This window comes from Arenibacter certesii DSM 19833, from assembly GCF_000429545.1.
Lineage (GTDB): Bacteria > Bacteroidota > Bacteroidia > Flavobacteriales > Flavobacteriaceae > Arenibacter > Arenibacter certesii.
On record NZ_AUCB01000012.1, the window covers coordinates 1 to 115,343 of the forward strand.

General features: G+C 37.6%; 107 protein-coding genes and 1 tRNA gene (1 of these 108 running past the window's edge). 63 read left to right on the plus strand and 45 right to left on the minus strand.

Features of this window, described 5'->3' with window-relative positions; all coding sequences use genetic code 11:
* The coding region (locus G466_RS0107260; RefSeq protein WP_026813069.1) for an ATP-binding protein at positions 1-256 on the plus strand (256 nt) is incomplete at its 5' end.
* A gap of 43 nt (positions 257-299) precedes the next feature.
* Here G466_RS0107260 and G466_RS24430 read toward each other — a convergent pair.
* A complete protein-coding gene (locus G466_RS24430) occupies positions 300-455 on the minus strand; it encodes a hypothetical protein (protein ID WP_240488298.1) in 156 nt (51 codons plus the stop codon).
* Between the two features lie 34 nt (positions 456-489).
* Here G466_RS24430 and G466_RS21590 point away from each other — a divergent pair, with 34 nt between their 5' ends.
* Both G466_RS21590 and G466_RS0107275 read left to right on the plus strand, forming a co-directional pair.
* Positions 490-2,520 (plus strand): amidohydrolase family protein, encoded by a 2,031-nt coding sequence (locus G466_RS21590; protein WP_051315558.1) that lies wholly within the window; start codon positions 490-492, stop codon positions 2,518-2,520.
* 290 nt (positions 2,521-2,810) lie between these two features.
* Positions 2,811-3,851 (plus strand): proline iminopeptidase-family hydrolase, encoded by a 1,041-nt coding sequence (locus tag G466_RS0107275; RefSeq protein WP_026813070.1) that lies wholly within the window; start codon positions 2,811-2,813, stop codon positions 3,849-3,851.
* A gap of 119 nt (positions 3,852-3,970) precedes the next feature.
* On the opposite strand, the gene G466_RS0107280 is transcribed toward G466_RS0107275, so the two are convergent.
* Positions 3,971-4,426, minus strand: coding sequence for a DUF4168 domain-containing protein (locus G466_RS0107280; RefSeq protein ID WP_026813071.1), 456 nt, complete (start codon positions 4,424-4,426; stop codon positions 3,971-3,973).
* A 451-nt stretch (positions 4,427-4,877) separates the two neighbouring features.
* On the opposite strand from G466_RS0107280, the gene G466_RS0107285 reads away from it, so the two are divergent.
* Together G466_RS0107285 and G466_RS0107290 are read left to right on the plus strand one after the other, a co-directional pair.
* Entirely contained in the window at positions 4,878-5,435 is a 558-nt protein-coding gene (locus G466_RS0107285; protein ID WP_026813072.1) for a YeeE/YedE family protein, read from the plus strand.
* Positions 5,436-5,579: 144 nt separating this feature from the next.
* The gene (locus G466_RS0107290; protein ID WP_026813073.1) at positions 5,580-5,993 is read left to right on the plus strand and encodes a YeeE/YedE family protein; all 414 of its coding nucleotides are present in this window, start codon (positions 5,580-5,582) and stop codon (positions 5,991-5,993) included.
* 237 nt (positions 5,994-6,230) lie between these two features.
* Here the strand turns inward: G466_RS0107290 and cydB are convergent, their stop codons facing one another.
* Both cydB and G466_RS0107305 read right to left on the minus strand, forming a co-directional pair.
* Positions 6,231-7,307: a cytochrome d ubiquinol oxidase subunit II gene (gene cydB, locus G466_RS0107300; RefSeq protein WP_026813074.1), complete on the minus strand. Its 1,077-nt coding sequence runs from the start codon at positions 7,305-7,307 to the stop codon at positions 6,231-6,233.
* Positions 7,308-7,310: 3 nt separating this feature from the next.
* A complete protein-coding gene (locus G466_RS0107305; protein WP_026813075.1) occupies positions 7,311-8,651 on the minus strand; it encodes a cytochrome ubiquinol oxidase subunit I in 1,341 nt (446 codons plus the stop codon).
* 299 nt (positions 8,652-8,950) lie between these two features.
* Here G466_RS0107305 and G466_RS0107310 point away from each other — a divergent pair, with 299 nt between their 5' ends.
* From G466_RS0107310 to G466_RS0107320, 3 genes are all read left to right on the plus strand, one after another.
* Complete coding sequence (locus tag G466_RS0107310) at positions 8,951-9,757, plus strand: sulfite exporter TauE/SafE family protein (protein WP_026813076.1); 807 nt, start codon at positions 8,951-8,953, stop codon at positions 9,755-9,757.
* A gap of 227 nt (positions 9,758-9,984) precedes the next feature.
* A complete protein-coding gene (locus G466_RS0107315; RefSeq protein WP_026813077.1) occupies positions 9,985-11,376 on the plus strand; it encodes an MBL fold metallo-hydrolase in 1,392 nt (463 codons plus the stop codon).
* 24 nt (positions 11,377-11,400) lie between these two features.
* Complete coding sequence (locus G466_RS0107320) at positions 11,401-11,646, plus strand: hypothetical protein (protein WP_026813078.1); 246 nt, start codon at positions 11,401-11,403, stop codon at positions 11,644-11,646.
* A gap of 223 nt (positions 11,647-11,869) precedes the next feature.
* On the opposite strand, the gene G466_RS0107325 is transcribed toward G466_RS0107320, so the two are convergent.
* Positions 11,870-13,183, minus strand: a complete 1,314-nt coding sequence (locus tag G466_RS0107325) for a serine hydrolase domain-containing protein (RefSeq protein WP_026813079.1) — start codon at positions 13,181-13,183, stop codon at positions 11,870-11,872.
* A 223-nt stretch (positions 13,184-13,406) separates the two neighbouring features.
* Positions 13,407-15,614 (minus strand): S41 family peptidase, encoded by a 2,208-nt coding sequence (locus G466_RS0107330; RefSeq protein ID WP_026813080.1) that lies wholly within the window; start codon positions 15,612-15,614, stop codon positions 13,407-13,409.
* A gap of 365 nt (positions 15,615-15,979) precedes the next feature.
* On the opposite strand from G466_RS0107330, the gene G466_RS0107335 reads away from it, so the two are divergent.
* The 5 genes from G466_RS0107335 (at position 15,980) to G466_RS0107360 (ending at position 20,398) form a co-directional block, all read left to right on the plus strand.
* Positions 15,980-16,501, plus strand: coding sequence for a hypothetical protein (locus G466_RS0107335; RefSeq protein WP_026813081.1), 522 nt, complete (start codon positions 15,980-15,982; stop codon positions 16,499-16,501).
* A gap of 259 nt (positions 16,502-16,760) precedes the next feature.
* A complete protein-coding gene (locus tag G466_RS0107340; RefSeq protein ID WP_157373826.1) occupies positions 16,761-17,168 on the plus strand; it encodes a hypothetical protein in 408 nt (135 codons plus the stop codon).
* 55 nt (positions 17,169-17,223) lie between these two features.
* Positions 17,224-18,243, plus strand: a complete 1,020-nt coding sequence (locus tag G466_RS0107345) for a TQO small subunit DoxD (RefSeq protein WP_026813083.1) — start codon at positions 17,224-17,226, stop codon at positions 18,241-18,243.
* A gap of 230 nt (positions 18,244-18,473) precedes the next feature.
* Positions 18,474-19,382 (plus strand): YihY/virulence factor BrkB family protein, encoded by a 909-nt coding sequence (locus G466_RS0107350; protein ID WP_026813084.1) that lies wholly within the window; start codon positions 18,474-18,476, stop codon positions 19,380-19,382.
* Between the two features lie 404 nt (positions 19,383-19,786).
* Positions 19,787-20,398, plus strand: coding sequence for a nitroreductase family protein (locus tag G466_RS0107360; protein WP_026813085.1), 612 nt, complete (start codon positions 19,787-19,789; stop codon positions 20,396-20,398).
* Positions 20,399-20,487: 89 nt separating this feature from the next.
* On the opposite strand, the gene G466_RS0107365 is transcribed toward G466_RS0107360, so the two are convergent.
* Both G466_RS0107365 and G466_RS0107370 read right to left on the minus strand, forming a co-directional pair.
* Positions 20,488-21,849, minus strand: coding sequence for an NAD-dependent succinate-semialdehyde dehydrogenase (locus G466_RS0107365; RefSeq protein ID WP_026813086.1), 1,362 nt, complete (start codon positions 21,847-21,849; stop codon positions 20,488-20,490).
* A gap of 44 nt (positions 21,850-21,893) precedes the next feature.
* Positions 21,894-23,192, minus strand: coding sequence for a DUF2254 domain-containing protein (locus tag G466_RS0107370; RefSeq protein WP_026813087.1), 1,299 nt, complete (start codon positions 23,190-23,192; stop codon positions 21,894-21,896).
* 521 nt (positions 23,193-23,713) lie between these two features.
* Between G466_RS0107370 and G466_RS0107375 the strand changes: the two genes are divergently transcribed.
* The gene (locus G466_RS0107375; protein WP_026813088.1) at positions 23,714-24,595 is read left to right on the plus strand and encodes a mechanosensitive ion channel family protein; all 882 of its coding nucleotides are present in this window, start codon (positions 23,714-23,716) and stop codon (positions 24,593-24,595) included.
* 29 nt (positions 24,596-24,624) lie between these two features.
* Here G466_RS0107375 and G466_RS0107380 read toward each other — a convergent pair whose 3' ends face one another.
* On the minus strand, positions 24,625-25,887 hold the full coding sequence (locus G466_RS0107380; protein ID WP_026813089.1) for a hypothetical protein: 1,263 nt from the start codon (positions 25,885-25,887) through the stop codon (positions 24,625-24,627).
* Between the two features lie 142 nt (positions 25,888-26,029).
* Between G466_RS0107380 and G466_RS0107385 the strand changes: the two genes are divergently transcribed.
* From G466_RS0107385 to G466_RS0107430, 11 genes are all read left to right on the plus strand, one after another.
* Entirely contained in the window at positions 26,030-26,479 is a 450-nt protein-coding gene (locus tag G466_RS0107385) for a ferritin-like domain-containing protein (protein WP_026813090.1), read from the plus strand.
* A gap of 171 nt (positions 26,480-26,650) precedes the next feature.
* A complete protein-coding gene (locus tag G466_RS0107390; RefSeq protein WP_026813091.1) occupies positions 26,651-27,388 on the plus strand; it encodes an SOS response-associated peptidase family protein in 738 nt (245 codons plus the stop codon).
* A gap of 163 nt (positions 27,389-27,551) precedes the next feature.
* Positions 27,552-27,713 (plus strand): DUF1328 family protein, encoded by a 162-nt coding sequence (locus tag G466_RS23485; RefSeq protein ID WP_026813092.1) that lies wholly within the window; start codon positions 27,552-27,554, stop codon positions 27,711-27,713.
* A 78-nt stretch (positions 27,714-27,791) separates the two neighbouring features.
* Positions 27,792-27,983 carry a hypothetical protein gene (locus G466_RS0107400; RefSeq protein WP_026813093.1) on the plus strand — a complete coding sequence of 64 codons (192 nt, stop codon included), beginning with the start codon at positions 27,792-27,794 and terminating at the stop codon, positions 27,981-27,983.
* Between the two features lie 147 nt (positions 27,984-28,130).
* A complete protein-coding gene (locus G466_RS0107405) occupies positions 28,131-28,433 on the plus strand; it encodes a hypothetical protein (protein ID WP_034234957.1) in 303 nt (100 codons plus the stop codon).
* Positions 28,434-28,687: 254 nt separating this feature from the next.
* The gene (locus tag G466_RS0107410) at positions 28,688-29,248 is read left to right on the plus strand and encodes a helix-turn-helix domain-containing protein (protein WP_026813095.1); all 561 of its coding nucleotides are present in this window, start codon (positions 28,688-28,690) and stop codon (positions 29,246-29,248) included.
* A 12-nt stretch (positions 29,249-29,260) separates the two neighbouring features.
* A complete protein-coding gene (locus tag G466_RS0107415; protein WP_026813096.1) occupies positions 29,261-29,707 on the plus strand; it encodes a response regulator in 447 nt (148 codons plus the stop codon).
* Between the two features lie 11 nt (positions 29,708-29,718).
* The gene (locus G466_RS23065; protein WP_051315559.1) at positions 29,719-32,298 is read left to right on the plus strand and encodes an ATP-binding protein; all 2,580 of its coding nucleotides are present in this window, start codon (positions 29,719-29,721) and stop codon (positions 32,296-32,298) included.
* A gap of 208 nt (positions 32,299-32,506) precedes the next feature.
* A complete protein-coding gene (locus tag G466_RS23795) occupies positions 32,507-32,647 on the plus strand; it encodes a hypothetical protein (RefSeq protein ID WP_157373827.1) in 141 nt (46 codons plus the stop codon).
* Positions 32,648-32,700: 53 nt separating this feature from the next.
* Positions 32,701-32,844 (plus strand): lmo0937 family membrane protein, encoded by a 144-nt coding sequence (locus G466_RS24695; protein WP_157373828.1) that lies wholly within the window; start codon positions 32,701-32,703, stop codon positions 32,842-32,844.
* Between the two features lie 29 nt (positions 32,845-32,873).
* Positions 32,874-33,905, plus strand: coding sequence for a helix-turn-helix domain-containing protein (locus tag G466_RS0107430; RefSeq protein ID WP_026813097.1), 1,032 nt, complete (start codon positions 32,874-32,876; stop codon positions 33,903-33,905).
* Between the two features lie 245 nt (positions 33,906-34,150).
* Here the strand turns inward: G466_RS0107430 and G466_RS0107435 are convergent, their stop codons facing one another.
* The 3 genes from G466_RS0107435 to G466_RS0107445 form a co-directional block, all read right to left on the minus strand.
* Positions 34,151-34,633 (minus strand): Dps family protein, encoded by a 483-nt coding sequence (locus tag G466_RS0107435; RefSeq protein WP_026813098.1) that lies wholly within the window; start codon positions 34,631-34,633, stop codon positions 34,151-34,153.
* 165 nt (positions 34,634-34,798) lie between these two features.
* A complete protein-coding gene (locus tag G466_RS0107440; protein WP_026813099.1) occupies positions 34,799-35,209 on the minus strand; it encodes an arsenate reductase family protein in 411 nt (136 codons plus the stop codon).
* 101 nt (positions 35,210-35,310) lie between these two features.
* Positions 35,311-36,867 (minus strand): hypothetical protein, encoded by a 1,557-nt coding sequence (locus tag G466_RS0107445; RefSeq protein WP_026813100.1) that lies wholly within the window; start codon positions 36,865-36,867, stop codon positions 35,311-35,313.
* A 260-nt stretch (positions 36,868-37,127) separates the two neighbouring features.
* Here G466_RS0107445 and G466_RS0107450 point away from each other — a divergent pair, with 260 nt between their 5' ends.
* Entirely contained in the window at positions 37,128-37,598 is a 471-nt protein-coding gene (locus G466_RS0107450; protein WP_026813101.1) for a hypothetical protein, read from the plus strand.
* A gap of 76 nt (positions 37,599-37,674) precedes the next feature.
* Here G466_RS0107450 and G466_RS0107455 read toward each other — a convergent pair whose 3' ends face one another.
* From G466_RS0107455 to G466_RS0107470, 4 genes are all read right to left on the minus strand, one after another.
* Positions 37,675-38,862 carry a M20 metallopeptidase family protein gene (locus G466_RS0107455; protein WP_026813102.1) on the minus strand — a complete coding sequence of 396 codons (1,188 nt, stop codon included), beginning with the start codon at positions 38,860-38,862 and terminating at the stop codon, positions 37,675-37,677.
* A 230-nt stretch (positions 38,863-39,092) separates the two neighbouring features.
* Positions 39,093-40,097 (minus strand): FAD:protein FMN transferase, encoded by a 1,005-nt coding sequence (locus G466_RS21600; RefSeq protein WP_169720741.1) that lies wholly within the window; start codon positions 40,095-40,097, stop codon positions 39,093-39,095.
* A gap of 166 nt (positions 40,098-40,263) precedes the next feature.
* Entirely contained in the window at positions 40,264-40,800 is a 537-nt protein-coding gene (locus G466_RS0107465; RefSeq protein ID WP_169720742.1) for a YceI family protein, read from the minus strand.
* 35 nt (positions 40,801-40,835) lie between these two features.
* Positions 40,836-41,867 (minus strand): formylglycine-generating enzyme family protein, encoded by a 1,032-nt coding sequence (locus tag G466_RS0107470; RefSeq protein WP_229797185.1) that lies wholly within the window; start codon positions 41,865-41,867, stop codon positions 40,836-40,838.
* 143 nt (positions 41,868-42,010) lie between these two features.
* Here G466_RS0107470 and G466_RS0107475 point away from each other — a divergent pair, with 143 nt between their 5' ends.
* On the plus strand, positions 42,011-44,728 hold the full coding sequence (locus G466_RS0107475) for a M16 family metallopeptidase (RefSeq protein WP_026813105.1): 2,718 nt from the start codon (positions 42,011-42,013) through the stop codon (positions 44,726-44,728).
* 77 nt (positions 44,729-44,805) lie between these two features.
* On the opposite strand, the gene G466_RS0107480 is transcribed toward G466_RS0107475, so the two are convergent.
* The 3 genes from G466_RS0107480 to G466_RS0107490 all read right to left on the minus strand — a co-directional run bounded on the left by G466_RS0107480 (position 44,806) and on the right by G466_RS0107490 (position 48,319).
* Positions 44,806-44,985, minus strand: coding sequence for a CPXCG motif-containing cysteine-rich protein (locus tag G466_RS0107480; protein WP_026813106.1), 180 nt, complete (start codon positions 44,983-44,985; stop codon positions 44,806-44,808).
* 114 nt (positions 44,986-45,099) lie between these two features.
* Entirely contained in the window at positions 45,100-46,005 is a 906-nt protein-coding gene (locus G466_RS0107485) for a leucine-rich repeat domain-containing protein (RefSeq protein WP_026813107.1), read from the minus strand.
* A gap of 397 nt (positions 46,006-46,402) precedes the next feature.
* A complete protein-coding gene (locus G466_RS0107490; RefSeq protein ID WP_026813108.1) occupies positions 46,403-48,319 on the minus strand; it encodes an ABC-F family ATP-binding cassette domain-containing protein in 1,917 nt (638 codons plus the stop codon).
* 64 nt (positions 48,320-48,383) lie between these two features.
* Between G466_RS0107490 and G466_RS0107495 the strand changes: the two genes are divergently transcribed.
* Positions 48,384-48,773: a DUF983 domain-containing protein gene (locus tag G466_RS0107495; RefSeq protein ID WP_026813109.1), complete on the plus strand. Its 390-nt coding sequence runs from the start codon at positions 48,384-48,386 to the stop codon at positions 48,771-48,773.
* Here the strand turns inward: G466_RS0107495 and G466_RS0107500 are convergent.
* The 9 genes from G466_RS0107500 to G466_RS0107540 form a co-directional block, all read right to left on the minus strand.
* Positions 48,770-49,816, minus strand: a complete 1,047-nt coding sequence (locus tag G466_RS0107500) for an NAD(P)/FAD-dependent oxidoreductase (protein WP_026813110.1) — start codon at positions 49,814-49,816, stop codon at positions 48,770-48,772. The two genes, G466_RS0107495 and G466_RS0107500, sit on opposite strands and share 4 nt — an antisense overlap.
* Positions 49,817-49,952: 136 nt before the next feature.
* Positions 49,953-50,855, minus strand: coding sequence for a type IX secretion system ring subunit PorN/GldN (gene porN / locus G466_RS0107505; RefSeq protein WP_026813111.1), 903 nt, complete (start codon positions 50,853-50,855; stop codon positions 49,953-49,955).
* A gap of 111 nt (positions 50,856-50,966) precedes the next feature.
* Positions 50,967-52,535: a type IX secretion system motor protein PorM/GldM gene (gene porM, locus G466_RS0107510; protein ID WP_026813112.1), complete on the minus strand. Its 1,569-nt coding sequence runs from the start codon at positions 52,533-52,535 to the stop codon at positions 50,967-50,969.
* 57 nt (positions 52,536-52,592) lie between these two features.
* Positions 52,593-53,249, minus strand: a complete 657-nt coding sequence (gene porL, locus G466_RS0107515; protein ID WP_026813113.1) for a type IX secretion system motor protein PorL/GldL — start codon at positions 53,247-53,249, stop codon at positions 52,593-52,595.
* Between the two features lie 87 nt (positions 53,250-53,336).
* Positions 53,337-54,695, minus strand: a complete 1,359-nt coding sequence (gene porK, locus G466_RS0107520) for a T9SS ring complex lipoprotein PorK/GldK (protein ID WP_026813114.1) — start codon at positions 54,693-54,695, stop codon at positions 53,337-53,339.
* Between the two features lie 115 nt (positions 54,696-54,810).
* Positions 54,811-55,968 carry a formimidoylglutamase gene (locus tag G466_RS0107525; protein ID WP_026813115.1) on the minus strand — a complete coding sequence of 386 codons (1,158 nt, stop codon included), beginning with the start codon at positions 55,966-55,968 and terminating at the stop codon, positions 54,811-54,813.
* A gap of 1 nt (position 55,969) precedes the next feature.
* Positions 55,970-58,477: a type I DNA topoisomerase gene (gene topA, locus G466_RS0107530; protein WP_026813116.1), complete on the minus strand. Its 2,508-nt coding sequence runs from the start codon at positions 58,475-58,477 to the stop codon at positions 55,970-55,972.
* A 122-nt stretch (positions 58,478-58,599) separates the two neighbouring features.
* Positions 58,600-59,010: a hypothetical protein gene (locus G466_RS23070; RefSeq protein WP_157373830.1), complete on the minus strand. Its 411-nt coding sequence runs from the start codon at positions 59,008-59,010 to the stop codon at positions 58,600-58,602.
* Between the two features lie 6 nt (positions 59,011-59,016).
* Positions 59,017-60,264, minus strand: coding sequence for an LVIVD repeat-containing protein (locus G466_RS0107540; RefSeq protein WP_026813117.1), 1,248 nt, complete (start codon positions 60,262-60,264; stop codon positions 59,017-59,019).
* A 254-nt stretch (positions 60,265-60,518) separates the two neighbouring features.
* Here G466_RS0107540 and miaB point away from each other — a divergent pair, with 254 nt between their 5' ends.
* The 7 genes from miaB (at position 60,519) to groL (ending at position 67,235) form a co-directional block, all read left to right on the plus strand.
* The gene (gene miaB / locus G466_RS0107545) at positions 60,519-61,964 is read left to right on the plus strand and encodes a tRNA (N6-isopentenyl adenosine(37)-C2)-methylthiotransferase MiaB (protein ID WP_026813118.1); all 1,446 of its coding nucleotides are present in this window, start codon (positions 60,519-60,521) and stop codon (positions 61,962-61,964) included.
* A gap of 5 nt (positions 61,965-61,969) precedes the next feature.
* The gene (locus G466_RS0107550) at positions 61,970-63,241 is read left to right on the plus strand and encodes a sigma-54 interaction domain-containing protein (protein ID WP_026813119.1); all 1,272 of its coding nucleotides are present in this window, start codon (positions 61,970-61,972) and stop codon (positions 63,239-63,241) included.
* Between the two features lie 24 nt (positions 63,242-63,265).
* Entirely contained in the window at positions 63,266-63,784 is a 519-nt protein-coding gene (locus tag G466_RS0107555) for an LptE family protein (RefSeq protein ID WP_026813120.1), read from the plus strand.
* Positions 63,785-63,787: 3 nt separating this feature from the next.
* Positions 63,788-64,702, plus strand: coding sequence for a hypothetical protein (locus G466_RS0107560; protein WP_026813121.1), 915 nt, complete (start codon positions 63,788-63,790; stop codon positions 64,700-64,702).
* 4 nt (positions 64,703-64,706) lie between these two features.
* Positions 64,707-65,072 (plus strand): preprotein translocase subunit SecG, encoded by a 366-nt coding sequence (secG, locus tag G466_RS0107565; protein ID WP_026813122.1) that lies wholly within the window; start codon positions 64,707-64,709, stop codon positions 65,070-65,072.
* Between the two features lie 146 nt (positions 65,073-65,218).
* Positions 65,219-65,497, plus strand: a complete 279-nt coding sequence (locus G466_RS0107570) for a co-chaperone GroES (protein ID WP_026813123.1) — start codon at positions 65,219-65,221, stop codon at positions 65,495-65,497.
* A 106-nt stretch (positions 65,498-65,603) separates the two neighbouring features.
* Positions 65,604-67,235 (plus strand): chaperonin GroEL, encoded by a 1,632-nt coding sequence (gene groL, locus G466_RS0107575; protein WP_026813124.1) that lies wholly within the window; start codon positions 65,604-65,606, stop codon positions 67,233-67,235.
* Positions 67,236-67,329: 94 nt separating this feature from the next.
* On the opposite strand, the gene G466_RS0107580 is transcribed toward groL, so the two are convergent.
* The 3 genes from G466_RS0107580 to G466_RS23075 all read right to left on the minus strand — a co-directional run bounded on the left by G466_RS0107580 (position 67,330) and on the right by G466_RS23075 (position 70,475).
* Positions 67,330-67,695 (minus strand): heavy-metal-associated domain-containing protein, encoded by a 366-nt coding sequence (locus G466_RS0107580; protein ID WP_034234964.1) that lies wholly within the window; start codon positions 67,693-67,695, stop codon positions 67,330-67,332.
* A 32-nt stretch (positions 67,696-67,727) separates the two neighbouring features.
* Positions 67,728-69,962, minus strand: a complete 2,235-nt coding sequence (locus G466_RS0107585; RefSeq protein WP_026813126.1) for a TonB-dependent receptor — start codon at positions 69,960-69,962, stop codon at positions 67,728-67,730.
* A gap of 96 nt (positions 69,963-70,058) precedes the next feature.
* Positions 70,059-70,475 (minus strand): HYC_CC_PP family protein, encoded by a 417-nt coding sequence (locus tag G466_RS23075; RefSeq protein ID WP_051315562.1) that lies wholly within the window; start codon positions 70,473-70,475, stop codon positions 70,059-70,061.
* A gap of 202 nt (positions 70,476-70,677) precedes the next feature.
* Between G466_RS23075 and G466_RS0107595 the strand changes: the two genes are divergently transcribed.
* The 7 genes from G466_RS0107595 to rodA all read left to right on the plus strand — a co-directional run bounded on the left by G466_RS0107595 (position 70,678) and on the right by rodA (position 78,407).
* Positions 70,678-71,130 carry a GAF domain-containing protein gene (locus tag G466_RS0107595; RefSeq protein ID WP_034234967.1) on the plus strand — a complete coding sequence of 151 codons (453 nt, stop codon included), beginning with the start codon at positions 70,678-70,680 and terminating at the stop codon, positions 71,128-71,130.
* Positions 71,131-71,221: 91 nt separating this feature from the next.
* Positions 71,222-72,754: a bifunctional phosphoribosylaminoimidazolecarboxamide formyltransferase/IMP cyclohydrolase gene (gene purH / locus G466_RS0107605; RefSeq protein WP_026813128.1), complete on the plus strand. Its 1,533-nt coding sequence runs from the start codon at positions 71,222-71,224 to the stop codon at positions 72,752-72,754.
* Between the two features lie 56 nt (positions 72,755-72,810).
* Entirely contained in the window at positions 72,811-73,839 is a 1,029-nt protein-coding gene (locus G466_RS0107610; protein WP_026813129.1) for a rod shape-determining protein, read from the plus strand.
* A gap of 112 nt (positions 73,840-73,951) precedes the next feature.
* A complete protein-coding gene (gene mreC / locus G466_RS0107615; protein WP_026813130.1) occupies positions 73,952-74,767 on the plus strand; it encodes a rod shape-determining protein MreC in 816 nt (271 codons plus the stop codon).
* Positions 74,760-75,269 carry a hypothetical protein gene (locus tag G466_RS0107620; RefSeq protein WP_026813131.1) on the plus strand — a complete coding sequence of 170 codons (510 nt, stop codon included), beginning with the start codon at positions 74,760-74,762 and terminating at the stop codon, positions 75,267-75,269. Before mreC ends, G466_RS0107620 begins: the two co-directional genes overlap by 8 nt.
* Entirely contained in the window at positions 75,266-77,134 is a 1,869-nt protein-coding gene (locus tag G466_RS0107625) for a peptidoglycan D,D-transpeptidase FtsI family protein (protein ID WP_026813132.1), read from the plus strand. Before G466_RS0107620 ends, G466_RS0107625 begins: the two co-directional genes overlap by 4 nt.
* Positions 77,124-78,407 carry a rod shape-determining protein RodA gene (rodA, locus tag G466_RS0107630; RefSeq protein WP_026813133.1) on the plus strand — a complete coding sequence of 428 codons (1,284 nt, stop codon included), beginning with the start codon at positions 77,124-77,126 and terminating at the stop codon, positions 78,405-78,407. Before G466_RS0107625 ends, rodA begins: the two co-directional genes overlap by 11 nt.
* On the opposite strand, the gene G466_RS0107635 is transcribed toward rodA, so the two are convergent.
* A complete protein-coding gene (locus tag G466_RS0107635) occupies positions 78,404-79,216 on the minus strand; it encodes a DNA/RNA non-specific endonuclease (RefSeq protein WP_026813134.1) in 813 nt (270 codons plus the stop codon). The genes rodA and G466_RS0107635 overlap by 4 nt on opposite strands.
* 175 nt (positions 79,217-79,391) lie before the next feature.
* Here G466_RS0107635 and msrB point away from each other — a divergent pair, with 175 nt between their 5' ends.
* From msrB to G466_RS0107660, 6 genes are all read left to right on the plus strand, one after another.
* Entirely contained in the window at positions 79,392-79,853 is a 462-nt protein-coding gene (gene msrB, locus G466_RS0107640; protein WP_026813135.1) for a peptide-methionine (R)-S-oxide reductase MsrB, read from the plus strand.
* Positions 79,854-79,860: 7 nt separating this feature from the next.
* The gene (gene msrA / locus G466_RS0107645; RefSeq protein ID WP_373296590.1) at positions 79,861-80,397 is read left to right on the plus strand and encodes a peptide-methionine (S)-S-oxide reductase MsrA; all 537 of its coding nucleotides are present in this window, start codon (positions 79,861-79,863) and stop codon (positions 80,395-80,397) included.
* Positions 80,398-80,567: 170 nt separating this feature from the next.
* A complete protein-coding gene (locus G466_RS24435) occupies positions 80,568-80,759 on the plus strand; it encodes a hypothetical protein (protein ID WP_229797184.1) in 192 nt (63 codons plus the stop codon).
* 2 nt (positions 80,760-80,761) lie between these two features.
* Positions 80,762-81,022, plus strand: coding sequence for a hypothetical protein (locus G466_RS24440; RefSeq protein WP_229797183.1), 261 nt, complete (start codon positions 80,762-80,764; stop codon positions 81,020-81,022).
* Between the two features lie 33 nt (positions 81,023-81,055).
* Positions 81,056-81,325 (plus strand): GNAT family N-acetyltransferase, encoded by a 270-nt coding sequence (locus tag G466_RS0107655; protein WP_026813137.1) that lies wholly within the window; start codon positions 81,056-81,058, stop codon positions 81,323-81,325.
* Positions 81,326-81,361: 36 nt separating this feature from the next.
* Positions 81,362-82,927 carry a protein adenylyltransferase SelO gene (locus G466_RS0107660; RefSeq protein WP_026813138.1) on the plus strand — a complete coding sequence of 522 codons (1,566 nt, stop codon included), beginning with the start codon at positions 81,362-81,364 and terminating at the stop codon, positions 82,925-82,927.
* Positions 82,928-82,996: 69 nt separating this feature from the next.
* Here the strand turns inward: G466_RS0107660 and G466_RS0107665 are convergent, their stop codons facing one another.
* On the minus strand, positions 82,997-85,207 hold the full coding sequence (locus tag G466_RS0107665; protein WP_026813139.1) for a carboxy terminal-processing peptidase: 2,211 nt from the start codon (positions 85,205-85,207) through the stop codon (positions 82,997-82,999).
* A 302-nt stretch (positions 85,208-85,509) separates the two neighbouring features.
* Between G466_RS0107665 and surE the strand changes: the two genes are divergently transcribed.
* The 5 genes from surE to G466_RS0107690 all read left to right on the plus strand — a co-directional run bounded on the left by surE (position 85,510) and on the right by G466_RS0107690 (position 90,399).
* Entirely contained in the window at positions 85,510-86,289 is a 780-nt protein-coding gene (surE, locus tag G466_RS0107670; protein WP_026813140.1) for a 5'/3'-nucleotidase SurE, read from the plus strand.
* On the plus strand, positions 86,282-86,563 hold the full coding sequence (locus G466_RS0107675; RefSeq protein ID WP_026813141.1) for a hypothetical protein: 282 nt from the start codon (positions 86,282-86,284) through the stop codon (positions 86,561-86,563). The genes surE and G466_RS0107675 overlap by 8 nt, the downstream gene beginning before the upstream one ends.
* Positions 86,564-86,624: 61 nt before the next feature.
* Entirely contained in the window at positions 86,625-87,752 is a 1,128-nt protein-coding gene (gene lpxB, locus G466_RS0107680; RefSeq protein WP_026813142.1) for a lipid-A-disaccharide synthase, read from the plus strand.
* A gap of 65 nt (positions 87,753-87,817) precedes the next feature.
* On the plus strand, positions 87,818-88,378 hold the full coding sequence (locus G466_RS0107685; protein WP_026813143.1) for a C40 family peptidase: 561 nt from the start codon (positions 87,818-87,820) through the stop codon (positions 88,376-88,378).
* A 59-nt stretch (positions 88,379-88,437) separates the two neighbouring features.
* On the plus strand, positions 88,438-90,399 hold the full coding sequence (locus G466_RS0107690) for a ComEC/Rec2 family competence protein (RefSeq protein WP_240488299.1): 1,962 nt from the start codon (positions 88,438-88,440) through the stop codon (positions 90,397-90,399).
* Between the two features lie 3 nt (positions 90,400-90,402).
* Here the strand turns inward: G466_RS0107690 and G466_RS0107695 are convergent, their stop codons facing one another.
* Genes G466_RS0107695 through G466_RS0107705 form a run of 3 tightly spaced genes read right to left on the minus strand, consistent with a single transcriptional unit; the run spans position 90,403 to position 96,243 of the window.
* A complete protein-coding gene (locus tag G466_RS0107695; RefSeq protein ID WP_026813145.1) occupies positions 90,403-92,187 on the minus strand; it encodes a peptide MFS transporter in 1,785 nt (594 codons plus the stop codon).
* Positions 92,188-92,223: 36 nt separating this feature from the next.
* On the minus strand, positions 92,224-94,059 hold the full coding sequence (locus G466_RS0107700; protein WP_026813146.1) for a peptide MFS transporter: 1,836 nt from the start codon (positions 94,057-94,059) through the stop codon (positions 92,224-92,226).
* A gap of 15 nt (positions 94,060-94,074) precedes the next feature.
* Positions 94,075-96,243 carry a S9 family peptidase gene (locus G466_RS0107705; RefSeq protein ID WP_051315563.1) on the minus strand — a complete coding sequence of 723 codons (2,169 nt, stop codon included), beginning with the start codon at positions 96,241-96,243 and terminating at the stop codon, positions 94,075-94,077.
* A gap of 220 nt (positions 96,244-96,463) precedes the next feature.
* Here G466_RS0107705 and G466_RS0107710 point away from each other — a divergent pair, with 220 nt between their 5' ends.
* Together G466_RS0107710 and G466_RS0107715 are read left to right on the plus strand one after the other, a co-directional pair.
* Entirely contained in the window at positions 96,464-97,786 is a 1,323-nt protein-coding gene (locus tag G466_RS0107710) for a hydroxymethylglutaryl-CoA reductase, degradative (RefSeq protein ID WP_026813148.1), read from the plus strand.
* A complete protein-coding gene (locus tag G466_RS0107715) occupies positions 97,783-98,730 on the plus strand; it encodes a GYDIA family GHMP kinase (RefSeq protein ID WP_034234975.1) in 948 nt (315 codons plus the stop codon). The genes G466_RS0107710 and G466_RS0107715 overlap by 4 nt, the downstream gene beginning before the upstream one ends.
* Positions 98,731-98,855: 125 nt before the next feature.
* Here the strand turns inward: G466_RS0107715 and G466_RS0107720 are convergent, their stop codons facing one another.
* From G466_RS0107720 to G466_RS0107750, 7 genes are all read right to left on the minus strand, one after another.
* Entirely contained in the window at positions 98,856-100,973 is a 2,118-nt protein-coding gene (locus G466_RS0107720) for a peptidylprolyl isomerase (RefSeq protein ID WP_026813150.1), read from the minus strand.
* A gap of 103 nt (positions 100,974-101,076) precedes the next feature.
* Complete coding sequence (locus G466_RS0107725) at positions 101,077-102,306, minus strand: hemolysin family protein (protein ID WP_034234976.1); 1,230 nt, start codon at positions 102,304-102,306, stop codon at positions 101,077-101,079.
* 62 nt (positions 102,307-102,368) lie between these two features.
* Positions 102,369-102,572 carry a hypothetical protein gene (locus G466_RS0107730; protein WP_026813152.1) on the minus strand — a complete coding sequence of 68 codons (204 nt, stop codon included), beginning with the start codon at positions 102,570-102,572 and terminating at the stop codon, positions 102,369-102,371.
* On the minus strand, positions 102,565-103,122 hold the full coding sequence (gene lptC, locus G466_RS0107735; protein ID WP_157373831.1) for an LPS export ABC transporter periplasmic protein LptC: 558 nt from the start codon (positions 103,120-103,122) through the stop codon (positions 102,565-102,567). The genes G466_RS0107730 and lptC overlap by 8 nt, the downstream gene beginning before the upstream one ends.
* Before the next feature lie 52 nt (positions 103,123-103,174).
* A complete protein-coding gene (locus tag G466_RS0107740) occupies positions 103,175-104,545 on the minus strand; it encodes a tetratricopeptide repeat protein (protein ID WP_026813154.1) in 1,371 nt (456 codons plus the stop codon).
* Positions 104,546-104,583: 38 nt separating this feature from the next.
* On the minus strand, positions 104,584-105,858 hold the full coding sequence (locus G466_RS0107745; RefSeq protein ID WP_026813155.1) for a membrane protein: 1,275 nt from the start codon (positions 105,856-105,858) through the stop codon (positions 104,584-104,586).
* Positions 105,859-106,587 carry a type III pantothenate kinase gene (locus G466_RS0107750; protein ID WP_026813156.1) on the minus strand — a complete coding sequence of 243 codons (729 nt, stop codon included), beginning with the start codon at positions 106,585-106,587 and terminating at the stop codon, positions 105,859-105,861.
* A gap of 101 nt (positions 106,588-106,688) precedes the next feature.
* Here G466_RS0107750 and G466_RS0107755 point away from each other — a divergent pair.
* The 7 genes from G466_RS0107755 to G466_RS0107785 all read left to right on the plus strand — a co-directional run bounded on the left by G466_RS0107755 (position 106,689) and on the right by G466_RS0107785 (position 111,653).
* Positions 106,689-106,761 (plus strand) — tRNA-Phe (locus G466_RS0107755).
* Positions 106,762-106,916: 155 nt separating this feature from the next.
* Positions 106,917-107,423 (plus strand): rhodanese-like domain-containing protein, encoded by a 507-nt coding sequence (locus G466_RS21620; protein ID WP_240488300.1) that lies wholly within the window; start codon positions 106,917-106,919, stop codon positions 107,421-107,423.
* Between the two features lie 146 nt (positions 107,424-107,569).
* Complete coding sequence (locus tag G466_RS0107765) at positions 107,570-108,181, plus strand: TIGR04282 family arsenosugar biosynthesis glycosyltransferase (protein ID WP_026813157.1); 612 nt, start codon at positions 107,570-107,572, stop codon at positions 108,179-108,181.
* Positions 108,182-108,189: 8 nt separating this feature from the next.
* Positions 108,190-109,005, plus strand: coding sequence for a purine-nucleoside phosphorylase (locus G466_RS0107770; protein WP_026813158.1), 816 nt, complete (start codon positions 108,190-108,192; stop codon positions 109,003-109,005).
* A gap of 170 nt (positions 109,006-109,175) precedes the next feature.
* Positions 109,176-110,141 carry an arsenosugar biosynthesis arsenite methyltransferase ArsM gene (arsM, locus tag G466_RS0107775; RefSeq protein WP_026813159.1) on the plus strand — a complete coding sequence of 322 codons (966 nt, stop codon included), beginning with the start codon at positions 109,176-109,178 and terminating at the stop codon, positions 110,139-110,141.
* Positions 110,142-110,203: 62 nt separating this feature from the next.
* Positions 110,204-110,959, plus strand: coding sequence for a DUF547 domain-containing protein (locus tag G466_RS0107780; protein WP_026813160.1), 756 nt, complete (start codon positions 110,204-110,206; stop codon positions 110,957-110,959).
* Positions 110,946-111,653: a TIGR04283 family arsenosugar biosynthesis glycosyltransferase gene (locus G466_RS0107785; RefSeq protein ID WP_026813161.1), complete on the plus strand. Its 708-nt coding sequence runs from the start codon at positions 110,946-110,948 to the stop codon at positions 111,651-111,653. The genes G466_RS0107780 and G466_RS0107785 overlap by 14 nt, the downstream gene beginning before the upstream one ends.
* Positions 111,654-111,657: 4 nt before the next feature.
* Here the strand turns inward: G466_RS0107785 and G466_RS0107790 are convergent, their stop codons facing one another.
* Positions 111,658-112,704, minus strand: a complete 1,047-nt coding sequence (locus tag G466_RS0107790; RefSeq protein WP_394331698.1) for an N-acetylmuramoyl-L-alanine amidase family protein — start codon at positions 112,702-112,704, stop codon at positions 111,658-111,660.
* Positions 112,705-112,857: 153 nt separating this feature from the next.
* On the minus strand, positions 112,858-113,865 hold the full coding sequence (locus G466_RS0107795) for a glycoside hydrolase family 113 (RefSeq protein ID WP_026813163.1): 1,008 nt from the start codon (positions 113,863-113,865) through the stop codon (positions 112,858-112,860).
* Positions 113,866-114,046: 181 nt separating this feature from the next.
* Here G466_RS0107795 and G466_RS0107800 point away from each other — a divergent pair, with 181 nt between their 5' ends.
* Positions 114,047-115,343, plus strand: the 5' portion of a protein-coding gene (locus G466_RS0107800) for an NAD(P)/FAD-dependent oxidoreductase (protein ID WP_026813164.1). 50 nt of this gene lie beyond the right edge of the window; the window shows 1,297 of its 1,347 coding nt (coding positions 1-1,297); the start codon lies at positions 114,047-114,049; its stop codon lies beyond the right edge, outside the window.

Sequence of the window (115,343 nt, forward strand, 5' to 3'; positions counted from 1 at the left end):
GTTGGCGAAGGCGAAACTGTTGATCCTGGATGACTTTGGACTGGCTCACTTGGATAGAAAACAGCAAATGGACCTGATGGAGATCATTGAGGACCGGCATGGAAGATCATCTACCATTATTGCAAGTCAACTTCCTGTGGGAAGCTGGTACGATATTATTGGAGAAGCAAGCATCGCTGACGCGATATTGGACCGACTGGTACACACCTCTCACCGGATAGAATTAAAGGGAGAAAGTCTAAGAAAAAAACTGTAATATTGTCATTAACTTATCTTTTTGACCAAAATCCTTAGGGGGGTCAGTATGGCCAGAATAGGGGGTCAACATCACCAGAATATCCAATATTTAATGCTGCTGGGTATTTATGGAAAAAATCACTTCCTAATGGCACAGCAAAACGACTTACCACAGGAACGGATTTAGAATTTGAGCCTTCATTTTCTAAGGATGGCAAACACGTAGTTTATGTTACTTGGAACGATGAAAATATGGGGGCCATACAAAGGTTGGATTTAACTTCTTCCAAAAATAAGCCTGTACAATTAACTACTGAGAGAGCTATTTATAGGGAGCCGTCATTTTCTCCTAAAGACAATAACCTTATTGTATATAGGGAAGAGGGCGGAAATGGAAACCAAGGTTATGTAAATACAAAAGAATCTGGAATTTATCTGCTAGAAGTTAATCACAACAGAAGATCTGGATATAAGTCCACCAAAAGATTGGTGACAAATGAAGGAGAATATCCTACTTTCAACAAGGATGCAAGTAGAATTTACTACCAAACCGGAGGGTATCTATTTGGATCTTTGACCAAAACCCTAAAATCTGTAAATTTAGATGGTAAAGATGCTAGAGAATTAGTAAAATCTAAATATGCGCAAAGAATTATACCAAGTCCAGACGATAACTGGATAGCTTTCTCCAACTTATACAAAGTTTATATTGCCGCACTACCCGTGACTGGTAACACTATTGAATTGGACGGAAGGTCTACCAATGTCCCAGTAGCTCAAGTAGCACGTGATGCTGGAATTAATCTACATTGGTCTGCCCATAGCGACCAGCTTAATTGGACGTTGGGTGATGAATATTTCAGTACGCCTATAAATCAAAAATTCACCTTTTTGGAAGAGGCTCCAGATACCATTTCGAAAATGGATACTGTGGGAATCAAAATTAACCTAAGTCTACCTACCGATAAGCCAAAAGGGATAATAGCTCTTACTGGAGCCAGAATCATTACCATGAATAATGATGAGGTAATAGAAACCGGCACCATTTTAATTAAGGAGAATAAAATAATAGGTGTCGGTCAAAAGGCCTCCGTTAGTATACCTGCCGATGCACATATCATTGATGTTAGTGGCAAAACAATTATGCCGGGATTAATAGACGTACACGCGCATCTAGGACATTTTAGATTTGGCCTTAGCCCACAGAAACATTGGCAGTATTATACCAATTTAGCTTATGGGGTAACCACTACACATGATCCTTCCGCAAATACCGAAATGGTTTTCTCACAATCGGAGATGGTTAAGTCTGGCGCTATGGTGGGGCCTAGAATTTTTTCTACCGGAGCCATTTTATATGGAGCAGATGGAGATTTTAAAGCTACTGTAAACAATTTGGACGATGCAAGGTCGGCCATTCATAGAACAAAGGCATTTGGCGCTTTTTCTGTAAAAAGCTATAACCAGCCAAGAAGGAATCAGAGACAGCAAATTATTAAAGCAGCCCATGACGAAGAGATAGCGGTGGTTCCTGAAGGAGGATCTACTTTCTTCCATAATTTGTCTATGATTTTAGACGGACATACAGGAATAGAACACAACATCCCTGTTGCGGATGTTCATAAGGACGTCATCCAATTGTGGGCTGCTAGCGAAACTGGCTACACCCCTACCCTAATCGTTAATTATGGCGGATTGAATGGGGAATATTTCTGGTACCAGACCACCAACGTTTGGGAAGATGAAAAGCTTTTAAAATACACTCCAAGAGGTATTATAGACTCACGTTCTAGACACCGCACTATGGCACCTATGAAAGAATATGAAAACGGTCATATCCTAGTTTCAAAAAGTACTAAAAAATTAGCCGATGCAGGCGTTAAGATTAATCTGGGAGCACATGGACAGATACAAGGTATTGGTGCCCATTGGGAACTTTGGATGCTGGCACAAGGTGGGATGACCAATATGGAGGCTTTAAAAGCTGCCACCATCAATGGGGCACATTACCTAGGAATGGATGATTATTTAGGCACACTACAACCTGGAATGTTGGCAGATTTGATCGTACTAGACAAGAATCCTCTTGAAAATATTGAGAACTCTAACTCTGTAATCTATACCATGATTAATGGTAGATTGTACGATACGGATACTATGAACGAGATTGGAAACGGGGAAAAATCAAGAGGAGCATTCTATTGGGAAATGAACGACTATGCGCCTGCTTTTGACTGGCATGGAGAAACTACAACAGGTTGCTCTTGTGAAGCAGATCACTAAAAAATAGAGGTATTTAGTTTCAATTTCGAGCTCTCTGTTTTCAAAAGGTAAAGCAAAGCTACCTTAGGTATTGGAGGAACGCTATCTAAACAAGGATTCAAAGAGAAGGTACTAATCATTCTCTTTGAATCCTTTTCTTTTTTAATCAATCTCTTCTTAGGAAGTCTACTACATCCCGAATTAAGAATAGCTTATCTTTTTAGCTATATTTACTAGAAGCCATTTCTAAATTAAAACACTTGTAGAATTTAGGTTAGCACTTATAAAAAAACCAAATAATACATTGAACCATGAGAAACACAATCCTTCTTCTTTCCCTACTTTTAGGACTCTCAAGTTGCAAAAACAACAAGGAATCCAAAACTATTAGTTCGGATTCTAATTCCCTAGAAACTGTAGACAACAGTACAAAAGGGGTGAAAATGATCCCCATTAAGACTCCCGTGGGGGAGTTTAAGGTGTGGACCAAAAAAATGGGAAACAATCCCACCATCAAAGTATTATTATTACATGGTGGTCCTGGTGCCACCCATGAATATTTTAAAATATTTGACGACTACTTTCCAGCAGCTAATATTGAATACTACTATTATGACCAATTGGAATCCGCTTACTCAGATCAGCCCAACAACAAAGAGTTATGGAGCGTGGATAGATATGTTGATGAAGTAGAACAAGTAAGAAAAGCATTGGGATTGAACAAAGATAATTTCTACCTCTTGGGGAGTTCATGGGGCGGCCTATTGTCAATGGAATACGCATTAAAATATCAGGACAATCTAAAAGGTTTGATTATTTCCAATATGATGGCGTCTATCCCAGATTATATCACTTATGCCAATGCGGTACTTGCACCTCAACTAGATCCTAATGTTCTAGCCGAAATTAGAGCGTTGGAGGCCAAAGCCGATTATGCCAATCCTCGATACACAGAATTGATTCACACCCATTATTATCCCAAACATGTACTGAGGATGCCTTTGGATGAATGGCCTGAAGAGGTAAACAAAGCCATGTCCAATATTAATGAAGACCTGTATGTTACTATGCAGGGACCAAGTGAATTTGGAGTGGTGGGCGATGCTAAACTAAAGAATTGGGACATTACTACTGAGCTATCTAAAATCACTATACCCACCCTTACCATTGGGGGAGAATACGATACCATGGATCCCAAGCACATGGCATGGATAGCCACAGAAGTGCAAAATGGACAATACCTTCATTGTCCAAATGGCAGTCATTTCGCAATGCATGACGATGCTGAAAATTATTTTAGTGGGGTAATTAAATTTATTAAAAAAATTGATCAGGAGAGCAAGAAACAATAGAACTGCAATCTTTTGCGTAGGTAATAACATTCCAACAATCGTTTTCAGAACAAAGACGCCCATAAAAAAAGGAGAAGCAAAAATTTGCTTCTCCTTTTTATGTCTAACTATCAATAAGACTACCCCTGACTTTTTACAATAATAGCCTGTAATCTTTTTTGCAATGAAGGATCTTGTTGTATTGCCTTTGCAAGAGATTCAAACTGCTCCATCGTCATTCCAGTAGAAGTTATCTGCTCATTTATCTCCTTCTCCAATTCCGGTTGCATTTTCTCTAATTTGGCAAGCGCTTTCTTATGTAATTCCTTCTCCTTATCTGTAGCATCTATTTCCTTATTTGGATCCATAGAAGCTTGTTGAATTTCACTAAAGCGCTCCACTCCAATTCCCTCATCCTCAATTACTTTCATCATGTTTTGTTGCGTCACTTGATTTTGAATCTGTAATTTTTGATATGCGGTTGCAAAGTTGGTTAATTCCGCATCTGAAATACTGGTTTCTTGAGCAAACAATCCAAATGTTCCCAACAAGGCTACAAATAAAAATACCCTTTTAACTTTTTCTGATTTTAACATACATTATTTTTATAGTTTATAATCGATTGATTTCGCTCGAAATACCTTCAAACCAATTAACCCTTTTTAGATTAATTACAACAATCTTCAAGTATCCAAAATTAACGGCCTTAGAAACCCCATCCAATTAAAACCAACATATTAACGTTAAACTACAGGATATTTAGTGAAGTTTTAACATTATTACCGAAAGATGGGCTCTTTGAGACCTAAAAACTGCCTCCTCCCTATTCAATTTCCTAAAAGGTTATGACTTACATTTAATAACTTTTTTAGGATATTTAACCTATATCCCACGAAATCTAAAATCGTTACGTATTAAGAATTCTAAGAACAATCCTATTAATGTAAAATGCTAATTGTAAATTCAGGAAGCAACTGTGTAACCTATGTAACACAACATCAATTTAAAAAAGATGATATTTGCAGTCCTTAAAAATTATTATTAATTATGGAATGGATTTTAGAACCTTGGCCGTGGTATGTAAGCGGCCCTTTGATTGCTCTTACCATGTTTACCCTATTGTATGTAGGCAGGAATTTTGGAATGTCTTCCAATTTAAGAACCTTATGCGCCATTGGAGGGGCCGGTAAAACTAGTACCTTCTTCCAATTCGATTGGAAAACCCAACGATGGAATTTATTGGTAATGATAGGAGCCATTATAGGTGGATTTGTTGGCTCACAGTATTTATCAGATAACCAGGTTCCAGACCTCAACCCAAAAACAATTGAGCAGCTAAAAGCTTCAGGATTCGAAAGTGCAGGAACAACCTATGTGCCAACTGAGTTATTTGGTGAGGATGCATTTTCTTCTCCTACAACCTTAATCTTATTGTTGATTGGTGGTTTATTAGTTGGATTTGGTTCGCGTTATGCGGGTGGATGTACCTCCGGGCACTCCATATCGGGTATAAGTAATTTACAAATGCCCTCGCTCATAGCTACCATCGGTTTTTTTATAGGGGGATTGATTATGATTCACCTCATTTTCCCATTTATCTTTTAGGTGATATTTCTAACTAGTTACAGTTCTTTTAACCCGCTGTGCGAAACAGATTAAAAACATTGCCTTGTACAGAGGAATAGGAACACCAATAAACTGGCTACAATCAATTTAATCTTAAAATTTAAATTTTAAAGCATATCAATAATGAAAAATATTATTTATCCCATCATAGGAGTATTCTTCGGAATCGTAATGTACAAGTCCGAAGCGGCATCGTGGTTTCGGATTTATGAAATGTTCAACTTTCAGTCGTTCCATATGTATGGCTTAATGGGCTCAGCACTAGTAGTGGGGATTATTATAGTACAATTCATCAAGAGAAATAACGTAAAGGATACACAAGGAAATCCTATTGTAATTGCCGATAAGGACAAGAGTATCTCCCGTTATTTAATAGGCGGAATTCTTTTTGGATTGGGTTGGGCTTTGGCAGGCGCTTGCCCAGGACCTATGTTCGTATTGACAGGAGCAGGATATTTTCCAATTTTAGTAGTAATTCTGGGAGCAATATTAGGCACCTGGATCTACGGCATGTTAAGACATAAATTACCTCATTAATCGGATTTAACTCCCTATTAATTACCAATAGTCAATAGGGGGTCGATAACCATCGGAATTTAAATTTTGAGGCTCTTAAAGGGCATCTATTTCAGCACCTTCCCTCCCCAAGGAAGGTGTTTTTTATTGGCTAACCCGATTTGACTACTCCATCCGCCCATAATTCAAAAAAAAATCAGTACTTCTTCTGCTACTTCAGATATGGAACTTTTTTGCATAATCCTTCTAAATACCAATTTAATGATCCCCATATCCAACATCATCCATTTTTCCTTTAAATACGCTCAATTGGATAACAGTGTACACTACAACTAGAACAGCTGCTATGATAAACCAGTATACCCCTATGGAAAGTCCATACTCGGGTGCAGCCATACTCTGAACGGTCAAGGAAGGGTTAACCCCATTGGTAGAGGGCAATAAGTTTGGGAACATAGAAGCCACTGTTGTTGCAAAACTCCCAAAAATAAACATGGCTGAAAACAAAAATCCAGTCACATCTTTTTTAAATTTTTTTATCCAAAACTGTCCCACCAATCCAATAGCAGCCATAATAGGAAATAACCACAACCAATAATGTGTACGTAAATTTATTAAGGGAAATGGTTTTACAATATGCCACAAACCAGCAGAAAGGAGTACCAAACCTAATAAAACAAAGTTAAGTTTATAGATACTATTTCTTAACCGCCTATTTAAATCTGTTGAAGTTTTAAATATAACCCAATTGGCCCCATGTATGGTAAGCGTTACCACAGCAACAATACCAAGAAGTAGGGTAAACCAATCAATAACTCCTTGTTGTTCTGCAAGCGGATCTAATGTGGGGTTCCAAAGTGCTAGAAAAAAATAGTGTGGCTCCTGCGTAGACACCCCGTTTTCTACCATTCCAAGATTTACGCCGCGCACTACATTTCCCAAAGCGATGCCAAAGAATAATGCCAGTAATAGACTGGCTATTCCAAATGCTTTATCCCATAGCTTCTCCCATAACCTATTGTGTATCTGACCTCTTAATTCCAACCCAATCGCCCGGAAGATTAGCAACCAAAGAACCATTATTAAAGGGAGATAAAAGCCACTGAAGGCAGATGCATATAAGGTAGGAAAAGCAAAGAATAATACGCCTCCAACTGCAATAAGCCATACTTCATTGGCATCCCAAAAAGGTCCAATTGCATTGGTTACGGCTTTCTTCTCTTCTTCTGATTTAGTGAAGAAGAGGTGAACGATTCCAGCACCAAAATCATAGCCATCCAAAATTACGTAAACGGCCAACATGAACATCAATACTATAAACCAAAATATTTCCATAACTTATAGTTTTAAAGCGATTGGAGCTTCTGGTCCTTTTCTGACAATTTTTGCGACCAACAAGAGAAACAACAATCCGAGAAGCATGTAAAGGCCTACAAATCCGAGAAGCGTAAATAAAGTATTCCCAGAGGATACAGTTGGAGAAATACCATCTCTCATCAACATTAAATTATAAACCAACCAAGGTTGCCTCCCCAATTCTGCTGTATACCACCCTGCTGTATTGGCAATGTACGGGAATGGAATCATGAACATCAGCACCCAGAGTAGCCATTTTGTATGGTAGAGTCGATTTTTCCACAATAAAAAAGTGGCCAACAACATAAAACCGATAAAAATAGTCCCTAGGCCCACCATAATATGATACGCGTAATACAAACCTGGAACATTTGTGGGGTGAAGCGATTCATCAAATTCATTTAATCCTTTAATTTCAGCGTCCCATCGCTGATAGGTCAGAAAACTTAAAATATTAGGAACCGCTATTTTGTTATCTATTTTTCTATTGATCATATCGGGTTGCCCTACCAATATAATTTCCGACCCTCCCTTCTCTGTCTCAAATATACCTTCCATTGCTGCAAAGGATACCGGCTGATACTTAACCACATTTTTAGCGGCCAAATCCCCTGTTGGAAATGCGACTAAAATTGAGGAAATCACTCCAAAGATTACTCCGGTCTTTACAAACATTTTTCCGAAACGACTATGTTTATTGCTCAGGAGATAAAAAGCCCCGATGGCGGCCACAAAAAAGGAACTCGTTATCAGTGAACCTGCTTGGTTGTGTAAATAAGATGGCCATAACCAGGGATTACTAAACAAGGCACCAAAATTATTGAGGACAAATTTTCCATTTTCGAGAATTTCATAACCTACGGGATGCTGCATCCAGGAGTGTGTAGCAATAATTAGAAAACCACTTGCCCAAGATCCTATAAAAACTAACAGCCCCGTTAGAAAATGAAGTCGATGCCCTAAGAGTTTTTCTCCAAAAATGAACATTCCTAGAAATGAAGATTCCAAAAAGAAAGAAAACATACCTTCCATTGCCAAGGTTTGCCCAATAATGCTACCGGTAAGCTCAGAGAATTTGGCCCAATTAGTACCAAACTGAAACTCCATTGGAATGCCCGTTACAACACCCATTGCAAAATTTAGTGCAAATATTTTCATCCAGAATTTAGATGCATGATTATAATCCTCATTCTTGGTCCGTAAAAACTTCCATTTGAAATAAACAATCATTAGGGAGAGCCCCATGGTTAGCTGTGGAAACAGGTAGTGAAAGGTTATGGTAAAGGCAAACTGAAGCCGATTGTAAAGAATCATATCCTCCATAGTAGAATCACTTTGGTTATTTGAATGCTAGTCTGCCTTTCAGTTCCATTAACAATTATGGAAATAGTCCTATACAAATATAAAATAAAACAGCCTTGTTAACGATTAAACCCATCTAGATATTGAATATTTAGGTATAGATCTTACTACTAAAAAAACAAATTTAATAAAAGCACGGTTCACAAACCATAAACCGGTTTAGGTAGCCTATGGTAATAAAAACTCTCTGTAACCTATGTTACCGTGCATGGAGGAAAGAACTCCTAATTTCGTTCTTGTAAAAATTAACGTTTTCAACTATGGAGATTTCACAACTTATAGGATATGCTTTAGCGGTTTTGGTAGGCACCTCATTAGGACTTATAGGAAGCGGAGGATCTATTCTTACAGTTCCTATTTTGGTTTATATTATGGCCGTTGAACCCGTATTAGCAACGGCCTACTCCCTTTTCGTGGTAGGTACCACCTCACTTATTGGCGGCATACAAAATGCTATTCAAAAGAAGGTAGATTATATGACAGTGCTTATTTTCGGTATTCCTTCCATTATTTCCGTATATCTTACCAGAGCTTTTTTAGTTCCTATCATTCCGGATGTCTTATTTTCTATTGGAGGATTCCATTTCACCAAATCTATTGCTTTAATGGTACTCTTTGCCATTGTAATGATATTAGCCTCTATCTCCATGATCCGACCCTGCCCGAAGTGTAATAATACGGATTCAGAAAAAATCGTTTATAATTACCCCATAATCTTGTTGGAAGGAACGGTGATAGGAGTTCTTACCGGATTGGTTGGTGCTGGCGGTGGCTTTTTAATTATCCCCGCATTAGTACTATTGGCGAAGATGCCCATGAAATTAGCGGTAGGTACTTCCCTCCTTATTATAGCAGCAAAGTCACTTTTAGGCTTTATAGGAGACCTACAGGGAGATGAAGTGATTGACTGGCTAATGCTATCTACCTTTACCAGCCTATCCGTAGTTGGTATATTTATAGGTATTTTTCTATCCAAGAAGATAGAAGGAAGTAGACTTAAAATGGGATTTGGCTGGTTTGTATTGTTGATGGGTATCTATGTCCTGATCAAAGAATTGTTCTTTTAATGAAAGGATTGAAGCTAATTAACATCTAAAATCCGTTCAATAAGAACTACTATGTAACGTAAGTTACTTTAAAAGTTAAAATGGGGTTGTATTTTTACGGTATTGAGAATTAAAAGAGGTAACAATATTGCCCTGGCAAAAGAATCCTCCATGTGTAGGGCAAGGGTATGTCTGATTTAAAGACAACCACGGAGGTTAGAAGATACTAATTATTAAAAAATTAAAATATGTTTTTTCAACACGTATATGACAAAAGTCTAGCGCAAGCGAGCTATTTTATTGGATGTCAAGCAAAAAATGAAGCCATTGTTATAGATGCACAAAGGGATATTGATGTCTATTTAGAAATTGCCGAAAAGAACAATATGAAAATCACCCACATTGCAGAAACCCATATCCATGCAGATTTCCTAAGTGGATCTAGGGAATTAGCGGCCGTAACTGGAGCCAACCTATACCTTTCTGATGAAGGTGGTGAGGATTGGCAATACCAGTTCCCCCATGAAGGATTAAAACATGGCGACAAAATTACTGTGGGCAATCTAAGTTTAGAGGTTTTACATACTCCAGGACATACACCAGAAAGTATCAGTTTTCTACTTACAGACCACCCTGCAACAGATGAACCTGTAATGGTTTTCACGGGCGACTTTGTTTTTGTAGGGGATGTTGGTCGACCCGATTTGCTGGAAAAAGCAGCCGGACTAAAGGGTACGCAAGAGAAGGGCGCTAAGCAAATGTATGAGTCTATACAGCGATTTGCAGAACTCCCTGCTCACATCCAGGTTTGGCCTGGTCATGGTGCCGGGTCAGCTTGTGGAAAGGCCTTAGGAGCCGTACCAAGTTCTACCGTAGGATACGAGAAAATCCGAAATTGGGCCTTCCAATATGAGGGTGACGAAAAGGGTTTTACAGATTATCTATTGGAAGGACAACCAGAGCCACCAAAGTATTTTGCCATGATGAAGCATCTGAACAAAGTGAATCGTCCTTTGTTGGTAGAAGTTCCGAAGCATCCTAAATTGGATAAAGAGGCGTTTTTAACCGCCTATGAAAATGGACTTAAAATAATAGATGCACGAGACAAAATGGAGTTCGCTAAAGGGTTTATTCCAAAGAGTATCAACATACAAGGGAACAATTCATTCTCTACTTGGGCTGGGTGGTTATTAAATTACCAAGAACAGTTTGTATTGATCGCAGACGACCACCAAATGGAAGATCTTACCAGAAAACTAATGCGTATTGGCTTAGATAATATCTACGGCTACATTTCAGAAGTAGACAATTTAGGCCTAGAACTCCAAATAGCAGATGTGATCGATATAGAATCCTTTAAATCTTACCTAGGGAAAGAGGATGTACAGATTGTAGACGTGCGCGGTGAAAGTGAATACGAAACCGCACACATAAAAGATGCCGACAATGTTTTTGTGGGAACCTTAGAAGACAACCTACATAAAATTAGCAAGGATAAACAAATCATAATTCACTGCCAAAGTGGGGATCGTTCTACCATAGCCTATTCTTTATTGCGAAAGAATGGTTTTAATAAAGTGAAAAACTATTCTGGGGGAATGAAAGAATGGTTGGAGAAAGATAACAAAGTAGTCCAATAAATTCAGGTTTAAGGAAAACAAGAAATGATAGACAATATTCAAAATAATTGGAGCCTATTTCGCTTCATTAGACTGGCAATTGGCCTTTACCTTTTAATAGACGGAGTAAGAACAGAAATGTGGATATTAATTGCCATAGGAATTGCGTTTACTGCAATGCCATTACTGAACATTGGCTGCTGTGCTAGGGGAAACTGTGCAGTTTCGCCTACAAATGAAAATAGTTCTTATGCAGAAGAGGGTACTTATGAAGAGGTAAACTCTAAGTAATTATGATTCTTAATATGGTTTCTTAATACTAATATAGGACAATAAAACCGTATCGATCCTTAGCATCTGGGCAAATGCTTATGAATTTAAAAATGACCTTCCTATTCGATGCTGTAGTAGGAAGGTCTTTTATTAATATTCAAAAATACATGCAGACAACCAATTAGGTTGAAGAGTAATTTTCAGTCCCAATGATCAAATGGAATTTTGTCACATCAGCAATCTATTCTTTGGCAAGTACAAAAACGCCCCCTCCTTGTTTAAGGGTCATTTGATTGTTTTTAGTATCAAATTCCATAACAACCCCAGCTTGGTCAAATTTAAACTTATCCTTCTCCGTAGCATCTAAACTAAACGAAGGCTGACCTGTTGCTTGTGCCACTAGAATAGCACCCGATTTAGTAATGGTTATTTTTAAGGGAAAACTAGGACTGGAATATATCCCTAAATACACCTCTAAATCATCTGAGCTAACTTTATATGTTTCAAAGGATGGCACAGTAAAATCCCTATTAAAAAGAGCGCTTAATAAGGCTATGGCTATATCATTATTATTAAAATTAGTCCCGTTGGAGGTTAGTGCAAAAGCACTTTTTTCTTCTGGAAAATACCCGAACATAGAACTGAACCCATCTATTCCCCCGGTATGCCCGAAACTATATTTTTCATAGAACGGCATTTTAAAAAGCCCCATACCATAGTTGTCCTTTAATGTTTGCATTTGGGTCACACGCTCCTCAGAAACAATTTTGTGATTAAAAAGTGCTTCTGCAAAAAGCAAAATATCGGATGGATCAGATATTATTCCTCCTGCTCCTAAAGGTATGGACATGTCCGTTTCCGTTTGTATTTCCCAGTCCCCCTTATATGAATTAGCTTCATTTTTTTCAATATCGATTTTACCACCGAAATAGGTGTTTTTCAATCCAATTGGATGAACAATCTTTTCTCTTAAAATCTCAGCGAACGACTTATTATATAGTTTTTCAAGAATAAAGGAAAGAAGAACATAATTAGAGTTACTATACTCGGATTTAGTATTAGGCTCAAAAGCGCTTTCGTACTCTGAAATAATGGACAACAATTCCTCCTCACTTTTATGCTCGGTATTATACGACAAATACACTTCATCATTGGTAAAGTTATAGATGCCACTTCTGTGGTTTAATAAATCAGCAATGGTGATTTCACTGCTGTTCCTTACCGATGGAAAATAGTTCTCTATGGTTTGCTCCAATTTTATTCTACCTTCTTCAATTGCTTTAAAAACTAGTGTAGCAGTAAACGTTTTGGAAATAGAGCCAATCCTATATTTTGTATTATCATCTGGCTTTTTCTTTGTTTCTATATCGGAAAAACCAATTTGGTTGGCATAAACGATTTCCCCATCTTTCATTAAAGCAACGCTCCCCATAAACTTATTGTTTACCTCCAAAACGTTGAAATAGGTATCTAATTTTACTTTATCGATAGTTTGGGATATACCTACCTGAACGGTCAGTATAGCAAGGAATAATAAGACTTTTTTTTTCATCATTAGACTGGTTTTTTATAACTAACTACAGTTTCCGAAACTGCTTAGCCCTCGTCAGCATGGCAGTGGCGATTTGGCAGGCGTTCTAGGCAGGGTTTCCTAATAGAGAGTGTCACCCAAATAAATATACGGAAATTAAGCAGTTATTCTGAGACTTCAAGGGATTATTCTCGCTCTTAAATCCGACTTCTATTTATTACCCAAAGGTATTTTTGCCATTCTACTCTTAATCCACCAGTATTAAATCGACAGCCTTATCAATCAGCTCATCCTTACCGTCTCTTATTCCTTGTATAGTAGGTTTCACTTCAATATCGGGTATAATCCCCACCCTTTGGGTTTCTTCCCCGTTGGGATAATAAACACCAATACCAGAGATCATTGTTCTTAATCCGCCAGGTAGATGAATGGCAGAAACATTTCCATCTGCTCCTGCAGTAGCACTACCAATAATAGTAGTATTATCGCCCGCTCTAAATGCCATTGCGGTATATTCTGCCTGACTTTGAGATAGCTCATTCACCAGTACAATAAGCTTGCCTTTATAAGTATCTCCCTCACCAGGAATGGATAATTCTTTGGCAAAAGTGAATTCTCCTGGATGATCTACATTGCCATTGGTGAATTTTACAAAAGGCGTGGGCTTGGATACAAAATATGATCCAAGACTAAAGGGAACAAAAGTGGATGGATAATTCCGTATGTCCATTATTATACCTCTAGTATCCTTAAACTCCTCTTTGATTTTTGGAATATCTTCCTCTTTGATGGAAGCAAGCGTAACATAACCAATATTATTATCTAACATCCTGTAAGACTTGTCATTGCTTTTTCTATACCATCGATAGATATCTAAGTTGCTCGCGGCATATAATTGAAGTGTCATTGTCTGCTTGTTGGAATCTTCTGAAAGATGTTCAATTTCCATTTTGGTGGAATTTGACCGCAGCAGGTCAGCGGAAATATCCCTAAGCCTTGATGGCGAGTTGGACGCAGGATAATATTTGGATACTTTTTCTACAATCTCCTCAACAGGCACCCCATTAATCTTCGTAATTACATCGCCAATTTCCAAACCCACTTTGGGTTTAAGTTCCGGATTGTAATAATCTGTGACGACTAGTTTGTCTTCTATGAATCTTACATGTACTGGTGCATGCATCACCCCTTTCCAATCGTCAATCCTATCTGCTCCTGCCCAAATATTAGCATGTGTATCCTTGATATCGCCAATGATTTGTATTGCAGCAAATTCGTACTCCAATTCGTTTTTAGCATCCAAAAAAACAGGGATATATTCTTTTAGAACCAAGTTCCAATCCTTATCCATTAAATGGGTGTATGGAAAAAAGTAATTTATCATATTCCAATATCGGAACAAGGATAAAAGACGGAATCCATCATCTGGATATGACATATTGGTATATGGATTTTCGTTTTTAAATTCTGGATTCCTAACGTTAGATACCATCCCTATATACTGATGCTTGCCTTGGGAACGATTGTTATAAATATGTAAAAGCTTCTCCTTCAAAATTATACCCTGACTATTAATCCATTCTAATTTAGGCTTAAGAAAGGCTTTTTCATCTACTGGCTTACATGCTGCACAGTCTTTCATATCCCCTAGTTTATCTATCCACTCCACCATAAGCTGGTCTCTTTTCCCAGTATCCTTCACGTTGAGATAAGACGGTAAAAACCGGAACAACTCATAATCCCAATTAACTTCTCCCTTGGCTATATTAGGATGATGATATTTAAGGAATCCCCAAACGCGCCCCAACAATTCTAAGTCGTCCACATTTCTCAAAGACAATCCAGGAATTTCTATGCCTGAACCGTTGTCAAACTCCTTATCAAGCAAGGCGTTGGGCAGCACTCGCTCTACTTCCTTTAGTGCTTGCACATCCTCTCTATCTATGGTCAGGACAAAGTCATCAAACCAAGCCTCGCCCTTCCCTACAAGGATCCCCGCAATAAAAATGTTCTCGGCACCTTCCGGATAATTAAGGGTAATGGTGTATTTTTCCCAATCTTTTGTTCCTGTAATATTTCGGTTTTCCATATTGTCAAAGGCCAGTGAACTGTCATAACCATCAATACGCATTAACAAGCCTGCAAAACCATCTTCTACATTCTTAATTTTCATATAACCTTCCAACATAATCGTTGTCCCTTCATAATTGGCAGGAATTTTATACGCAATGCTACCAAAAGAGCTACCGGCTTCGTCCGCAGTAATCTTTCCAGAACTTTTACCCGAATGGGCCAAAGTATCTACACTAAGATTATAATACCCCCATTTGAACCACCCCTCGGAAAGCGTGCTATTTTCTTTCTGATTTTCAAATCCAAGATTAAATTTCTCTTCGATTTGAGCACGGCCGCCAACTGATGCCAATAGCAGTAGACTTATAAGCAGTTGTTTCATCCCCCAGTTTTTATAAAATAAATAATAGGCGTACGTATTTTCATCGTTATCGTATAATGAAATTTATAGGATACGACCCATCATTTTTAAAAATAGGAAAAATAATTCTTACTATTACTTTAAATATTTTTCCTGCAATTACCTTCTTGATATTATATTAATGGTGTATTCCCTACCAAGCTAGTACACAGCACCGATGTTCTAGCAATTCTCCTATTATCGTTACATTTAAATATAAAGGATTACAACAATGATTATATGGTTCATTTCACAAAATAGTCTCAAACCCCCTCAACCTGAAAGCAACCTTTTCACTCTACCTACATCTTCTATAATATCTAATAAACCCATACCAATAAGCTATAATGAAAATCATATTTTATTCCATCGTATTCGTAATTCTAGGAAGTATCATAACCTCTTGTGATAAGGATGATATTAACCATCAAAACGACTTCGAAAAAAGCGTCAATGCGTGGTTAGATTTTAAAGAGAAATCCAATAATTCCTATGAGTATGTTGTCCAAGGCACTTCATGGACCGGTTTAAGATGGGAAACAACGATTCAGGTTGCAGAAGGCACCACCATACAAAGACATTTTAAGTATACGTCTACCGAAGGCCTAACAGCCGATATTCCAGAGGAAGAATTGGAGTGGACAGAAAATGGAAGTGGTATAAATAGTAGAACCAATACAATCGCAGCCCAAGCTTTAACACTGGATGAAATATATGAGAAGGCCAAAAAGGAATGGTTAATTGACAGAAAAAATACTAAAACCTTCTTTGAAGCTGAAAACGACGGTCTTATCTCTTCATGCGGGTATGTAGAGAATGGCTGTATGGACGACTGTTTTGTTGGTATTTCCCTGAAGAATATCAGATAGTTATGACATATTGAAAACTTTACTTCAAAATTATTGATCAAGTAAATTCTAAAAAGGGATTATGTTAGATGAAAAAGCTGTCTTTCTATTAGAAAATTAGCAAACTATTTTTCAAAAGATTAAACCTATTTAATGAGGTGGAATACAAAGAGTAATAACTATTAACTTAGAATCTCCTTTCATAGTTAATAGCCACTGGTCTTTTAACAAATCTTTAGCTCAAATACCATACCAACCCTACTTATCTAGGCGTTATAATATGAAGATTTATGTACCTTTGCAGGTCACATCTATGAACGGCGCATACTTACATATTAAAAACTTACAGCGAGCACTATTTTTGCTGGCTATTGCGATAGCATTAACCCCCTGTTCTATAAAGGAAACTGTTTTCAGTTCTTTTGATATTGCCTTTGAACGCCCTTTAAATAAAACTAGGACGTTGCAAAGCGCCAACACGGAATGCGAACTTCAAGTGCTTTCACATTCCTATATTAAAGATAACACCCAATCAGCGGCCAATCAAGTTCCAAATGCCGCAAATACTGCTTCAATTATTTTAGCAGGCTGCAAGAAAGTAGCCCTTAAGCAATATGCTAAAAAAAGTACGGGCAATAGCCCTCCTATGTATATATTATATAAGCGACTTAAATTTGATATAGCCTAGAGACTTCTTTTGCTATTCAATTTTTAACACAATCGTTTATATAATATTTTTTTTAATGAATCAGAATAAAAATGATCAGTCACACAGTATGGCTGGTCTCTTCACTTTGGCAATTCGTCTGGTAGTAGGCTGGACTTATTTTTCCGCTTTTTGGCGTAGACTAGTAATAGACAATAAATTAAACCCTGAGGAAGCGGGTTATATAGGAGAAAAATTCAATCATTTCTTACCCAACGCTTTAGGCATTGGCCCCATGATAGAATATTTAGTGAGCAATCCCGATACCCTTTGGTGGGCCATGATGGTGTTTACCATTATAGAAGGATTGGTAGGCCTATTTATTATGCTGGGTCTTTTCACCAGATTAATGAGTATTGGTGTTTTTAAACTGGCAATGGGAATCCTATTAGGCGCTGGTTGGATAGGTACCACCTGTCTGGACGAGTGGCAGATAGGAGTATTAGGTATTGCCACAGGCTTCACCTTATTCCTTACCGGTAGCGGCGCCTACTCTTTAGATCAATATTTTATTGATAAAAACGCAAAATTTACGCGTACAAAATGGTTTACTTGGTTAGGTTCTGGAACCTTGCCCATTAATAACATTAAGCCAGTGGTATTGACAGGGGCATTGGCCATTTTTGCTCTAACCCTATTCACCAATCAGTATTTCCATGGGGGTATCTTTGGAACCCTTCACAACAAATCTGTAAAGCCAAAATTAGAGATCAGTAACACAATCCTCAATGAGGACTACTTACAGTTTGAGGTGTTCCGAGTAGAAGGTGCAGATGTTTATGGTTCTTTTTTAATCGGTATTCAGCTGTTGGACAAAAATGACAATATCCTTTTATATAAAGAGGGGTCTGATCTTGCCATCTTTCCAATAGATGATATTCACAATTATTATGTGGCCAAGATAAAACCCGGAAAACACAGTCTTATTATTCCGTTAGGGGCCAAGGCCGATCTTACTTTGGACCTAGAAAATATCGATTTACAGAAAGGGGAGCAATACACCCTAAAATTGATTGATATTAGTGGTTTGGAATGGGAAATCGAGATGGTTTATTAATCCCAATTATGTATAAAAACTGCCTAAAATTGGGCCTTAAGCTAAAACTTAAGGCTTTTTTTGTTTTTAATTTCTGATCTTAAATTTCCACCTAACAGTCACATACCTGATTAATTATTTGGATCAACAAATAATTCTATAAGGACAAGACAACTATATGCTAACAGCTAACTTATTCTATATGCAGCCAAAAAATATATTATATCTTTATTAATTATTTCTATCACCCTATGAAAGAAGAACGCACAAGGTTTAAACCAAAAGATATCCCATCCTTAATTAAGGACACTTTTAATGCATGGATGGCTAATGATCCTTGGCGCTTAAGTGCCGTTATTGCTTACTACGCTGTGTTATCCCTCCCAGCCCTATTGGTGATCATTATCAATATAGTGGGAAGCATTTGGGGCGTAGAAATAGTACAAGGTCAACTTACAGACGAATTTTCTGCCGCCCTAGGCAGGGAAGCAGCAACCTCCATTGAAAACATAATTTCCGAAACTCAAAATGAGAAAAAAAACCTTATCTCTACCCTTATTGGAATTGGGACTTTGCTCTTTGGTGCTACCGGAGTGTTTTATCAATTAAAAATATCTCTTAACCAAATATGGCAAGTAGAACCAGACCCTAATGCAAAGGTTTGGAAACTCATTACCGATCGTGCGCGCAGTTTTGCCTTTATATTAGTTATAGGTTTTTTATTATTGATCAGTTTTATTTTTACCGCAGCAATTGGTGTTCTTAACAGTTATATTAAACAGATGTTCCCCGATCTAGTCATATATATAGCTTACATAATGGATATGCTTATATCCATAAGTATAATATCTGTATTGTTTGCGTTGATGTTTAAATATTTGCCAGATGCCAAGATTAAATGGAAAACTGTATGGAAAGGCGCTATTCTTACCGCCGTGCTATTTGTCATCGGAAAAACCTTATTAGGGCTCTATTTTGCCGCAGCAGAACCAGGCTCTACCTACGGTGCGGCAGGCACAATAGTTTTAATATTATTATGGGTTTCCTACTCTTGCTTAATTCTATTTTTTGGAGCGCAGTTTACTTATATTTACGCCCAACGCTATGGACAAGGCATTCAACCAAGTAGTATAGCTACAATAAGCAAATCCAAAGGATAATTACTATCTTCTCCCTTTAATAATTGGAACATGGCAATCTATCCTAAATCAATCAAATCCCTAAAACAAAATAAAGTAGGAGCTAATAGCATATTTATTTTTCAGCATTGCAAATGCATCAACATATTAAGCAAAAACGGCAACTAAAAGCGGTGTAGCTTATTAATTTTGTCATAAGAGTTATGCCGGACCAATTTTTAATAAATATGCTTTTGAATTATAAAGAACAGGCTGCCCTAAATGAAGTATGCTACCCTACCCTATATCTTATTCTTATAGTTCCAAGCATCAAAAATTATCCTAGTAATCATATTGGATAGTGAAAAATGGGATTTTTACCTTCTAAGACTTATCCAATTCCATTACTCTTAATTGATATCATTTTTACATAAAACATACAAAACATGACATCCTCTGAACAAATACAACTAGAAAAAATAGCAGATGCAGATTATGAAATATTTGCTTTGTTAAAGCAACGATATAGCCCTAGGGTATTCAAGGACAAGAAAATTTACAAACAGCATTTAAATCAACTTTTTGAAGCAGTGAGATGGTCTGCAAGTTCCAATAACTTACAGCCTTGGCGCTTTTTATATGCTGAAAAAGGTTCGGATACCTATAACAATATTTTAGATTGCTTAAGCGACTTTAATAAAGAATGGGCATCAAATGCTCCCTTATTAATGTTAACTGCCTACAAGGAAAAAACAGACGATGGCAAAGAAAATTTCCATGCGTTGCATGATCTTGGTCTTTGCATGGGTAGCATGACAGTGCAGGCACAATATATGGGCATAGCGCTACATCATATGGCCGGAGTGGATTGGAAGAAGGCCCATGAAAAATTCAACATTCCCGAGGGGTTCCATGTAACTACCGCTGTTGCCATGGGACATTATGGCGGAAATCTTGATGATCTACCCAACAACTTAAAGGAACAAGAAGTAGCAAATAGGAAACGAGTTTCACAATTAGAATTTGCTTTTAAAGATACATGGGGAGACCAAAAGTAATCACCAATTCATAAAATTAAAAAGCCTGAAAAATAAGTTTAATTTTCAGGCTTTTTCTTTTTTCGATTTCAATCACATGAAGACAATGACTATTTCCCGATAAAGACCGTTTTTTTATTTACAAATTCCATTATCCCTTCCAAGGAAAGTTCACGTCCATATCCAGAAGCTTTAGTACCTCCAAAAGGAAGTCTTGGATCAGATTTTACCATCTCGTTTACAAAGAAAGCCCCATCAGGTATTTCTCCTATAGCCTGAAGAGCATTCTCTAAATCTTCGGTAAATAACATAGTACCCAATCCAAATCTAGATTTTGTTGCCAATGCCAAAGCATCACCTCTGTCCTTTGCTTTAATAACCGCTGCCACCGGTCCAAAAAGCTCTTCATCAAAAGCGGGCATTCCAGGTTTAACTCCAGTAAGTATGGTAGGCTCATAATACGCTCCATCTCTTGAATTGCCCAATTCTACTTTCGCTCCCAGTTCAATTGATCTATCTACTTGTTTAGCTAGGTCATTTCCTAAATCTTCCCGGGCCAACACACCAATATCTATTTTACTATCCAAAGGATCTCCAGATTTTAAGGCCTTAATTTTATCCCTAAATTTAGATAGGAATTCCTCATAGATTTCTTCCACTACAATAAATCGTTTCGCAGCAATACAACTTTGACCATTATTTTGCATACGTGCACTGACCATTGTATCCAAATGTTTGTCCAGATCAGCATCTTCCCAAACCACGCAAGCATTGTTCCCTCCTAGCTCCATTACCGATTTTTTAAGGTTTTTACCCGCTAAGGAAGCTATGGCACGTCCCGCCTTTTCACTTCCGGTAAGACTTACTCCTTGTACAATATCGCTCTGCATTACAACTTCTAACTGTTTATGATCTGCCAAGATTACTTGAAAGCAACCTTCTGGAAATCCTGCTGAAAGAAACAATTCCTCTAGTGCCATTGCACAACCTGGAACATTGCTGGCGTGTTTTAAAATAAGGGTATTCCCTGCTGTTAGGGTTGGGGCGGCACAACGTATTACCTGCCAAAAAGGAAAGTTCCAAGGCATTATTGCCAATACACTCCCTATGGGATCGTAACTAATAAAGCTCTCCCCTGCTTCGGTCTCTATGAGATCGTCCGCTAAAAAGTCTACGGCATTCCCCGCATAAAATTCGCACGCCCATGCACATTTTTCAACCTCAGCAACGGCTTGGCTCACGGGCTTTCCCATTTCCCTAGCCATTAACACACTATAACGCTCTTTGTTCTCTAACAATAGATCCGCCAAATTCTGAAGCAGTTCTACCCTTTTTTCTATACTTTCCTTTTTCCATTCCAGAAAAGCTGTCTCGGCCCTATTCAATACCAATGCTATGTCTGTATCGGTAAATGGTTTGTACTTCTCCAACAGTTGGTTGTTATAAGGATTTATTGATTTTATATATTCCATACTTTTAAATTTTTAACGATTTTAAAATTTTATTTAAGAGCCACTTACGTGTTATCCCAATCCTGAAACATTTTTAGTATACGATCCCTATCCAGGTCATTATCAATATTATTTTCAACATCCTTTTTTAACGCCTGTATCTCCAATCTTATCCCCTCTCTATTCTCTGTAGAAATCTGTGTATCCCTTTCTAAAAAACCCAAAGCCCCGATAAGAGTAGCTACGACCGAGTTATCTTTTTTAGCATATAATCGTATGGGTTGTACTAGAATTTGCATAAGTTCAGAAGCTGTGATTTGATTTTTAATAAGGATAATTTTTCCCTCCTCAAGTGAGGCCGAAGTTATTTTAGGCAATCTTAGCGTCCTCTGCAATAAGGGAACGAGTTTTGTTATTGCATCAATAGCCGTACCAGGGTCATTTATCCCAGGTGACATAGCTTTAACGGCAATTTCCATTAGCTTAACCATTCCCCCCACCCCATCATTATGATCGTTTCTGTTCTTAGATAGTTGACAACAAAAATGCAAGGACTCTAAGTCATCCCCTTCTACTTTATCCTTTATCTTCAACATGGGCATTCCTTCCCAAATATGGGCGCCCAAATAAGGAACAACCGCTATCTGATTCCCTTTTTCTACAATTGAATTTGGCAACAAAGAGGCATCAAATCCCCTAAAATATCCTGTTTGAGGAGCATCTATAGTTATAAAATCATCAGTTTGAACCATTTGCAGTTCCATTTGGGAGTCTTTAGCACTCTCAATCTCCCTATCTATCTGCCTATTACTGGAAAGATAAATGCTTTCAATTATATTCTGAATTTGAATGGATGTAGATATACTGTGAATAAAATAAACGAATAAAGCCACACAAGCTACCCCCCACATTGCGGCCAACATGGTAGAAAACCCTAAGGAAGCGGAGTCTATTCCCCTAGCCCCCAAAACAATAAGTAGGATAATACAATATAATAAGGTTCCAATATATACCCCTAAAATAAATTGGTGTTTTTTATTGGAAATCAAACTTGGCAAAAGTCGCGGGGAAAAGTTAGAAGAGGCCTGGCTGAGCACAACCATAACCATCGTAAAACTAAAAACTGTTAATGATAGAACGCCGCTTACTAAAGTAGTTAGAATGGCCCTTGCAGTTTCATAGTCTGAAATAAAAAGATAGGGAAGTTTATCTTTAAGGGATTCTGCAAGCTCCAAACTTTCCAGTTCTAAAATCGCAAATGCAAACAACAAGAATCCCAAAGTAATAATAACGGGATAAAATGCAATACTCTGTATCACCCTTCCATAGACCTCCTTGGTTAATTTTATAATAGATCGGAACATATTAAGCTTTAAATAATTGTCTTAAAGATAGGGATAATAACCTCCCGGGGTATCCTATTCCATGATATTACTAGCACAAAAAAATGAATAACCCTACTTATTACTAGTTACTAGCAACAACATCCAAACTATTCAAAAGAGGCAAGAATAAATTGAATAGCGTTCATAAATAGCGGGGTTTTTATATAATTTTGATTAAACAGATTAAGAAATACTAATCTTTTGTGAATAAATAATGGATTTGGAAGTTCACTTTAGAAGTAGGCATTTTTCATAAATCTACAAGTAAAATAGTTGAGTGAATTTACTTTACTTTTATGTAATCGCTTCAGATTAGCTATTAAATAAGTTACTACAATTTGGTTGGTTGTTGAAAAATGGTTCCGATATTCTTCATTTTCGGAGCCATTTTTATTGTATATTACTACACGAAACTTCAGAAAATTGGTTGAACAATTGCTCCAATTCAGCTTCTGAAGAAACCAAAAATATATACAATAGAACTATTCCTAATAAATAATATGATACTTAGATTAGAAAAAGCGTGGGAAGAAATGGTTAAAAGGTTGGCTTCTTGGTTAGATAGCCTGATCATCAATCTGCCCAACTTCATAATAGCGATGCTCGTTTTTGTAGTAGCTATTTTTCTTTCTAAATATGTTTCAAAACTTACCTTAAGACTGCTAGAAAAAAGCAGCATGCAAAGGTCTATGAAGAGTGTCATAGCCAAAATTGTTTCCATCTTGGTGATTTTTGGCGCTATATTTTTAATCTTGGGCATTCTAGATCTCAGCAAAACCTTTAACACTATATTAGCGGGAGCCGGGGTAGCCGGTTTGGCTGTTGGACTCGCGTTGCAAGGGGCATTGACCAATACCTACTCTGGCATTGTCCTTTCCTATATAAAACAAATAAGATATGGGGATTGGATAGAAAGCAATGACTTTGCAGGGGAGGTGATCAGTATTGATTTGCGTGCAGTAACAATTCGGCAGACAGATAATAACCTTGTTTACCTTCCCAACAAATTGGTCCTCGAAAATCCCATAAAGAATTTTTCCTCCACAGCACAATCACGAGTAATATTCACCTGTGGCGTCGGCTACTCATCAGACTTAGAATTTGTACGTAACTTGGTAAAAAAAACAATCTCTGAAACCTTTGAATCTATAAATTCTGAAGAGGAAGTGATTTTTCTCTATACCGAATTCGGAGATAGTTCCATAAATTTTGAAACTAGATTTTATATAGATTCCACCTCTGCTTTAGAAGTTTTAAAAGCAAAAACGGAAGCTATGATCGCTATTAAAAAGGTGTTTGATGAACATGATATAAACATCCCTTTCCCTATCAGGACCTTGGATTTCCCTAAAGATTTTAGAAAGCCAGCACAAGGTGCTTAATCTATAGCTGTTCACTACGAGAACTTTGCCTAATGCCGTTGTTGGTAGCGGTGCATTATAAAATGTACTGAGATTGCAAGCAACATTACAAATAGGTATTCGTTAAAAAAATTATCCTTGGACGGAAAACTAGGCACGTACAATTTAAACGAAATGAAGTAATTAAGGAGTAGTGCTACAAGAAGATACAATTTATTTCTTAACATACTAAAACATTCCAAATAGTTTTGCGGCTTTTGCATCAGCCTCACTTCACTACTGAAAAGTTGTCCTACCATTGGCCATAAAAAAATTAGTGGTAGGGCGTATAATCGCGCTTCTCGTGCCAATGTAGCTAACATTATTACGGGGGTATTTATGATTACCCCCAAGATAAATGCTTTTATATACCGCTTCTGAATATTCGTAAAACTTTGGGAGTCTTTGGTCACAATCAATAAATAAAGTGCCGGTCCAAGAACAAGTATAAAAGAAAATATGGTTTCTATTGTACTCGCAATAGTTCCAAAATTATCATACACACTTTGAAATCTAGTCGACTCTAGTGCGGTGGTTTCGCTCCATATGCCATTATATCGATAAAATAATATTAGATAAACACCGTAAAGAAGCAATGGCAAAAACAGCAACAACCATTTCCGAATCTCCATAAAAGACCAATTCTTAACAGTAATCAATCCAGATCCTAAACCGATCATGACGATACCTGGAAAAAGAAAGAGACTACTTTCCCGGGATACCAAAGCCAGTACAAATGATATTACGAAATATCCCCATTTATTATGGAGAAGTGCTAATAAAGACAACAATAGGAAACAATATTGTAAAGGCTCGTCATAGGTAAATAATGGTGGAAAAAAAGAAAACACTACGGAAAATGTCAAAAAGAAGCATGTTAAATTCAACAGTCCCTGTCTAGAACTTCCACCAAGTTTCAATGAAGTTGTATATATTAAAAAACCACAACCAAAGAGCAACGAAAAATTCACCAAAACAAAGGCCTCCCCTAAGGTAATTCCAAAAGCCCCAGATGCCCCTTCAATAAGGAGCGAGGTAAGTGGCCTTCTCGCAAATGGAGCAAATTCTTGGTGATATCTAATTTGGGATTTTAAGAATACCTGTGAAAGTTTAGAATTGTTTTCATTCAGCATACTATCCGATATGGGCAACATGTGAAGTACAAAAATGAATAAAACAAACCCCAACCCTATAAAATAATGTAAACGTTCTTTCATATTGCCAAAGCCTATCGTGGGATTAAATGTAGTAAAAACAAAATTGATGATTACCATCCTAATAATTTAAGAGTTGGCAATGGGTCAAAAAATAATTTTATAGCGTTAAAACATTCTTGATTAGGTCTTTAACTTAGCAAAGCAGATGCTAAACGATGGGCATCCATTAAACCATCGACAATTTAAAAAACAGTGAATTATGAAGAGATACTCAGAAGAAGTTGGCGAAAAACTAAATGATCTTTTAGAGAAAACCTATGATGCAGAAAAAGGATATATGAAAGCTGCGGAGAATACAGATCACACCCTATTAAAGGCATATTTTGAAAGAAAAAGTAAGGAAAGAACCAATTTTGCCAATGCGTTAAAAAGTGAGGTCATTAATTTTGGGCAAGACATAGAAGATGGAGGAAGCGTTACCGGTGCTGCTCACAGAGCATGGATGGACGTTAAAGCGTTCTTTTCCTCGGACAGTCCAGAAGCAATGTTGGAAGAAGCCATTAGAGGAGAAAAGTCTGCGGTTGATGAATATAGTGATGTTTTATCTGAAACCACACTCCCCCCCAGTACCTCTACACTATTAACTAAACAAATGAACCAAATACAAGCGGATCTAAATAGGATAAAGCGCTTGGAAGATTTAAGGTAATATACATAATAGTTGAAAGAATGAATTATAAGGGTGCCTTGCACCCTTATTTTCCTAATGCCTAATGCCGATATGGAATAGCGACCTTCACTTAATTCCCATTTTGTTACACTTCTACTTGGTGCCAGCGTTTTGTATGCGATTGCTATACCTCATCTTACTTAAACCTATATGATTTACAAGTTATCTAATACGGCCAGCGATACTACCTTAAAGACCACATTTAACATCCCGCTTAAATATCCATATTTCTATAGAAAGCAAATATTAATGAACGGGTTAGAGGAAGTTACAATTCCTATCATTACTATGGAGGAAAGCAAAGTAATGGTTCCTGCCATCTGGGGAATTTTACCGGAAAATTACAAAGATGATTGGGAAACCTTCCAGGAAGTCTTTAACTCCTTAAATATTTCTATCCAATCCTTGGGACAACTTTCCTGGTGCAATACTGCTTTAATGGAAAGAAGATGCTTTATACCAATCACTGGATATTTCACTTCCTACCTCATTAATGGGGAACTATACCCCTATTATTTTCATCAAGAATCGGGTGGCCCATTTTTCTTAGCAGGCATTTATAATAAAACCCAAGATGGCTTCTTAACCGCTGCAATCCTCACCACCAGTACAAACCAAGAGCTTAAGAGTCTGTGCAATATTAATAAGGCTATCCCAATTATGCTTCCAAATACAGTATATGATGAATGGTTAAATGGAGACCTAGCGGATTTTGAAATCCATCAATTGGTTAAATCAACACCAGATATTAAATTAACAGGCCATCCTATTTCGAAAGAGTTTTTCAAAAACAATATATCATATACCACCATGTTATCACCCGTTAACTATAACGATGCTCCTAGGAAAATTATTCTTTCCGGGAGCACAGAACGCATAGTTCCTTAAATCTCCACACCTTTATATATATAATTAAATTCTATCCGCGCTTTTCTATCTGAGTCAATTATTAAAGCGATGTGATTAATAGAAATGTTAAATTCTACCGAATTTTGTGGTGTAGGGTATGAGAATCAGCCCAGAAGTATAACCATTTTAAAAACCAAACACTATGTTACGTTGGACAGTTACATTTATAATATTGGCCATTATAGCCGCAATTTTTGGATTTGGTGGTATAGCTGCAGGAGCGGCAAGTATCGCTAAAGTTCTTTTCTTTATATTTCTAATTCTTTTTGTTATATCTTTATTTACGGGACGAAAGAAGGTTTAAGCTGGATATTTATTTCCGAAATATAGGATTAGACTATAAATTTAGTAAACTTAAATATTTAACATAAAATAGAATCACATGAAAAAGACATTAATTTACTTCCTATTTGCATTATTTTTTACTGCATCATTAACTACGTTTACTGGATGCCGTGAAGACAAAACTGCTGGAGAAAAAATTGAAGAAGGCATAGACGATATTGGAGATGGTATTGAAGAAGGTGTCGAAGAAGTCGGAGATGAAATTGACGATGCTACAGACGACCTTTAGAATTTCAAAATAATTAATCACAGATTACAACGGGCATTTTCTTTACGGATTCTGCCCGTTGTTTTTAACTTAAAATAGTTGTAATTTTAGTGTTAACCTCATATTCAGAAGAGTTCCTAAGGTTTAAAATCATTTAAATTGAAAGCCATGAAAAACGAAAGTGTAATTATAGAGCGGTACGAAAAAGAAGGGTACACCAGTGTTTATTCAATAATAAATAATCAGTTAATGGATATGGACACCAAAAAAAGTTATACTCCAAATGACATTCAGATCATCGCAGAACATCGATTTGAAGGCATGAGCAACCCATCTGACATGTCTCTTCTTTATGTAGTAGATACCCAAGATAATAGCAAGGGTACTATTTTGGTTAATTACAATCCCTCTGAAAGTTCAAAGATGGCCGATTTCTTTCAACAAGTACCAAAAGAAAATTACAAAAGTTAATTGTTCATTTTAAAAACATAATTCATCAACCTGCAACTTAAATAGCTCTTTCGATTGCATTTGAAGGTAATCGAAATTTTGTCTTATACGTTCTTAGCCTTTCCATATAGGGCTTTAAAAAAAAACAAGCAACTATAAATTATTAACGCATATAAATACTATTAACGGCCCTTACTAAAGAAAAACCACCATCTTTGTAAGAATAGGTGTTATATTTGTTATATTTCCAACTAAAGCACAATTTTTTAACCTATATGAGAGTCTACGTAAAATTCGATTTCAATAAAACTTGCAAAACAGTTTTACGGGAACAATTAGATACCTTGGGTATTGAGTATGTAATTCATGGGGTTGGAGAAGTAGAGTTTGAACGCCCTCCCACGTTATTAGAGATGCAAAAAATGGCCAATAATTTGGACCGTTATGGAATTGAGATCATGGATGATCAACAAATTGCCTTAGTACAACGTATTAAGGATGCGATATCTGAATGGGTGCATGAAGAGGAAAATCCTAAAAAATATAATTTCTCTACCTATCTTTCAGAAAAATTAGATTACTCTTACACCTATTTATCGTCTCTGTTTTCAGAAACTACATACTCTTCCATTGAGAATTTCATTATTTTAAAAAAAATAGATTATGTTAAGAGCTTAATTATTAATTCTGAACATACCCTAACAGAAATAGCCTATAAACTTAATTATAGTAGTGTAGCGCATTTATCCGCCCAATTTAAAAAAACTACCGGCCTTACCCCGTCCTCCTTCCAGAAAATAATTCAAAAAAGGAAGGAAAGGGCTTTAATGCAGTAAATCTATTTAATTATGCCCTTTAAAACATTAAATATTGCTCTCGCCGATGATGATCAGGATGATAGACTTCTGTTTAAAGAAGCCATCGAGGAGATAAAAATTAAAACAAAACTTTCCCTTTTTAAAAATGGGCAGGAGTTAATGGACTATTTAACACTTCCCAATATAATTCTACCTGAAATTGTTTTTTTGGATTTAAATATGCCTATTAAGAATGGAATGCAATGCCTAAGTGAGATAAGAAATCACGATAAGTTAAAAGACTTGCTTGTTGCTATTTACTCCACTTCATCTTCTGAGGAGGATATTGAGGAAACTTTTGTAAACGGAGCCAACATTTACATCAATAAACCAAATAGCTTTGGTAGTTTAAAAAAAGCCATTGAAAAAGCGTTACAGCTCAATTGGCAGTACCACACTTCTTCCCTAAATAGAGATAATTTTTTATTGCGCTTGTAATCAACATCAGTATGGCGGTAAAAAAATTGGTTACTTCACCCAAGGTATATGTAATAATGCTTATTGTAGCGACCGCATTACTGATGTTTATTGGAAGTATTAGTTATAGGCAGATTGTTAGGTTAGGTAAGTCTGCGGAATCCGTTTCCCGGATTATTCAGGTAGACATGCATATTAACCAGTTGTTCACCACTTACAGTCAAATACAAGCTACCGAATTAAGGTATCGTCTATTACAAGATTCCACTAGAATATCTTCCCACCGTGTCCATTTGTCCAAAACAATGGAGTCTATTAAAACGTTGGAAGAACTAACCAAGGGTAGGCCAAAACAGCAAAACATAATTCATGAAATAAGAAACTGGCAAGACAGTCTTTTCATTTCCTTAAATCATTTAAAAAACACTCCGTTTAGCAAGTCTGTAATTTCTGACAAGGAGAAAGAAAAGGTACAAAAAGTATCTTCTACCATGACTCAGTTAAACTTATTGAGAAATCAATTGTACCGGGAAGAACAGTCAGAACTTACAAAACGAAAGGAGGAATATGCCTCACAAATAAACTTCACCCCTTTAACGACCCTTTTTCTGGGCATGTTTGCCCTATTTATTTTTGTGGTATCGTTTATTCAAATTAATTATTTAAGAAGAAAAACCGCTACAGCAGAGAAGTTTTTAAATGGTATTTTAACCGAATCGGATAATATTATCAGTTATTTAAAACCTGTTTATGATAGCGCGGGAGATATTGTAGATTTTAGAATTGCTTTCACAAATGAGAAAATAGAATCCATATTAGGAAAAAGCCCTGGTCAGCTTGCCAATATCAATTTATCTGATGCAGTCTCTATCAACAAGGAAAATAATGTTTTTAAGGAATTGATCCAGGTAGCAAAAGATGGAATCCCCAGGGAATTTAATGCTTATTTTATTCACAATGGAATCAAACGTTGGTTTAAAAATACTGCAACCCTTATGGATAATGGTGTACTGACCACTTCTACGGATACCACGGCAGAGAAGAAGTTCACCAGAAATTTAAAACAACTAAATAAAAAATTAGCAGTCCAAAACAAAGCCCTTATCCAAACCAAGGCCTTTTTAAATAACATATTAGAGAGCGCTAGCAACACGGTTAGCCATCTGGACACAGTAAGGGATACCGACGGGAATATAATTGATTTTAAGTATTTATTTACCACCAAGGAAACGGAAAACCTTACAGGTAGATCATCTACGTCTATTATTGGGAAATCTATCTCGGAAGTATTTCCTTTTGTTCGTGAAAATGGAATTTTCAATCTAATGGTACAGTGTGCTAATGATGATAGCATTAAAACCCATAAGGCGAAATACTATTTTATGGGAGAATGGAAATGGATACACACTACCTTAAACAAACTAAATACCGGAATCACTCTAACCTCCTATGATTGTACTGATATTGTAACATCCAAGCAAGAACTATTGGAGCTCAATGAACAGTTAACTATACAAAATTCCATCTTGAAAGATGCCGAGGCCGTAGCCAAAATAGGCAGCTACCATTGGGACTTAGCAACCGGTAAGGCTCGAATGTCCGATAATTTTTATCGCATATTGGAATGCGAGATGAATGAATTTGAACCCTCTGTAGAGAATTACCGTTATTTTGTACACCCTAAGGATTTTAACTATTTTATTGAAAGTTTAAAATCGACAATTGATAAAAAGCATGATGGCAATTTTAATTATAGGATCGTTACCAAATCTGGAAAAATAAAGCACTTAAAACATTCTGGGCATTTTGTGCAAAATGAATTTGTGGGCGTAATTAAAGATATCACCAAAGAATTAAAAGATGCACAGACCTTAAAAGAGAAAAACTTAGAACTTAAGCGCTCTAATACTGAATTGGAGTCTTTTAATCGGGTGGCTAGTCACGATCTGCAGGAACCCTTAAGGAAGATCCAAATCTTTATTTCTAGGATTACCGAAGAGAGTATTAGGAACTCTCCCGAAAAAGCCCAAGAGTATTTAGTTAAGATAGGTTCTTCCGCAAATAGAATGCAGAATCTTATTAGACACCTCCTGGCCTATTCTCGATTGAATAAAAACCAAAAGGATTTCTCCCTGATTGATTTGAATGAAATATTAGAGAATACCCTTGAAGATTTGGAAACTCCCATTAAAGAAAAAAGAGTCAATATTACAGTAACCAATCTTCCGGAACTTAGAGGTGTCGCATTCCAACTAGAACAGCTATTTAACAACCTTCTTTCCAATGCTATTAAATATTCTAGCGTATTGGAACCTCGCAAAATTGAAATCGACTGCCAAAAGATCAAACGTAAACACATCACTGATGAATTTCAGAAAAAATCTTCACAATACTTTTGTATTACTATAAAAGACAACGGTATAGGATTTGACCAATCAAATGCTAAAAAAATATTTGGACTATTTGAACGTCTCCACCAAAAACAGGATTATTCTGGTACGGGAATAGGATTGGCCATTTGCAAGAAAATAGTTGAAAATCACGGAGGCCATATAATGGCAGATGGTACTTTAAACGAGGGGGCTGTCTTCCGAATTTACCTCCCAGCCTAATTTTTAGTTTTCCCCATTTTATGCGCTGAAGCCATCTTTGGCTTTAAGCATTCTCACCCAATATATTACTGCAACCCCCAATTATTATACACTTTAAGGGACAAAACACTCCTTTTAGCGTAATTATATAACACAATTCAATAATTCTGTAACGCATTCGCCTTCCCTTTTATAGAACTTTGATATCAGTTAATAAAAGACAGCGACCATGAAGAAAACTAAAGAAAATACATCATTAAATTCTAGAGTTGGTAAGAGTTGGGCATTAAACTCAAGAACAGAGGAAAATGAAAATCTACCAGATAATTTTATAATGGGAATGACCAATCAAACGATCGATTCCGATTAGTTGATACCTAATTACAAATACAAAACAAACTTAAATAAAACAACAGTTCCTTAATGTCCAGGATTTTGACAACAGCATCAGGTTTAATGCTTTTCATATGGACAGTTGGCCTATTCATTTTCAATATAGGCATGATAATACATATTTTCCTGTTACTAGCGGTTATAGCAATAGTACTAAGAGTGATGAGAGAATAATTATTTATTAACCTTTAAATTATAAAACTATGAGAACAGTATATATCAACACAAGCAGTATTAAGGATATCTTTAATCAATTACAACAAAACTTGGGCGGGAAATTAAACGCCCGCCCCCAAGAATATAATTTAATCCTGGACAATGAAGTGGCCAGCGGTGTTATAACTGGAGTTTGCTTTAAAAGCCGCATCTGTTTTATGGAATACGATGTAACTTTTAAAGAAGATACCACAATCACAAGCCATACCCCTATTAACAACCCTATACATTTTATGTATTGCGCCAAGGGTAGATTGGCCCATAGTTTTGGAGACGAAGTGGAGAAACACATATTAAACCAGTTTCAGACCGGTATTTTTTCTAGCGATCCAAGTAAAGATACGGTCCTCTTTTTCGAAAAGGACGAACAGGTGAGAATTTCAAACATTATGGTCGACATTAATCAAGAAGGATCTTCAGATGAAAATATTGATCAATTGAGAGATCAGTTATTAAAGACCTTTAGACCACAAAATGGAGCAAATACTTTTGCCTATACAGGTTCCTATAATTTAAAAATTGCCGAACAGATGGAACAATTGGCTGCTATCTCCCAAAAAGGTTTGGTTCGCTACCTATTAATACAAGGAACAGTCCATTTAATGTTGGCTATGGAAATTCAGCAACATAAAGAAGATCGAAAAAATACAAAAAATAATTTTGGATCTCTAACAAAAGATGAAATGGATGATTTACGAGAACTTTCGGCTTTCATTAGAAACTATCCTGAAGTTCAGTATAACCTTAAATACTTAAGCTCTAAATCTGGTTTATCTCCAGCGAAGCTTCAGGAAGGTTTTAAAATACTCCATAACAGAACGGTAACAGATTATATAAGGAATGTACGGGTGGAAACCGCAGAACATATGATTAAAACCACCGATCTTAATATTTCCGAAATTGTGTATAGCGTAGGACTTACTAGTAGAAGTTATTTCTCCAAAATATTTAAGGAGCGATACAACTGTAGTCCAAAGTATTATCAAGATCACCAAAATGCATTAGCTGCAACAGCTTAAACATATATTTCGTGTTGATATACAAACCGGTCTTTAGAGACCGGTTTTTTTTGTGTTTTTTTCTATTGAAATGGGTCGTGTTCAACATATTTCAAGTAAACATGCAACAGTATTAACAGCTTTATTCTGGCAATAGCTGATAGTGAACTTCCCCTTCTTTTTTGATACTTTTCTAGCTATAACAAAAAAATCCGCAAGAATATTTTCTTGCGGATTAATTTTTGGGGGGGGGACTACTTAATATTTTATTTCAGGGAGGCCCTTAACATCCATGACATCTGTTCGTGCACCTGCAGGATTCCAGTAATGAAATCTGCTGTACCTTCATCATTATGCGCTTCCGCATTATCCCCAATACTTTTCCTAATAAACTTTATTATAGTAGTATGATCTTCCAACAATGCTGCCATTAAGGTTGCGCTATCCGTTTTCTCTGGACTTTCATCCTTTAAATGGGTTAGTTTTAAAAATTCACCAAGTGTACCTGGAGAATAGAAACCCAACATCCTTATTCGCTCTGCCACCTCATCCACAATTGTCTCTATCTTGTTATACTCCTCCTCAAAAAACACATGCTTAGTATGAAAGTCAATTCCCTCCACATTCCAATGAGCATTTCTCAGTTTAGTGTACATTAAGTATTCATCTGCTAAGAGTTTCCGTAGCATCTCTACTACTGCTTTCCTATTCTCTTTATTAATTCCTATAGCTGTTTGTGTAGCATCCATTTTTAGTTATTTCTCTTTTAATTATTTGCTCCAAGATAAACAGGGTTTAGTAGGTAAATTGATCGTATCAATTTTATCATTATTCCAAATCCAATTTTGGTTACTGGGAAGTGGCGTTAAAACTGTTACCTACTACCCCAGCTTACGGGAGCCATTAACACCAGATTATAAATCTTTCCTTTCAATGGCGGCACTATCTGCTCCTAAATAACTTACAAATTCAGATGGTGTTTTAATCATTCTCCAAGTATTACCATTAATAACAATAGGATAGGCTAGTACAATTGGGGTTTTATCAAGGATTTTTAGACAACCCTCATAATCTAGATCAATCTTATCCTCCCCGTAATTCGCAATAAAATCTGGATGTTCTTTATTGATAAGGTCACATATTTTAATTCCCAAATTTTCTGCAATTTCCGCCCATTGCGTTCCGGTAACTTTTGTTTTTGAAATATCAATGGCCAAAAGCTTTTTCTCTGACGTGCTCACATAAGCATAGGTCTGCTTCCCAAGGGTTGTACCCGAATGATAATAGAGCGTTATTTTTCTTTCGTCCTTCTCAATTACTCCCATCTTTTCTTTATTTTATTGTTACTGAAAAGGTAAGCTAATCGCTTATTTCTAATAGGCGATTTCCAGTTTAATATTAACTCAATTAAAACGATATTAATAGCTCACTCTTTTTTTCCATTTCCTGTAAGTGTGCTTAACACACCTTCTTTAATATTTAGCCATAAATAATTGAAGAAGGACTTACTGGTATCCCGTTCTGCATATATAGTTCCATATCTATATCCTTGTGGGTCCGCTCGCGAGCCATCACTGGTAAATATATTGCCAAAAGCTGTCAATAACTTATTCACTCCTCTCCTGTTTTTCTGCAGTACTACAAAACCAAAATCCTGATATTTCATCTTTATTTCCCCACTTGAACTTACCGCATCTCCACTAAAAGTAAAAAAAAGTTCATTTACCATCCCGTTTGCTTCTGCTCTCAAATTAGATTTTAAAAAAGGATTGATGCTTTCAGAATTAAAATCCTGTAACTTTCCAGTAACCAAAAAAGCATCATTCTCCTTTTGCACATCAAAACTCCAATCTAAGTGAAGAGGAGCACTATCCATAAACAAGGTGCTAATCACAATACTTGTTCCCCCACCTTTTTCGTTTGTATTTGTAATTTCCTTTATATCTGCATTTAAATCCGTAAATACAATCTCTCCTGGCTTCACATCCTCCGCTACCTGCTCTGCATATGAAATATAACCATCCTTAATCTGTAAGGACGCTAAATCCAAGTTAAACGGTAATTCCCTTAGCATTCGGCTATATAATTTCTTATGATCTAAATCATCGTTAACTAGCTTATCCCGATATATTTTCAAATTTGGGCCACTAACTGCCCCTTGGCTAATTTGTAGAAAGAACTGAGCACTATTAAATCCAAACTTCAAATCAGAAAATAATATTTCGGGAATTTTAAGATCCACGTGATCTCTTTCTTTCGTCAATACCCTAGACAATTCCTTTTTGTTATATTTAGACTTTAAAGACACCTCCTTTAAAAGCAGCTCATTTTCTCCCAAATCTAAGGTAGCTATGTTAAGTGTTTCGTAGGGACCAAGATCCACAAATACCGTACTGGATCTTAATTCCATGTCTTCATATCCAAATGGAATCTTATTTGTTAGGGTTTCAGCACTTATTACCACATGGTTTAGAGATAAATCAAAAGAAGCGACCTCAAGTTTTCTAATTTCCAAATTATCATTCATCTGGACATATTGTCCCTCACGAATAGTAAAGCTGTCTATTGTTAATTTATGGTCCCAAGTTACCTCCTCAGTTTCATCGGTTCTTTTACTGGGAATAAACTGAGAAGGAAAATGGCTTATATCGGGCTTAAATAGCTCCAGATGACGGATAGCAACTTCCTTTTTGAAAAACAAATTAAAGTACCCTATACCACTTACATTTAAACTCTCCAACTCCATTGAAGTATGCATCAATAACGTATCCGGACTATACAGTTCCAACTTAACTTTATTTAAACTAACTGAGCCCATCAGTACGTTCACAGATAACTCGTCATACTTTAAATGAATATGCCCGGGCAACTGATTGCCCAATACATTGGACAATTTGGACTTTACAGTAAGTTGAACGACTAACAATCCCACCAATAGTAAAATTGGGATAAGAGTAATTCCAATCAATTTTCTTTTAGACATGAGCAAAGAAAGATATTAAACTTGCTATTACCAGATGTAAGCTAAGTTCCTATAAAAATTGGTATAAAATATCAGAAAACAAAGCATTAAAAAAATTACTTTACCCTATATAATAGTTATGCTTTTGAGATATAAATATATCGGATAAAATACCTTTATTCTCATGTTTTTACTAATTTTGGCTCCTAGTTTTAAGGCCATAAAATATAAATTTAAGTCCTATAGCTATAATAAACTAAAACCATTAAACACGATTAAAAATGAAGAAACTATTAGGTTTACTTACCGTTGCACTTTTAATGACAATAAGTGCTCAATCGCAATCTATTTCCAAAAATGCCCTAGGGTTAAGATTAGGGGATAATGACGGATTTGGAGGGGAGATTTCCTACCAACGATATCTAAAAGAAAGCAATAGACTGGAGTTTGATCTTGGATGGAGAAGCTCAAATGACATAGATGCCTTTAAACTAGTAGGTCTTTACCAATGGGTAATGCCAATAGATGGAGGATTCCATTGGTACGTAGGTGCTGGCGCAGGCTTGGGACAATATGATTCTAAAAATTCGAATGGTACTTTTGCACTTATCGCTGGAGATATAGGTATTGAATACGACTTTGATTTCCCACTGCTATTATCTTTGGATATTAGACCAGAACTAGGATTTAATGACAAATACTCCGATGATCTTGATATGGATATCGCCTTAGGTATTAGGTATCAGTTCTAAAGGACTTACGTCATATCTTATCATAAAAAGGTATTGGGAAAATGTCCCAATACCTTTTTTTGTTACCACCACTTCCTTATTGCTCCAGTGCTTCTATAGATAACCAAGCCATTAATCCTCCTCCTGTTTCCAAGGCCACTTCGTCTATATTAAAAGTAGCTGTATGCAAGCCTGAAGTAATTCCCTTTTCTTTATTCCCTACTCCAAGAAGATAAAAACACGCGGGATTCATTTGAGAATAATAGGCAAAATCTTCTGCCGCCATCCACAGATCTAAATCCACCACATTTTCTCCTCCTAAAAATGCAATAGCACTATTTTTCATAGCATTGGTCAACCTCACATCATTATTCAGATGCGGGTATCCTTTAGGAATATTCACATAACACTCCCCTCCCATTCCATCTGCAATAGCTTTAGCCAATTTAGTAAGTTTTTCTATCGCCAGAGCTCTCCAGTTCTCATCATAGGTCCTAAACGTCCCTTCAATAGTTACACGATCCGGAATTATATTGTTCGCTCCGTCTCCAATAATTCTGCCAAAAGATAGCACACTAGGCATTTTTGGTGATGCCATTCTGCTAACCAGTTGTTGGGAAGCTACAATTATATGCGAAGCAATAAGAATGGGGTCTATACATTCTTCTGGCACTGCGGCATGTCCGCCCTTCCCAATTACCGTGAGATAAATCTCATCCATACTAGCCATAAATTGCCCCGATCTAAAGCCTACCTTCCCAGCTGGTAGTTTGGGCATTACATGTTGCCCCAAATGAGGCACTGTGCCTAATTTCTGGTAAGCTTTCTCTTTCATAACCAAAGTAGCCCCACCTGGCATCAATTCTTCCCCTGGTTGAAACAATAATTTTACGGTGCCGGTAAATTCACTTCTAAGCTGAAAAAGAATTCTGGCGGTTAGCAATAAGGAGCTCATATGCACATCATGACCACAAGCGTGCATTACTCCGGCAATACTAGAAGCATAGTCCACTTGATTCTCCTCTTGTATGGGTAGGGCATCCATATCTGCCCTTAAAAGAACAGTTTTGCCCTTTTCCCGACCATGAAGGGTTGCTAATAACCCCGTTTCTGCCACTGAAACAATATCGGCAATTCCAATTTTAAGGAGTTCTTTTCTTATTAAAATAGAAGTATTAATTTCTTTAAAAGAAAGCTCTGGATGTTGGTGAATAACTCTTCTTACTCCAACATATTCTGCACTAAATTGTTTTGCCAATTCTATGATCCTCTCTTTTAAATTCATAATATTTCTTATTATAGATTGATTATATGGATCCTATAATGATATTCTTGTCTAAGCATACGCCTTTTATTACACTAAAGTAACTTTCTATAAGGCATAAGATCCTCTTTTGAGCAAGGGAAATTGGATTTTCACTTCCTTTCGGAAGAAAAGAACAGAAGAATCCTGGCTACATGATTCTTTGAACGCTCCTTTCCATTTCTAGTCATACCACACTAGACCAAAATATTTCAGTCCATTACGATATAATCCAAAAATCCAGCAGTATTCCACTTCTGATAAGCCTCCGGAATATCTGCTACCAAAATTGCCTCTAGGCCTGGAGTAGTCTTAAGAAGATATTTGCTTTTTTCTATACCAAGCACACTAAGGGCAGATGCATAAGCATCTGCCATAGTACCATTTGGAGCAATAGTAGTAACTTGAATATTATTGGTAATTGCCCTACCTGTTTTTGGATCTACGATATGTGAATAGCGATTGCCATCTATATTAAAATACTGATATAGATCTCCAGAGGTTGCTACCGCCTGATTTTTAAGTTTAAGCTTGGTGAACACTTCGTTATTCTTAGAATCGTAATAGCTGAACCCCAAGATCCAGTATGCTTTATTAGGTGGCGCATCACTTACGGTTATATCCCCTCCCATATCTACTAAGGCCGACCTTACACCTAGTTTCTTCAATAATGCTATTGCTTCATCTGCTGCATATCCTTTCCCTATTCCTCCAAGGTCTAATTGCATCCCAGCAGTTGATAAGTTCACTACGGATTTGGGCAATATTCTTATTTTCTCAAATCCTGATCTATTCTTGGCTGCTTCAATTTCCTGTTCAGTTGGCACTACGCCATTCTTTCTCGCATTTCTCCAAAGGGTGATAACAGGCCCCATGCTTACATCAAAAGCACCATCGGTTTTACGGCTAATTGCTTCGGATAATTTTAATATGTTGTACAAATCTCCGCTTACCTCTACATTCGCATTCTTTTTTTCTACAAGCCTATTTATCTCACTGTGAGGTAGATAATCACTCAGAATTAAATTAAGTTCGTCTATTCTATCAAAAATAACTTGTGCAACTCTATCTGAATCTAAACTATCTGGAGAATAAAAAACCAGCCTTATTTGGGTACCCATTTGTTGATGGGTATAAGAAACCCTTTTCTGGGCATTAACGCTATAGATAGCCGTTAGCAATAGTAATGATAGAAGGAAAGGGTTAGTTATTTTCATATCGTGCAATTCAGTACATAAAGCGTTCATATCGATTCTCCCTATACCCAAAAAATTGAAGCATTAAACTGGGAAATCAAAACACCTTTCTTCATAGCACACTAGGCCCAAGCTACTTATATAAAGAAATTAAGAAATACTCTTAAAAGAGATCTTGGTCAATTTTCTATTCCTTTACAAAAACTAAGTTGTAGTTAACGGTAACCTCATCCCCAACTACTATCTGACCAAACATGGCAGTAGGTGGCTCCATGCCAAAGTCCTTTAAGGTAATAGTGTAATTACCCTTTAATCGATAGCTATTATCCTGATCGCTGACCTCTGACGGAAGTTCCACCTCTTGTTCCACCCCAGCAATAGTTAACTTGCCATTAATAACATGCCCGTCCGTATTGGTAAGGTTTTGAAATTTAAAAATGATCTTCGGATGTTGTTTCGCTTTAAGGGCCTCGTGCATTTTTTTATTCATTGCGGCACCGCGTTCACTTTTTATTTCGGAGGCGTCTACCTGTAAACCAATATTAACAATATTCTCACCATAAGTTAAAGTACCCTGCATAGAACTGGCCGTAACGGTCCAATCATGAAGTGTAGACGTCCCTGTAATAGTAAGCTCACTGTCTTGTGAAAGCTTGTATTTATCTTGAGAAAAGCCCGCAAAGGCCACAAACAATAAAATTAATAAAGATAACTTCGTTTTCATATCAATAAAATATTTTAATTCACCCATTCCAATTACTACTCGTCCAATACGGTTTGCCAAAACTGAGCTTGCTCTTCCGTATTGGGCTGCACCTTTGGACTTACCACCCTAAATCCAATAAAGTTGGAGTCGGTATTCCACCAAAAACTCTTTGGAATCTGGGGATCTCTTTTCTGTAATTTTAAGCTAGATGCTACTCTTGCAGATGATCTAAGCACATCGGCATCATCGTCCCAAGATCCTCCTCTGGCCACCCTAGGATGGATAACCGTAGGTTGTACCCATGGGTTCTTAGGATCCGTGATAGCGTAGGCATTCTCCTTATACTCATCCAAGGTCCACTCCGCTACATTCCCGTGCATATCATATAATCCCCATGGGTTGGGTAATTTGGTCCCTACCTTTGCATATTGATTGTTGGCATTTTTATAATAAACCGCATAATCGTCAATTTTAGAAACATCATCGCCAAAAGAATAAGCGGTATCAGTCCCTGCCTTGGCGGCATATTCCCATTCCGCTTCCGTAGGCAATCTATAGAATTTCCCTGTAACCGAACTTAGCCATTTACAAAAAACCAATGCCGAATAGGCGGACATGCTGATCGCTGGATATCCGCTTTTTCCCATTCCATAAGAGGGATCTTCATAAGGAGGACTAGGCCTTGTAATTGCATCTATAACATCCAATTTACTCACTTCCAGATCTTTGAACAACTCTTGGTTTTGCTTAAAAAACAATTCAAAAACATCCCATGTAACCTCGTACTTGCCCATATAAAAAGCATCTAGGGCTACCTCTTTCCTTGGTCCTTCATCAGCTTTTCTATTAGCTTCAGATTCTGGACTTCCCATCATAAACTTCCCTTCTGGAATTAACACCATCTCAAAAGTTAAATCTGTAGCGGGAATTTCTTCCACATAAGATTCCTTAACAAAATCCTTAACGTTAGATTCGGAAACTGAAGGGGCAGTAGATTTACAGGATCCTAAGGCAAGCAACATAAAAACGGAGAAAAAAATTCGGTATAAAGCCATTTTAAATTGCGGGTTGGAAAAATTGTGCATTATATAGTTGACATTTAGTTTATGCGATAAAAATATTACTAATTATCCAATAAGACGAACACTACAAGCAAAATTCTAATATTGCAGAGGTGAATTCTTACAGAAAATAATTGTATTATTGAGTAGAAACAAAACCACACGATATGAAAAACAGAATATTGAACCTCTTTTTAATAGGTCTACTTATATGTGCTTACAGCTCGTATGGGCAAATAAAAAAAGTGACCTCTGTTGAGGGCATTACTGAATTTAAAATGGATAATGGACTTAAGGTATTATTATTTCCAGATAATTCTGCCCAAACTATTACGGTAAACATCACTTATTTGGTAGGCTCTAGACACGAAGGCTACGGAGAAAAAGGTATGGCGCATTTATTAGAGCACATGGTTTTTAAAGGCACCCCTAACCATCCAGACATCCCAAAGGAATTAAGCGCACGTGGCGCAAGACCAAATGGCACCACTTGGTACGATCGCACCAATTATTTTGAAACCTTTAATGCCACAGAAGACAATTTAGATTGGGCATTGGATTTGGAAGCAGACAGAATGGTAAACTCCTATATTGCCAAAAAAGATTTAGAAAGCGAATTTAGCGTAGTCCGGAACGAATTTGAAAGCGGTGAGAACAATCCCGTGGGAGTACTTATGGAAAAAGTAATCAGTGCCGCATTCCTGTGGCACAATTATGGAAATTCTACAATAGGAAACCGATCGGATATTGAGCGGGTCCCTATAGAAAATCTAAAAGCGTTTTATAAAAACTATTATAGACCGGACAATGCCGTACTTATGGTTACCGGTAAATTTGATGAGGATAAAACCTTAGCCCTAATAGAGAAAAAGTTTGGGAAGATTCAAAAGCCTAGCACTCCATTAAGGGATTCTTATACTGAAGAACCCGCCCAAGATGGGGAGAAAATAGTAAGTCTTAGTAGAATAGGGGACTTACAAGTGGTTTCAGCAATGTATCATACCCCAGCAGGATCACATGAAGATTATGCAGCAATGGCCATAGTTGAAAATATACTAACAGATGAGCCAGCGGGAAGACTTTATAAAAACCTTATAGAAACACAAAAAGCATCTTCTCTTTGGTCCTTTTCCCCCTTTACTAAAGAACCGGGCTTCCTCTACATAAATGTAGATGTTCCATCCACAAAAAGTATGGAACAAGTAGAAAGTGAGCTCAAAGACACTATGGATGCTATAAAAGCAAATCCTATAACTCAAGAAGAATTAGACAGGGCAAAGTCCAACCTACTAAAACAGATAGACCAAATCTTTAGAAACTCCTCATTTTTAGGCACTTATATGAGTGAATTTATTGGAGCGGGCGACTGGCGCTTGGCTTTTATACATAGAGACAGGATAGAAGCAATGACATTGGATGAGGTGAACCAAGTAGCTACCACGTATTTAATCCCTACCAATAGGACTATTGGTAGATTTATCCCTACCAAACAACCAGAAAGAGTATCTATTGAACACACGAAAGATTTGGATGCCCTAGTCGCTAACTATAAAGGAAAAGAAGATATGGGTATGGGCGAAGCTTTTGACGTCGCCTATGATGCCATATCGGAAAGACTAGAGACGGGTCAATTATCCAATGGTATTGACTATGGCATCATTAAGAAAAAAAATAGGGGAAAAACGGTACTTCTCAATTTTAGTATGAGAAATGGGAATGAGGAATCCCTTTTTAATAAAGGAATAATACCTTCCTACACCGCAAGAATGCTAGACAAGGGTACCCAAACCAAAACAAGACAACAAATTGCTGATGAACTCAGCAAATTACAGTCATCTGTAGGTTTTAGGGCCAGTAATGGCAATATCTATGCCTATGTAAACTCTACCGAAGAAAATCTTATGGCTTCTTTGGAGTTAATGGCAGATATGCTAAAAAATCCGTCATTTAACCCGGCGGAATTGGAAAAATTAAAAACTGAACATTTGGCCATGTTAGAGAGCAACAAGACTGAACCACAGTTCCTAGCTTCCAAAAGATTATCACAAATAAATAATCGATATTCTAAAGGGCATCCACTTTATGCCATGACTATAGCTGAAGAAGAAGCCGCTATAAAAACTTTATCAATAGATGACCTTAATGCTTTTCACAAATCATTTTATGGTTTGGGCAAAGCTATTTTGGTTAGTATTGGAGATATGCAGCCTTCTCAAGTAACGTCTTTTATGGAAAAGGAATTCGCTGATTTTAAGAGCGACCATCCTTATGCAAGACTAAAAGATCCCTATTCCGAATCCCAACCCATAAGCGAAGATATCCTGACGCCAGACAAGCAAAATGCTATGACCCTAGGGAATCTTAATATTAAAATTAGTCAGGATAATGAAGATTATGCTGCATTGAGTATTGGCTCCACAATTTTGGGAGGTGGTTTCTTAAATTCTAGGATTGCTGAAAGGTTGCGTCAGAAGGATGGGGTTAGCTATGGAGCAGGAGCCGGATTTCAGGTAGATTTTGACAGTGAAGATCAAAATTCTTCCATGTACCTATATGCTATTTATGCACCTACCAATTACGAAAAAGTACAGCTAGGATTTAAAGAAGAGTTAGATCGCTTTATAAAAGATGGAATAACCGAAGACGAATTAAAAAATGCTGTAAATGGTTGGATCCAAGAAGAAAATGTTTCTAGAGCTAAAGATGGAGAACTGGCCGGCTTAATCAATAACAACATATTCTATAATCGAAGTATGGACTTCCAAAAGAGTTTAGAAGAGAAAGTGAAAAACTTAACTGTCGAAGAAGTCAACAAAGCAATTAGGACTTATATTAAGCCTTATAAAAAATGGACAGTAGTAAATGCCGGAGATTATAAAAAATAATTTTCCATATATCCTAAAAACAGCCTAAAACAAAAACTTTTAGGCTGTTTTTTTTATTGATCACTGGCTAGTTCTTGTTAATCCATACCTGTTGCATCGAACCCAATAAGTTCTCCATCATCAAACACAGGACTCACAGAAATAGGATTACAACAGACTTCACAGTCTTCCACATACGTCTGATCGTTAATAGATGGATCTAGTAACATGGAGATTCCTTCCCAACAATAAGGACATTGAAAAAAGTGTTCGTACATAATTCCATCTTATTAACGCCTTGTAAAAATAGTAATACTTAAAGTAACTTCACAAAAAAGGGGTGACAAACAGCACCCCCTAACTATAATTAACCAACTTCCAATCAATCTTCGCTATTCATCAATATCGTCTTCAAATTTTGTATCCACCATTCTCAACTGGTCTACATCAAACTCCTTAAACTGTTTCTCCTCTTTATCCTTATCATAATCGAACACCAAAAATTGACTGGCATCCATTCTCTCTAATCCATCAAAGGAATATATTTTATTATTCTGAATCTGGAGCACTTGTAAACTTGCCAATTGTCCAAATTCTACAGGAATTGCACCACCCAATTCATTATTGGCGAGAATCAGCTCTTTTAATCTCCCCAAATTACCCAACTCCCAAGGGATAGACCCATCCAACCTATTTTCAAATAGTCCAAGCTGTTCCAAATTGGAGAGTTTGCCCAAAGACGGAGGAATTCTGCCAGAAAGTTTATTACTCGACAAATTGAGGTCTTTTAATTTTTGAAGGTTGCCAAGGCTCTCGGGTAAGTGCCCGGATAAAAAATTATTAAAAGCAACAAACTTCTCTAATGCTTCCATTTCTCCAATCTTGGACGGAATTCCACCATCCAATCGGTTCATTTCTAACTGCAATGTTTCTAATGCTGTAAGTTTGGTAATACTTTCTGGAATAGGGCCAGCAATGGTATTGAAAGCGAGGTTTAATTGTTCTAGGTGATTAAGATCTCCTATGGAATGGGGCAAACTCCCCTCCAAATTATTCATAAAAAGATTGATCGCTACAACATGACCATTTCTCACACTAATCCCATGCCAATTGACAACCTCCTCATCTAAATTCCATTTTGTATTCCAATTGTGCCCTCCAGTACTCTCGTATAATGCCAAAAGAACCTCTTTTTCTTGATTGGACACCTGCGCATTAAGCCCAGTAATAGAGCAAAAACAACATCCTATTAGCAGTAGTGTGTATTTAATTCCTAATTTGCGGGCTAGATTTTTCATATTCCTGTTGTTCTTCTAATTCTGACTAAAACCATTATAGCCAATGAATTACATACAAACCAAGTGTATTAATCGACTACTCGCAAAAATAATCGTTAAAGGACATTGATGAAGCCTCAGTTTGTTGTGAAAACCGCTATATGTGTGGTGAAATGATTTCTCTATTTAAAGTAAAAGTGATTTGCAGCGAAGATCTAAAGTTGCTCTTGACTAAAAAAGGTCCCATGATCGCATAGTTTTCATCAACACATACGATTACGAAGACCTCTTATAAATAATTTTTACTATCAATTATACTCTGCCAAAATTCCTAAGGAAGATAGATTTAAAATTAACCAAATGCTATTAACTTACTTCGAGAAGGCGGCTATTGTGCATCGATAAAGCGACATTTAAATTATACTTGAAACGCCTCCAATGCCATGCTAAGTTCCTCCCAGTCTTGCATCAATTTTTCCAGGTCCCTTTTTTTCTTTTGATAAGATTCAAAAAAATTAGGCTTGGCTATGGCAGCGTCATAATTCTCCAACAACTCTTTATCAATTGCAGCAATCTTCCTTTCTAAATTAGAAATCTCACTCTCGGTATTACTCAATTTATTTTTCAGGGATTTTAATTTCTTTTGATCCTCTACATTAACTGGGACTGATTTCAATTTTTCCTTTTTTTTGACAGGGGCTTCTTTTTTCTCTATCGCCCTAAAATCAGCCACTTTCCGCTCCTCCAAATAATAATCGATATCGCCCAAATACTCTCTTATATTCCCGTCCTTAAACTCGTACACTTTATTGGTAAGCCCCTGAAGAAAATCTCGGTCATGACTGACCAAGATTAAAGTGCCATCAAAATTCTGCAAGGCTTGCTTTAAAACGTTCTTAGACTTTATATCCAAGTGGTTGGTAGGTTCATCCATTACAAGGACATTAAACGGCTGTAATAACATCTTTGCCAATGCCAAGCGGTTTCGCTCCCCTCCAGACAGCACCTTCACATATTTCTCCACTTCATCACCTCTAAACAAAAAAGACCCCAAAATATCCCTTACCTTACTTCTATTGGTTTCATTTGCAGCATCGATCATGGTATCTAGGATAGTTTTATTCCCATCCAGATATTCTGCCTGGTTTTGCGCAAAGTATCCAATCTGCACATTATGACCCAATTTTAAATGCCCAGTATGGTCCAGATCCCCTACTATTATCTTTGCTAAAGTGGATTTCCCTTGACCATTCTGACCCACAAATGCCGTTTTACTATCCCTTTCTATCAACAGGTCTATGTCTTGCAAAACATGGTTGTCCCCATAGCTCTTACTAAGCCCTTCCATTTCTACCACAACTTTCCCAGGAGTAACGGAAACTTGAAACCGAAGGTTCATTACACTATTATCGTCCTCATCTACCTCTATTCGCTCCATTCTATCCAGCTTTTTGATCAAGGATTGCGCCATGGAGGCTTTAGTAGATTTTGCTCTAAACTTTTCTATAAGGCGTTCTGCCTGCTGAATCTCTTTCTCCTGGTTTTTTTGGGCATTTAATTGCTGCTGCATCATCTCGGCCCTTAACACCAAGTATTGTGAATAGGGCTTATTGTAGTCATATATTCTCCCTAAAGAAATTTCAATAGTCCGGTTGGTAACATTGTCTAGGAACATTTTATCGTGGGAAACAATCATTACTGCTCCAGAATAACTTTTCAAGAAGTTTTCTAACCATATTATAGATTCAATATCCAAATGGTTGGTAGGCTCATCCAGTAGCAAAACATCATTACTTTGTAACAGCAATTTCGCCAGTTCTATTCTCATTCGCCATCCACCGGAAAATGTCTCTGTCTTTTTATTGAAATCTTCACGTTTAAAACCAAGGCCTAACAGTACTTTTTCCGTTTCGCCCTCATAGTTATAACCGCCCAAAATTTCAAAATGATGCGTAACGTCGTTTAGGTCTACGATGAGCTGACTATAACTTTTAGATTCATAATCTGTACGTTCTGCCAATTGATGATTAATCTCATCCAATTTTAATTCCAACTCCTTGATCTCTACAAATGCCTGATAAGATTCTTCCATTACAGTTCTCCCCTGTTCAAAATCGATATCTTGACGTAGAAAGCCCATTTTAAGATCCTTATCCGCTGCTATCGTCCCCGAATCCACAGGCATATCTTTGGAAAGAATTTTTAAAAGGGTAGACTTCCCAGCTCCGTTTTTACCGATAAGCCCTACTCTATCCCCAGAATTCAATCGGAAAGATATTTCTTCAAATAAATATTCCCCTCCAAAAGAGACGGAGAGGTTATGGATATTCAGCATAATTTGTGATGATTTTCAGAATGAAATAATATACAAAATTGTATGTTCGCATAAACTTTTGCAAATGTTAAAAAAAGGAACCAAACTCTATAGTATTTTAACAGGAACTTGTCCTAAATGCCATCAAGAGAGCATGTATAAGGATAAAAACCCCTATAATATGTTAAACATTTTTAAAATGCACGAAAAGTGCTCTCATTGCGGTACCAAATATAAAATTGAACCCTCATTCTTTTTTGGAGCCATGTATGTAAGTTATGGTGTAGGTGTAGCTTTTGGGGTTGCCGCCTTTGTAATTGCATTTCTAATGTTCAAAACAACATTGCTAAACACATTTTATGCTATTACCTTGACACTAGTTGTATTTATGCCTATTATTATTAGGGTATCCAGAAATATTTGGATCAACTTTTTTGTGCATTACGATCCCAACGCCGCTAAGAAAAAACCTTAACTCTTATTGGCAAAACGAGAAATATCTATTTCCTTTTCCAAAGGACTGTTAGTCTCCACAAGATCATAAAGTTGTTGGGCTGCAGTTGGTGCCAACATTACCCCCCTAGAACCAAAACCATTTAAAGAATACAGGCGAGGATGTTGAGGGTGTCTCCCTATTAACGGCTTCCTATCTTTAACCGTAGGACGAATGCCCGCGACATGATCTACCACTTCATAAGGACACTTAAGAAAAGTATTCAATTTTTTTTGCAGTTCTTCCTTCGCAGCATCGCTTGGCATATTGGTTTTATCCTCCCTATTATAAGTAGCACCTACCCTATAGAGATCACCTTCCTTTGGAATTATAAATACGGAAGATTTAATCACATTTGTCTCTTGTAACAATGGCGCCTTAATCGTTAACAGCTCTCCTTTGGTCCCGTTAAGCGGCAAATAGTTAAAGTAGGGGTTCTCTTTTAAGCCAAACCCAGTAGCAAATACAATTTGCTTGGCATTAATGGATTTATACTCCACATGGGAATCAAAGATCCTAAGCTCTTCAAAATCAAATCTTTCCGATAGCAACAATTTTTTACTCAGCAGATTTGCCGCATAGGTTTTCACTAAAACGGCAGTATCTAACCTACCTGTGCCTAATACTTCGCCATATCCGTAGGGAGCATCGATTTGATTGTTAATATTAAATTTTAGATCTGGGGAAAGAAAGGGTTTTAAGTTGGGTTTATCAGCAGCTTCAAACCAAATGTTTTGCTCTTCAATAGATGTAAACCTCCTTAGCACAGGGACCTTATGCAACAACTTATGGTTTAATTTCAGCTCTATATCCCTATAAAATGGGATAGCACGTTCCATCTGCTCCTTGGCATTCCACGCTAGGGTAAAACGTTTTAAAATTACTGGATTGTACAAGCCACCAGCCACCACCGAAGAAATCTGGGATGTATCGCTTATTGCAATAAACGATTTTTTATTTTTCTGAAGGACTTCACAAAAGGAAATGCCTGCGAGCCCCATGCCCACCACTAAGTAATCTACCATGCTGTAAAAGTAGAGAAGGAATTTTAATTGTGTATCATAATAAAGTGGAATTTATGCATAATGTGGATTCAAAACAAAAGTGCCACAACTTGCGATGTGGCACTTAATTAGATGTATGAATTGGATGTGTTTTAAGCTAGTAAGCCCACATGTCTTGCTCTCTGTCCCGTATAACCTCTTTTATACGTTTGGCTTCGAGTAATTGAAACAGGGCATTATCAGTGATATAATCTTTGATCTCACGATCACCGTGCACATTATCCTCCTTGTAAATAGTAGCATTGAATCTTCTTGCGTTCAATAGCATATCAAAAGAAATAGGTTGTGCAGAATTGCGTTGATTAAACACCTTTGCTTCGTGAAGTATTTGCCTAGCACTAGGGTACCATACCCAGAACAAAGGTACTTTTGCGTCGGCCGGATCCATAGACTCGTCGTCTATAAAGTTAACGTCCGGCGCTACAGGGGCTATTCCTAACAACCTGTATTTAAGCTCCCCTTGTCTTTTATCGAAATACCAGATTCCTTTTATAAGGTATTCCTCTAAATCTGCTGCCACAAGGCTTCTATTGTTAATATATTCAGGGGAAATAGGCTCTCCTGCGTTTAATTGTTGGTATCCAAGATCCAACGTATCACTTTTTTTCAAGGTAGCCTCTAAATCACTAAACTCTCTTTTTTCAGTAAAATAAGAATCAACATAAATATCCGTAAGTCGACCATTTTTAATGTTTTTAATTAAAACATCGTAAAGGGATCTTCTATCCGGTCCTATATCTATGGTATCCAATGGATAGTAAAGCGGAAAGTTAACTCGTTCATCTAGGTCAATTACCTCCCATACTGTTTTGGACCATAGGATATCCCTATCATCCACATAACCATAGGGCAAAGGAGCATCATTATCCTGCTCCTTTTGTGCTTCTGTTTTAAGTCCTATCTCCTCTGGCTTCTTAGCATTAAGGATATTTGCTTGTGCGTAAATAGATAGGGGCAACAGCGTTACAGCTCCAATTAACAAAACATTTTTCCAATTCATCTAATTTAAATTTATTGTATTAAAACTTAGTCTTACCTTACGGCAACTATTTATTACCAATGACAGAAGACTGGGTTAAGGCCATCTGCCATGGTAAATTTCAGTAATATATTAATTTGTTATCTCCACAACAACTGGAGAAACTTTTGGAAGCTTATAGCTTTTGTTATTCGTAATATAAGCCTCTATGTCAAATATCTGAACAGCATCTCCACGACTTGCTCTGTTAAGGGCAGATTTAGCTCTACTATCCAATTTATTTCCATTCACACTAACTGTTGGCTGTCCTGGAACTTTAAATTTAAAGCCACTTACAGCAATATTTAAATCAAAATCGAAATCTTCCAATAGGGCACCTACTGTTGAAATCTCTAAATTTTGTTTTCCCATTTTTGCACTTCCGGTTTCTCCTCTAATGGATCCTGAAGGCCTAGGAATATCCTTAATTCTAAACTCCGAAGAAGTTTTAATCATTTGCCCATCTGGCAATTTACCCGAAGCTGTAATAGATACTGTTCTTCCAGTCCCTGGATTCATTATATACTTACTCCCACTTTGCTTGGAAAGTCCAGGTGCAGAAGCACTTACGTTATTATCTGGAATACCAGGAATAGAGATCGTAATCGGGTTAGAAACCCCACGATATACCACGTTCATCTTATCTGCAGAAATTACGGCTGCATTAGGCTTTGTAATGGTAGCAAATGTAGAGGATACTGGCACTTCTGTACGCTCTCCATCCTGTATAAATACCAAATTACCTTCTATCTTATGGTCACCGGCACTTCCAGCACTTATTGTTAACCTTACTTTACCATCTTCTATAACGTAATCCGTTCCTTCATTTAATTTTCTTCCGTCCAAGGTCAGGTTTACTTCATTAGGCTTGGTACTAGCATCCTTACGTCCCAATACAATATTTCCAGCAAATTTTTCACCGGCGTAAAAGGCCGATTTTTCTTGCTCCAACAATGTGGTATAGTTGGTCATAGAAACTTCGCTGCTTAATTGTCCTTGCAACATAGCTTTTAAAGCATCCTCTTCGGTAGATTTAATATCTGCCTGAAGGGCTGTTAATTTAGTATAGGAAGCTATTAGGGGATAACCTTCAAAGTTGTAGCTTAACCAATCTTGTTTGGTTCCATCACGCTTTTCTACCATTCCATTTTCATCACCAGTTTCAAATCTGGTTTGTACTGAAGATTTTACCGCCGCTAGTTCTTCGGGCATAACTGCAGAAATCTGGGTACGATAGTCTACCAATTTATCCAAGAATTCTTTTCCTTCTGCACTAATCTTTCCTCCTTTAAAGAAACGCTGATCCAAATAATCGGTCATATCCATTACTTGATAATCCTGCGGATCCTTAACATTGGACATCATATCCTGCTTCAAGCCCTCCAAATAAGCAAAATACTCTTCGGATAATTGCTTTATTTTCTTTGCATCTGCCAAAAGCGGTCCAAATTTCTCATTGTTTTCTGACGCTTTTGTTTCTAGTCCACTTAGGAAAGCTAGGTTATTTTCCGTGGTCTTAACGTTAGAAGCTTCTAACTTTTCGTTCATAAGACCGAAAGCCGATAGAACTTCTTTTCCCATATTAAGGGCCAACATCGCGATGAAGATCAAATACATTAAGTTGATCATCTTCTGACGTGGTGTTTCTTTTCCTCCTGCCATTTTCTAATTAGTTTTTATTATTAATTGATTTGGGGTTGGTCATCTTAAGATAACTAATTAGTTTCTATTCATTGCAGACAACATTCCTCCGTATACTCCATTTAAAGAAGAAAGGTTTGTGGCCAATGATTGCATCTGCTCTTTTAAAGCACTAGAGTTTTGAACTACTTCCTCATTAATAGAAGCTTGTCTGCTTGCGCTTTCCAATTGAACCTTATATAGGCTGTTTAAAGATTCCATTTGAGCTGCTGCCTGCACCATCTCATCAGAATATTTTCTAGTAGATTCCATAGCATCTACAGTAGGAGCGATACCTTTAGCGGCACCTTCAAAATTCTTGATACTAGAACCAAGACTTTGCATAAGGTTAGCGTCTACTCCAGCTTCTTTCAAAAGCTCATCTAATTTCCTGGACAAGGATACTTCAGCTTCCTTAACCTCGTTTTCAACTACTGCGTTAGATTTTCTAGAAACCTCACCACCGTTCAATTCAGGATACACTAAAGACCAATCCACGTCGTCATCTACAGGTTCGAAGGCACTAATTGCGAAGATCAAAGCTTCCGTTATAAGACCAACTGCCAAGAGTAACCCCCCTGTTAATGGACCAAATTGCCAGTGAAGAATTTTAAATAATGCTCCTATAATAACTATAGACGCTCCAAGGCCATAGGCCATTTGAAATAATTTTTTTGTTGATTTTGATTGTGCCATAATTCTAGATTTAGTTTAATAAAATTAATAATAAGTATTTGGTTTTGGTTATTGTATTACGAGTGCAAAATGACTCATTAAGTGTTATTATCTTGTTGAATCTTCTTCTCCCATATAATCTTGCACGGTTCTAAAACCGATATAGCTACGTGCAGAGTCTTGGTATTCGTAATCCCTTGTACTCACCTGTAAAAAGTAAGCCACATCTTTCCAAGATCCACCACGGATTACTTTTCGGTTGTTATTACTCGTTCCCGCATTAGGGTTCATGGTAGAAACATACTCATAAGAATTGGGGTCATAGCTACTATTGGTCCATTCGGAAACGTTACCAGCCATATTATATAAATTGTAATCGTTTGGCTCAAAGGATTTTGCTTCCACAGTATAAAGCGCCTGATCTGCTGCGTAATCTCCTCGCTGAGGCTTAAAGTTGGCCATAAAGCAACCCGTGTCACTTATAACGTATGGACCACCCCATGGGTAAGTTCCTCCTTCAATTCCACCTCTTGCCGCATATTCCCATTCTGCTTCAGTAGGTAACCTAAAACGGTTTACAAATTGTTTGCCCCTACTTTTTTGATCATCATTCTTATATTTGGTCCTCCAGTTACAGAAAGCCTGTGCCTGTTTCCAAGTTACCCCTACTACCGGATATTCACTGTATGCATCGTGCCAAAAATAATCATTGTGCATTGGCTCATTATAAGAATAGGAGAAATCCCTTATCCACACGGTAGTATCCGGATAAATTTCTAGCTCTTCTTGTTTTATAAAGTCTGTTCTACTCCCTTTTTTGGCTCTGGCTGCCGCCTCAATATCCATCCAGGTATACTTGTACTTTAATTTAGTAACATCTATATGCCGTTGCCCATTGTATGATTCTTCCTGAGATATATACATGGAGTCTACCATAATTTCAGCGTAATATTCATCGGGATATTTAGAAGTATCCCAAATTAATTTTGGCCTCTTGTTCAGTGCCCTTCCCTCGTAACCAGTTTCACCCAGCCCGGAATATCTGTCAAGCATATATTTATCATACACAGAAGCCCTGGTGGTATCGGCATCATTAAATGCATATTCCCCAATGCCTCCATCTTCAGGACCTAATCCTAGCTCATCTGCTAAAATTGCCAATTTGGTCCTTGTAACGGAATCTTTCACCCATTCTACAAACTGCCGATATTCACTGTTGGTTATCTCAGTATCATCCATATAGAACGACCTTACCGTAACCGTTTTTGCTGGCGCATTGAGAATCTTTGCTTGATCTTCCTCAGTTTTTCCCATAGTAAAAGCACCTCTTGGAATTAACACCATTCCATGTGGCTTTTCTGGATACCATTTTTTCCCTTTAGCTCCTACAAGTTCTCCTTTTGTTCCGGACCCACAACTTGAGAGTAAAAAAACAAATGCTATAGATGACAACAATAGCTTCTTCATACGTTTGGTTAAATTTCGATTATCATTATAAATACAAACACGAGTATTATTCTCTAAAACTACATTTTAAATATTTTATTGTATAAAACTTTCCTTATACACCAAAATATTTAACTCAATTAAAGCCTTTTTTATATGCTTTAAACCACCTTTCGGGGATATTTTGATCACATGCCTCTAAATAATCAAGTTCCGTGCAAGGTAACAACGCTACTGAATTTGTTTTAGTATGCGCTGTTAATATTGATGGAACCTCTACCCACCATCTTTCGGTAAGATGACTTTTATAAAAGATGAGTGACTCATTATCTGTTGGGACAGTATATTTAGTAAAATCATTACTATCGCTATCTGGGGTTTCTTGTATCCTAAAATTAAGCCCTTCTATAAAATACCAGATTAACTGGGATATGAGCTGAAAGGATTGGTTGTTGTTCTCACATTCATAAATTCCAAACAACGACACATTATCACTTATTCCGGCATATCGAGCAATTGTGCAGATTTCCCTACCAGTAAACCCGTTTGGAGAAAAACTATCAAAAGATCCCATCTCCGAAGCTCTAATAGCACGAGCGTCCAAACTTACCATATGGGCATTTCTAAGCACAGGCTCTGCCAAAGCCATATTGCTAATCAATTGGCCCAACCGGTAATAATCAAAGAACAATCGCTCCATAAGATCTATTTCCTCTTGCGTATTAAAATAACTCTGATACCCAATATTCGAAAAATTAAAAAGATTATTGGGCTTATCGGTTATAATTTTGCTCATATAGGAGTGCGTGGAAATCTGATCCTCATCCAATCCAAAATCAAATCTACTGTCTATGGACACTAAATTAACCATATTTTTGAGTCCATCAAAAGCTCTATAAGTAGGGTATGTAATATCTTGGGAAGCTCCTATTACAATAGGGATGATATCTTGAGCTATTAACTCCGCCACAACCCCTTTCACCACAAAATAAGTATCTTCTACCGTGTTTCCAGGATTTACATCCCCCAAATCTACGATATTGGTATTCCAATTCCCTCTCATTAGACTATAGAGCTGAATCCTAATCCCTGATAGATCCAAGACCTCCTTAGGTTCTCCAAAGGCATTCCTAGTCTCGTTTACACCTAATAGTGCCACATTGGCCTTGGTCAATTCTGGAAGACCCTCCTTATCTGTATGTTTAAAAATTTGCTTCCCCAAAGATTGGGAAGGCAACATCTCACACTGGTCCAATACCTCTTCCTTAATAGGTACTAAAAAACTGAAAACCATATTATTTCTTAGTCTTAGGCTTGGCTTTGGCTTTTGCTTTGGCCTTGGTTTTTTTCTTAGGTGTTTTTTTGTCGATAAGCGCCATGGCTTCTTCCAAGGTTATCTTAGTAGGATCTACATCCTTAGAAATCTCTACCTTCACCTTACCTTTTATAATAGAATGCCTACCCCATCTAGCCTTTTCGATACGGATGCCCTCTTCTGGCCATTCCTGTATCAATTTATCGATCTCCTTTTGCTTTTTCACCTCTATTAGCTCCTCAATATCTGCTTTGGTAAGATTGTCGTAATCATACTTCTTGCTAACATTGATGAATATTCCGTCCCATTTTATAAATGGTCCAAATCTACCAACACCTTTGGTCACTTCTTTTTCTTCGTACATGGCAATAGGAGCATCTGCTTTTTGTTTCTCCAAAATAAGCTCTTTAGCTCTATCCATAGTAATATCCATGGCATTTTCACCCTTAGCCATAGAGATATATGTTTTTCCAAATTTCACATACGGCCCAAACCTACCCACATTGGCCTCTACTTCCTCCCCTTCATAAACTCCCAGTTTTCTAGGAAGTTTAAATAAGTCCATAGCTTGCTCATAGGTGATGCTATTTAAGGATTGATCTGGCTGAAGACTAGCAAACAAAGGTTTCTCTTCATCATCTACCGTTCCTACCTGGACCATTGGCCCAAATCTACCCAGCCTAACGGATACTTGTCGCCCAGTTTTTGGATCTGTTCCCAAAATACGCTCGCCACTTGCCCTATCTGCATTTTCTTCTACATCTATCACCTTTGGATGAAAATCGCTGTAGAAATTCTTCATCACCTTTTGCCAATCCTCATTCCCTGAAGCTATCTCATCAAATTCCTCCTCTACCTTGGCGGTAAAATTATAGTCCAAAATTGACTCAAAATGACTAACTAGGAAATCGGTCACGATCATCCCAATATCGGTTGGCACCATTTTGCCTTTGTCCGACCCTACATTTTCGGTCAGCTCTTTGGTAGCAATTTTATCGGACTTAAATCGCAATTGCACATATTTACGTTCCGTGCCTTCAATATTACCTTTTTCTATATAACCCCTATTTTGAATTGTAGAGATAGTAGGTGCATAGGTAGATGGTCGTCCAATTCCCAATTCCTCCAATTTCTTCACCAAGGAGGCTTCGGTAAATCTATATGGCGCCCTTGTAAATCGCTCTGTGGCAGCTATATATCTATTCTCCAATTGCTCCCCTTCTTTCATAGCGGGAAGCATCCCTTCTTGTTCTTCTGCAATATCTTCTTCATCTATCCCCTCTAGGTACACCTTTAAGAAGCCATCAAATTTTATTACCTCCCCATTGGCCGTAAATTCCTCTTTATGGGTATTGGCCTTTATTTTCACATTGGTTCGCTCCAATTGCGCATCGCTCATTTGGGACGCCAGCGTACGTTTCCATATAAGTTCATATAATTTAGCCTGATCTCTTTCTAGGGAAGGCGACTGATTGGTCATTTCCGTAGGTCTAATAGCCTCATGCGCTTCCTGTGCTCCCTTGGACTTACCTGTAAAGTTTCTCACCTTACTGTATTCCTTTCCATAATTACTTATTATGGCATCTTTGGCAGCATCTATCGCTTCCTTGGAGAGGTTAACACTATCGGTTCTCATATAGGTTATTAACCCTGCTTCATATAAGCGCTGTGCCACTTGCATGGTTTTAGAAACCGAAAAATACAGTTTACGCGAGGCTTCCTGTTGTAGCGTAGAAGTAGTAAATGGCGCTGCCGGAGACTTTTTTGCTGGTTTCTTCTCAAGGCTAGCGACCGAAAAAGCTGCTCCTATATTTTGTTTTAAGAATTTTTCTGCGCCTTCTTTACTAGCATAAGTTTTATTTAGCTTAGCAGTTACTATACTACCTTCATTAGTTATAAACTCGGCCGATATCCTAAATGCTGCTTCGGGAACAAAAGCTTCTATTGCTCTTTCCCTTTCCACTATCAACCTTACGGCAACAGACTGCACTCTACCTGCAGATAGTCCCGGCTTAATCTTTTTCCATAACACTGGAGATAGTTCGTAGCCTACTAACCGATCTAAAACTCTTCTTGCCTGTTGGGCATTAACCAAATTATAATTGATTTCCCTAGGGTTTTCAATTGCTTTTTGGATAGCCGACTTGGTAATGGAGTTAAAAACAATCCGCTTCGTTTTATTTTTATCTAATTTTAATTCCTCTGACAAATGCCAGGAAATAGCCTCACCCTCTCGGTCCTCATCACTAGCTAACCATATAATTTCTGCTTTATTGGCCAAATCCTTTAATTTTTTGACCACCGCTTTTTTCTCCTTATCTACAATGTATTTAGGAACAAAACCATTCTCTACATCCACACCCAATTCTTTGGAAGGCAAATCGGCAATATGCCCAAAACTAGAGGCTACCTTAAAGTCCTTTCCTAAAAATTTCTCAATAGTCTTTGCCTTAGCAGGAGACTCAACAATTACTAAATTCTTTGCCATTAACACGTTTTTGGTGAAACAAAAGTAACTGATTTTTTTAATTTGATGCCATCGCATTCTTATATGACAAAAAAATCACCTGTCAAAAACAGGTGATTTCATCAAATTTATGCCTTCAGAAATTAATATTTAGAGCTATTGGAATATAAAAATACCGGTTTATTTTTATCGCACATTATTCCGGTAGGCTTAGCAACCATAGCACAGTCCGAAACCAATCCATTCCTTACATTAAATTCTGCCATACCTTTATTATACTCCTCTACCTTTGCAAGAAAAAGAGTCGTATCTATTTTAGTGGAATATGAAATATAGGAATTTGGACCTCCACATGGCTTGGCCCCGAAAGCCGTAAAGCGCCATAAACTGCTATTATCACAAACTTGACTATCTGCCATTTCCTGTATTTCCATGTATAAATTCTCCAACTCGGTTTTATCCAAGACCTTTATATCGTCATTTGAACAAGATCCTGTCAAGAAAAAGAAAATTATAGAAAGCAGCATATATTTTGAAGAAAGAAAGTACATCATATATAATTAGTTTAAATTTAAGGTACTCAATAATTCTATATTCCCGTCCAGATATAAATACTGATTAATTACCCCATCCCCAACCATTAACAATCGCTCTTCTTGTGGGATCACATCTAAGGGGTTTATGTCTTTAAAATGATTTAACAGCACAAGATCCTCTACATTGGTTTTATCATATACCTTCAAACCAGAGATCCCGTCACAAACAAATATCATTTCACCCCTTACCCCCAACCCATAAGGACCGTCCATTGGGTAGGTCTTCACTAAGGTGGGCGATACAATATCCGAGATATCTACAATAAATAATCCGCTTTCCGTAGCGCCACAGAAATTACCTCCCCTTAGGGTAACATAAGCATAATCCCCATCTACCACCACTGGGTCACAGGCAGTACCATGAGAGAATTCAGAAATAAATTTGGGTACTGCAGGGGTAGAGATATCATAAATATACATCCCTCGCCTACTTCCTAAAAACAACTGATCCCCTCTATTAAAAATAGTCTCTATATCAAATCCGGCAAAAACATTTTCCAGATCTTTAGGATTAGCAAGATCCTCAATATTAAATACATTAATGGAATGGCTATCTACCGCATAAAAATAATCATCTACTATACTAAACCTAGCTAGGGATCCTCCCTTCCCGATAGTGGATTGCGACTGGGAGGCATTACTTAATGCAAAATCGAACTCCATGGAAAACTCTTGGTTCACTTCTTCTATAGGACGCCTTTCCCTCACAGTTTTCCAACCCACTACAATCTCGGTGCTATAGTCTATATTCTTCCATTCAAAAATATCTGCATCCAGGGGGAAGATAATATTGTCCCGCAAAACATTTTCTAGTCTGTTCACTGTTTTAATGCTGTGTATATTGGAGATATCCAGAACCAAAAGATCCATTATACTATCGGCAAAAAGATAATTGTCCTTAATGGAAATATCTATATTTCCTGGGATTTTTATAAATGCGATTTTTTTTGGACTCTTAGGTTCACTATTATCTATCACATGCACGCCTTTAAATTGGTCATTTATAAATATATAATCCCCATAAACATAAATCTTCCCCGATTTCTCCATGGGCATTGGCGCTACAACGGCGATATCCCCTTTAAAATCGGACATGCTCATTTTTATTGGTTTAGCAACCAAATACGTTGCATATTGACTATCGTCCAGATCATTACAGGAACCTAAGCCAAGAATAGCCACAACTACAAACAAAATAAATACATTTTTCATAATAATTAGGTTTAGTTAGTTTAGCGGTTTATTACTGGATACCAATGTTACCGTAAAGTTGCGTTTTAAAAAGGCATATTCAGTCCTATAGCGTCCCCAGTTTTAAATTAAATTATTACAAACCTTTTTTATGGCGACCTTTTTCAATTAGGGAAGCCACACAATTTATTTAATTTTTAACTGTCAATATGTCACATATTTCTATATAATGCTATCTTTGCAAACCATAAAGCTAAAAGCTAATGTACCAGAACATGGAGAAGACAATAGATGAATCCGTACAGGGAACTGCTTTATCCTTAAAGGAAAAGAAAGTCAGTTCACGAAAACTATATATAGAGAGCTATGGTTGCGCTATGAATTTTTCGGATAGCGAAATAGTAGCCTCCATATTATCAGAAGAAGGGTTTAGCACCACCCAAGAACTGGAGGATGCCGATCTGGTATTGGTAAACACTTGTTCCATAAGAGAGAAAGCAGAATTAACTATTCGTAAACGTTTAGAAAAATTCAATGCGGTAAAACGTCACCGCCCTCACATGAAGGTTGGAGTTTTAGGTTGTATGGCCGAAAGATTAAAAGCGAAATTATTAGAGGAAGAAAAAATTGTCGATATGGTCGTAGGCCCAGACGCCTACAAGGATCTTCCTAATTTAATTAGAGAGGTAGATGGTGGCCGCGAGGCTGTTAACGTAATCCTATCCAAAGAAGAAACCTACGGGGACATATCCCCAGTACGTTTAAATACCAATGGGGTTACCGCTTTTGTTTCCATTACCCGTGGATGCGACAATATGTGTACTTTTTGCGTAGTACCCTTTACTCGAGGTAGAGAAAGAAGTAGAGATCCGCAATCAATTTTAGAGGAGGTGACGGAATTGGTAAATAAAGACTACAAGGAAGTTACCCTTTTGGGGCAGAATGTAGACAGCTACCTATGGTATGGAGGCGGATTAAAGAAAGACTTTAAAAAAGCGTCAGAAATACAAAAGGCTACTTCCGTTAATTTTGCCGACCTCTTGGAAATGGTAGCACAAGCACATCCAAAATTACGGATCCGCTTCTCCACTTCCAATCCGCAAGACATGACTTTAGACGTGGTAAAGGTGGTAGCAAAATACGAGAACGTTTGCAATTACATTCACCTTCCTGTACAAAGCGGTAGCAATCGCATACTTAGGGAAATGAACAGGCAACACACTCGTGAGGAATATTTAGAATTGGTAAAGAACATTATAGAAATAATTCCCGACTGTGCCATATCCCAAGATATGATTGCTGGTTTCCCTACAGAAACAGAAGAGGACCATCAGGATACCTTATCCTTAATGCAGGAAGTTAAATATGAGTTTGGTTACATGTACGCCTATTCCGAAAGACCGGGTACCGCAGCAGCAAAAAACTTGAAAGACGATGTTCCTGAGGAAACAAAAAAACGAAGACTGGCAGAAATCATAGCATTACAAAGACAACACAGTCACTATAGAAGCAAACAACAATTAGGGAAGACAGTAGAAGTACTTATAGAAGGAACTTCAAAAAAATCGGAATTGGAATGGATGGGGAGAAACTCTCAAAGTTCCGTAGTAGTATTCCCTAAGGAAAATTATAAGGTGGGAGATTTTGTAAATGTAAAAATTACGGATTGTACATCGGGAACACTTTTGGGTGTACCTGTAGGATATTCTCATAACAATTAAATAGTATGGAGTCGATCCAAGCAATTAAACAACGATATGAAATTGTTGGTAACGATGTAAAGCTTAATCGTGCCATTGAAAAGGCTATTCAAGTTGCCCCTACCGACATTTCAGTACTAGTTACTGGAGAAAGCGGGGTAGGTAAAGAGGCTATTCCCAAGATAATTCATTCTCTTTCCCATAGAAAGCACGCTAAGTATATAGCTGTAAACTGTGGAGCCATTCCGGAAGGGACCATAGACAGTGAGCTTTTTGGACACGAAAAAGGAGCTTTTACAGGAGCCACCGCCACTAGAAGCGGATATTTTGAAGTAGCTGATGGTGGAACTATTTTCCTGGATGAAGTGGGCGAATTACCACTTACCACCCAGGTCCGCCTTTTAAGGGTACTGGAAAATGGAGAATTCTTAAAAGTAGGCTCATCCCAAGTACAAAAAACGGATGTTAGAATTGTTGCTGCAACCAACGTTAATATGTTTGAAGCAATTAAAAATGAAAAGTTTCGAGAAGACCTTTACTACCGTTTAAGCACTGTAGAGATCCATATTCCACCGCTAAGGGAACGAAAGGATGATATTCACTTGTTATTCCGAAAATTCGCTTCTGATTTTGGACAAAAATACAAGATGCCCACCATTAGATTGGAAGATGACGCAGTACAATTACTGGTTAAATATCGCTGGCCGGGCAACATCCGACAGTTGAGGAATATTGCTGAACAAATTTCTGTGCTGGAAGGAAGTAGAAACATTTCTCTAGCCTCCCTAAATAGCTATCTGCCCAATGCAAGTAATACCAATCTGCCCGCAATTGTAGAGAAGGAAAAAAAGAAAAGTGACTTTAGCAATGAAAGGGAGATCCTCTATAAAGTCTTGTTTGACATGAAGGGAGATCTAAACGATTTGAAAAAACTGACCTTAGAGCTTCTTAAAAACAACGATAGCGAAAAGGTACAGGAAGAAAATGAAAATCTGATCCGAAAAATATACGGAAAGGAAGAGGAAATATACACGGAAGAAGAGGAAGAAGTAACTTCCAATATTTTGGAGCTTCCCGAATCCTATATTGAAAACCCCAGCACCTCACCTGCAATAGGCGACAAGTATCATTTTGCTGAAGAAATAGAAGAAGAAGAAACCTTATCTTTACAAGAAAAGGAAATAGAACTTATTAAAAAGGCTTTAGAAAGAAATAAGGGAAAAAGAAAGGCTGCATCCGCTGAATTGGGTATCTCGGAACGCACCTTATACCGAAAAATAAAACAGTACGACCTATAGCGGTAGGCAAAAACAACAAAATTAATGATCAGAAGTAAATACCTTATTATAGTACTTGTTTTGGTGGCAGGTATTTCTAGTTGTGGAATATACAATTTCACAGGGGGAGATGTAGGAACAGCAAAGACCTTTCAGATCCCTTATTTCCAAAACTATGCCTCTCAAAATCCAGGATCTACCTTTGAACCGGGAATGGATAGAGATTTCACCCTAGCACTTCAAGATTTAATCCTCAACCAGACCAGTCTTAACTTAGTCACCGCAAACGGAGACTTAGTATACGAAGGCGAGATTGTAGAGTACCGTATCTCTCCAATGTCTGCCACGGCCCAACAGACAGCAGCCCAAAACAGATTAACTATAAGGGTGAACGTAAGGTTCTTTAATAACACCAAAAAAGATGTAGATTTTGAGCAACCGTTCTCCTTCTTTTATGATTATCCGGCTAATTCCCAGTTTTCTTCAGTAAAGGATGAGGCACATCAAGTAATTTTTGAACGTATTACCCAAGATATTTTTAATAAATCATTGGCAGATTGGTAATTTATGAACGTACAGGACTTTACATATCTACTACAAAATCCCGATAAACTGGTCTCCCCTGTGCAGACCCATCAACTGGAAGATATTCTGGCAGAATACCCTTATTTCCAAGCCGCAAGGGCAATGCACCTAAAAGGACTAAAAAACCTGAACAGTTTTAAATACAACAACGCACTTAAAGTTACGGCCGCTTATACTGCTGATAGGGATATTCTGTTCGACTTTATTACTTCCAAGGATTTTCTTCAGAATACTATTGCAGATTCCATTTCGGGAAAAACCACCTCCCTAAGTGACACCTTAACTTTTTCTGAAGAAATCACATCCGAGTTTGAAGAAGAAAAATCCCTGATTAAAACATCAGATGATGAACCTTGGCCTCGCACCGCAAAAGATGCGGATCAAATTTTAGACCCCTCTCTTTTCACCTCTAAGGACCCCAAAATAGACGAATCTCTCGCAGAGGATAAAAAAAAAGCCATAGAAGTACTGGAAATAGGGAAGCCCCTTAATTTTTCAAGAGATGAAAAATACTCTTTTGGTGAATGGTTGCAGCTCACTAACAAAAAGAAGGAGAAGACCACATCAGCAACCATTTCTGAAAATAAAAACAACAAGCCTACCAAAAAAAATACGGAGCACAAAAAGAAAAAGTTTGAACTAATAGACAAGTTCATTCAGACCAACCCTAAGATAGTCCCCAAGGAGAATACAGCTAAGATATCCATTAAGGAATCATTGACCTTTGATCAGAATGAATTAATGACTGCGACTTTAGCGAAGGTATATGTTGAACAAAAAAAGTATAAGCAAGCGATTCAAGCCTACAGAATTTTAAGTTTGAAATATCCAGAAAAAAGTAGTTTCTTTGCAGACCGAATAAAAGCGGTAGAAAAAATACAACAAGAAAAAACATAATTTAATGAATACTACATTTACAATATTCTTGGTCCTAATCATTTTGGTAGCCCTTTTACTAATGCTAGTAATTATGGTTCAAAACCCTAAAGGTGGTGGATTATCTTCCTCTTTTGGAGGTGGCGGAAGTCAGGTTGTGGGCGGTGTTAAGAAAACGGGAGATTTTCTAGACAAAAGCACATGGACTTTAGCAACAATTTTAGTGGTATTGATCTTACTTTCGAATATCGCAGTCAAAGGTAGCTTTAGCGATTCAGATTCTAAGCTTCTTAATGGCGAGCCAATAGAAAACACTACTCCAGGCGTTTTACCAGGTGCACCTTCAACACCAGCAGCAACACCTGCCAAAAACCCATCGGACAGTTTATAATAGGGACTAAAAGACATACATTTTGTTATAATGCCAGCTTTAATGACAAGCTGGCATTTTTATTTTAACAAAGTGGCAGTTTTTCAACAATGGCATAATTTCTGCCTATTAGAAGGAAACTTAAAAACAATTAAAATTTAAATAATATGGCTAAAGTTAGCATTAAACCATTAGCGGATAGAGTTCTTATTGAGCCTATGGCTGCCGAAACCAAGACCGCATCAGGTCTTTACATTCCAGATACTGCAAAAGAAAAGCCACAACAAGGCAAAGTAGTTGCTGTTGGACCTGGAACTAAGGATGATGAAGTAACCCTTAAAGTTGGTGACACCGTTCTTTATGGAAAGTATGCCGGCACAGAGCTAAAATTGGAAGGTAACGAATACTTAATGATGCGTGAAAGCGACATCTTGGCAATCATCTAAATGATGCCTAAAGTTCCTAAAAAAGTGGGAACCTATTAATGCTTTATTACACTTATTTATTAAACAAGTTCCCGCCGAATCGGGACAGAACAACACAAAGTAAATTATGGCAAAAGATATAAAATTTGACATTGATGCAAGAGACGGCCTAAAACGCGGTATAGATGCATTGGCAAATGCAGTAAAAGTAACCTTAGGCCCAAAGGGTAGAAACGTAATCATCAGCAAATCATTTGGCGCACCAACAATCACTAAAGATGGTGTTACGGTAGCCAAAGAAATAGAATTGGCAGATGCTTTAGAGAATATGGGAGCTCAAATGGTAAAAGAAGTTGCTTCCAAAACCAATGATTTGGCAGGTGACGGAACCACTACCGCAACTGTATTGGCACAGGCAATCGTAAAAGAAGGTCTTAAAAATGTAGCGGCAGGGGCAAATCCGATGGATTTAAAAAGAGGTATAGACAAAGCCGTTGCTGTTATTATTGAAGACTTAACCAAACAAGCGAAAAAAGTAGGTGACTCTACCGACAAAATAAAGCAAGTTGCCTCTATTTCTGCCAATAACGATGAAACTATTGGGGACCTTATTGCACAAGCATTTGTAAAGGTTGGCAAAGAAGGTGTTATTACCGTAGAAGAAGCTAAAGGTATGGATACCTATGTAGATGTTGTTGAAGGAATGCAGTTTGATAGAGGTTACCTATCTCCTTACTTTGTAACGGATTCTGAAAAGATGACCGCAGACTTGGATAACCCTTATATTTTATTATACGACAAGAAGATTTCTTCAATGAAGGATCTTTTACCAGTATTGGAGCCAGTAGCACAATCTGGCAAGCCATTATTGATCATTGCTGAAGATGTTGATGGCGAGGCATTGGCTACTTTAGTAGTAAACAAGTTAAGAGGTTCCTTAAAAATCGCTGCAGTAAAAGCACCTGGTTTTGGAGATAGAAGAAAGGCTATGTTGGAAGACATCGCTATCTTAACTGGAGGTACTGTTATAGCTGAGGAAAGAGGGTTTACTATGGAAAACGCCACCTTGGACATGTTAGGAACTTGTGAGAAAGTTTCTATTGATAAGGATAATACCACTATTGTTAATGGTTCTGGAGATTCTAAGACCATTAAGACAAGGGTAAATCAAATAAAATCTCAAATAGAATCTACCACTTCTGATTACGATAAAGAAAAGCTTCAGGAGCGTTTGGCTAAATTGGCCGGTGGGGTTGCTGTACTATATGTTGGTGCTGCATCTGAAGTAGAGATGAAAGAGAAAAAAGATAGAGTTGATGATGCCCTACACGCAACAAGAGCGGCAGTAGAAGAAGGTATCGTTGCTGGTGGAGGTGTTGCATTAATAAGAGCAAAAGCCTTACTTTCTAACATAAAAGCGGAGTCTCCTGATGAAGAAACAGGTATCCAGATCGTTGCAAGAGCTATTGAAGCCCCACTGAGAATTATTGTTGAAAATGCTGGTGGCGAAGGCTCTGTAGTAGTTGCCAAAGTATTAGATGGTAAAGGTGATTTTGGATATGATGCCAAATCAGAAACCTACGTAGATATGATTAAAGCAGGTATTATAGATCCTAAGAAAGTAACTAGAATTGCATTAGAAAATGCAGCCTCAGTTGCTGGAATGATCTTAACTACAGAATGTGCTTTGACCGACATTAAAGAGGAGTCTCCTGCAGGCCCCCCAATGGGTGGCGGAGGAATGCCCGGAATGATGTAATGGCCACTTGCCAAATAAAGTAGTATTTAAAATGCCGTCCTTGAAATTTTCAAGAACGGCATTTTGCTTTTCATAGGTTTAATATTGAAACTCGCTAATGATGTTGCCCATCATCTGAATTGTCCTCCCTATACTTGCAGCAAGGATGAATTCCCTCATAGGCTTCCTCGGTTGCCTTCAGCTCTTTGGTATCATGCCCTACCCCCACAATTGCCGATTTCACCTTCATCGTATTTGTCTTTCGCTCATCCACAATAAGGGATAACTGATGCGTAGGAATATCCCAAGACGCAAATTTCACCCCTTTCACACCCAAGGCAGCCTTTTCTATTCGCTCTTTGCACATGGAACATTTTCCGTTGACCTCAAAGCTCATCTTCTTATTTTTATCCTGCCCATAAGCCATCATTGATAATGTAGCAAAGGCAAATCCTACTATTGCATTTTTAATTTTCATCATTTTTATATTTGAACGATTAGTAACCTTTAAAGTTATAATTTATATCTAAATCCTGTATAAAACATCCTCCCCATGGTTGGACCATAAATAATTGTAGTATCAAAATTTGTACCGAAGGGATTTTCCGCACCTATTACGGGCAAATCCTGAACATAATCCGTTAAGTTTTCACCTCCAATATATATTTCAAAATTATCGGAAAACACCTTGGTAATCTGAGCGTTCATCAAACTAAAGGAAGGGGAATATTCTCCCAATTGATACGCCGCGGGATTACTAGCCGTACTCGGCAGCCGCTGCTTCCCCAAAGTGTGCAACGTATAGTCTGCTCTCCATTGGGACCCATTCTCCTTCGCATTCGTAACGTAGCCTACATTAGCAAAGAATCTATGCTGGGCCTGCAATGGTTTTTGTAGAGCCCCAGAGACATAATCCGTCTCCACATCATAAAATTTATACGCGGTTCTCACCTCTACATTCTCCAACAACTCATGATTCACTTCTATCTGAAAACTTCGGGCGGCGCTTTTGCCTTCAAGATTATAAAAAGATATGGCCTGAGGATCTTCCCAGTCTACCACTACCTGATTATTAAAATCCGTAATATAATAATCCAGCGCAATATTTCCAGATCTTTGAAAGAGCGTAAAACCCTGTAGTATTCCGACCCCATAATTCCAAGCATCCTCAGCATCCAAACCATAGATATTACCGTCTTGTCCGCTAATTTTTATTTCCCTTGCCGACCCAAACATTTGTTGGTTTTCTGCAAAAATATTAGCCGCTTTTCTACCACGACCAACCGAAGCCTTTATACTCCCCCGCTCCCAAGGAAGATAGCGAACATGGAGTCGTGGCGTAATAAAGCTCCCTAGGTTGTTATGACTATCTGCCCTCACGCCCGCGGTTAGGCTCAATTTTTTTAAATCATCATAACTATATTCAAAAAACGCACCGATAGACTTATCCACCCTGGAAAAATCCATAGCGTTTACCATTTCGGTATAACCGTCATATGCAAAGGTGACACCGGTCTTAAACTTACTTCTGGTATCACCAATAATAGAACTAAACTGCAGGTTGGTATAACTACTTTCATGATCTATATTATAGCGACTAAGTCCAAAATAGGAGTCCTGCTTATGCAAACTATAAGCAGATTGAAATCCAAGGCTCTGAAATGGGAGTTCAGGAAAAACATATCCTAATTTCAACGAAGAATCAAACCGTCTAGTATCAATCTCACTACCCCACGAGTTGTTGGTAAATTTATCCATTCTAGGGTCAAAATTCGTCTGCCCCGTCTGTTTTTCATCATTTAAAAAACGGACATTGATAAAACTCACCCACCCCTTTTCTACATTTTGGTATTGCCATCTATTTAAAATATTGATCTGATTACCCAATGGAGCATCTAAGAATCCATCTTTATTTCCATCCTCTTCGGCGTTTCTATAATTACCATGCAAATAAAGCCCCGTACTCCATTTATCACTTAGCGCGTGATTAACATGGGTATTTAACTCCAGCCTACCGTTCATGTTGGCATAGCCATTCACAAAAAGACGCTTATCCGTAAAAGGCTTTACCAACTCTGCATTTATCTGTCCGGAAATACTCTCGTACCCGTTTACAACACTCCCTCCCCCTTTGGTAATCTGGATGCTTTCTACCCAGGTCCCAGGCGTAAAACTTAATCCATATACCTGGGACGCACCACGCACCATAGGAATATTCTCTTGGGTAATTAATAGATAAGGACTGGTTAACCCCAACATCTGAATCTGTTTTGTTCCAGTAAGGGCATCGGAAAAATTAACATCTATGGACGGATTGGTTTCAAAACTTTCGGAAAGGTTACAACACGCCGCCTTAAGTAATTCCGCGCTATTGATAGTCACTACATTCTGGGGACTAAAATAGGATTTCTGCAAAGCATCCCGCTTCTTCTGCACAACAACCTCCTCCAACTCATTAGAAGGCCTTAGCCGATGACGTAATTTCTGTGGCTCATTTATAATTAGGGTGTCGGAATGAAACCCAACATAACTTACCACCAATTGTGTATGTTCTGGAATAAATGGAATTGTAAAGCTCCCATCCTCCCCGCTAATAGTCCCTGTTTGGGAATTTAACCAATATATATTTGCACCTTGCAATCCTATATCTTTACCCCCAGAATCGGACTCTAAGATTACTCCCTCAACATTTTGACTACATACCAGGTATGGCAAGCAGAATAAAGCAAACACAAAAAATTTCTTCATTAAATTAGTATTAATATTAGTAAAATAAAAACACACTAAAACCCACCACATCCAACTCAAGGGAGCTGGATGGCAGCATCTTTACTAATATTAAAATCAAAGTAGAAAAACCTGATGTAAAAGGTATATATCCCTACCTATATGAGGGGGCGAATTATTAATCCCAAGAATGGGAAGCTCGTAGATTATCTCTAATATTAGAGCGCTATTCTCCTTAGCCGCTGTAAAAATAAATGGAAAGACCAACTTTAAGTCTTTAACCGAATACGAAAGATCTTCCAAGCCCTTAATAGAAATAACCTCACTACTACAACAAGGAGGCTCTTCTAATTTAAAAATAGCATTCCCATTGTTCCCAACAGCTATCATACCGCAGCTTTCCGCCTCTTGAAAAAAAGCAATATCCACTAGGTGCCCTAGACAATAATGTTTTTCCACCGTCCAGGAAACGGTTGCAAACAAAATCAGCAGTGCCAACCAAAGGGAGGTTATTTTACGAACGACCTGTTTCATTGGCACAAAAATAATGAAATCTTACATACCTTATCTCCATCTCATAGAGAAATGCAAAATATAGAATAACTTCAATACTACCTTGAAGTTGAAAATTGGAATTGAATATAGACGAATACTAAGTAATTTATAATATTAACCCAATAACGTTAAACCTCGTGCAACAAATAGAATTATAGTTAATTTTGCCTAAAATTTTATTATGCTCGATCACTTAAAATTAAAGGCATCAGAACTATTAAAAGAACCCGGACAGAATACCGATCAGAAACTACAGGCCATTTGTGATTTACTAAAAGACAATGTACCCTATTATGACTGGGTTGGTTTTTATTTCAGAAACGGCAGCAAAGAAGAGCTTGTCTTAGGTCCTTATGCCGGTGCCCCAACGGATCATACGACCATACCTTTTGGGAAGGGTATATGCGGCCAGGTAGCAGTATCCAACCAAAACTTTGTTGTCCCCGATGTTAAGGCCCAAGATAATTATATTGCCTGTAGCCTAACCGTTAAATCCGAAATTGTAGTACCCTTATTTGTGAATGGAGAAAACGTGGGCCAGATAGACATAGATTCTAACACCTTAGACCCCTTTTCTGAGGAAGACGAGCGCTTTTTAGAATACATTAATCATGAAGTTTCTAAATTTTATTAAACTTTAAGGTGATTGTTGTTAATTCTGCTGTTTTTAAGCGCAAAAAAACTACTTTTGCACCCTGATAATCCATAATAACAAGTACAAAAAAATGAGCACCTCTAAAAAAGCTACATCGGCCCTTATTTCAGTATTCCATAAAGATGGCCTTGCACCCTTGGTAGAAAAGCTTAATGCATTGGGAATCACCATCTATTCTACTGGTGGTACAGAGAAATTTATCAAAGAATTAGGTATTGATGTAGTTCCCGTTGAGGACATTACAAGTTACCCTTCCATTTTAGGAGGTAGGGTTAAAACCTTGCATCCAAAAGTATTTGGGGGAATCCTTAATCGCCAAGACAACCAAGGGGATCAGGATCAGCTTAAGGAATTTGGGATCCCTCAGTTAGATATTGTAATTGTGGATCTATATCCTTTTGAGAAAACGGTTGCTAGCGGTGCTTCTGAACAAGACATTATTGAAAAGATAGATATAGGCGGTATTTCATTAATACGAGCGGCTGCCAAAAATTATAAGGACACGCTTTGTGTTTCCTCAATGGATGATTATGAGGAGGTACTGGAAATAATGACGAATGGCAACGGAAGCACTACCTTGGAAGAGCGTAGGCGTTTTGCTACAAAATCTTTCAATGTTTCTTCCCATTACGATTCCGCGATCTTCAATTATTTCAATAAAGATTTAAAAGAGCCTTCATTAAAATTAAGTGAAACAAATGGGCAAATCCTGCGATATGGTGAAAACCCACATCAAAAAGGATTTTTCTTTGGAGATTTTGATGCCCTGTTCCAAAAATTACACGGCAAAGAACTTTCCTACAATAACCTATTAGATGTAGATGCAGCAGTTAATTTAATTGAAGAGTTTAAACATGACGAGCCTACCTTTGCTATCTTAAAACACAACAACGCTTGTGGTCTTGCCTCTCGACCTACCATAAAACAAGCTTATTTAGATGCCTTGGCCGGGGACCCTGTTTCTGCTTTTGGTGGGGTTTTAATAAGCAACAAGGAAATTGACAAACCTACTGCGACAGAGATCCATACGCTTTTCTGTGAGGTGGTCATTGCACCGAGCTATTCCGAAGAAGCATTGGAGATTTTAAAAGGGAAGAAGAACCGTATCTTATTAATACAAAAAGAAGTGGCATTACCAAGTACTACCGTAAGAACTTGTTTAAATGGTGTACTTTTACAAGATAAAGATGACAAGACGGACACCTTAGAGGACTTGACCAATGTTACAGAGAAAAATGCTTCCGATCAAGAATTAGAGGATTTAATATTTGCATCTAAATTATGTAAGCATACTAAAAGCAATACAATCGTCTTGGCCAAAAACAAGCAGTTGTGTGCAAGTGGAACTGGACAGACTTCTAGAGTAGACGCATTAAACCAAGCCATACACAAGGCTAAATCATTCAATTTCGACTTACAAGGAGCAGTAATGGCCAGTGATGCATTTTTTCCTTTTCCAGATTGTGTAGAAATTGCGCATAAAAGTGGTATTACGAGCGTTATACAACCGGGAGGGTCAATAAAAGACCAGTTGAGTATTGATTATTGTAATGAAAATGGGATTTCTATGGTAATGACGGGTACCCGCCATTTTAAACATTAATTTCCTTACTTTTGACGATAGAATTGACTTTTAATCCGAAAACAAACAGCTAAAAAATGGGATTTTTTGATTTCTTAACCGAGGAGATAGCGATAGATTTAGGAACCGCTAACACCCTGATTATTCACAATGACAAGGTTGCTGTGGACAGTCCCTCTATTGTTGCTAGGGACAGAATTACTGGCAAAATCATTGCGGTTGGGAAAGAAGCCAGTATGATGCAGGGGAAAACCCACGAAAATATTAAGACCATTAGGCCGTTAAAGGATGGAGTAATAGCGGATTTTGATGCCTCTGAAAAGATGATCAGTATGTTTATAAAAAACATACCCGCACTAAAGAAAAAGTGGTTTCCGCCCGCATTACGGATGGTAATCTGTATCCCTTCCGGAATAACGGAGGTAGAAATGAGAGCGGTAAAAGAATCTGCAGAGCGTGTAAATGGCAAGGAAGTATATCTTATTCACGAACCTATGGCAGCAGCTATAGGTATTGGATTGGATATTATGCAACCCAAGGGAAATATGATTGTGGATATAGGTGGGGGAACTACCGAGATTGCCGTAATTGCTCTTGGAGGAATTGTTTGTGATAAATCTGTTAAAATTGCGGGTGACGTATTTACTAATGATATTATCTATTATATGCGTACGCAGCATAACTTATATGTTGGAGAGAGCACTGCAGAAAACATAAAGATTACTATTGGATCTGCAACGGAAGACTTACAATCACCTCCAGATGAAATGTCTGTTCAGGGTAGAGACCTTCTCACCGGGAAACCAAAACAAGTATCTGTTTCTTATAGGGAAATAGCCAAAGCTTTGGACAAATCCATTTTAAGAGTAGAAGATGCTGTAATGGAAACCTTATCACAAACACCCCCAGAATTGGCAGCGGATATTTATAACACAGGAATTTATTTAGCAGGGGGCGGATCTATGCTAAGGGGCCTAGATAGACGTTTATCACAAAAAACTGACTTACCTGTATATATTGCAGAGGACCCATTAAGAGCTGTAGTAAGAGGCACCGGAATTGCTTTAAAGAATTTAGACCGCTACAAAAGCATTTTAATTAAGTAAATTTAAGATAAAGCATTTTCGGGATCATCCTATTGAACTGGTAGAAGCAACCAGACCTTAATCCTTAAATTGACCTATTAAAAATGAAGGTTCAATAATTTAATTCAAGTACATGCAGCAGATTATTAATTTTATATTAAAATATAAAAACTTCTTGCTCTATGTATTGTTAATGATCATTGCGCTAACATTTACCATCAGGGCACAGTCCTATCACCATTCCAAGTTTTTTAATTCGGCAAACTGGCTTACCGGTAATCTTTACGAATCTACAAACAGCGTTTCTACCTTTTTTAGCTTAGGCATAGAGAACAAAAAACTGGTAGAAGAAAACAAGCGGTTACGCCATCAACTATTCAATCAGAAAAAAGACCCTGCAGTTTTATTAGATTCTACCAAAATTAATTATGAGGTACTATCCGGTCAGGTAATAAAAAATAGTTATTCTCTCCCGAGAAACTATATCACCTTAGATAAAGGTAGTTCTGATGGGCTGGAGATAGATATGGGCGTCATTACCGCAGATGGAATTTTAGGTATAGTAGAACATACCTCCAAGAATTTCTCTTTAGTACAGAGCATCTTAAACGTAAAGTCTAGGATTAATGCCAAAATAAAGAACACCAATCATTATGGCTCCTTAACCTGGGATACTGAAGATTACCGTACCGCTCAATTGAACGATATAGAACGATTGGTACCCTTGAGTATTGGTGACACCATTGTTACTGGAGCAAGTTCAAGTATTTTTCCGGAAAACATACCTATTGGAGTCATCGAGAACTTTGAAATTACCACTGCACAAAGTTCTTACCACATAGATGTTAGACTATTTAATGACATGACCACTGTAAAGAATGTGTATATCATAAAAAATACACAGCGTAAAGAGATTATTGAATTAGAATCCAAGATCCGTAATGACTAGCAATAGCACATTTATTATTGTTATTAGATTTATACTATTAATTTTAGTGCAGGTATTGGTATTCAATAATCTGAATTTTTTCGGATATATAAACCCCATGGTCTATATTCTATTTCTCTACTGGTATCCCATCAATGATCAACGGTTTTTCTTTATATTATTAAGTTTTCTATTAGGGCTAATGGTAGATTGGTTTTCAGACACTATGGCTATACATGCGGCAGCAACAGTAACCATAGCTTATCTAAGACCAACAATAATGCGTTTCTGTTTTGGCGCCAACCTAGAATTCCAAAATTTCCGGATAGCCAATGCTACCCAAGCACAACAAATAGTATTTCTTGTATTGCTAATTATTATACATCATTTGGTATTCTTTACCCTAGAAATTTTCAGTTTTGGAAATACTCTGCTAATTTTGAAAAAAGTACTTTTCACTAGTATGGCTACCATATTGCTGAGCCTACTTTTGAAGACACTTTTTAGCGTTAAAAAACAATGAGAAAAATACTGTTATCCTCAATAATCTTATTGGCGGGATTAACTTTTATAGCCAGATTATCCTATCTGCAAATATTTAGTTTCTCCCCTAACCAGATATTGGAAGATCCGGCCATTAAAGCGGTCTATGACTACCCGGAAAGAGGATATATCTATGACAGAAACGGTGAGTTATTGGTAGCCAACCAACCCGCCTATGATGTTATGGTGATTCCGGGCGAGGTTAAATCACTGGATACCCTAGAATTTTGTGGCCTTCTGGGAATTGAAAAAGAACACTTTCTTGAGCAACTGAGCAAGGCTCGAGTATATTCCCCAAGACTCCCATCGGTATTGGTACCTCAACTCTCCAAGGAAGACTATGGTCGACTACAAGAGAAAATGAGACGATTTGATGGTTTTTACATTCAAAAACGATCGTTGCGCTACTACGATACCGAAAGCGGCGCAAATGTCCTAGGTTACATAAGTGAGGTAAATCCATGGGATGTTGCTAAAAACCCATCCTATGCCGCTGGAGAATTAAAGGGCACCACCGGTATAGAAAAGGAATACGAAGAAGTCTTACGGGGACAAAAAGGGGTTAAATACATACAGAAAGACCGTTTTAATAGAGACATTGGTCCCTATAAAGATGGAGCTTTGGATACGCTTCCAGTACAAGGACAAGAAATTACGGTTACCATAGATAAGATTCTGCAAGAGTATGGAGAGAAATTAATGGTAGGTAAACATGGGGGCATAGTGGCTTTAGAACCTAGTACAGGTGAAATACTAGCCTTAATTTCCGGCCCTAGTTATGACCCCTCAATTTTAGTTGGCCGAGAAAGATCTAAAAACTATAGTAAATTACATTACGACAGCATTACTAAACCCACCTTTGATCGCTCCTTGCTAGCTTCACAATCTCCAGGCTCCCCTTTTAAAACTTTAAATGCACTTGTGGGACTACAAGAAGGAGCCATTGATACAGAAACAACTATTCAATGTTTTAACGGATTCTTTGTTGGTAGAAGAAAACGAGGTTGCCATTGTGGAGGCGGTCTCCGAAATTTACATTCCGGTCTTTACCGATCGTGTAACGCGTTTTCTGCTGGTGTTTTCCGGAGATTTTATGACAAGTTCAACACCACTGGTGAAGCTCAGGATGCTTGGGAAAAACACATGAAAAGTTTTGGCCTTGGCACTTTTCTAGGATATGACCTACCTATCGGAAGACCAGGTAGAATTCCAAGTCGAGAATATTACGATAGGGTATATGGCGCCAATAGATGGGCATCTACTTATATTATATCAAATTCCATTGGACAGGGAGAGGTAGAAACTACTCCAATCCAATTAGCAAATATGACCGCAGCAATAGCAAATAGAGGTCATTATTTTACCCCTCACGTGATTAAAAAAATTGGTGATGAAGAAATTTCTATTCCAAAATTCACTGAAGCAAAACATACTACCATAGACAAGCGCCATTTTGAACCAGTAGTACAAGCTATGGCAGAGGTATATAAAATGGGAACCGCTAGGTGGTTACAAGTAAAAGACTTAGACATAGCAGGAAAAACCGGCACAGTAGAAAACTTCACCAGAATTAATGGAGTACGAACCCAGTTAACGGACAATTCCGTTTTTGTAGCGTTTGCTCCCGTGAACAATCCTAAAATTGCCATAGCGGTATATGTAGAGAATGGTTATTTTGGAAGTAGATATGCTGGACATATTGCCACACTAATGATCGAAAAATACCTAAAAGGTGAGATTACCAGAACAGATTTGGAGAAAAGAATGCTAGAGAAAACATTGGAACACGAATATGCCAAACCCTATAGTGGGCAACCTTTTAAAATAAACGAACGTGCCTGGTAAAAGTACCCTTAAACGTCTGGATTGGATCTGTGTATTCTTTTACATCTGTCTAGTCTTCATGGGCTGGATCAATATCTATTCTACTGCATTTGACGAGAACAATCCCTCCATCTTTAATTTTGCAGCACTTTACGGCAAACAATTGTTCTTTGTTGGTGCAAGTATATTAACAATAGTGATCATACTAGGTTTGGAAGCAAACTTTTATGAACGTTTTGCCACCCTATTTTACTTAATTTCATTGGTACTTCTTTTAGGGTTATACCCCTGTGGAAGAACTATTAACGGAGCAACCGCTTGGTACGATTTAGGCTTCTTTAACCTACAGCCTGCAGAACTTGCAAAGATGACCACTGCATTGGCATTGGCTAAATATTTGAATGATATACAGACCGATATTAAACGCTTCAAAGATCAACTCTATGCTTTGGGCATCATCATAGTTCCTTCCATCCTAATCCTTTTACAACCCGACCCCGGAAGTGCCCTAACCTTCTTTTTCTTAATTTTTGTAATTTTTAGAGAGGGTCTGCCTCTGTATTACTTAGGCCTAGGAGTAACGGTAATTGTTATTTTCATCACTACCCTAATGTTTGGCACTATTTGGCTGGCCATAGGATTAGGACTCGCCTTAGGACTATTTATACTTCTTAAGAAGCCCTCATTTAGGATTTCTATATTACCCATATCATTAAGTTATATTGCGATAATAGTTTTCTCCCTTTCTGTTGATTTTGTTTATGATTCCGTTTTACAACAACACCACCGAGATAGATTTAGCTTGTGGTTACGGCTGGAAAAAGATCCGAAAAAAATGGCTGAAATTCAGAAAACCATTGGATATAACACCCACCAGTCTGAAAAAGCCATTGAATCTGGAGGTTTTTCGGGTAAAGGCTTTATGCAAGGAACACGAACCAAAGGAAACTTTGTACCCGAACAACACACAGATTATATCTTTAGTACTGTTGGGGAGGAATGGGGATTTTTAGGGACTGCAAGCGTGGTTATAATTTTCACCCTACTACTACTTCGGTTGGCCTTTTTAGCGGAACGCCAAAAGAACCCCTTTAGCCGAATGTATGGTTATGGCGTGATCTGCATTCTTTTTATCCATTATTTTATTAACGTAGGAATGGTGATAGGAATTTTACCCACAATAGGAATCCCACTTCCCTTTTTTAGTTATGGCGGATCTGGACTGGTATTTTTCAGCGCATTGCTTTTTATCTTCCTTAAATTGGACGCTAATAGGATGAACGAATTAGGTTAGAACCTCCAGCCTTTTGTGTTTACTTCAGATTCCAATTTCTCTTGTATCTCATATGGCAAACCCTGAAAAAAATCGATACTCGTTAACTTCTCTATTTGATCTACGGTAACTACAAAATCTTTTAAATTTGCATCCAACTTCTTATGGGGAATTAAGAAAGCTATTATTTTTAGGTCCTTCCCCTCTCCCTTTGCCACAATTTTATAAAAATATTTTGGGACGGCCACATCCTCTTTCCCTATTGTGGGCAGATCCTCTGATAAAACACCTGCTGTAATAATTACCAATGGCCCCTCCCTTTTTGCCCAGCTTCTTATTTGCTGCTCTAATCTATTCCAAATTCCCCCATTAAAATCGCCTATTTGAGGACTAATATTACTGGTATAAAAAGTCTCGTTATAAGCTTCCTCTGAAAACCTTCTATCCCCTGCCGGACATAAATGTCCCCGTTCATACCCAGATCCCTTATAATTCCTCCAATCTGCAGATGTTGTTTTCACTTTAGGATCCTGAATGAAATAAGGTCTTTTTCTGTCATCATATGTTAAATGGGATTTATCTATAAGATAAGCTACCCACTCTGCCTGTTCATGTTCTTCGCTGTAGGAGAACATATAATGATTATGTTGCACTAAAGCACCGGTGGTAGAACTGGGCCAATAATCCTTTGGGACCAAGGTCTGCGTCCCTGCGTAAGAAGGTGAAGAAACGGTAGTTGGCGTGTAATAATTATCAAACCACCAAAATACCACTATACAAAGGACCATTAAAGCAGTATAAATAATCTTATTTTTCCTATTTTTATTCATATGTCAAATATAAATGAAAACACTAGAATAGGCACTAGCACAAAATGTAAGCCTTATGGTGTTTATACGACTATTAGTAGACGGATATAAATGAGTAGCCAGTATCTGTGAAAAGCTAACTCCGGATCATATAGCGGGGTATTATACTTAAAAATCTAAAGAAAGACGATATACTATGTTAACATGGAAAGATATTATAAGTTTTAGTGCAAAAGGAAATCCTACCCCAGATAAAAGAGTGGAAAAAAGTGAGGAAGAATGGAAAAACCTACTTACTCCGGAACAATATAGGATTACAAGAAACAAAGGCACGGAGGCGCCACATAGCGGAGCACATTGCACCTCTTACGATGAGGGCGAATACGGGTGCATCTGTTGTGGAACACCTTTGTTTGATTCAACAATTAAGTTTAACTCCGGCACAGGATGGCCCAGTTTCACGCAACCTATAAAAGAAAATGCAGTTAAATACCACAAAGATACATCCTATGGAATGGTAAGAGTTGAAGCAATGTGCAATACCTGTGATGCCCATCTAGGCCATGTGTTTCCAGATGGCCCAGAGCCAAGTGGCTTAAGATATTGCATTAATTCAGAATCCATGAAATTAATTAAGGAAGGAGTAACCAATGAATAGTAAGGATATGGAATTAGCCACATTTGGAGGAGGATGCTTTTGGTGTGTTGAAGCAGTATTTCAAGAAGTAGAGGGAGTAGATAAAGTGATCTCGGGTTACACTGGTGGCAATGCCCCGGGAAAACCTACCTATAGGGAGGTTTGCTCTGGTTTAACAGGACATGCCGAAGTAGTACAGGTAACCTTTGATCCAGAGATAATCTCGTATGAAGATATCCTGACTATTTTTATGACAACCCATGATCCCACTACGCTTAACCGCCAAGGGGCAGATGTGGGAACACAATACAGATCGGCAATCTATTACCACAACGATAAACAAAAGGAGATTGCTAAGGCAGTAAAGCAAAAAATATCCGCTTACTATCCACAACCAATAGTGACGGAAACAAGCCCACTTTCTATCTTTTATGAGGCCGAGGAAGACCATCAGGATTATTATAGAAATAATAAAGCACAGGGGTATTGTAGGGCCGTGATTTCTCCCAAATTGGCAAAATTGCGCCAGCTACATGCCAATAAATTGAAAAAAGAAAACACCTAGAGAAGCTAGTGTTTTATCTATTTGTTATTCGCTACTTCTCCACAGTATAATTAACTTGCTTTCATCGGGAAATGGGACAGTCAGGAAGAGAAAAACATTAATGACCTTGAACTGCATAACTTATTGAATAAAATGGGGAAATTATTCCATAATAGGAAAGGAGAATAGCTATGGAGCAAAAACCATGGGAAAAACCTGGTCTTTTTACCGCAACGGAACTGGAAGTTACGCAATGGATAGATGCTAATGGATGTGCAACAGATCCCATATTATTGTCAGATTATAAAGATAAATTTAAGGTAATATATTGTTACCAGTACTGGTGCAAAGGATGCCAAACAAGAGGTTTTCCTTCTCTTTAAAAATGATCAATGAAAATCAGCACAGGAACGATATCCTATTTTTGGCCATTCAGACTGTTTTTGAAGGACATAAAGAAAATACCTATGATACATTGGTAGCAACGCAAAAAGAATATGGATTAAAAATCCCATTTGGCCACGATGCTGGTGATGCTAGCACTAATAATATCTCAAAAATAATGATCAATTATCGCACCATGGGCACTCCTTGGTTTATCTTAATAAATGAAGAAGACAGAGTGGTTTTTTCAGATTTCATCTAAATGTTAATTAAAGGATACTATAAAAAAATCATTATGACAGTAAGACACGAAAAAGAAAAAAATAGGTTCACCATGGATATTAATGGTGATATAGCCAGAGTTGATTATCAGTTAAAGGACAATAAAATGTATTTAACCTACTCTGAAATACCCTATCACTTAAGAGGTCAAGGATATGGAAAGATCCTTGTAGAAAAAACTTTTGAGCAATTGACCAAAGAGGGATATAATGCCAAGGCAGTATGCTCCTATATAAGAGCCGTAGCAAGAAGAAGTGATAAATGGAATACTATAATTGAATAGACCGCCACTTTTAGAGGGGCACATGAAAACAAAACAATGAAATTTAATATTAAAGATACCTTCACTAAGGAACTACCTGCTGATCCCATTTTAGAAAATTTTAGGAGACCGGTCCATGCTTGCTTTTCCTATGTAAGCCCAAAAAAAACAGCGTATCCCGTATTAGTTCATGCTTCCCGAGTATTAGCTAAGGAACTAGGTATTACCGAAGAAGATTTACAATCAGAACCATTTTTACAAGTTTTTTCTGGCAATGAACTGGTTCCCAATACTACCCCTTATGCAATGTGTTATGGTGGACATCAATTTGGGAATTGGGCAGGTCAGTTAGGTGATGGTAGAGCAATCAATTTATTCGAAATGGAACACCAGAATAAACATTGGGCGCTACAGCTAAAGGGAGCTGGCGAAACCCCCTATTCTAGAAATGCCGATGGTTTGGCTGTATTACGCTCTTCCATTAGAGAATATTTATGTTCCGAAGCTATGTTTCATTTGAATGTCCCCACTACTAGAGCACTTTCCTTATGTGAAACGGGAGATAAAGTACTACGAGATATCCTTTATACCGGCCATCCAGAATATGAAAACGGGGCTGTGGTATGCCGAGTAGCACCTTCATTTATACGTTTTGGAAATTTTGAAATTTTAATGGCCAGGGATGATAACGCAACCCTTAAGAAATTAACAGATTACACCATCAAACATTTCTTCCCCCATATTACAAGTGGAAGTAAGGAACGGTATATCCAGTTTTTTCAGGAAGTTACGGATCGCACTTTGGAAATGTTGATCCATTGGCAACGTGTGGGCTTTGTGCACGGAGTGATGAACACAGATAACATGTCCATTTTAGGTTTAACCATTGATTACGGACCTTACGGTTGGTTAGAGGGTTATGATGAGGGCTGGACTCCAAACACCACGGATAACAGGGATAAACGTTATAGATATGGTAACCAGATACATATTGGATTATGGAACCTCTATAGATTAGCGAGTTCTCTAATGCCATTAATTGGTGAGGTTGCCCCTCTTGAAGCTATCCTTGACGGATATCGCGACGCCTATGAACAACAATATCTAAAGATGATGAAATCTAAGATTGGTCTCTATGCTGAGGATACGGGAGATATTGTTCTCATAAGAACCTTAGAAGAGAATTTACATTTGACGGAAACAGATATGACCATTTTCTTTAGGAATCTAAGTAATATTGATAAGCAAACACCAGATAATGCTAATTTCTTATCCACAGTTATGGATGCTTTTTATTTGCCAGAAGAGCTTACCGACAGTGTAAGGGAAACATGGAATAATTGGTTTGTAGCTTATGTTGCACGACTACTACGGGAAGATCTAACGAATTTGGAAAGAAGAAAAAGAATGAATAAGGTAAACCCCAAATACGTCCTTCGGAATTATATGGCACAATTGGCTATAGAGGCAGCGGAAAAAGGGGATTATTCACTGGTGGAGGAATTATACCAATTACTTTTGGATCCCTATGGAGAACAGAATGAAGCAGAAAAATGGTTTGCAAAACGACCGGATTGGGCACGCAACAAAATTGGTTGCTCCATGCTTTCCTGCAGTTCTTAATGGCAATAAACAAAGCGCCCTTTATCAAAAATTGATAAAGGGCGCTTTTAAATAAATGTGTTGTTGAAGTTATCCTTTTACGCTGGCCAACCTAGCTTTATTTACAGAACTCTTTTTTAAATCCTCTAAAACATTTACCGCTTCTTCAACGTAAATATCCTTAGTCAAATCTTTGTGCCAACGGATACGTTTTTCTTTTAAAACGGTATCTTGTGCAAATAGTTCCTGTTCATATTTTAAAGACTCAAAAGTAAGCTTGGAATCGTATTCCGAGATCTTTTTAAAATATTTAGCTCTATCTCTATTTTCCTCTAGCTCCTTTTTAAAATCCTCATGGTTCAAGGAAACTGTCGTCTCATCCTGCCCCTTTTTTATCCACCTGGCATTTTCTTCTATTAATTTTAATTGTTCGCTCTGGGCCATTCTTTTCATACTATTGGCAACAGTAGCTTCATAATCTATAAAACCGTCCCAAGGCGTATAGGAAGCTGGAGGAATTTTATCCCAGCCCAACGGGTTTTCCTGATCCTTTTCTCCAATATCTATATAGCTGTACCTATCTGGCACCACTACATCGCTCTTTACCCCTTCCAATTGAGTAGACCCCCCATTAATTCTATAGAATTTTTGCGTTGTAAGTTTTATAGCACCTAAATCACCATGTTCGTTACTGCGTACTATATTCTCCAATGGGATTACATTTTGTACGGTACCCTTACCAAAAGTTTGTTTACTACCAATAACTATAGCTCTTTTGTAATCTTGCATAGCAGCAGCTAAAATTTCTGAGGCAGAGGCAGATAATTCATTGACTAAAATAACCAAGGGACCATCCCATTGGATGCGTTCGTCCTTATCATCGTACACCTCGGGTTTTTTACCTGTAGATCTAACTTGGACAATAGGCCCTTTCTCAATGAAAAGTCCAGCCATTTCAATGACTGTTTTTAAGGATCCCCCTCCGTTATCACGTAGATCCAAGATTAGCCCTTCGGCACCCGCTTCTTTTAAACGTTCTACCTCTTTAGCAACATCGGTAGCGGCATTTCTTTCGCTGTAATCTTCAAAGTCCACATAAAATTTCGGCAAATTAATTAATCCAAACTTATGATCGTCCTTTAATATTTTAGCGGACTTAGCATAGGATTCTTCTAATTCTACAACATCACGGGTAATGGAAATAACAACAACAGAACCATCTACTTTTTTAACGGTAAGATCTACTACAGTACCTTTGGGGCCTTTAATAAATTTAATAGCATCATCTAAACGCATCCCCACAATGTCTACTGGGGTTTCTCCATTCTGTCCCACCTTAAGGATTTCATCTCCTACCTCTAACCGCTGATCTCTCCAAACGGGTCCACCAGAAATAACTTCCATTATTTTGGTCTGATCTCTTTTCTTCTGTAGTCTAGCACCTATACCTTCAAACTTACCGGACATACTTGTATCAAATTTCTCCTTATCATCCGGAGCAAAATAAAAGGTGTGAGGATCAAATACCTCTACTATCGTATTCAAATATTGTACATACCAATCCTTGCGCTCTAACTCATCAATAAAATCGAAATAGTCATTCAAGGTATTCATTGTATCTTCCCTAGATTTCTTCTCGGCTTCCACAGGTGTTAAAGGTTCTGTACTTCCCGTCTCCTCCTCTAGGGCAACCACATCAATATCCTCTTCAAAAGGCATCACTTCCTTGTCTTCTTCCGAAGCATCTGCTTTTTCAGCCACATCATTAGACGTAAGCTTGGAATTATAGTTACCTAAAGTCGCATACTTCAATTGTTTTCTCCAACGCTCTTTTAATTCTTTCCGAGAAGCTGAATACCCCAACTCTTTATAATTAACATCTATGCTTTCTTTTATTGAATAATCAAACGGCTCACTAAGTACTTCCTTGTAAATTACCTTAGCCTCTTCCATCCGCTTTATCAATCGCTCATGAACCATATCAAAAAAGGAAATATCTTTATTCTTTATTTGGTCATCTATCTGAAACTTGTATTTCTCAAATTCTTGAATATCACTTTCTAAAAAATAGCGTTTTGAGGGATCAAGAACTTCAAAAAAGCCGTTGAAGACCTGTACGGAAAAATCATCATTGATATCCTTTGGCTGATAATGGCCCCGTTCCAAAACGTAGGTAATAAGATCCAACAACAGCTTATCCTTATCATCAGTTTCGAAAGATTTATTGATTTTACTTGTAAAACTACATGAGGTAACCGCAATCAGCATTATTAATAATGCATAGGCTAAATTCTTTTTCATTTATTCATTTTTTATTTTGCCCCATAACATGGGTAATGATTACACATGGCAGGTTTGGTTATAATCTAATAAAATTAATCAAACGGCCATTGCCAACCAAGTTTTGCTATTCAAAACCTTAATTAAATACCATTTTGCATAAAATAAGGAAAAAATCGTGCCACTTTACGCATTGCTGCCATTAATCTTTTGTTAATATACTTAAAGACCTCTTATTTCAGATGCCTATTATCAACTGCATATAAAGTGGGATTAATCAATAACATTTTAAAAACGTATTTTTGTACCTTTAATTATACACTATGGCAAAACCTTTGATTTTAGTGACCAATGATGACGGAATTACCGCTCCAGGTTTACGGGCGTTAATACGTTTTATGAAAGAGATAGGCGATGTAATTGTAGTTGCACCAAATAGTCCACAGTCCGGAATGGGGCATGCGATTACCATAGATAGCACATTATATATAGAAGAAGAGACTATAAATAGAGAAGATGGGGCAATAGCCGAATACAGTTGTAGCGGAACTCCGGCAGATTGTGTAAAATTGGGCCTAAGAGAACTCTTGGATAGAAAACCTGATCTGTGTGTCAGCGGAATTAACCATGGCTCTAACTCCTCAATCAATGTAATTTATTCTGGGACTATGAGTGCCGCAATAGAAGCGGGGATCGAAGGCATTCCTGCTATTGGCTTTTCCCTTTGTGATTTTAGTTGGAATGCCAATTTTGAACCTGCCAAAGAAGCAATTCAACAAATTGTTAGACAAGCACTAGAACATGGAATTCCAAAGGGGGTGGTACTAAATGTAAATATCCCTAAAACCAAGACTGCTTCACCTAAAGGCATTAAAATATGCAGACAAGCTAGAGCGAATTGGAAGGAAAAGTTTGATAAGCGGATTAGCCCCAATGGCAAGGAATATTACTGGCTTACAGGGGAGTTCGAATTATTGGACAATGGTGAGGATACGGATGAGCACGCACTTTCAAAAGGCTTTATCGCTGTAGTGCCCACACAATTCGACTTAACGGCCTACCATGCTATACACCGACTAAACAACTGGAAACTAAATGATTAAAAAGGAGATTCTTATCGGATTTATTGTAGGGATCATTGCCAATACTTTTGGCACCTTGCTTTACATTGTTATTTTTTCGGACTTCGGAATTGCAGAAACCTATAATGCTGCCATTGAACAAGGGCATGTGGGAAGTTTATTAGCGCTAGGAGCCGTCCTAAACCTCGTGGCATTTTTTGGTTTTTTAAAAATAAAAAGAGATTATAGGGCCCGCGGTGTAATGATTGCCACCGTTATGACCGCCTTTCTTATCTTATATTATAAGATTTTTTAGAATCTCAAATGGTCCTGCAAAACAAAACCAAATACTACGGCAACACCAATAAATAAGTCCAATGAAATATTATATCATTGCCGGTGAGGCATCCGGGGACCTGCACGGGTCCAACCTGATTAAAGCTATTAAAACCAAAGATTCCGAAGCCAATATTCGTTGTTGGGGGGGCGATTTAATGCAGATGGCCGGAGGCACCTTAGTAAAGCACTATAAAGAAATGGCTTTTATGGGCTTTTTTGAAGTTGTAGCGAACATCAATCAAATATTTAAAAATATTGCATTCTGTAAAAAGGATATTACCCATTTTAACCCGGATATCATTTTATTTATAGATTACTCAGGTTTCAACCTCCGAATTGCTTCTTGGGCCAAGGAGCAAGCATTCCAAACCAATTATTATATTTCACCTCAAATATGGGCCTCCAGGGAAGGGAGAATCAGTAAAATAAAACGCGATATAGATGCCATGCACGTTATCCTTCCGTTTGAAAAGGATTTTTATGAGAAGAAGCATAATTTTCCGGTCAATTTTGTAGGCCACCCTCTTATAGATGCCATTGGTGAACTCCCTAGAACTGCTGAAAATAAATTTAGGGAGCAGAATCAATTAGATAGTGAAAAGCCTATTATTGCCCTATTGCCCGGTAGCAGGAAACAAGAGGTGCAAAAAATGCTGACCTTAATGCTTTCCATAACGGAGTCATTCCCCAATTATCAATTTGTAATTGCAGGTGCCCCAAGTCTGGAACACGATTTTTACCAGCCGTTTTTAAAATCGTCCCAAGTAGGTATAGTCTTCAATAAAACATACGACTTATTAAGCATATCGCACGCGGCATTAGTAACTAGCGGGACCGCGACGTTAGAGACGGCACTGTTTAAGGTTCCCCAAGTGGTATGCTATAAGGCCAATTGGATTTCCTATCAAATTGCAAAACGGATCATAACCTTAAAATTTATTTCGTTGGTAAACCTAATTATGGATAAAGAGGTGGTAAAAGAACTTATCCAAAGTGATTTAAACATAGCCAATCTTAAAAAGGAACTTTCCAAGATACTAGAAGGACCTTATAGAGAAAATCAACTTAAAGCCTATACAACATTAGAGAAAAAACTTGGTGGTAAAGGCGCAAGCGCAAAGGCTGCAGCCCTAATTGTGGAGAATGCCCAAAAAGCATCACATTAAAAATCCATGGATGTTAAATTATTTTTTTTAAATTTGACCAGATAGGTCCACTAACTTTTAATTTAATGATAAGAAAATTTCTTTCTATAGCAGTAGTTTTTTTAGTTGTTAGCTGCGGAGCCTCCAAGAAGAAATCCATTGCTCAAACCGAAAGAAAAATAAGCGTTGCCCCAACTAAAGTTTCTGTAGCACCATCAAAAGAAGAATCTAGCTTAGTTGAAGCAAAAACTGTAACCACTACAAGTAAATCCAAACAAATCATCAACACAGCGCTTACCTTCTCAGGTACTCGATATAAATTTGGAGGGACTACCACTAAAGGAATGGATTGCTCTGGTCTGCTATATGTCTCCTTTGGGGAGCACGATATAGATCTTCCAAGAGCCTCATACCAAATAGCAAAAGAAGGAGAAAGTATTGATTTAAGACAAGTCTCAGAAGGCGACCTACTTTTTTTTGGCACCTCCAATAGAAGGAAGACAATAAACCATGTAGGCCTAGTGGTCTCGGTAGACGGAAATGACATCAAATTTATTCATTCTACAACCTCTAGGGGTGTTATAGTTTCCTCGTTACGGGAAGGATATTGGAATTCTGCCTTTATTAAGGCAACCAGGATCCTTTAATGCGGCTGCTGCAATTTACAGCCATAAAACTCAGCCTTTGTCTGATCCTCGGGATTATATTGGGCAGTTACATTAGCCCATCGCTTATCAGTGCAGCCATTTTCTGCTTGCTACTTCTACTTCTATTAGGACTGGAGCATTTCATTGTTAAGAAACATAGATTACTTTTCGGAGCGCTCTGTGCCTTATTAACTATTAGTATTGGTGTTTTAAGTATCAGCTTAAAAGACGTCAAAAATACCTCTACACATTATTCTCATCTTAATATAGACCAAACTAGGATCTATACGATAAAAATCCATGAAGTCTTAAAAGCCAATAATTTTTCGGAACGTTATATCGCCAAAGTCCATTACATGGATAGCCTTAAGGTGACTGGCAAAATATTATTAGACATAAGCAAGGATCCGCAACACAACAGTTTTAAAGTAGATGATGAAATTATAACCTATACTTCCCTCCAAGATATTTCGCCGCCTTTAAATCCACATCAATTTGATTATAGAAAATACCTGGAAGGTTTGGGAATAAACCATCAATTACGGTTATCCAATGATCAATTTGTTTTAAGTAAAAGCAGTGATGCTACCATATTTGGGATCGCGGCAAGCATACGGGACCAAATTACCAATAAATTAAGGCAAGAAGCCTTTGGAGAAAATGAATTAGCTATTATCCAAGCCTTGCTTTTAGGTGAACGTAATGAGCTTACCAAAGCAATCAATACAGATTATAAAGATGCTGGGGCCTTTCATATTTTGGCCCTCTCTGGATTGCATGTAGGTATAATATTGGGATTATTACACTTTATACTATCTCCTTTAAAATTCCTTCCTAAAGGAAGAATTATAAAGCTGGCAACCATAGTAATTTTATTATGGGGTTTTGCATTTTTAGCAGGTATGTCTGCCTCTATTTTAAGAGCTGTTACCATGTTCAGCTTTGTTGCTTATGCCCTTTACTTAAATAGGCCTACTAGCCATTATAACATTCTTGCACTATCACTTTTATTTATCCTTCTTCTTTTTGATCCTTTATTATTGTTTCAAGTAGGATTTCAACTAAGTTATATCGCCGTATTTTCAATATTATGGATTTATCCACTACTCCAAAATTTCTGGTCACCCAAAAACTGGATTTTAAAAAGGGGTTGGGAACTCCTTTCGGTCAGTATTGCCGCCCAATTGGGTGTGCTGCCACTAAGTCTATATTACTTTCATCAGTTTCCAGGGCTATTCTTTGTGTCTAGCCTTTTAATCCTTCCCTTTTTGGCAATTATCCTAGGCATGGGAATTCTTGTTATTACTTTGGCATTGAGCAATGCTCTGCCTACTTTTTTAGTTGTTATTTACGACACCACTATCCGATGGATGAATACTGTAATTGCTTGGGTAGCACAACAGGAAGGTTTTATTTTCAGAAATATCTCCTTTGATGCTGTTCAACTGCTCTTGGGCTATAGCATTATCATTTCACTGATATCGATGTTGCAAAAGGCATCGTTTAAAAGAACAACTATCTTCTTTATCACCATAATCTGCTTTCAATTATGGGTGCTGGGAGTTAGATACCACGGTAATAAAGAAGAGCACATAGTAGTAGGACATACAGGCAGGAACACCACCTTATTGCATCAGAAAGGTGAAAAAGTAATGGTGTATACCAACAATTGGGCCCATTCAGAAAGAATGGCCACGGACTACGCCGTTGCTAAACTCACTACAAAAGTAGCGCATCAACCCTTAAAAAACAGTTTTAAAATAGGAACAGAACGGGTATTGGTGCTAGACAGTTCCTTTGCTTCCCTCCCCAGCAACTATAATGTGGGTACCATATTATTGACCCAATCCCCAAAAATAAATTTAGAGCGCTTATTAGACTCGGTTCAGCCACAAATAATCCTTGCAGATGGCAGCAATTACCACAGTTATATAGTACGCTGGAAAGCTACCTGTTTAAAAAGAAAACTCCCTTTTCACTATACTGGTGAAAAGGGAGCCTATAAATTTAAAATTCAGTAATTGCTATCTTACTCCATGCATCAATTTCTTTAGTATGGGATTCAAAATAATAGAAATCAAACCCACAGCAGCAGGTACCAACGCAAAGATCAAAAAGAACGTACCCAATGAGTATTCTTCCGATATTTTATCGATCATTCCTCCCATAGTTCCTGCAGCTTTTTGTCCAATGGCAATAGCCAAATACCAGATTCCAAACATAAAACCAATCATTCTTCCTGGCACTAACTTACTTAAGTATGACAATCCAACTGGGGACAAGCATAGCTCTCCCATGGTGTGAAATAAGTAAGCAAAAATTAAGAAGATCATACTTACCGAAGCGGTTTGTGCTCCTGAAGGTATCCCAACAGTACCAAAAGCTAAAATTCCAAATCCTAATCCCAATAAAATTAATCCCAAACCATATTTCATCGCAGCACTGGGATTATATTTACTTTCCCACCATTTAGAGAAAAACGGCGCCAAACTAATTATAAAAAAAGAATTTAAAATCCCAAACCATGATGCACCAACCTCAGTGGTATCTTGACTAAACTCCCTGTCAATTTTCCAAATTACGATACTCCATAGAAAGATAAATGCTAGAGCCAGAACAATATTGGAATAAAGTATTTTGGAATAGGTCTTCTTAAACAATAGATATAACACCCAAGTAATAACGGCGAGCGGACCAACAGTAAGAATCAGGTCTATGATCTTAAATACTAAGGCTGAATTCCCTGCTAATTCCCTTGCAGTATAATCCCTTGCAAAAATAGTCATTGAGCCTAAAGACTGTTCAAAAGCCGCAAAGAAAAATACGGTGAAAATTCCGAAAATTGATACAGCAATAATTCTATCGCGCACAATCCTAGAGTACCTAAAAATTCTACTAATAATAAGGAACAGGAACATAGCCAATGCCAAAAGAACGGTAACAGTGGATCCATCCATTGTTCCAATACTAAAATTCAGCAAATTAATGTCTCCTACTTTGGACATAGGATCATTAAACAAATACAATAATCCTCCTAGGGAAGATAGTACCATTAGCACCATATCCAATGTAGTGAACGGATTGGGCTTTTCTTCCTCCTGCCGCTTTTCACCCCCTATTTCGGCTGCATCTAGCAAATCTTGCTGTAATTTAGCCTCTTTTACTACACTAGGCTTCTCTCCAATCTTACCAAATAAATCTTTAGCTAACCAGAACTGTAACATTCCAAGGAACATAAAGATACCGGCAAGTCCAAAACCATAGCTCCAACCAATATTTTCTGCCAAATACCCACATAGCATCATTCCAAAAAAGGCACCCGCGTTTACCCCCATATAAAATATGGTATAAGCTCCATCTTTCTTAGACTCCTTGCCCTTGTACATTTCAGAAATCATAGAAGTGATATTAGGCTTAAAAAAACCTGTCCCTATCACCAACAATGCCAGCCCAAGATATAAAGCAAAAGGGGTTTCAACTGCCATGGAAGCATGTCCCAACATCATAATAAAACAACCTATGATTACTGCCCACTTGTAGCCTGTAAACTTATCAGCTATATATCCTCCGATTATTGGGGTTAGATAAAGTAGTGAAGCGTAGGTACCTATTAAGGATAAAGCATGTTCTCTAGGCCATTCCCATCCCGGGTTATCGCTAATTATAGGTGCGGTTAGAAATAAAACCAAAAGGATTCGCATTCCATAAAAGGAAAAGCGCTCCCACATCTCAGTAAAAAACAATACAAAAAGTCCGGCCGGATGACCAATAACACTATCCTTGAATAATTTTTCAATATCGGTATTCATAACTGCGTATTTGTTAAAAACTTCTTTAACTAGGGTTTAATTAGATTTATTGATATCGGGATCACCAAGTTCATAAGGCTCATTATCCTTTATTATATGCTCATGATCCTCCGCGCCGTGGGTAAGTTTTTTCAGCTTTTTCAAAAATAAGATTAGAAGGAATCCAAAACTAACGGTGAAAATAGTTAGCCACATAAAAGTGCTAAATTCCTGTTCGCTTTGTTCCTCTTCTAGCACAAAAGAAACGTTATAATTATTACCGTCACCTTTGTTTTCAAGATTTTGTGCAGCATCCTTATCCTTTTCAAATACTAGTTTAGCGTGATATGGATTACTAGCAATAGCCCCGTTTTCGCTTAAGGTTTCTTTTAATTTGGAAAGATCAGCATTCGCCGAGTCGGATAGTCTAAACAGGCTATTGAGTGCTTCCCCTGATTTCATTTCCTGGAATACCACAGCGTCATTATCCAAATATACCTGACTTTTAATACTGAAATTTTTATCCTCGTTAATAGGATAGTCATATATCTTAACAATCTTTTTATCTAAACTTTTTATTTCCATAGTGTCCTTGGAAATAAATGGCAGAATACCCTCCTTGTTAACAATCATCTCTCCTTGATAAGGATGCAACTGGGAAGATTCCCCTATAGTTCCTGCCAGCATATTACCAAATCCGGTAGCCGCAAAATATACTCCCATCATTATAGAAGCGTATTTAACTGGTGCTAATTTAGTAATAAATGAGAGTGATACGGGCGAGGTACATAGTTCTCCCAAAGTATGAAAAAGATAGGCCAAAAAGATCCATATCATGGCGGCCTTACCAAAAACCTCCGCACTGGCTTCCTTAGAGGCAAACATCATAAAAACATAACCAAGTCCCATGATAATAGTACCTATAGCCATTTTGAAGAGAGAGGATGATTCCTTTCCGCTTTTTTTCCACCATATCCAAAAACCTCCCACTATAGTTCCAAAAATGATGATATATCCTGCATTTAAAGATTGGAAAACAGCAGCAGGTATCTCTTGCAGTCCACTTAATCCAATATACCTATCTACTTTGGCATCCGTGTACAAATTCATTAAACCTCCAGCTTGCTCAAATGCACCCCAGAAAACAATTACGATAAGGAACGATATTAATAATACGAGTACCCTATCCTTTTCAACCTTATTAAGCGGACGTTTGGCCGCTAGGCGTTCCTCTTCTGAAACATTTTTTCCCCCACTGAATTCTCCGACTCCCTTTAAATATTTTTGTCCCCATATAAAAACGGCCTGACCTATCAACATCCCTATTCCTGCAAGTCCAAAACCAAAATGCCAACCGTAATAGTAGGCAACTAAACCTACTGAAATACTTGATAAAAAGGCCCCTATATTAATCCCTATATAGAAAATGGTGAACCCGCTATCCCTTCTTAAATCTCCTTCTTGGTATAGACCACCTACCATGGTAGAGATATTAGGCTTAAGACCACCAACACCTAAAATAATTAGAATTAAACCAGTAAAAAAGGCCCAGTCTTGAGGAATGGCCAGAGTAATGTGACCCAAACAGAGCAATAATCCACCAAGCATTACTGTTTTTTTCTGACCTAAGAACTTGTCGGCTACCCATCCACCAGGGATTGAGGCTACATAAACCAGCATGGTATACCATCCATAAAGCCATAATGCATCTTTATTTGACCAACCTAATCCAGGATCAATGGCAGTAGCAGAGGTAGCAACATAAAGCACCAATATACCGCGCATTCCATAGTAGGAGAAACGCTCCCACATTTCCGTGAAAAACAATATAAAAAGTCCAACAGGATGTCCAAAAAGTTCTTTTCGAGACATTTGTGATTGTGAAGTTTGCATAGGTAGTTTTGTTTATTACAGATTTAGTTTTATAAAATTGGTCATTTTAGTATAAAGGTGGAGACGCGTATTCCCTCCGTATATTCCATGATTTTTATCGGGATAAATAGCCCATTCGAACTGCTTATTTGCTTGCACCAATGCCTCAACCATTCTCATGGCATTCTGCACATGCACATTATCATCACTGCTACCATGAACCAATAAATATTTCCCTTTTAGAAGTTCAGGGTAATTAAAGGGCGAATTCTCATCATAACCAGTAGGATTCTCTTGGGGCGTACGCATAAAGCGTTCGGTGTAAATAGTATCATAAAACCTCCATGAGGTTACTGGTGCCACGGCAATCGCCATCTCAAACGTGTCATTCCCTTTTAACAAACAATTGGTAGACATAAAACCTCCATAGCTCCATCCCCATATTCCGGTTCTATCTTCATCTATATAAGGCAACTCACTTAATTTTTTAGCGGCATCTATTTGATCTTCCACTTCGTATTTTCCCAGCTCTTTATAGGTCACTTTTTTAAATTCGGCGCCTTTAAATCCCGTACCTCTACCATCCACGCAGACAACTATATAGCCTTCATCTGCCAACATCTGATACCAATAATCGTTGCTACCCCTCCACGAATTGGAAACGGATTGAGATCCGGGACCACTGTACTGGGTCATAAACATGGGGTACTCTTTATTGACATCGAAATCTGTAGGTTTTATCATCCACATATTTAATTCGTTGCCATTAATTTTTATGGTTGAAAATTCTTTGGGGCTTAAATTATAATTTTCAAGATGCACTAATAGATCCCTATTATCTAAAATATCCTTTATTTTATTTCCATTGGAAGCAAGGTGCAGTGTAAATTCTGGAGGAGTAGCAGCACTAGAATAGGTATTTATAAAATAAGTGAAATCAGCACTAAAATCAGCTGAATTCCTTCCTATCTTGTGTGATAGCCTTTTTTTACTTTTGCCATTGCTGCGAATGCTGTAGACATCCCTGTTAATTGAACCATTTTCGGTAGACTGATAATAAATTCGGCCGGACTTTGGATCATATCCATAATAATTGGTCACTTCCCATGGTCCTTTGGTAACTTGGGACTTTAATTTTCCATTGGAATCGTACAAATAAATATGATTGTACCCGTCTTGCTCACTGGTCCAAATAAAACCATCATCTTTAAGAAAAGTAAGATTGTCTGTTATGTCTAAATAGGCATTATCCGTTTCCTCCAATAAGATTTTGGTAGTACCGTTTTGGGCATTTACTTGTACTAATTTTAAATTATTCTGGTGTCTATTCAGCGTCTGTACACTTAAAAAATCGGGATTGTTCATCCATTTAATCCTTGGAATATAGTAGGGCTCATTAAGATCTATTGTAGATATTCTTCCCGAATTAACATCAAACATGTGAAGGGAAACTAGCGCATTATCCTCCCCGGCTTTTGGATATTTAAATACGGTTTGGGTTTGATATAGATCACTCCCATACACGTCCATTGAAAACTCGGGCACATTGGTCTCATCAAATCGTATAAAGGCCAATTTACTACCATTTGAATTCCATTCAAATGCCCGTACGAATGCGAATTCCTCTTCGTAAACCCAATCGGTAACCCCATTAATTATCTTGTTTTTTTCTCCATCATTAGTAATCTGCACAGTCGTATTCGAAATGAGGTCGAATAGGTAGATGTTATTATCCCTTACATAGGCAACCTTACTCCCATCAGGAGATAAGGAGGGTTCCTGGATTTTATCATCAGAAATTTTGGTGATTTGTTTTGTGTTGATGTCGTATACGAAATAAACCCCCAAGGTAGACCTTCTAAAAATGGGCCTAATTTCCGTTGCCAAAAGCAATTTAGATTCATCATTGTTAAATTCATATGAGGTGAAGAATGGAATGCCATTCTCTTTTGATGAACTTAGTATGGTCTCTGCCTTTTCTAAGGTTTTATAATCATACTTGTCTATAGAAGACACTCCATTTTTCCTGTCTAAGTTAAGTATAGTGTACTGATCTCCGTTTTGAAGTGATCGCAACCTATCCATTCCTTTGGTACCAAATGTTCCGCTATAGATTTCCTCAAGGGTAATTTTCTTATTTTGGGCAATAAGCGCTGTACAGGAGGCAACAACAAAAATCAATAATAAAAAATGTGCTTTTTTCACAAGACTCAGAGATTTCATAAAAATTAAGAGCGCATAAGTCACGTAGGACCCTGCTTATTTAATTAAATTGATTAAAAGTGTCAAGATTACTAAAAAATTCACAAAAATAAGCGATTTAAGCTAATATTATAATGTGCTAATTGCGTAAAAATACACTTTTCAATCTCATTATTCCTTGTTCTTGTAATTACTATCTTTACCGGATGAAATCGATGCAACTATGATTAAACCAATAGAAGGTTTTTCCAAATTGTCCAAAGAGGAAAAAATTAAGTGGGTAGCAAATACGTATACCAACAATAGTGAGGAAACCATAGAAATCCTAAAAAAGTACTGGAGCAATGATAAGAAACTACAGCAATTACACGATGAGTTTATAGAAAACACAATAACCAACTTTTATCTCCCACTCGGAATCGCTCCCAATTTTTTAATAAACAACAAACTTTACGCTATCCCTATGGCCATAGAGGAAAGCTCAGTTGTTGCCGCGGCAAGCAAAGCAGCAAAATTTTGGCAAAACAGGGGTGGCTTTAAAACCAGTATTATTGGAACTGAAAAGGTAGGCCAAGTGCACTTTATGTATCATGGTGACACCGCTAAACTATCAAGCTTCTTTACCAAGATAAAACCTAAACTACTTTCTAATGTTGCCTCCATAATTAAAAACATGGAGAAACGTGGAGGAGGCATAAACAACATTGAATTAAGGGATAAGAGTGTAGACCTTCCCAACTACCATCAAATACACTGTACTTTTGAGACACTGGACGCCATGGGAGCCAATTTTATCAACTCCTGTTTAGAAAGCTTTGCAGACACCTTAAAAGAAGAGGCATTAAACTACTCTAATTTTACGGAGCGCGAACGCAGAATCGAAATTGTAATGAGTATTCTCTCCAATAATACTCCTAATTGTTTGGTAAGGGCAGAAGTAAGCTGCCCCGTAGATGATTTAAAGGAACATCACGATATTTCCCCATTAGAATTTGCGGAAAAGATGGTGAGAGCGGTTGCCATAGCAAAGGTAGAGCCATATAGAGCTGTTACCCACAATAAGGGTATTATGAATGGTGTAGATGCAGTAATCCTGGCAACGGGTAATGATTTTAGGGCTATAGAAGCCGGAGCACATGCTTATGCCGCCAAAGATGGAAAATACACCAGCCTTACCCATGCCAGCATTGAAAACAATATTTTCCGATTTTGGATAGAAATACCTTTAGCTTTAGGAACTGTTGGGGGGCTAACAAGCCTTCACCCCATGGTAAGGATGGCTCTTGAAATCCTTCAAAGACCAAACGCAAAAGAGCTTATGCAGATTGTGGCATCTGCCGGATTAGCGCAGAACTTTGGTGCACTTAGATCACTTATTACTACAGGGATCCAGCAAGGACACATGAAAATGCACCTTCTAAACATCCTTAACCAACTGGGAGCAACAACAGCTGAAAAGAAAACCCTTACTACTTATTTCAAAAAGCATACGGCTACCCACAGCGCTGTGGTAGCAGCTTTTGAAAACTTAAGAACACAAAAATGATGACTTCTTTCTATAGCAACGGAAAACTATTGATCACCGGAGAATACGTAGTATTGGATGGAGCCTTAAGCTTGGCTGTCCCCACGGTATATGGTCAATCCTTATCCGTGAAATCAGTTCAAGGACGACACCTAAATTGGAAAAGTTTAGATGAAAAAGGAAAAGTCTGGTTTCAAGAAACCTATGACCTTAGTTCAACGGGAAATAACACTTTACAAGTCACAACTCCTACAGATAATCCTAACCCATCTATAAATAAAGCGGAAGTCTCCAACACGCTTCGATCTATTTTAAATGAAGCAAAAAAGTTAAACCCTTCATTTCTTAAGGAAGAAGACGGCTACGAAGTTACAAGCTCATTAAACTTCCCTAGGGAATGGGGACTAGGATCGTCCTCCACACTGATCAACAATATTGCACAATGGGCCAAAGTAGATGCCTATACGCTACTGTGGAATTCGTTTTCTGGTAGTGGATATGATATTGCCTGCGCTCAAAATAATAGCCCAATTACCTATCAACTAAAAGATAAACAACCCACAGTAAAAACGGTTCCCTTTGATCCCTCTTTTAGAAATGAACTATACTTTATATATTTAAACGAAAAACAGAATAGCAGGGAGGGTATTGCCGCCTACCGATCTAAGGAACTAGACCTTTATACGATACTACCAAAAATAAATAGCATTACCCAAAGAATCCTTACCTGCACTAAACGTCAGCAGTTTGAGAAACTAATCCATAAACATGAAGCTATCATAAGTGAAATACTGGATACTCCTACGGTAAAAGAGCAGTTTTTTCCTGATTTTAAAGGAGCTATAAAAAGTTTGGGAGCTTGGGGAGGCGATTTTATATTGGTAGCAGGCAATAAGAATACCGCAGATTACTTTAGGGATAAGGGATATCATACTATTATCCCCTATACCAAAATGGTGAGGTAAAATAAGCAGCTATTTTGAGCAGATAACTTTTTTACACATACCTGAATTTACAATTCTATAATAAACAAAAAAGAGGCGATCCATTTGGATCGCCTCTTTTGTTATAACTGTTTTCTTTAAGCTAACTAGTAAAAAGTAGCCCTTTTATCTTCAATCTCTGATGCTTCTTTAAGTGCATTGTAAACAGACAAGTTGACTCTACCTACGGCAGATGCTTGAAGATTGTTGGCATAAGTACTATAATTATCCAATTTTGGAGCTTCCTCTTTTTTAGTAACTGTAACCATATACACGCCAGTTTCACCTTCTAAGAGTCCAGAAGTAGCGCCTTGATCCATAGCAAAAGCTGAACCTACTACATAAGCCTCCGCTCCTGCACCAGGAATAATTGGCGATTTCATGGTTAAAGCTGTAGCTGTAGAAACACTGACATTGTTATCCTTAAAGAAAGCATCCATAGACTTGCCTTTATTGGCACTTATAATCTGGGCCGCTTTCTTTTCCTTTCTAATCTTAGGCAACACCAATACAGAAGCATCTTCTGCTGCCATTAATCCTTCCTTATATTTTGCAGTTAATTGCACTACGGCATATCCCTTATTAATATCGAACCTCTTAACTTCACCAAGCTTCGTATTTTCGTTGAAGGCCCATTGCACGATGGCGCGTTGCGCAGACAATCCAGGTAGATTTTCATCCATGGCATTAATCTTATTTACAGGTCTTACCACAAAATTTCCTGTTTTGGCCGTTGCTGCAAAATCCTTACTATCAATAGCGTCCATCTCAAATTTTGTAGCTTCTGTAAACAGTGCATTAACCGTCTCCTCTGAAGGCTCTAATTCTCTTGCCAAAGTAGCTATTTGAACTACATCTTGTTTATCGTCTACCTTAACTACGTGGAATCCGAAATCGGTTTCCACCAATCCTATAGTCCCAACGGCATTTTTAAAAGCAAAATCGTTAAACTCTTCAACCATAACACCTTCTTGGAAGTATCCAAGATCGCCACCGCTTGGAGCAGATGGTCCGTCTGAATTATCTCTAGCCAATTGAGTAAAGATAGTAGTATTCTGCTTAGCTTCGCTTAATAATTCCTTGGCTTTTTTCTCAGCTTCCTCCTTAGTCCTCGTTACATCAGGATTAGCATTTTGGGCACCCTCATAAGCGATTAAAATATGACTTGCCTTTACAGAACCATTTGGCTTCCTATCTATCATCTTAGAAACCTTATAAAAATTACCATCTTTATATGGACCGAAGATAGCACCTTTAGGCAATGCCATAAGGGTATCAGCAAATTTTGCAGACAATTCGTTCTTAGCTTTATAGATAGAGTCAAATTTCTGATCAGAATTCCTATCTAAGAAGGCTACAATATCCTTAGTGGTTCTAAAACCAAGGATAGTATCATTGGCATCCTTCTGGGTATTGTACTCTACTTGATCCTCTAAAAGACTTGTGATCTCATCCTTTACTTGAGTATCATCCGCTACAGAAGGCTTCTCCTCAAAATACACAAATTGGATATCCCTTGACGCACTTTGTTTAAAATCTTCTTTATGCGCATTAACGTACGCTTCAATTTCTTTTTTGCTAACCGCTATAGTAGAATCCGGTATCGAAGTATAAGGAACCCTGACATATTTGATGTCTACCTTGTTATTGGCCAAATTATATTCCAACTCACCTTCTTTTAGTGTAGATGCCACACCGGCTCTCACCAAGTTAAAGTAGGTTTGTTCTTTTGCATTCTGAATAATGGCTTGCTCGTCTTGCAACCATAGATTATAACGAGCTGGATTATTTGCCTTCCAATCTGCCACTGCCGCTTTAAATCTGTTTTCATCAAAAATGCCATTAGCATTGTGAAACTCCGGATTTTGAACGTAAGATGGTATAGTTTTAATGTAATTTATGATTTGATCATGACCTACCTGAATCCCCAATTCCTCGAACTGCTGATCTAAAATAGTGTTACGCAATTCTCTTTCCCATACTTGATTTACTACTAGCATAGAAGAAGCTGATGGCCCGGCCATTCTAGAATATGCTTCCACGTTACGTCTAAATTGATCAATGGAAATTTTATCCCCATTTACTTCTCCCACAGAGGAACCCACTTTGGCACCGCCACCCATATCATTACTGAGCACTCCTGAAATCACAAATGCGAACAAGGCCAAACCTATGATCAAAATTAACACGGTCGTCCGTTTCCTTATATTCTCTAATACTGCCATTCTGTAATCTATTTAAAATTAACCCTATACCTATCGGGTGGCAAAACTACTACTTTCTTTTGAAATAATAAAAACTAAAAAACACCAATAATTAGGACTTTCTTCAATCTTTTTCAAACACCTTTAATAAAACAAGATCTATTTTATTGCTAGAAACTTCCAATACGGTAAAAAGAAAATTCTCGATTTTAATTTCTGAGTTTTTCTCTGGGATTTCTCCAGTTTCATTCATTATCAATCCGCCCAAAGTTTCGTATACGTCACTTTCAGGTAGATTTAATTTATAATGCTCATTTACATAATCTACATCTAACCTGCCCGAAAACTTAAAAGTAGCATCATCCAATTGCTCTTCATGGAGATCAGTGGTATCGTGTTCATCTTCTATCTCACCAAATAACTCCTCTACAATGTCCTCTACGGTCATTACCCCAGAAGTCCCTCCATACTCATCTAACACCACTGCAATACTCTTTCTTTTTTTTGTTAGAATGTTTAAGATATCATTGATAAGCATAGTTTCCGGAACAAATTCTACCGGCATTAGAATACTCTTAATGGTCTTTGGTTTTCTAAACAGCTCATAGGAGTGCACATATCCAATTACATTGTCTACCGTATCTTTAAAAACCAATATTTTTGAGAACCCAGTTTCAACAAAGAGTTTCTTTAAGTTTTTAGGGGTATCATGAAGCTCCACAGCCGCAATTTCGGTCCTTGGCACCATTACCTCCCGAGCTTTTACAGCAGAAAATTCTAATGCATTCTGGAATATTTGTATTTCAGAGTCAATCATATCCTCCTTCTCCACCGCTTCCATTTGCTCTGTAATATAGTCTCCCAATTCTATTTTGCTAAATGCCAATTGTACCTCATCGCCATCGGTTTTAAAAAATACTTTAAGGATAAAATCAGAAATCCATATCACAAAATCTGATATAAAGGAAAAAATCACATAAAAAATAAACGCAGGAAACGCCAATATTCTTAAAAGCGTATTGCTATAAATTTGAAATAGCACCTTAGGCAAGAATTCTGCCGTTAATAAAATGATTAAGGTAGAAATAACAGTATTGGTGACCAGACTGAAATCTGTAAACATCAGTCTTATAAAGCCAAAATCGGAAGTTTTAAAATCCGCAAACAACGCCATTAGCAGGTCACCCATAAATAACCCGTACACCACAAGGGCAATATTATTGCCGATTAACATAGTGGCAATAAACTTAGAGGGTTTTTTAGTTAGGCGCGCAAGCACCTTAGGCATAAACCCTTCTTGCTTTTTCTCTATCTCTATATGGATTTTATTCGCGGAAATAAACGCGATCTCCATCCCCGAGAAAAATGCGGAAAAAAGCAAGGAAATAACAATAACGATTATTGTTGGCTCCAAGGCTACTTTTTGTTGTTTTTTTGACGGTCCTCAAACCGTTTTCTATAGGTTTTTTTAAAAATAAACATCCCTACTGAGACTACAGCAAAGAAAACGAACAAATAGGCTCTTTCCCTATCCAAGTTCCACTCCGCGTAAATCTCAAAAATAGATATTACTGCCACTGCTAGGTAAATATACTCCGTATACCTTAATATTTTAATCATCTTTCTTCTCTTTTATACTCATTAATCCATAGGTTCTGTTGGCATGTAAGAAACTGAAAGATCTATTAAAATCCATTCCTTCTCCATCCATAACGGTACCTTCTTCGGGATTAGTATATTTAAATTTTTCCTGAGTAAAAATCCAATCGTTGTTCCTGTCCCAGAATATTTGAGGCGCCTCCAACTTTTTACCGTCCTCAGTTTCTATAACCACATTTCCCTGCAAATCTATCAAATTTGTTTTAGAATATATTATACCAAAATCTGCTGTAACAGTACTTTTCATCCCTTTATCATCAAAAAACTCAACCTTTAATCCGTCCGGGAAAGTCCTATATGAAAAGGATAAATTATCAAAATCGTTACTAACAGCACTCTTTAAAACAGCAACAACCCGGGAAACTACCTCTCCATCTTCCTCCTTCTCCCCATTGGTCTCTGTATAGGTCAATGTGAAATCTTCTGCAATTCCACTGGGAAATATATTTTTTATCGCCTCATCGCCTACCCTCTTATAATTATCGGCACAAGAACAAAAAAGCATTGCCATAGAAATGACTATGGCAATGCTAGTTGTATTATATATTTTTTTCGATATCATCTTATAAGCTAGGCACCTTTACGCTACCACCAACCCAACAAGAGAAATTTACTGTTTTACCAGCCATTCCAGAGTTGAAAATATCTGTTTTGGAAGGAGCTTTAGCATCATAGCTTTTTGCTGCTTGTGCAGCGCTACCACTTACCGCTGGATCTACACGACCAGCCTGACGAGCCATTTCTGCAGCTTTCCAGTATACTGCTCTCTTTTCAAAAGGAGTATTACCACACTCATTAGCACTAGAGGCATATAAACTAGCGATTAACAAATATGCTTTTCCATTTGCAGGGTTAGCATCAATAGCTTTTTGAGCATAACTCCTAGCAGTAGACTTACTAGATCTCCTGTAACTGGTTGCTATCCTATAGGCAATATTGGATTTCTTTTTAGAATCGGTCTCCAATTCCAATGCCTTGTTAAAATCTGCAATCGCACCTTTAGTGTCCCCAGCATTATTTTTTAGAGCACCTCCATACATATAGGCACTTGCAGATGGCTCCATAGCCAATTGCGCCTCAAATAATTTTTTAAACAATGGATCTTCCGTACATTCCTTGCTATACATTCTTCCTACTGCCCTCTTCACCCAAGTGATATCGCCCTTCTTTTCTTCAAAGCTCTTATTGTAAAGTGGAATTAAGTTTTCACAGTTCGCCAAAGCTCCAAGCTTACTATCTATACTCTCTGCTATTTTACCATAGCTTTCAGAATAACTATTATAAGATCTCAACTGGCTTGCTTCCTTTTTGGACAAAGTACCTGCATCCTCTTTAGGCAAGAGCTTAGCTATTGCACCCGTGAGCATGTCATTTTCTGCTTCAATTTTTTCCGTAATAGCATCATATCTTTCAAATACTTCTTCTACCTCCCTTTTACCCTCGTTATGAAGATCTACCAAACTGGAGAAATACAGATAAAGTGCTTTTGGATTCTTATAATGTGTATTATCATCCTTAAATGCCTTATCCAATTCCGAATAAACCTCCTCATTGGTGGTCATTTTTTCATCATACTTCAACAACACCTTATCGATAACAGTTTCGGCAGGACTAGTTTTAGATGCGAAATACTTTATACGATTGTCATAAAGCTCCAATAACTCATTAATGCTAGCTGTTTTAGCTGCTCCTGTAGATTTTGCCACCTTATCTTTTAATATTCTCTCTCCATAAAGAATATTGGCCCAGTTTAACGTAGGACAATTTTCGTACACCATTTTCCAGGGCGTATAGGCAGCATCATAATTCTTAACCTTTACATGTTCTGTATATATAGATAAATTTGTCATGCATTCTGGGTTTTGCGCCTGTGCATGCCCTAAACCTATAACCCCCATTACGGTTATAGCTGTGATGTAGAGTTTCTTTTTCATCTGTCTGAATATTTTAATAGTGGTTAATGTAGTTATTATTAATTAATTCTACGCTTTACAAACCAATCTAGATCAGTTAACGATAGACCTAAATTGACCTTGAAATAATTTTCTTCGACTAAATCGCCATATTTGGTTCCTCTTTTACCAAGTTCAAAACCAATATTTACGTTGGAAAAATTATATCCTTGACCTAGCGGTAGACCTATACCAAAAGTTATGCCAAAATCATTTATCTCTTTATTATCTACCACGATCCCAGAGGTTGAAACCTTTGCTCCAGCCCTATATACAATGCGTTTTAGGTAACTCGTAAAAGAAGTATATTCTGGAATATAATATCCACCAAACCTTATTGTATTTGCATTTTGATATACCAAATTACTAGAAGGCGATAACTCATTCTCAAATTTACTCAATTCTTGAAAGCTGTATTCCGCACCTAAAAACCACTTCTTATCCTGTCCATAACCAAGCCCTAGGGTGGTTGTGGTAGGAATCTGAACACCCGTCCTTGCAAGTCCTTGTCTTTCCAAATCCACATCTATGACCTCTACATCCATCCCATTAGCAGTAGAAAAGGAACCAATGGCACGTGTATTTCTAGAAATTAGATTTGCCTGGGTATTTACAATCACACTAGTAAATAGCGTATGTTTTTCATCTATCTTAGGAGTATAATTAAGTGCGAAATTAAAATCGAACCCATTTATTCTAGAATTCACCCTATTAAAGGAACCTAATTGAACCCCTTCAATGGCCTGAATACTGCTACTTTCCTGATTTCCAAAATTAAAGTTGGAAGTCACCCCTAAACTTAAATTCTTAACCACTTCGTACCCCAAAGAGAGATACACCCTATTTATTCCCCCGGATCCAGAAAACGACTCTCTAATCGTATCTTGACCGGCCGGAGCTCGTTCTGACTGAAAATTATATCCTACCGAAGAATAAGGCATAATCCCAAAACCAAGTCCAACTTTCTTTCCCAAACTAAAACCTAGGGACAAGTAATCCAAATTGGATACAGAAGCACTTTCCTTAGAGGAATTAGTCTTAAAGCTATACTCGTTCCTTGAAAGCCCCGCAGTATAAGTTGTCCATCGTAATTTACTATAGGCAGCGGGGTTATTTAAATTGATATGGATACTATCTCCATACACACTTAAACCTCCCATCATATTGTTTTCCACCGAATTGGTTGCCCTTAAATCCCCTATACCGAAATAAGAATATGGAGACACCGTACTGTTCTGGGCATGAATGCTAACCGAAGTTACGCATAAAAATGCAATTATAAAATTTTTGATCATCTAGCGTTTGTTGTATTCTAGCAAATGATTTAACCCCAATAGGAGAAAATTAGAATGCGCAAATATGGTATTTTTTAATCGTTTTGACAAAAATTGCTCATCACCGCCTGTTAAAATAACTGTTAAATCTGTAAATCTACTTTGATATTGTGAAATTACACCATCAATTTCGTTACAAATACCATTTACCACTCCACTATGGATACTAGTTTCGGTAGTATTCCCAATAAAATCAGCAATTTCCTCTTGTTCCAAAAACGGTAATTTTGCTGTCTGCGTGTGCAAGGCCTTATATCTCATGGCTACCCCTGGCGAGATTGCTCCCCCCAAATACTCACCATAATCGTTTATCAGATCATAAGTTACGCAGCTACCAGCATCTATCACCAAGGTATTGCCATTGGGATTATAATAAAATGCTGCTGCTGCCAGAGCTATACGATCTACCCCTAAGGTTTGAGGAGTAGCGTAGGAGTTTTTAAAAGGAATTTTGGTAGCATGACTCAAGACATGCACACCGCAAAAAACAGACACCATGTCTATTTCAGCCTGACTTAAAGCGCCTACGGTAGAAAGCATGGCATATTGAATACTTCTGAACTCAGAAAAAATAGATCTTACATTTTTAGCAAAATCTTTCAAAGGAATTTTCTGGTCATACACTATGTCCCGACCCTTGAAAACCGCCATTTTAACTAGGGTATTACCCGCATCGATAATTAAATTCATATTGCAAAGATCAAAAAATGTAAAAAAAGAACCTCCTTTTTTTACATTTTTGTTTGTATATATTAAAATTGAATTTATATTTGCACCCGCTAACAGCAATTGGTGCCTTAGCTCAGTTGGTAGAGCAATGGACTGAAAATCCATGTGTCCCTGGTTCGATTCCTGGAGGCACCACCTCAAAAGCCCTTGATTTTCAAGGGCTTTTTTTATTTCCGCCTTTTTCTTTACTAATTTAATGGGTTTTATTCAATTTAAATCGAAAGATTTGGCAGAACATGCACTTAACTCACTCTTTAGTAGTGGGACGCATATCTAATATCTTTCTATCAATGCAATATCATTATAACGCCGTAAAATTGGTATATGTAATGATCGTAGGTTTAGTATATTTGTTGATTGACACAGACCTTACAATGAAAATTTTATTACCCCTTGTTGCATTCTTTCTTTGCTTTCTTAACAGCCATGGTCAGCAGGACATAGAAAACACCCTGCAAAAATTAAATAATCACAGTGTCCCCTATATCACAACCGATGAACTAAATCTCCAATCTCAATTCACCCTGTTAGATGCTAGAGAAAAACAAGAGTATGCCGTAAGCAAACTACCAGGAGCAGTCAGGATAGGGTATACTAATTTTAACCCGACTAATATCCAGACCATAATCCCAGATAAAAACACCCCTATTGTAGTGTATTGCTCCATTGGAGTAAGATCCGAGAAAATCGGTGAAGAACTGATTAAATTAGGATATACCCAAGTACTAAATTTATATGGCGGCATCTTCGATTGGAAAAATAAAGGCTACCTAGTATACAATTCCAAAGGTCAATAAACCGACAGCATACATGCTTTTAATAAACACTGGGGAAAACTACTGACCAATGGAGAGAAAGCATATAATAAAGATTCACGCCATAGCGCTAAGAAATCTTCTTCTTAGTCACATTCATCAAACTAATCTAGAAAATACGCTACCCTATGTTAAATCGTAAAAACCTACTTTTAATTTTCACCCGTAATCCTATCTTGGGCAAATGCAAAACAAGGCTAGCCGCTAGTATTGGTGATAAAAATGCATTGGATATTTACAAATTCCTACTTTTACATACCCAAAACATAACCAAAGACTTAAACGTTGATAAATGGGTATGCTACTCCGATTACATTGGTGAAGACGATATCTGGAATTCTACTCATTATACAAAAAAATTGCAGCATGGAATAGATTTGGGAGAACGGATGGCCAATGCTTTTAAGGATGGTTTTGAAGAGGGCTATGAAAAGATCATAGTTATTGGAAGCGATATGTATGACTTGGATCAAAAGGAAATTAATGCGGCTTTCAACGCCTTTGACACTCATGATTACGTAGTAGGTCCTGCTTTAGACGGCGGCTATTACTTATTGGGAATGAAAAAACTTATGCCCCAATTATTTAAGGGCAAGACCTGGGGAACAGATACCGTACTAAACAACACATTAGAACATTTACGAGATGAAAAGTTTTTTCTGTTATCCCCTAAAAATGACATCGACCACTATGACGACATAAAAGACATAGCAGTGTTTAAACCTTTTTTAAAAAAATAATAGTGTATATGACAAGCAAACAATTAAACGAATCCGTAGAATATCTTATTGAAAAAGGATTCGACAAACCCGAAATTGGGGTGGTTCTAGGAACAGGATTAGGAAAATTGGCCGAGGATATTGAAAGTCCCATTGAAGCCTTCTACAACCACATTCCCTATTTTCCACTGGCCACTGTAGAATTCCATGCAGGAAAATTGATTTATGGAATTTTAGAGGATAAAAAAGTGGTGGTTATGCAAGGGAGATTCCATCTCTATGAGGGATACGACCTAGTGGATGTTACCTACCCAATTAGAGTAATGCAACGCTTGGGTATTAAGAAACTTTTTATCTCCAACGCAGCCGGCGCCATAAATTTAAATTACAAAAAAGGCGAGATTATGCTCCTTGAAGATCATATCAATTTGCAGGGAGGATCACCTTTAGCTTTTAAAAACGTGGGGGAATTTGGCAATCGATTTACGGATATGAGTGAACCCTATGATCCTGAGATGCGTCAAAAACTTATAAAAATAGCAGAGCAAGAAAAGATAACCCTTCGCCAAGGTGTTTACGTTTCCGTTCTAGGTCCTCAACTGGAAACTAAAGCGGAATACCGAATGTTAAAAATGATGGGAGCAGATGCGGTAGGCATGAGCACCGTACCTGAAGTTATTGTTGCCAACCATTTAAAATTGCCCGTGGTTGCCGTCTCCGTACTGACAGACGAATGCGATCCTGAGAAATTACAACCGGTAAACATTGCCGAAATTATTGAGATTGCCGCTAACACAGAACCTAAAATGATAAAGTTGTTCCGTGAATTAATAAAGGAAATCTAGATAGTATTGAGTATTCAGATGGGTGTGTGTTCCTGATATAGGTTGACGCTAAAACAATAAATATTCCTGATTACGAAAGCTTTTAAAAGTAATAACGACAAATAAATTGATGAAATAAACTACGGTGTAGAGCAATAGCTCTCTAACCGTTAACCCCTAATACTATTCCCATGAGCTATTTAAATGCAACGAATGAATTATATAAGGAAGCCGCATTAACCCCAGATGTGGGGCTTTGCTGCACTACCAACCCTACATGGCAATTCCCAGGACTTTCCATCCCCAAAATAATGCAAGAAATGAATTATGGATGTGGGAGTACTATTTCGCCACAAGACCTTACCAATAACCCAAAAGTCCTTTATGTAGGTGTTGGTGGAGGCATGGAGTTACTTCAGTTCGCGTACTTCTCTAGACAAGTAGAAGGTGTTATTGGCGTAGATATTGTAGATGAAATGCTTGAAGCATCTCGTAAAAACTTTGAAGTAGCAGAAAAAGAAAATCCGTGGTTTAAAAGCGAATTTGTAAACCTCCTTAAAGGGGATGCGCTAAACCTACCTATTCCAAATGCAAGCATAGATGTAGCGGCACAAAACTGCCTCTTCAACATATTTAAAGCCGAAGATTTAAAGAAAGCAGTTTCCGAAATGTACCGGGTTTTAAAACCACACGGTCGGTTAGTAATGAGCGACCCTATTTGTGAGCAGCCCATGAACGATACCCTTAGGAACGATGATCGCCTACGCGCTCTTTGCCTAAGTGGGAGCATTCCACTAAAAGAATATGTAAAAGTACTTACCGATGCTGGCTTTGGAACCATCGAAATTAGAGCTAGAAAATCGTACCGAGTGCTATCTCCAAACCATTATCCTACAGACGAACTCATTTTTATTGAGTCCATTGAAATTGCCGCTATAAAAGATCCAGTGCCAAAGGACGGACCTTGTATTTTTACAGGAAAGACCGCTATATACTATGGTGATGAGGAATATTTTGATGATAAAGATGGTCATGTATTAATGCAAAATCAGCCCCTAGCAGTTTGTGATAAAACAGCCGCTGCGCTACAAAAGAGCAATGCAGAAATACATATAAGCGAAAGCACTTTTCATTATAATGGAGGCGGATGTTGCTAATGTTTTAGAAATAGATATGTAGTAGCCCTATCGATCGCTAAAATAAGGGTTAATCTTAAATTATGTTACGTAAAACCACTTTTGTCTTATTGCTATTAATTGTAAATGGACTTTCCATAAATGCGACCAACGGGTCGGTTTTAGGAAATATCCACACGGGTCCAAAGATGCAATTAAATCATTCACTTTGGGATAGCTTACTACAGAAGCATGTGGACAAAAGTGGTAACGTAAATTATAAAAGCTTCAAAAAAGACCAAGCCATCCTTGTACAGTATTTAGGCTATTTAAGAAACAATAAACCTACGGAAGGCGCTAACCGCCAAGAGCAATTAGCCTATTACATTAATCTTTACAATGCGGTCACCGTAAGTCTTATTTTGGATAATTACCCACTAAAGAGCATAAAAGACATAAAAAATCCTTGGGGACTGAAAATTGTAGCTATCGGGCACCAAGAAATTTCCCTAGGAGACCTAGAACATAAAATATTGCGCAAAATGAACGATCCCCGTATTCATTTTGCCATTAATTGCGCTTCCTATTCGTGTCCAAAATTACTAAACCAAGCCTTTACATCGTCTAACTTAGAAGCACTTCTAGAGCAAACTGCAGTAGACTTTATAAATGATAAGCAACGCAATACACTAGATAACAATGAGGCTTCCCTTTCCGCAGTTTTTAAATGGTTTAAAAAAGATTTCACTAAAGAAGGTTCCTTAGTTGAATATATTAATAAATACGCAAGGATAAAGCTAGATTCCAATACTAGAATTAAATATTCAACCTACAACTGGGCACTAAATGAAGCTAAATAAGCACTACAGCATTAGTATCATTATCCCAGTTTTTAATGAGGCCCCAAATATTAAAAGGCTTCTAAAATATCTTCGAGAAAATAGCATCACCCAAACAGTTAAAGAAGTTATTGTAGTAGATGGTGGCAGCACCGACCAAACCGTTACTATCTCCCAAAACGAGGGTGCCACAGTGTTACTATCAGATAAAGGCCGCGCCAAACAAATGAACCTAGGGGCACTACATGCTTTAGGAGACATTCTTTACTTTCTGCATGCCGACACCTTTCCCCCTAAAGGTTACGATGAATTTATTCTAAACGCCATCAACAAAGGTTTTAAAGCAGGCTGTTTCAGGATGAAATTTGATACCTCCAAAAAATTCCTACAATTTTTCGCTTGGTTTAGTAGAATAAACCACAAATTATGTCGCGGTGGCGATCAATCTTTATTTGTTAAAAATAACCTCTTTCGAAAAATACAGGGGTATAGTGAGGCTTATATTATTTATGAAGACACCGAATTTATTAGCCGCCTATATCAAAATACAAAGTTCACGGTATTACCTCAATTTGTAATCACTTCGGCAAGAAAATATGAGGAACTTGGATCAGTGAGATTACAATATCATTTTGGAATGATTCATCTGCAAAGCCTTCTTGGCTTGGACCCAGACCAGTTATACAACTACTACAAAAAACATATTGCAAGTTAACCTCTTAACGCGACTTTCTGGTGCGATCCAAAATAATCCCTTCAGAAATCCAATTTGCAACGGCCTGCCTATTATTAGGATCTAAAATTCGTCTCTGATCTTTTTTGTTCCTTATATTACCCACTTCTATATAAGCCATAGCCGGCAAAGTATTCTTAACCATGTACAAGCCACTACGATCACCAAAAGTGCCTTCGTAAACTCTATTGGGCTGATATTTCCTGTATTTATTTAAGAATGTTTCATGGATACTCTCTGCCAAGTGTTTTCCATTTATACTCTTTTCATGATGGTAGAAAAACACATCTATATTTTGCCCTTTGCTTCTACTATCTACATGGGTTACGATCAATCGCTGATATTTACCCTTATTTTTCAGGTAAAGCTTATTCACTATATCTACCCTTTGCCTTAATCTCTGTAATTGGTTTAAGGGAATCTCTTGGCTGGGATAGACTACTTCATCCCTATCTACCTCTAAAACTCCATAATCCCTAATTCCATCATTGGGATCTTGGATTATTATATAAGTCTCGGCACCATGACTCATTAGCTCTTTGGCCAATCTTAGGGTAATATCATATGCATACTCGTCTTCAGCAATCATTTTCCCCTTATAAGTAGCCACTGCTCCAGGATCTGGACCACCATTCCCAGAAACCAAATAATACACCGCCCCATTTAGTTTGTTACTTTTTACTGGCACCAAAGTGTGCTCTTTTCCAAACAAACTTTCCTCTACTACCTGAGGCATCTTTTTTATTTCGGTAGTGTTCTCCTGAACAGAATCGGCTACCATTACAGAGTCTACAACAACAGGTGGCAGAATATATTCCCTGCCCTGAAAAAGATGAATACTATCCCATAAATTGTCTTTGTTAAGAGCAATAAAATGCCCGTAATGCTTTGCCGGGCTCAATCCTTGTTTTCTAAGAAGGGAATATATTCCATCTCCTTTCTCTGCAACGACTGTCTTTAAGGATGTTTGTGAATATCCAGAAAGTATCATTAATCCAAGCAAGCAGAATAATAGGTATGTTTTTTTGTTCAACACTAGTGTAATTTTAAACAAATGTTATCAAAAATTCTGCCGAATTCCAATACAGTTAGGAGGGCATTAACATTTATGCATCATTGTTCTATAAAATTATAACAGCATTGGATTAAGGCTGTCCCCCTAATACATTATCATCACGACACCAAACTAAGATGTTCTTTTATAAAAATTCTTAATCACTTCTTGTGCCGGTTTGTTTTGTGGGGTAAATCGGTTATCCATAGGTCCACCTGATCTTTCATGATCTATAAACCATTTCCAGACAAAGCCTCCCGCAAACCATTCTTCGCTCCAGAACTCCTCAAAAATAGCTTGGGTAGCATTCACTTGGGCTTCCAGATTAACATCATCCTGACTATGGTCTACCAACCAGGGTTTTTTAGCCGTATAATTATTACTTCTATAACCATATTCCGTAAACAAGACTGGCTTATCCTTGGCTACAGACAAAAACCTGATCTCCTCTTTATGTTGCTGCCAGCCTTGTCGCAACTCCGCTACCGTTGGTGTTTTTTGGTCCGATAAGGGGAAGTAAGCATCTATCCCAATAAAATCTAACTGCTCCCAAAAAGGAACTCTGCCATATTCGTCCCAATTAGCAGCATAGGTCAGTTTCCCTCCGTACACACCCCTTATCTTTTTTATTAGGGACATCCAATAAGCAGGACGGTGTTTTACAAATTGCTCCAATTCCGTTCCTATACAAAAAGCATCGGCTTTGGTTTCCTGCGCAAGGGAAGCATAGGCCATAATAAATTTCTCATAGGAAGATTCCAAAGCTTTCCATTTCTGTTCGGAATCCATTTTCAGATTTCCAGTAAACTCTCCCCTAGAAATCCAAATTTGTGGTTTCAACATCACCTTTAATCCGTTTTCATGTAACAAATCCACGTATTGCCTCGCCCCTGTGCGGGTTTCACCAAACCACTGCCTAGAAGTATTAAAAATTATTTCAGGTGAATCCTTATCCCTTATAAATCCAAAAGGCATTATAGCCGCACATTTAGCATGTATTTCTCGTACGGCATCTACATCTTTTTGCGTCACTGGGTTGTGAGAAGCAACAAAACTCACCCCATTCAATTTTTCTTGTTGAGGGCTGTCTGCACACCCCACCAAGAACAAACTTATAACAAAGCCCCAAAACTGTTTCATTCAGAAAGATTTACGCCTCAATTTAAGATATTCATGGCTGATTAAAAAATACATCTTCCGAGCATTTAATTCCTTTATCCGTACATTTGAGTTATACCTATAATTAAATCTATTCTAAATTAGAATTATTATTTTAAGTTTTATCAATTAAGTCCGACTTAGCCTACACAACCATTTATCTATGGAACACGTTGTTATTATTGGTAACGGAATTGCGGGGATTACCGCTGCCCGACATATCCGGAAATTATCGAACAAGAAAATCACAGTAATTTCCGCTGAAAGCGATTACTTTTTTTCCCGAACTGCACTTATGTATGTTTATATGGGGCATATGAAGTTTGAGCACACTCAGCCCTATGAAAATTGGTTTTGGAAAAAAAATCGCATCGAACTTGTTAATGCTTATGTAAACAAAGTAGATACCGAAAACAAAACCCTACTGCTTCAAAATTCGCAACCAATAAAATTTGATAAACTAATTATCGCCACAGGCTCTAAACCAAATATGTTTGGATGGCCAGGGCAAGATCTAAAAGGGGTGCAGGGATTATATTCCAAACAAGACCTAGAATTATTGGAAGCAAATGCTCCAAATAAAGAGATTTGTAAAAGGGCAGTCATTGTAGGGGGCGGATTAATTGGAATAGAAATGGCGGAAATGCTCCGCAGCAGAGACATCCCGGTTACCTTTTTGGTGCGGGAAGCTAGTTTTTGGGATATTGTTTTACCACAAGGAGAGTCCCAGATGATTAATGAGCATATCCGAGAACATCATATTGATCTTCAACTGAATACCAATTTGGTGGAAATTATTCCTGATGAGAATGGGAGGGCCAAGGCCGTGACCACAGACAAGGGGGAAACCATAGAATGTAATGTAGTTGGATTAACAGCAGGGGTTTCGCCCAACATCAACTTCTTAAAGGACTCTGGAATAACACTAGGAAAAGGCGTATTAGTGAACCAATTTTTAGAAACCAATATTAAAGATATATACGCCATTGGAGATTGCGCAGAACAACATCGGGCCATAGGGAGCCGTAGACCTGTAGAAGCAGTGTGGTACACAGGCAGAATGATGGGTGAAGCACTGGCACAGACTATCTGTGGCCGTAAAACACCCTACAATCCCGGCCACTGGTTTAATTCAGCGAAATTCCTGGATATAGAATATCAAACTTACGGATGGGTTTTTCCAGCAGACTCAAAAAAAGAACACGAACAGCATTTTCATTGGAGACACCCCAAAGAAAAGATTTGCATTACCGTAGCTTACCATAAGCACAGTAATCAATTATTAGGGATTAATACTTTCGGGATTAGAATGCGACACAAAATAATAGATCGATGGCTAACGGAGGAAAGGGAGATTGGTTATGCGATGGAACATTTAAGGGATGCCAATTTTGATCCCGAATTTTATTCCCGCCATGAAAAAGCCATAGTGGCACATTACAATAGCACCTATGGCACTA

What these genes read in the sequence shown, in the direction of transcription:
- lpxB (WP_026813142.1), top strand. Translation starts at nt 86,625, where the DNA reads ATGAAATATTATATCATTGCCGGTGAGGCATCCGGGGACCTGCACGGG.
- G466_RS0107660 (WP_026813138.1), top strand. Translation starts at nt 81,362, where the DNA reads ATGAAATTTAATATTAAAGATACCTTCACTAAGGAACTACCTGCTGAT.
- G466_RS0107730 (WP_026813152.1), bottom strand. Translation starts at nt 102,572, where the DNA reads ATGATTAAAATATTAAGGTATACGGAGTATATTTACCTAGCAGTGGCA.
- G466_RS0107555 (WP_026813120.1), top strand. Translation starts at nt 63,266, where the DNA reads ATGATCAGAAGTAAATACCTTATTATAGTACTTGTTTTGGTGGCAGGT.
- G466_RS0107595 (WP_034234967.1), top strand. Translation starts at nt 70,678, where the DNA reads ATGCTCGATCACTTAAAATTAAAGGCATCAGAACTATTAAAAGAACCC.
- lptC (WP_157373831.1), bottom strand. Translation starts at nt 103,122, where the DNA reads ATGGCAATGCTTTTTTGTTCTTGTGCCGATAATTATAAGAGGGTAGGC.
- G466_RS0107465 (WP_169720742.1), bottom strand. Translation starts at nt 40,800, where the DNA reads ATGAAAACGAAGTTATCTTTATTAATTTTATTGTTTGTGGCCTTTGCG.
- G466_RS0107390 (WP_026813091.1), top strand. Translation starts at nt 26,651, where the DNA reads ATGATTTACAAGTTATCTAATACGGCCAGCGATACTACCTTAAAGACC.
- G466_RS0107655 (WP_026813137.1), top strand. Translation starts at nt 81,056, where the DNA reads ATGACAGTAAGACACGAAAAAGAAAAAAATAGGTTCACCATGGATATT.
- G466_RS0107410 (WP_026813095.1), top strand. Translation starts at nt 28,688, where the DNA reads ATGAGAGTCTACGTAAAATTCGATTTCAATAAAACTTGCAAAACAGTT.
- G466_RS0107315 (WP_026813077.1), top strand. Translation starts at nt 9,985, where the DNA reads ATGTTTTTTCAACACGTATATGACAAAAGTCTAGCGCAAGCGAGCTAT.
- G466_RS21600 (WP_169720741.1), bottom strand. Translation starts at nt 40,097, where the DNA reads ATGAAAATAACTAACCCTTTCCTTCTATCATTACTATTGCTAACGGCT.
- G466_RS0107445 (WP_026813100.1), bottom strand. Translation starts at nt 36,867, where the DNA reads ATGTCTAAAAGAAAATTGATTGGAATTACTCTTATCCCAATTTTACTA.
- G466_RS0107495 (WP_026813109.1), top strand. Translation starts at nt 48,384, where the DNA reads ATGTTAAAAAAAGGAACCAAACTCTATAGTATTTTAACAGGAACTTGT.
- G466_RS0107715 (WP_034234975.1), top strand. Translation starts at nt 97,783, where the DNA reads ATGATGACTTCTTTCTATAGCAACGGAAAACTATTGATCACCGGAGAA.
- cydB (WP_026813074.1), bottom strand. Translation starts at nt 7,307, where the DNA reads ATGGAAATATTTTGGTTTATAGTATTGATGTTCATGTTGGCCGTTTAC.
- G466_RS0107710 (WP_026813148.1), top strand. Translation starts at nt 96,464, where the DNA reads ATGATTAAACCAATAGAAGGTTTTTCCAAATTGTCCAAAGAGGAAAAA.
- surE (WP_026813140.1), top strand. Translation starts at nt 85,510, where the DNA reads ATGGCAAAACCTTTGATTTTAGTGACCAATGATGACGGAATTACCGCT.
- G466_RS0107310 (WP_026813076.1), top strand. Translation starts at nt 8,951, where the DNA reads ATGGAGATTTCACAACTTATAGGATATGCTTTAGCGGTTTTGGTAGGC.
- purH (WP_026813128.1), top strand. Translation starts at nt 71,222, where the DNA reads ATGAGCACCTCTAAAAAAGCTACATCGGCCCTTATTTCAGTATTCCAT.
- G466_RS23795 (WP_157373827.1), top strand. Translation starts at nt 32,507, where the DNA reads ATGAAGAAAACTAAAGAAAATACATCATTAAATTCTAGAGTTGGTAAG.
- G466_RS0107560 (WP_026813121.1), top strand. Translation starts at nt 63,788, where the DNA reads ATGAACGTACAGGACTTTACATATCTACTACAAAATCCCGATAAACTG.
- G466_RS0107580 (WP_034234964.1), bottom strand. Translation starts at nt 67,695, where the DNA reads ATGATGAAAATTAAAAATGCAATAGTAGGATTTGCCTTTGCTACATTA.
- G466_RS23075 (WP_051315562.1), bottom strand. Translation starts at nt 70,475, where the DNA reads ATGAAACAGGTCGTTCGTAAAATAACCTCCCTTTGGTTGGCACTGCTG.
- G466_RS0107725 (WP_034234976.1), bottom strand. Translation starts at nt 102,306, where the DNA reads ATGGAGATCGCGTTTATTTCCGCGAATAAAATCCATATAGAGATAGAG.
- arsM (WP_026813159.1), top strand. Translation starts at nt 109,176, where the DNA reads ATGAGCTATTTAAATGCAACGAATGAATTATATAAGGAAGCCGCATTA.
- topA (WP_026813116.1), bottom strand. Translation starts at nt 58,477, where the DNA reads ATGGCAAAGAATTTAGTAATTGTTGAGTCTCCTGCTAAGGCAAAGACT.
- G466_RS0107400 (WP_026813093.1), top strand. Translation starts at nt 27,792, where the DNA reads ATGAAAAAGACATTAATTTACTTCCTATTTGCATTATTTTTTACTGCA.
- G466_RS21620 (WP_240488300.1), top strand. Translation starts at nt 106,917, where the DNA reads ATGCAATATCATTATAACGCCGTAAAATTGGTATATGTAATGATCGTA.
- G466_RS0107685 (WP_026813143.1), top strand. Translation starts at nt 87,818, where the DNA reads ATGATAAGAAAATTTCTTTCTATAGCAGTAGTTTTTTTAGTTGTTAGC.
- G466_RS0107290 (WP_026813073.1), top strand. Translation starts at nt 5,580, where the DNA reads ATGAAAAATATTATTTATCCCATCATAGGAGTATTCTTCGGAATCGTA.
- G466_RS0107635 (WP_026813134.1), bottom strand. Translation starts at nt 79,216, where the DNA reads ATGAATAAAAATAGGAAAAATAAGATTATTTATACTGCTTTAATGGTC.
- G466_RS0107375 (WP_026813088.1), top strand. Translation starts at nt 23,714, where the DNA reads ATGATACTTAGATTAGAAAAAGCGTGGGAAGAAATGGTTAAAAGGTTG.
- G466_RS0107490 (WP_026813108.1), bottom strand. Translation starts at nt 48,319, where the DNA reads ATGCTGAATATCCATAACCTCTCCGTCTCTTTTGGAGGGGAATATTTA.
- G466_RS0107540 (WP_026813117.1), bottom strand. Translation starts at nt 60,264, where the DNA reads ATGAAAAATGTATTTATTTTGTTTGTAGTTGTGGCTATTCTTGGCTTA.
- G466_RS0107345 (WP_026813083.1), top strand. Translation starts at nt 17,224, where the DNA reads ATGAATCAGAATAAAAATGATCAGTCACACAGTATGGCTGGTCTCTTC.
- G466_RS0107585 (WP_026813126.1), bottom strand. Translation starts at nt 69,962, where the DNA reads ATGAAGAAATTTTTTGTGTTTGCTTTATTCTGCTTGCCATACCTGGTA.
- G466_RS0107470 (WP_229797185.1), bottom strand. Translation starts at nt 41,867, where the DNA reads ATGCACAATTTTTCCAACCCGCAATTTAAAATGGCTTTATACCGAATT.
- G466_RS0107450 (WP_026813101.1), top strand. Translation starts at nt 37,128, where the DNA reads ATGAAGAAACTATTAGGTTTACTTACCGTTGCACTTTTAATGACAATA.
- G466_RS0107480 (WP_026813106.1), bottom strand. Translation starts at nt 44,985, where the DNA reads ATGTACGAACACTTTTTTCAATGTCCTTATTGTTGGGAAGGAATCTCC.
- G466_RS0107525 (WP_026813115.1), bottom strand. Translation starts at nt 55,968, where the DNA reads ATGGTTTTCAGTTTTTTAGTACCTATTAAGGAAGAGGTATTGGACCAG.
- groL (WP_026813124.1), top strand. Translation starts at nt 65,604, where the DNA reads ATGGCAAAAGATATAAAATTTGACATTGATGCAAGAGACGGCCTAAAA.
- secG (WP_026813122.1), top strand. Translation starts at nt 64,707, where the DNA reads ATGAATACTACATTTACAATATTCTTGGTCCTAATCATTTTGGTAGCC.
- G466_RS0107325 (WP_026813079.1), bottom strand. Translation starts at nt 13,183, where the DNA reads ATGATGAAAAAAAAAGTCTTATTATTCCTTGCTATACTGACCGTTCAG.
- G466_RS0107745 (WP_026813155.1), bottom strand. Translation starts at nt 105,858, where the DNA reads ATGATCAAAAATTTTATAATTGCATTTTTATGCGTAACTTCGGTTAGC.
- G466_RS0107435 (WP_026813098.1), bottom strand. Translation starts at nt 34,633, where the DNA reads ATGGATGCTACACAAACAGCTATAGGAATTAATAAAGAGAATAGGAAA.
- G466_RS0107475 (WP_026813105.1), top strand. Translation starts at nt 42,011, where the DNA reads ATGAAAAACAGAATATTGAACCTCTTTTTAATAGGTCTACTTATATGT.
- G466_RS0107500 (WP_026813110.1), bottom strand. Translation starts at nt 49,816, where the DNA reads ATGGTAGATTACTTAGTGGTGGGCATGGGGCTCGCAGGCATTTCCTTT.
- G466_RS0107695 (WP_026813145.1), bottom strand. Translation starts at nt 92,187, where the DNA reads ATGAATACCGATATTGAAAAATTATTCAAGGATAGTGTTATTGGTCAT.
- G466_RS0107700 (WP_026813146.1), bottom strand. Translation starts at nt 94,059, where the DNA reads ATGCAAACTTCACAATCACAAATGTCTCGAAAAGAACTTTTTGGACAT.
- G466_RS0107285 (WP_026813072.1), top strand. Translation starts at nt 4,878, where the DNA reads ATGGAATGGATTTTAGAACCTTGGCCGTGGTATGTAAGCGGCCCTTTG.
- miaB (WP_026813118.1), top strand. Translation starts at nt 60,519, where the DNA reads ATGGAGAAGACAATAGATGAATCCGTACAGGGAACTGCTTTATCCTTA.
- porM (WP_026813112.1), bottom strand. Translation starts at nt 52,535, where the DNA reads ATGGCAGGAGGAAAAGAAACACCACGTCAGAAGATGATCAACTTAATG.
- G466_RS24435 (WP_229797184.1), top strand. Translation starts at nt 80,568, where the DNA reads ATGGAGCAAAAACCATGGGAAAAACCTGGTCTTTTTACCGCAACGGAA.
- G466_RS0107380 (WP_026813089.1), bottom strand. Translation starts at nt 25,887, where the DNA reads ATGGTAATCATCAATTTTGTTTTTACTACATTTAATCCCACGATAGGC.
- mreC (WP_026813130.1), top strand. Translation starts at nt 73,952, where the DNA reads ATGCAGCAGATTATTAATTTTATATTAAAATATAAAAACTTCTTGCTC.
- G466_RS0107365 (WP_026813086.1), bottom strand. Translation starts at nt 21,849, where the DNA reads ATGGAATATATAAAATCAATAAATCCTTATAACAACCAACTGTTGGAG.
- G466_RS23070 (WP_157373830.1), bottom strand. Translation starts at nt 59,010, where the DNA reads ATGATGTACTTTCTTTCTTCAAAATATATGCTGCTTTCTATAATTTTC.
- G466_RS0107785 (WP_026813161.1), top strand. Translation starts at nt 110,946, where the DNA reads ATGAAGCTAAATAAGCACTACAGCATTAGTATCATTATCCCAGTTTTT.
- G466_RS0107675 (WP_026813141.1), top strand. Translation starts at nt 86,282, where the DNA reads ATGATTAAAAAGGAGATTCTTATCGGATTTATTGTAGGGATCATTGCC.
- porL (WP_026813113.1), bottom strand. Translation starts at nt 53,249, where the DNA reads ATGGCACAATCAAAATCAACAAAAAAATTATTTCAAATGGCCTATGGC.
- G466_RS23065 (WP_051315559.1), top strand. Translation starts at nt 29,719, where the DNA reads ATGGCGGTAAAAAAATTGGTTACTTCACCCAAGGTATATGTAATAATG.
- G466_RS0107455 (WP_026813102.1), bottom strand. Translation starts at nt 38,862, where the DNA reads ATGAATTTAAAAGAGAGGATCATAGAATTGGCAAAACAATTTAGTGCA.
- G466_RS24440 (WP_229797183.1), top strand. Translation starts at nt 80,762, where the DNA reads ATGATCAATGAAAATCAGCACAGGAACGATATCCTATTTTTGGCCATT.
- G466_RS0107570 (WP_026813123.1), top strand. Translation starts at nt 65,219, where the DNA reads ATGGCTAAAGTTAGCATTAAACCATTAGCGGATAGAGTTCTTATTGAG.
- G466_RS0107350 (WP_026813084.1), top strand. Translation starts at nt 18,474, where the DNA reads ATGAAAGAAGAACGCACAAGGTTTAAACCAAAAGATATCCCATCCTTA.
- G466_RS0107765 (WP_026813157.1), top strand. Translation starts at nt 107,570, where the DNA reads ATGTTAAATCGTAAAAACCTACTTTTAATTTTCACCCGTAATCCTATC.
- G466_RS0107305 (WP_026813075.1), bottom strand. Translation starts at nt 8,651, where the DNA reads ATGGAGGATATGATTCTTTACAATCGGCTTCAGTTTGCCTTTACCATA.
- G466_RS0107280 (WP_026813071.1), bottom strand. Translation starts at nt 4,426, where the DNA reads ATGTTAAAATCAGAAAAAGTTAAAAGGGTATTTTTATTTGTAGCCTTG.
- G466_RS0107275 (WP_026813070.1), top strand. Translation starts at nt 2,811, where the DNA reads ATGAGAAACACAATCCTTCTTCTTTCCCTACTTTTAGGACTCTCAAGT.
- G466_RS24695 (WP_157373828.1), top strand. Translation starts at nt 32,701, where the DNA reads ATGTCCAGGATTTTGACAACAGCATCAGGTTTAATGCTTTTCATATGG.
- G466_RS0107440 (WP_026813099.1), bottom strand. Translation starts at nt 35,209, where the DNA reads ATGGGAGTAATTGAGAAGGACGAAAGAAAAATAACGCTCTATTATCAT.
- G466_RS0107415 (WP_026813096.1), top strand. Translation starts at nt 29,261, where the DNA reads ATGCCCTTTAAAACATTAAATATTGCTCTCGCCGATGATGATCAGGAT.
- G466_RS0107370 (WP_026813087.1), bottom strand. Translation starts at nt 23,192, where the DNA reads ATGTTCCGATCTATTATAAAATTAACCAAGGAGGTCTATGGAAGGGTG.
- G466_RS0107625 (WP_026813132.1), top strand. Translation starts at nt 75,266, where the DNA reads ATGAGAAAAATACTGTTATCCTCAATAATCTTATTGGCGGGATTAACT.
- G466_RS0107740 (WP_026813154.1), bottom strand. Translation starts at nt 104,545, where the DNA reads ATGAAAAAGAAACTCTACATCACAGCTATAACCGTAATGGGGGTTATA.
- G466_RS0107485 (WP_026813107.1), bottom strand. Translation starts at nt 46,005, where the DNA reads ATGAAAAATCTAGCCCGCAAATTAGGAATTAAATACACACTACTGCTA.
- msrA (WP_373296590.1), top strand. Translation starts at nt 79,861, where the DNA reads ATGGAATTAGCCACATTTGGAGGAGGATGCTTTTGGTGTGTTGAAGCA.
- G466_RS21590 (WP_051315558.1), top strand. Translation starts at nt 490, where the DNA reads ATGGGGGCCATACAAAGGTTGGATTTAACTTCTTCCAAAAATAAGCCT.
- G466_RS0107330 (WP_026813080.1), bottom strand. Translation starts at nt 15,614, where the DNA reads ATGAAACAACTGCTTATAAGTCTACTGCTATTGGCATCAGTTGGCGGC.
- G466_RS23485 (WP_026813092.1), top strand. Translation starts at nt 27,552, where the DNA reads ATGTTACGTTGGACAGTTACATTTATAATATTGGCCATTATAGCCGCA.
- porN (WP_026813111.1), bottom strand. Translation starts at nt 50,855, where the DNA reads ATGAATTGGAAAAATGTTTTGTTAATTGGAGCTGTAACGCTGTTGCCC.
- G466_RS0107405 (WP_034234957.1), top strand. Translation starts at nt 28,131, where the DNA reads ATGAAAAACGAAAGTGTAATTATAGAGCGGTACGAAAAAGAAGGGTAC.
- G466_RS0107610 (WP_026813129.1), top strand. Translation starts at nt 72,811, where the DNA reads ATGGGATTTTTTGATTTCTTAACCGAGGAGATAGCGATAGATTTAGGA.
- G466_RS0107770 (WP_026813158.1), top strand. Translation starts at nt 108,190, where the DNA reads ATGACAAGCAAACAATTAAACGAATCCGTAGAATATCTTATTGAAAAA.
- G466_RS0107720 (WP_026813150.1), bottom strand. Translation starts at nt 100,973, where the DNA reads ATGGCAGTATTAGAGAATATAAGGAAACGGACGACCGTGTTAATTTTG.
- G466_RS0107550 (WP_026813119.1), top strand. Translation starts at nt 61,970, where the DNA reads ATGGAGTCGATCCAAGCAATTAAACAACGATATGAAATTGTTGGTAAC.
- porK (WP_026813114.1), bottom strand. Translation starts at nt 54,695, where the DNA reads ATGAAGAAGCTATTGTTGTCATCTATAGCATTTGTTTTTTTACTCTCA.
- msrB (WP_026813135.1), top strand. Translation starts at nt 79,392, where the DNA reads ATGTTAACATGGAAAGATATTATAAGTTTTAGTGCAAAAGGAAATCCT.
- G466_RS0107430 (WP_026813097.1), top strand. Translation starts at nt 32,874, where the DNA reads ATGAGAACAGTATATATCAACACAAGCAGTATTAAGGATATCTTTAAT.
- G466_RS0107780 (WP_026813160.1), top strand. Translation starts at nt 110,204, where the DNA reads ATGTTACGTAAAACCACTTTTGTCTTATTGCTATTAATTGTAAATGGA.
- G466_RS0107750 (WP_026813156.1), bottom strand. Translation starts at nt 106,587, where the DNA reads ATGAATTTAATTATCGATGCGGGTAATACCCTAGTTAAAATGGCGGTT.
- G466_RS0107335 (WP_026813081.1), top strand. Translation starts at nt 15,980, where the DNA reads ATGAAAATCATATTTTATTCCATCGTATTCGTAATTCTAGGAAGTATC.
- G466_RS0107360 (WP_026813085.1), top strand. Translation starts at nt 19,787, where the DNA reads ATGACATCCTCTGAACAAATACAACTAGAAAAAATAGCAGATGCAGAT.
- G466_RS0107340 (WP_157373826.1), top strand. Translation starts at nt 16,761, where the DNA reads ATGAAGATTTATGTACCTTTGCAGGTCACATCTATGAACGGCGCATAC.
- G466_RS0107385 (WP_026813090.1), top strand. Translation starts at nt 26,030, where the DNA reads ATGAAGAGATACTCAGAAGAAGTTGGCGAAAAACTAAATGATCTTTTA.
- G466_RS0107795 (WP_026813163.1), bottom strand. Translation starts at nt 113,865, where the DNA reads ATGAAACAGTTTTGGGGCTTTGTTATAAGTTTGTTCTTGGTGGGGTGT.
- G466_RS0107320 (WP_026813078.1), top strand. Translation starts at nt 11,401, where the DNA reads ATGATAGACAATATTCAAAATAATTGGAGCCTATTTCGCTTCATTAGA.
- G466_RS0107620 (WP_026813131.1), top strand. Translation starts at nt 74,760, where the DNA reads ATGACTAGCAATAGCACATTTATTATTGTTATTAGATTTATACTATTA.
- G466_RS0107665 (WP_026813139.1), bottom strand. Translation starts at nt 85,207, where the DNA reads ATGAAAAAGAATTTAGCCTATGCATTATTAATAATGCTGATTGCGGTT.